Raw genomic sequence first — 112,770 nt, 5'->3', positions numbered from 1 at the left:
CGGCTTCGACCGCGCGCTGATCTCGCGCGTGCGGGGGTCGACCTGGGTGCCCGAGGTGCTGCACATCGCGGCCGGCGAGGACAGCGACGTCAACGAGGACCTGAAGCGGTTCCTCGACGGGATCGAGATCCCGCTCACGACCTCGATGCTCGAAGCCGAGCTGGTCCGCCGCCGGGCCCCGGCGCTGATCCACGACGCGCAGGGCGAGGCCCGCACCTTCCGGCCGCTGATCGAGCTGTCGGAGACCCGGGCCTACGTCGTCGCGCCGATCGTCACCACCGGGCCCGTCGTCGGGTTCCTGCACGCCGACGCCTACTGGTCCGGTCGCCCGCTGACGAGCTACGACCGCGACAACGTCCAGACCTTCGCCGAGGGCTTCGGCCTGATCTTCGAGCGGGCGGTGCTGGTCGAGCGGCTGGCGCTCCAGCGCGACCGGATCGGCGAGGCCTTCGGCAGCACCGAGTCGATGATCGCCGAGCTCTGCGAGCAGCAGGTCGAGCTGGCCCGCCGCGAGGTCGGCGCCGACGCCCAGCAGACCTCGCCGGCGGCGATGCTGACCGCCCCCGAGGCCCGGATCCACGGGATCCTGACCCCGCGCGAGCGCGAGGTCCTGGGGCTGCTCGCCAGCGGCGCCACCAACGTCCAGATCGCCGATCAGCTCGTCGTCTCGGAGAGCACGGTGAAGTCCCACGTGAAGCACATCCTCCGCAAGCTGCGCGCCTCGAACCGCGCCGAGGCCGTGTCGCGCTACCTGCGGCTGGCCCGCCACCAGCCGCCGTCGCCATGAGCACCGTCGGCCAGGAGGAGACGCCGCGGGCCTTCCCGGCGCCGACCCGCAGCCCGGGCTGGCGGCGGCGCGAGGGCGAGCTGGTCGCCCGCGTCACGGCGATGCACGAGGCGGTCTCGGAGGCGCTGGGCGAGACCCTCACGGTCTCCGGCGTCGACCGCGACCGGCCGGGGCGCTCGGCGGAGATCGTCTCGGCGCTGACCTGGATCTGCATCGAGCGGCTGCGGCTGACGGCCGAGGCCGACCGCGCCACGACCAAGCGCCTGTGCGCGCTGGTGACGGAGCTGCAGCAGCTGGCGCTGGAGCTGTACGAGCACGAGCTGAGCCTCCGCACCCGCCGGCTCGTCGACTGCTCGGCCGGCCTGGCCCGGCTGCGGTCGCTGCCGACGTCGGCCGACCTGGTCGACCAGGTCTGCGAGGAGCTGGCCCGGCGCTGCGGCTTCGGCCGGGTGGTGCTGTCGCGGGTCGAGGACGGCCTCTGGAAGCCGTGGACGGGCTACTTCAGCGACGAGCACGAGTACGACGCGTGGTTCACCGACTGGATCAACCAGGCGATCCCGCTCGACGACGAGACGCTCGAGGCGCACCTGCTGCGCGAGCGGCGGCCGGGGATCGTCTACGACACCGAGACGGCCACCGTCCACCGGCCGATCATCGTCGACGCCGGGCACTCGCGCTCGTACGTGGCCGCCCCGGTGATGCCGGGCGGCAACGTGGTCGGGTTCCTGCACGCCGACTACCACCCGGCCGCGCGACGGGTCGACGACGTCGACCGCGACGTGCTGTGGGCGTTCGCCGAGGGCTTCGGCCAGATCTACGAGCGGAGCGTGCTGCTGGAGCGGCTGCGGGCCCAGCGCGACCACGTGCGCGAGACGCTGGCCTCGGCCGAGCGGATGATGGACGAGCTGTGCGACTCGGGGATCGACCTGGCGCAGCACCCGGACCCGGGAACGATCGTCGCCCGCAGCGCCGTCTCCGCGCTCTCCTCCGACGCCGACGCGCTGAGCGAGCTGACGGCCCGCGAGCGCGAGGTGCTGGAGCTGATGGTCGTCGGCGCCACCAACGGCGCGATCGCCGAGCAGCTGGTGATCACCGAGGGGACCGTCAAGTCCCACGTCAAGCACATCCTCCGCAAGCTCGGGGCGGTCAACCGCTCGCAGGCGATCGCCCGCTACCTGGGGATCGGCCAGGTCGACGACTAGGCGCCGTCGCCGGCCTCGTGCTCGGCGACCGCGCCGCGCAGGATCGGCAGCACCCGCAGCAGCTTGCGGACGGCGCCCTCGAAGCGGACCTCGCCGGCGAGGATCGCCATCGGCAGGTGGGTGCCCTCGTCGAGCATGCCCTCCAGGTCGCTGGCGGTCAGGTAGAGCCGCACCGTCGGCTCGACCCCGGCGACCGCGCCCTCGACCACCGCCGGCGGCTCGCGGTCGAAGAGCAGCGTGACGGCGGTGTCGGGCCGGTCGGTGATCTCGATCAGCGCCCGCACGTCGGCCTGGGCCAGCCGCTCGGCGGCCTCGCGGTGGCGCAGGCCGAGCGCCACCCGCCGCGCGAACGCGGCGACCGGCCCGTCGAAGCCGGCGAACAGCCCGTCGTCCTCGGGGGCCCGCTCGGCGGGCACGGGGTCGTCGCTCTCCATCGCGTCGTGAGGTCGCTGCGCCGGACGCGCATCGTCGAGACGGACCCACGGCGACCCCCAGCCCAGACTGTCGGTGGTCGCCATCGGGAAAAGTGTCCTCCGTCTCGGTCCTCGCCGAGGCCGCGTTCGCTATGCAGCCGCGACCCGTTCGTCGATGGGCGCCTGGTGCGGCACGGTCAGCAGCCCCAGCTCCGACCTCCCGAGCAGATCGTACGCCTGGTCGGTCGTCAGCGGGTGGAAGGGTCCCGCGCGCGCGTCGCGGTAGAGCCGTTCGAGCACGTGGCCGCGGCGGTAGCCCTGGCCGCCGACCAGCCGCAGCGCGGCGTCGGTGGCACGGATCGCGTTCTCGGTCGCGGTCACCTTGGCGACGTCGAGCCAGGCCGTCCGCGCCTGCGGATCCCACTCCGCGTCGCGGCCCTCGATCAGGATCCGCCCGGTGGCCTCCAGGGTCCGCGCCGCCGCCTCGGTCTCCAGCAGCATCCGGCCGAGCCCGTGCTGGACGAAGCCGATGCCCTTGAGCGCGACGTCGTCACCGGCGGTGGTCGCCCCGAGCGAGGTCCGCCGGAGGATCTCGCGGCACTCCAGGCCGGCCTTCTCCGCCAGCCCCTGGTAGACGCCGGCGAAGCTCATCGACGCCCACTCGAAATGGCCGAACAGCCCCTCGCGGAAGTTGCCGCCGTAGGCGTCCGCCGGCGCGTGGACGTCCTCGAAGATCACCGTGTGGGTGCCGGTGGCCCGCATCCCCATCGTGTCCCAGGTCTCCTTGATGGCGATCCCGGGCGCGTCGATCGGGAGCACGAAGACCGATTCGCGGGCGGCGTGCTCGCGGTGGTCGTCGGGCAGGGCGCCGTCGGCGCCGGTCACGGTCGCGTTGAAGGCGACGAGGTCGGCCCCCTGGCAGAGGGTGGCCCAGGTCTTGCGCCCGCTGATCCGCCAGCCGCCGGCGGCGTCCGGCACCGCGACGGTGTCGGCGAGCCCGGCCAGGCCGGCACGGTCCTCGCTGAAGCAGCCGCAGACGAGCTGGCCCTGCTCGACGACCAGGCCGAAGACGCGGGCCCTGGCGGCGTCGTCGAGCAGGCCGCGGAAGATGCCGACCATCGTCTGGTGCATGTTGAAGGCCAGCGCCGCCGCCGGATCGCCCTTGGCCAGCTCGCGCGAGACGAGCGTCGTCGTCCAGATGTCGCCGCCGAGCCCGCCGTACGCCTTCGGCACCGCCAGCGCGGGCAGGTTCGCCTCCTTGTAGAGCGGCACCAGCTCGGTCGGGAAGCGGTTGTCGGCGTCCGCCTGGGGACCGATCGCGGCGAACTCCGCGGCCAGTTCCCGCGCCCGCGCGAGGACCGCGGCCCGCTCGGCCTCCGTCATCTCCACGTCGTGCCGGCCCATGCCCGCTACTCCGTGTCGAGACCGCGCGGGAAGTAGCCGCGGTCGTCGCGCTCGGGCGTCCGCGCCCACGGCTGGGCGGAGTCGGTCCAGGCCTCCAGCTCGGGCGTCAGCCACGACGCGTCGTCGAGCGTGCCGGCCTTGATCCAGGCGACCTCGTCGGCGTCGGCCAGGATCGACATGATCGGCGACCCGCACTGGGGGCAGAAGTGGCGGTGGGCCGGCTGCCCGCGGTCGCTGCCGATCGTGTCGAAGACCTTCGTCTCGCCCTCCACGTGCAGGTCCTCGATCGCCACCCCGGCGATCACCGAGAACGCCGACGCGGTCTGCTTCTGGCAGTCGGTGCAGTGGCAGATCGCCGTCATGATCGGCTCCTCCCCGTCGACCGTGTAGCGGACGCTGCCACAGAGGCAACCGCCGTCGAGCTTGCCCATCGCTTCCTCCTCCTCGCTGGCCCGGACTACATCCGGAAGATCGGTTGACGCCGCGCGCCGAGCGGGGCGTTGGCGCAGGTCGACAGGGCCAGGCCGAGCACGTCGCGGGTCGACTCGGGCGCGATCACGCCGTCGTCCCACAGCCGCGCGCTCGAGTAGTAGGGGTGGCCCTGGGTCTCGAACTGGTCGCGGATCTCGCGCTTGCGGGCCTCGACCTTCTCGGGGTCGGTCTCGCGGCCGACGGTCGCGAGCACGTTGGCCGCCTGGTCGCCGCCCATCACCGAGATCCGGGCGTTCGGCCACATCCACAGGAAGCGCGGGAAGTACGGCCGCCCCGACATCCCGTAGTTGCCGGCCCCGAACGAGCCGCCGACGATCACCGTCAGCCGCGGCACGCGGGTGGTCGAGACGGCCGAGATCAGCTTCGCCCCGTCCTTCGCGATCCCGCCCGCCTCGGCGTCGCGGCCGACCATGAAGCCGGTGATGTTCTGCAGGAAGATCAGCGGGATCCCGCGCTGGTCGCACATCTCGATGAAGTGCGCGCCCTTGAGCGCGCTCGAGCTGAAGATCACGCCCTGGTTGGCGAGGATCCCGACCTGGTGGCCGTGGAGGTGCGCGAGGCCGCAGACGAGCGTCGTGCCGTAGCCGGCCTTGAACTCGTGGAAGCGGCTGCCGTCGACGATCCGGGCGATGATCTCGCGCGGGTCGTAGGGGGTCCGCAGGTCGGCGGGCACCGCGCCGGTCAGCTCGGCCGGGTCGACCGCCGGCGGCTCGGGGTCGCGCCGGCGCCACGGCAGCGGGCCCTTCTGCGGCAGGCTGGCGACGATCGAACGGACGATCGCCAGCGCGTCCTGGTCGTCGGCGGCCAGGTGGTCGGCGACCCCGGAGCGCTTGGTGTGCAGCTCGCCGCCGCCCAGCTCCTCGGCCGAGACCTCCTCGCCCGTCGCCGCCTTCACCAGCGGCGGGCCGCCGAGGAAGATCGTCCCCTGCTCCTTGACGATCACCGACTCGTCGCACATCGCCGGGACGTAGGCGCCGCCGGCGGTGCAGGAGCCGAGCACCGCCGCGATCTGGGGGATCCCCTCGGCCGAGAGGTTGGCCTGGTTGTAGAAGCTCTGGCCGAAGCCGCGGACGTCGGGGAACAGCTCGTCCTGGAGCGGCAGGTAGCCGCCGCCGGAGTCGACCAGGTAGACGCACGGCAGCCGGTTCTGGAGCGCGATCTCCTGCGCCCGCGTGTGCTTGCGGGCGGTCATCGGGAAGTACGAGCCGCCCTTGACGGTGGCGTCGTTGCAGACCACCAGCACCTCGCGGCCGGAGACCCGCCCGATCCCGGTGATGATCCCGGCGCCGGGGGCCTGGTCGTCGTACATCCCGTGGGCGGCCAGCGGCGACAGCTCCAGGAACGGCGAGCCGCGGTCGAGCAGCCGGTCGACCCGCTCGCGGGGCAGCAGCTTGCCGCGGGCGACGTGGCGCTCGGCCGCGCGGGGGCCGCCACCGGCCCGGACCCGCTCCAGCTGGGCCCGCAGGTCGGCGGCCAGCTCGGCGTGGGCGGCGGCGTTGGCCCGGAAGTCGTCGCTGCCCGGGTCAGCGTGGCTGCGCAGGACGACGCTCACGCGATCGCCTCCAGCTCGACCAGCGCCTGCCCCTGGCGGACGCTGTCGCCGACCGCGATCTGCACGTCGACCACCGTCGCGGCGATCGGCGCGACCAGCGTGATCTCCATCTTCATCGACTCCAGCACCACCAGCACGTCGCCCTCCTCGACCTCGGCGCCGCCGTGCGTCCGCACGTCGATCACCGTTCCCGGCATCGGCGCCTCCAGCGACCCCTCGCCGGCGGCGTCGGATCCCTCGACCACCGGCTCGCGGACGGTCAGCGCGAAGGCGTCCGCGCCAGCCGCCAGCCAGCGGCGCCCGTCGACGGTCGCGTGGTCCCAGCGGCGACCGCGGCCGTCGCGGACGACCCGCAGCCGCTGCGGCCCGAGCGCGGTCGCCGCGACGCTGGTCCGCTCGCCGTCGACCTCGACCAGCGCCCCGCCGGCCGGCCCGTCGACGCGGACCTCGTACGGCTCGGCCCGGCCCGGCGCCTCGATCTCCCAGACCACCGGCGCGCGGCCGTCGACCCGCCACGCGACCAGCGTGTCCCACGGGTCGGGCCCGCGGTCGCTCGCCAGGTCGAGGGTGCCGAGCAGCGCCAGCGCGACCGCCGCCTGCCGGGCCTCGTCCTCGCCCGGCAGCGCCGCCGCCGCGTCGCGCTCGATCAGGCCGGTGTCGAGCTCGCCGCGGACGACCTCGGGCACGGCCAGCAGCCGGGTCAGGAAGCCGGCGTTGGTCGTCACGCCGAGCACCCGCAGGTCGTCGAGCGCGCTCGTCAGCCGCGCGAGCGCCTGCGCCCGGTCCTCGCCGTAGGCGATCACCTTCGCCAGCAGCGAGTCGTAGTGGGGCGTGACGGTGCTGCCGACGGCGACGCCGCTGTCGACCCGCACCCCGGGACCGGTCGGCGGCCGCCAGAGGCCGACCTCGCCGGTCGCCGGTAGGAAGCCGTTGGCCGGGTCCTCGGCGCAGAGCCGGACCTCGATCGCCCAGCCGTCCAGCCGCACGTCCTGCTGGGCGAAGGTCAGCGGCCGGCCGGCGGCCACCAGCAGCTGCTGCTCGACCAGGTCGAGGCCGGTCACCAGCTCGGTCACCGGGTGCTCGACCTGGAGCCGGGCGTTGACCTCGAGGAAGAAGAACTGCTCCGGATCGTCAGCCGAGACGATGAACTCGGCGGTCCCGGCGCCGACGTAGCCCGCCTCGTGGGCGAGCCGGACCGCGGCCGCGCCGAGCCGCTCGCGCAGCGCCGGGGAGACGGTCGGCGACGGGCTCTCCTCGACGACCTTCTGGTGCCGCCGCTGGAGGCTGCACTCGCGCTCGCCCAGGTGGACGGCGGTGCCGTGGGCGTCGGCCAGCAGCTGGACCTCGATGTGCCGCGCCCGCTCGACGTAGCGCTCGATCAGCAGCGCGTCGTCGCCGAACCCGGCCAGCGCCTCGCGGCGGGCGGCCTGGAGCGCCTCGGGCAGCGCGCCGCGCTCGCGGACGATCCGCATCCCGCGGCCGCCGCCGCCCGCCGCCGCCTTGACCATCAGCGGGAACGCCTGCGGATGCTCGTCGGCGAACGCCAGCAGCTCGCCGTCGGTCAGGCCGGGGCGCTGGAGGCCCGGCAGCACCGGCACGTCGGCCGCCTCGGCGGCGAGCTTCGCCCGGACCTTGTCGCCGAGCGCCTCCATCGCCTCCGGCGGCGGCCCGATGAAGGCGATCCCGCGCTCGGCGCAGGCCCGCGCGAAGGCCGGGTTCTCGGACAGGAAGCCGTAGCCGGGGTGGATCGCCTCGGCCCCGGTCGCCTCAGCCGCGTCGAGCACCCGCTCGATCGACAGGTACGACTCGGCGGCCGGCGCCGGCCCCAGCCGCACCGCCTCGTCGGCCTCGGCCACGTGCAGCGCCCCGGCGTCGGCGTCGGAGTGGACGGCGACCGAGCGGATGCCGAGCCGGCGCAGGGTCCGGATCACCCGCACCGCGATCTCGCCGCGGTTGGCGACGAGCACGGTCGAGAACATCGGGCGCTCGCCGGTCACGAGCCGGCCACCCCCGCGGGCGCCGGGCCGAAGCGCGGCGCGCGGCGCTCGAGGAACGCCCGCAGGCCCTCGGCGAAGTCGGCCCCCGCGGCGCCGTCGGCGAGCGACCGGATCTCGTCCTCCAGCTGCCGCTCCAGCAGCGCGTCGGTCGTCTGCCGCAGCAGCCGCTTGGTGGCGGCGTGGGCTGCGCGCGGGCCGGCGGCCAACCGCAGCGCCAGCGCCCGCGCCTCCTCGGCGACCGCGTCGGCGGCGACGACGCGGCTGACGATCCCGGCCGCCCGCGCCTGCTCGGCGTCGAGCGTGGCGTCGCTCAGGTACAGGTCGAGCGCCCGCCGGTAGCCGAGGTCGCGGGCCAGGAAGTAGGTGCCGCCGGCGTCCGGGCTCAGGCCCAGGCGGCGGTAGGCGATCGTGATCGTCGTGCCCGGGTCGGCCAGCACCACGTCGTGGGCGGCCATCAGCCCGATCCCGCCGCCGGCGACCGGGCCGTGGACGGCGGCGATCGTGATCTTCGGCGAGCGGTGGATCGCCGCGACCAGCGGGTTGACGTCCTCGCCGACCTCGCGGATGTAGTCGTGGACGCCGTCGCCGAGGTCGGCGAAGGTCTTGACCGCGCCGCCGACCGACCACGAGAGGCCGCGGGCGGCGGTCACGATCGCGCCGACGTCGCGGCGGGCGCCGGCCTCCTCGACGCAGGCCCGCAGGTCGGCCGCCAGGTCGGCGTCGATCGCGTTGACCCCGGCCGGGTCGGAGAGCGTGATCGTGGCGACGCCGTCGGCGACGTCGAGCTGGGCGCGGGGCGCGCTCACGACCCGGCCCCCAGCAGCTCGCGGGCGATGATCACGCGCCGGATCTCGTTCGTCCCGGCCCCGATCTGGAGCAGCTTGCCGGCCCGGTAGAGCCGGTTGATCTCCATCTCCCAGATGTACCCGCCGCCGCCGTGGATCTGGAGTGCGTGGTCGGCGACCCGCATGATCATCAGCCCGGCCTGCAGCACCAGCGCCGCCGAGCGCTTGTGGACGCGGCTGCGCGCGGCGCCGTGCTCGATCGCGCTGACCTCGCGGCCGACGTCGTAGCAGAAGCTGCGCAGCACCTCGACCTCGGTGTAGACGTCGGCGAGCATCCCCTGGACCAGCTGGAACTCGCCGATCGCGCGGCCGAACTGGCGCCGCGAGCGGGCGTAGTCGACGGCCAGCTCGAGCGCCCGCTCGGCCATCCCGAGGATCATGAACGAGAGCCCGATCCGCTCCAGGTCGAGGCCGCTCATCACCACCGCGACGCCCTCGTTCTCGCGGCCGACCAGGTTCGCCGCCGGCACCCGGCAGCCGTCGAGCACGATCTCCGCGGTCTGGGTCCCGCGCATGCCCATCTTGACCAGCTTCTGGGCGACGTCGAAGCCGGGCGTCGCGGTCTCGACCAGGAACGCCGAGATGCCCTTCGCCCCGCGCTCGGGGGCGGTCTTCGCGTAGACCAGCGCGACGTCGGCCATCGGGCCGTTGGTGATGAAGATCTTCGTCCCGTCGAGGACGTACTCGTCGCCCTCGCGGCGGGCGGTCGTCGCCATCCCGCCGAGCGCGTCGGAGCCGGCGCCCGGCTCGGTCAGGCAGAGGCAGCCGACGGTGGTGCCCTCGCACATCCCCGGCAGGTAGCGCCGCCGCAGCTCGTCGCCGGCGTTGTGGAGGACGTTGTTCAGGCAGAGGTTCTCGTGGGCGAGGATGCCGAGCGAGATCGCCGGGTTCCAGCGCGCGACCGCCTGCAGCACCAGCCCGGAGGCGAAGAAGTCGAGCTCGGCGCCGCCGAGGTCGGCCGGGGCGGTGACCCCCAGGTAGCCGTTGGCCCCGAGCTTCGGGAAGGCGTCCGGCGGCCACCACTCCTCGTTGTCCATCCGCTCCTGGTGGTGCAGGAACTCGGCGCGGGCGAAGCGATCGACCTGCTCCAGGATCTCGCGGTGCTCGTCGCTCAGGCCGAACGACTGGCGGCTCTCGGTGATCACGGCGGACATGCGCTGGCTGGCCTCTCCTCGTCGCCCTCGTGCGGCGGGTCGCCGCACCTCGGGACGTCGACCCTAGGCCGGGCCGCCACCGCCGCTCGTCACCCCTTTGCGGGGTTCTCCTCACCGAACGGGGGAGTCCGTGCGGCCGCGACCGGCCGGCCACCTCTCGAAAGGGTGAGCTTGTTGCTCCGGACGGAAGAACATGGCGCTTCGGCGCTCGAACGGGCGCCAAGATCGCCCCCGGACCACCACGAGGGGAGAGCCATGACCACCACCGCCACCGTCGCCGGGACCACGATCGCCGACTTCGCGTTCCGGATCGGCGAGGCCTACGGCGACCGGCCGGCCGCGCGGTACCAGACCGCCCCCGGCGACTGGACCGACATCGCCTACGCCGACCTGTCCGCGCAGGCGATCGAGTTCGGGTCGGGGCTGCTCGACCTCGGCCTCGACCACGGCGACCGGGTCGCCGTCCTCGGCAGCACCCGTCCGCTCTGGTCGGTCGCCCACCTGGGCCTGACCGCGACCGGCGCGGTCCACGTCTCGGTCTACCCGACCAACGCGCCCGAGGAGTGCGCCTGGGTGGTCGGCAACTCGCAGTCGCGCGGGATCGTCTGCGAGGACGCCGAGCAGGTCGCCAAGATCCAGCAGGTCCGCGACCAGCTGCCCGCGCTGGAGTGGATCGTGATCCTCGACGGCGAGGCCGACGGCGCGATCGGGCTCGACGAGGTCCGGGCCCGCGGCCGCGCCCGCGGCGCCGCCGAGCTGCGCGAGCGGGCCGCCGCGGTCACCCCCGACGACGCCTACATGTTCATGTACACGTCGGGCACGACCGGGCCGCCGAAGGGCTGCGTGCTCTCGCACGGCAACTACCGGTTCATCCTCGACGCCGGCGACGAGCTGTCGAGCGTCGACCGCGACAGCACGATGTACCTGTTCCTGCCGCTGGCGCACGCCTTCGCGCTGCTCTTCCACCTGATCGTGCTCGACCACGGCGCGGTGCTCGTCTACTGGGGCGGCGACACGGCGCGGATCGTGCCGGAGCTGGCGCAGACGCGGCCGACGATCCTGCCCTCGGTGCCGCGGATCTTCGAGAAGATCTACGCCGCCGCGGTCGGCGGCCAGGAGCCCGAGGTCCGCGAACGGATGCTGGCCGCGGCCCGGGTCGGGCTCGAGGTCCGCGAGCGCGAGCTGCGGGGCGAGCCGGTGCCCGACGAGCTGCGCGCCGCCTTCGACGCCGGCGAGCAGGCGGTCTTCGCGAAGGTCCGGGGGCTGTTCGGCGGCAACCTGCGGCGGGCGATCAGCGGCGGCGCGCCGCTCTCGCGCGAGATCGCGGAGTTCCTCTGGGGCTGCGGCGTGCCGGTGACCGAGGGCTTCGGGATGACCGAGACCTCGACCGCCGCCGCGATGAACACGCTGGAGCACCACCGCTTCGGGACCGTCGGCCGCTCGCTGCCGGGCCAGGAGGCCGCGATCGCCGCCGACGGCGAGCTGCTGCTGCGCGGCCCCAACATCTTCCAGGGCTACCACGGGCTGGAGCAGGCCACCCGCGAGGCGATCGACGAGGACGGCTGGCTGCACACCGGCGACCTCGGCGCGATCGACGAGGACGGCTACATCTCGATCGTCGGCCGCAAGAAGGACATCATCATCACCGCCGGCGGCAAGAACCTGACCCCGGCGAACTTCGAGAACGACGTCAAGCGCTCGAAGTGGGTCAGCCAGGCGGTGATGCACGGCGACCGCCGCCCCTACCCGGTGGCGCTGATCACGCTCGACCCGGAGGCGATCGTCCCCTGGGCGCGGGAGCGCGGCCTGCCGACCGAGCTGGCCGCGCTGGCCGACCACGACGAGGTGCGGGCGCTGGTCCAGGCCGACGTCGACCGCGCCAACGCGAAGCTGGCCCGGGTCGAGCAGGTCAAGAAGTTCGCCCTGCTGCCCCGCGACCTGTCGCAGGAGGAGGGCGAGCTGACGCCGACGCTGAAGGTCAAGCGGAAGGTGGTCGACGAGCACTTCGCGGAGGCGATCGAGGCGCTCTACGCCTGACCGCCGGGCGCTTCGACCCGGATGGAGGAGGCAAGCTCCCCCCTGAGGGGATTTCGCACGGTCGGCCCGCTCCTACTGTCGCGGTAGAGCGATGCCGGGGGTTCCGGCGGGGAGGCGAGGACCGTGTTCTACGACGAGACCATTCCGGCGACGCCGGCGGACGAGATCGCCGCCGGCGACGCCCACGCCCCGTTCGCCACGGTGCCGGAGGCGATCGCGGAGCTGCGCGCCGGCCGGATGATCGTGGTCTGCGACGACGAGGACCGCGAGAACGAGGGCGACCTGACGATCGCCGCCGAGTTCGCGACGCCCGAGGCGATCAACTTCATGGCCACCCACGGCCGCGGGCTGATCTGCCTGGCGCTGACGCCGGAGCGCTGCCTGGAGATGGGCCTGCGGCCGATGACGACGCGCAACGAGGCGCCGCACGGGACCGCCTTCACCGTCTCGGTCGAGGCGCGGGAGGGCGTCACGACGGGGATCTCGGCCGGCGACCGGGCCCGCACGATCGCCGTCGCGATCGACCCCGCGGCCGGCCCCGGCGACCTGGTCTCGCCGGGGCACATGTTCCCGCTGACCGCGCGCGCCGGCGGCGTGCTCGAGCGCCGCGGGCAGACCGAGGCCGCGGTCGACCTCGCGCGGCTGGCGGGGCTGACCCCGGCCGGCGTCATCTGTGAGGTGATGAACGACGACGGGACGATGGCCCGCGTCCCCGACCTGGCCGGCTTCTGCGCGACCCACGGCCTGAAGATGGTCTCGGTCGCCGCGCTCGCCCGCTACCGCCGCCGCGAGGAGTCGCACGTCCGGCGCGTGGTCGGGACCCGGATGCCGAACGGGCTCGGCCCCTTCCAGGTGGTCGGCTACCGCGGGCTCGACGGCGCGCAGGAGCACGTGGCGCTGATCCACGGCGACGTCGGCGATCTGGAGCGGGTGCCGGTCCATGTCCACCGGGCCGACGTGCTCGGCGACGTGTTCGCGATCACCGACGGCGGCAGCGCGGTCAACGCGGCGATCCGCTGGATCCAGGACGCCGGCGCCGGGGTGCTGGTCTACCTGGCCGGCGAGGACCGGCTCGACGCGCTCGTCCGCCGGCTCGGCGGCACCGCCGAGCCGACCGTGGGCCCGGACTTCGCCGTCGCCGCCGAGGTCCTGGCCGACCTCGGGCTGTGGTCGGTCGAGCTGTGGTCGGCCGACCGCCCGGCGCTCGAGGAGCTGGCCGAGCGCGGCATCCGCGCCACCGTCCGCGACCGCCCCGAGCCCGCCGTCGCGCGCACGCCGATCGTCGGCGGCGTCGTCCCGACCGCCTGAAACGAGCAGGAGCGACCGATGAGCACCCCCGCCGACCTGATCACCCCGGCGACCTTCGCCGACGCGATGGCCGACCTGCCCGCCGGCGTCGCCGTCATCACCACCCGCGGCCCGGAGGGCCCGATGGGGCTGACGGTCACCTCGATGGGCCCGTTCACCGCCGCCCCGCCGTCGCTGATGGTGTCGGTCTCCCACAGCTCGCGCTCGTGCGATCCGCTGCTGTCCTGCAGCGACTTCGGCGTCCACGTGCTGGCCCGCGACCAGGAGCAGGTCGCGATGGCCTTCGTCCGCAAGGACGACGACAAGTTCGCCGGGCTCTCGTGGACCTGGGACGGCGACGTCCCGCGCCTGCGCGGCGCCCTCGCCTACCTGCGCTGCCACCGCGACACCGCCTTCACGCACCACGACCACAGCCTGCTGATCGGCACGATCGTCGCGATCGAGCGCGCCGCGGACGAGGACTCGGCGCCGCTGCTCTACCACCGCCGCCGCTTCTCCTGGAGCCTCCAGGACGACGGCGCCCACGCCGGCTGACCCGGAGCGACGCCGTGCCGACCGTGGTGCTGACGCTCGACGTGCGCGGTGGCCGCGAACGCGAGGCGCTGCGGGCCTGGGCCGGCGAGCAGCACCCCGGCGCGGCGGTCATCGACGAGCGCGACCCCGGCCTGGCGCCGCTGCTGGCCGACGCCGACGACCTGCTGGTGGCGCCGGCCCGGGTCAGCTGGGTCCCGAGCGAGGCCGATCGCGCGGGGCCGCTCGACGTCGCCGCCCGCGTCGTCGCCCGCCGTCCCTCGCCGGCGCTCCAGCGGCTGCTGCCGTCGCGGATCGGGCCGCGGGTCGCCGCCGGCGCCCCCGGCACGGTCGACGAGCTGCGGGCCCGCTTCCGGGCCGAGGCCAGCGGCAGCAGCCCGGCCGACTTCGCCCGCTTCGTGACCCAGCGCGGCGCGCTCGCCTGCGACCGGGCGGAGCGCTCGCTGCGCGGCGACCGCTTCAAGGTCCCCCGTCACGTCGCCGAGCAGATCGCCGGCAGCGCCCGCTTCGAGCGGCGGCTGACGCAGCTGGCGGCCGCGCTCGACCGGCCGCTCGACGAGGTCCGGCGCGAGGCCGGCGCCTGCCTGACCGAGCTGGCGACGGTCCAGAGCCCGCTCGGGACCGAGCTGTACCAGGCGTTCATGCGGCCGCTGCACGCGCGCGCCTGGACGGTCGAGGCCGACGCCGAGGGCTTCGCGCGGCTGCGGGCGCTGAACCGCGAGCACGCGCTGGTCTTCCTCCCGACCCACCGCTCGTACGTCGACCCGCTGGTGCTCCAGCAGGCACTGGCGGCCAACGACCTGCCGCCGAACCACATCCTCGGCGGCGCGAACATGTCGTGGTGGCCGCTCGGCCCGCTCGGGCGCCGCGCCGGGGTCGTCTTCATCCGCCGCAGCTTCGGCAGCGACGCCGTCTACAAGCTGGCGATCCGCGAGTTCCTCGGCCACCTGGTGGCCAAGCGGCTGAACCTGGAGTGGTACATCGAGGGCGGCCGAACCCGGACCGGCAAGCTGCGGCCGCCGAAGCTGGGGCTGCTGCGGTACCTGGCCGAGGCGCTGGAGGACGACCGCGCCGAGGACGTGCTGCTGGTGCCGGTCTCGATCGTCTACGACCGGCTGCGCGAGGCCGGGACGATGACGGCCGAGCAGACCGGCGGCACCAAGCAGCGCGAGGACCTGCGCTGGTGGGCGCGCTACGTGCGCTCGCAGTCGCTGCACGTCGGCAAGGCCCGGATCCACGTCGGCGAGCCGTTCCGCTTCCGCGAGGCGCTGCGCGAGGCCGGCGAGGGACCGGCCCAGCTCGACAAGGTCGCGTTCCGGATCTGCGACGCGATCAACGCGGTCACGCCGGTGACCTCGACCTCGCTCGTCACGCTGGCGCTGCTCGGTGCCCGCGGGACCGCGCTCGACGTGGCCCAGATCGAGGCCCTCAGCGCACCGCTGCTGGACTACGTGGAGCGTCGCGGCCTGCGCGGCCCGGTCGCGGAGCTGCGGCGGCCGGCCGGGCTCCGGCGCGGGCTCGAGAGCCTGGTCGAGGCCGGCGTGCTGCTGCGCTACGACGACGGCACCGAGCCGGTCTGGTCGATCGCCGACGGCCGCCACCACGTCGCCGCGTTCTACCGCAACGGGGTCCTCCACCACGTCGTCGATCGCGCGATCGTCGAGGTCGCGCTGCTGCGGCTGGCCCGCGACGGCGGGGTGGCGGGCGCCGACGCCGCGGCCCGCGGCTGGGCCGAGGTGCTGGCCCTGCGCGACCTGCTGAAGTTCGAGTTCTTCTTCGCCGAGAAGCCGCGCTTCCGCGAGCGGCTGGAGCAGGAGCTGGGGCTGCTCGGCGGCACGACGGACGGACTCGACGGCGCGGCCGCCGACGCGCTGCTGCGGACGGCGCCGATGCTGCTGGCCGAGCGGGTGCTGGGCTCGTTCGTCGACGCCCAGCTGGTCGTCGCCGAGCGGCTGGCCGCGCGCGAGCCGCGGCGGGCCGTCGAGCGCGAGCCGTTCCTGGGCGAGTGCCTGGACGTCGGCCGCCAGCTGCTGCTGCAACGGCGGATCGTCCACCCCGAGGCGCTCGGGCGCGAGTCGTTCGACGCCGCCCTGCGGCTGGCCGCCAACCGCGATCTCGTCGACCCCGGCCGCGACGAGCTGCGCGCGCGCCGCCGACGCTGGCGGGACGAGGTCCGGGCGTTGCGCGACGACCTGCTCGCGCTCGGCGAGCTCGACCGCCGGGAGGCCGACCGATGACGACCCTCGACGAGCTGCTGGCGCGGATCGAACGCGCGCCGGCCGGACCGGCGGTGCTGGCCGCCTTCGACTACGACGGGACGATCGTCGCCGGCTACTCGGCGACCGCGTTCTACGCCCACCGGCTGCGCCAGCGCCAGATCGGGCTCGGCGAGCTGGCCGAGCTGCTGCGCGCGCGCCGCCGGGGCCTGGTCGACGACGCCGCGTTCGCCGGCTTCCTCGATGCCTCGCTGGCGCGGCTGGCCGGCCACGACGCCGACGAGCTGCACGCGCTCGGCCGGCGGCTGTTCAAGCAGCGGATCGCCGCCCAGCTGCGGCGCGAGACCTACGCCCTGATCGAGGCCCACCGCCGCCGCGGCCACACGCTGGTGCTCGCGTCGTCGGCGCTGCCGTTCCAGACCGAGCCGGCGGCCGACGCGCTCGAGCTGGACCGCGTCCTCTGCACCCGCGCGGCGGTCCGCGACGGGCGCCTGACCGGACGCCGCGACGGTCCGCCGCTGTGGGGCGTCGAGAAGGCCGCCGCCCTGACCCGGCTGGCCGACCGGCTGGGGGCCGACGTCGGCGCCTCGTTCGCCTACTCGAACGGCGGCGAGGACGTGCCCTTCCTGGCCGCCGTCGGCCACGGCGCGGCGATCGCCCCCGACGACGACCTGCGGCGCGCCGCCGCCCGCCACGGCTGGCCGCTGCTGGAGTGCCGCGAACCGGCGCCGCGGCCGCGCGCCGGCGACGTCGCCCGCACCGTCGGGCTCTACGGCGGCTTCGCCGCGGCGATGGGCACGGCGACGGGGGTCGGCCTCGCCCGCCGCTCGCGGCCGGCGTTCCTCGACCTGGCGATCGGGGTCGGCGCCGACGTCAGCCTGGCCGCGGCCGGCGTCGACGTCCGGGTCCTGCGCGGCGCCGAGCACCTGTGGTCGGCGCGGCCGTGCGTCTTCGTCTTCAACCACAGCAGCAAGCTCGACGCGATCGTGATGATGAAGCTGCTGCGCGAGGGCTTCACCGGGATCACCAAGGCCGAGGCGAAGAAGGTGCCGATGTTCGGCCAGCTCTTCCAGCTGGCCGGGATGGCGATGATCGACCGCAGCGACGGCCGGGCGGCGATCGCCCAGATGCAGCCGGTGGTCGAGCAGCTCCGCCGCGGCGTCTCGCTGGCCGTCTCCCCCGAGGGCACCCGCACCCCGACCCCGCGCCTGGGACCGTTCAAGAAGGGACCGTTCCACGTCGCGATGCAGGCCCAGGTGCCGATCGTGCCGATCGTCTTCCGCGGGATCGACGAGGTCCAGTGGCGGGGCGCGCAGCTCGTGCGGCCCGGGACCGTCGAGGTGGTCGTGCTGCCGCCGGTCGCCACCGGCGAGTGGCGGCCGGAGACCGTCGCCGTCCACCGCGACCACGTCCGCGAGCTGATGCTGGCGGCGCTCGACGACTGGCCCGCCGCGGCCCCGGCCCGGCTGCCCGCGGGAGCGGCCCGATGACCCGGCCGCCGGCGATCGGCGTGCTCGGCGCCGGGTCCTGGGGGACGACCGTCGCCTCGATCGCCGCCGCCAACGCCCCGACCACGCTCTGGGCCCGCGACCCGGCCCAGGCGGACGAGATCGACCGCGAGCACCGCAACCGCCGCTACCTGGGCGATCGCGCGCTGCACCCGCGGCTGCGGGCCAGCGGCGATCTCGAGGCGGTCGTCGCCGCCAGCGACGTGCTGGTGCTGGCGGTGCCGTCGCGGGCGCTGCGCGAGACCGCGGTCGCCGCCGCCGCCCATCTGCGGCCGTGGGTGCCGCTGGTGTCGCTGGTCAAGGGGCTCGAGGTCGGCACGCGGCTGCGGCCCAGCGAGGTCCTCGGCCAGGAGCTGCCGCAGCACCCGGTCGCCGTCCTCTCCGGGCCCAACCTGGCCCGCGAGGTGCTCGACGGGATGGCCGCCGCGTCGGTCGTCGCGACCGCCGACGACCACGTCGCCCGCGCGCTCCAGCGGCTCTTCCGCGCCGACCTCTTCCGGGTCTACCGCAACGCCGACGTGATCGGCTCGGAGCTCGGCGGGATCCTCAAGAACGTGGTCGCGATCGCGACCGGGATGGCCGACGGGCTCGGCGTCGGCGACAACACCCGCGCGATGGTGATCACCCGCGGACTGGCGGAGATGACGCGCCTGGGCGTCGCGCTCGGGGCCGAGGCCGCGACCTTCGCCGGGCTGACCGGGATGGGCGACCTGATCGCCACCTGCACCAGCCCGCTGTCGCGCAACCGCCGCGTCGGCGTCGCGCTCGGCGAGGGCCGCGCGGTGGCCGAGATCGTGGCCGAGATGGACCAGGTCGCCGAGGGGCTGGTGACCGTCCGGCCGGTGGTCGAGCTGGCCGCCCGCCACGGCGTCGACGTGCCGATCGCGGCCGAGGTCGACGCGGTCGTCAACGCCGGCCGCCGGCCCGCCGAGGCCTACCGCGGCCTGCGCCGGATCGCGCCCGAGAGCGAGGGGCACGCGGTCGCATGAGCACGACGTCGATCTGGCAGAGCGGCGACCTGACGCCGATCGAGGCGGTGATGTGGCGGGCCGAGGCCGACCCGGCGCTCAGCTCGACGGTGGTGGCGCTGGAGATCCTCGACCGCTGCCCCGAGTGGGAGCGGCTGTCGGCGGCCCACGAGTGGGGCAGCCGGATGGTGCCGCGGTTCCGCGAGCGGGTGGTCGAGGGACCGCTGGGGCTGGCCGGGCCGACCTGGGCCCCCGACCCCGACTTCGACCTCGGCCGCCACCTGCACCGGACCGCGCTGGCGCCCGGCGAGGACTGGCCGGCGCTGCTGGAGCGAGTCGCGCGGATCGCCCAGGCGCCCTTCGACCGCACCCGGCCGCCGTGGGAGGCGGTGCTCGTCGACGGTCTCCCCGACGGCCGCGCCGCCTACGTCCTGAAGCTGCACCACGCCACGCTCGACGGCGCCGCCGGGATGCAGCTGCTCGGCGGCCTCCACTCCCGCCGGCGCGCGCCGACGCCCGACAAGCCGCGCCCGCACGATCCGGCCGGACCGCGCCCCGGACCGCTGGCCGTCCGCCTGCGGCGCGACGCCCGCGACCTGGCGCGGGTGGCCCGCGGCCTGCCGCGCGTCGTCCGCCGCCCGCTGACCGCCGCGCTCGACGCCGCCGGCTACGCCCGCTCGCTGCGGCGGGTGCTGGGGGCGGCCCGCTCGACGCCCTCGCCGCTGCTGGCCGCCCGCGACGGCCACTGGTGCTTCCACGCGATCGACGTCCCGCTCGACGGGCTGCGCGCCGCCGCCCGCAGCGCCGGGGCGACCCTCAACGACGCCTTCCTGGCCGCGCTGCTCGGGGGCTTCGCGCGCTACCACGACGCGCTCGGGTCGCCGCGGTCGGCGCTGCCGATCGCGATCCCGATCTCGATCCGGCGGCCGGACGACCCGGCCGGCGGCAACCGCTTCGCCGCCGCCCGGATCGACGGGCCGCTGGGGCCCGCCGACCCGGTCGCGCGGATGCGGGCGATCGGCGAGGCGGTCCGCGGGGTCCGGGACGAGCGCGCGCTCGACGCCGTCGGCGCGCTGGCGCCGGTGCTCGCGCGGCTGCCGGCGCCGCTGCTGTCGCGGCTGGTCGCCCAGGTCGCCGGCGCCAGCGACCTGCAGGCCAGCAACGTGCCGGGCATCCGCGAGACGGTCTACCTGGCCGGGGCCCGGGTCGAGCGGCTCTACGGCTTCGGGCCGCTGCCGGGCTGCGCGGCGATGATCCTGCTCGTCAGCCACGGCGACAGCTGCTGCGTCAGCGTCAACCACGACCGGGCCGCGATCACCGACCCCGAGCGGTTCCTGGACGCGCTCGCGGCCGGCTTCGACGAGCTGCTGGCGCTGGCGCCGGGGGCCGTCCCGGCGACGGCGACGGTGCGCCGATGACGATCGCCCCGCTGCACCGCGGCGGCGACGGCACGCCGCTGGTCCTGCTGCACGGCTTCACCGGCTCGTGGCGGGTCTGGCGGCCGCTGATGCCCGCGCTCGAGGCCCACCACGACGTGCTCGCGCCGTCGCTGCCCGGCCACGCCGGCGCCGCTCCGCCGCCGCCGGCGGCCCGGCTCGGGGTGCCGTCGCTGGTCGACGCGGTCGAGGCCCAGCTCGACGCGGCGGGGATCGCGACCGCCCACCTCGCCGGCAACTCGCTCGGGGGCTGGGTGGCGCTCGAGCTGGCCCGCCGCGGCCGCGCGCGCTCGGTCGTCGCGCTGTCGCCGGCCGGTGCCTGGAGCAGCCGCCGCGACCTCGACCGGGTGATCCGGATCATCCGCGGCAGCCACCAGGCGCTGCACCGCGCACCGGCGCTCTCCGACCGGCTGCTGCGGCAGCCGTGGGCGCGCCGGATCGGGCTGCGGGCCGTCGCCGAGCGCGGCGACCACGTGCCGCTGGCCGACGCGCTCGACCTGGTCGCGGACGCCCGCGCCTGCACGATCGTGCCGGCGTTCCTGGACTGGGTCGCCGGCGACCGGCCGCTGCGCGGCGGGCCGCCGCTCGACGCCCCGCTGACCGTCGCCTGGGCCGAGCGCGACCGGACGCTGCCCTTCGACCGCTACGGTCGGCCGTGGCTGGAGGCCAGCGGTGCCGCCGAGCTGGTGCGGCTGCGCGGCGTCGGCCACGTCCCGATGCTCGACGACCCGGCCCTCGTGGCCCGCACGATCCTGAACGCGGCTCGCCGCGTCGACCACGCCCACGGAGCGCTCCAGCCATGACCGCCACCACCGACCTCCTCGACGGCCGCGACGGACGGATCGCCGTCCACCGCTGGTCGCCGCCCGTCCCCCGCGGACTGCTGCTGCTGGCCCACGGCTACGGCGAGCACGCCGGCCGCTACGCCGGTCTCGGCGAGCACCTGGCCGCCCGCGGCTGGCGGGTCGTCGCCCCCGACCACGCCGGCCACGGCTGCTCGGACGGCGAGCGGGCGCTGCTGCCCGACCTCGAGCGGCTGGCCGACGACCTGGCCCTGGTCGGCGAGCGGGCCCTCGCCGACGCGCCCGAGCTGCCGCTGGCGCTGCTGGGCCACTCGCTCGGCGGGATCGTGGCCACCCGCCTGGCCCAGCGACGACTGCTGCCGCTGGCCGGGCTGGCGCTGAGCGGCCCCGTGATCGGCGGCAACCCGGAGATCCTCGCGCTGCTCGACCTCGACCCGATCCCCGAGGTCCCGATCGACCCGGCGATCCTGTCGCGCGATCCGGCCGTCGGCGCCGCCTACGCCGCCGACCCGCTCGTCCACCACGGGCCGTTCCGGCGCGAGACGCTGGAGGGCGTGGCCGCCGCGGTGGCCGCGATCGCGGCGGCGCCGCCGCTCGGCGACCTGCCGCTGCTGTGGCTGCACGGCGAGGAGGACGCGCTGGCGCCGCTGGCCGTCACCCGCACCGCGATCGGCGGGCTCGGGGCGACCGCGGTCGAGCAGCATGTCTACCCCGGCGCCCGCCACGAGGTCCTCAACGAGACCAACCGCGACGAGATCCGCGCCGACCTCGACCGGTTCCTCGACCGGCTGCTCGTCGGCTGACGGCGGCGGGGGCGGGGGCGGCCACGCGCGGCGGCCGCCCCCGCCGGGTCACGGCCGGGTCCCGTCCCAGGTCGGCCGGGTGCCGTTCCAGTTGCCGTCGCCGGTCCGCTTGAGGCCGGGGGCGCCGGCCTGCCGGTAGAGCCCGTCCGGGTCGTAGACCTGGGTGTCCTCGTAGGGCCACGGCTGGGCCAGCTTGTCGGTCTGGCCGGTGAAGCGCAGCGTGCCCATCCCGACCAGGCAGACCACGTAGGCGAGGGCGATGATCGACCAGGCCGCGGCGAACTCGGTGAAGCGCGGGAAGCGGGCGAAGGTCCGCAGCTTGCGCGCCAGCCGCCGCTGCGGCGTCCGGCCCTCGGCGTCGCGGTAGAACAGCAGGCAGGTCGCCATCATCGTCAGCTCGAACAGCAGCGGCTCCCACAGCAGCTGCGCCTGCGACGTGTCGCCGCCGGAGATCAGCGGCCCCGGCGCCTGGCTGAAGATGAACGCCTCGGTCACGGTGCCGGCCCGGAAGCCGGCCAGGTCGAGGGTGAAGGTGACGCACTTGCAGACGATCAGGAGGCTGATCAGCGGGTGCCGCTGCATCCACGTGTCCGGGCCCTTGCGGCGTTGCGCCCGGTTGCGCAGCCGGCCCCAGATCCAGTGCGTCAGCAGCGCCGGATAGACCAGCCAGACCATGTAGAGCGGGAAGAAGAAGACCGGCTCGAAGGTCGGGGCCAGATCGGACCAGAACGGGATCGTCCCGTGCGGGATGTGCAGGAACCGCGGGTCGGTCGGGAAGTACCCGAGCCAGTTGTAGAACGGGTCGAAGAAGTACATCCCGCCGGCGGCGAAGGTCACCAGCAGTCCGTTCTCCAGCTTCCGCGAGCGCCACGAGCGCCAGCCGAAGACCCCGAGCAGGATCGCCGCGCCGCCGAACCCGACCGCCTGCCACAGCTGCGGCCAGTAGTCGAAGCCCAGGAACGGGGCGTTCGCGCGCGGGTTGCCGTTGACCCAGTGGGTGCCGATCGGGTTCGGGTCGCGGAGCGCGCCGGGGCCGGTCTCGGCCACGGCCAGCATCGCGCCGAAGATCAGCGCCAGGACGCCGAACGCGACGACGAGCCAGCGGCGCGAGGGCGCCGGCTCGTCGGGGTCGGCCAGGAGCGGCGTCGGCGGCCGGGGCGCTGGGCCCAGCCGCGGCGCCGTGGTCTCGATCGCGCTCATGACGTCAGGCGGCCGCGGCGTCCTTCTCGCCCACCAGGTCGCGGTAGAGCGGGAAGAGCGGCTTGGTCACCGGGACCAGCTTGAGGATCTTGCTGACCGGCCCGCGGGCCTTGACCTTGCCCTTGGCCAGCCCGACCGCGAGGTTGTACTCGCCGCGCCAGTACTTGTCGGCGATGTCGGCCGGCATCCACAGCTTGACGTCGGCGTCGGGCTCGTCGCCGCCGTCGACGACCTCCATCGGGTCGCTCATCCGGATCGTCAGCGAGCTGTCCGGGTCGGTGTAGTAGACCTGCATCACGACGTTCGAGGCGCGCAGCTTCGGCCCCGCCTCGGGGTGCTCGCTCGCCTGGCGGAAGACCCCGCCGATGTACTGGTAGACCTCGTCGGCGTCCTTGAAGAAGGCCATCTCGTCGCTCCTCGTCCTTGGTGGTCGCGAGCCGTCGAGGGGCACCGGCCCCACGGCGGTCTCCTGCGGGCAGACTCGCCGGCCGCCGATGGGGCGGACATCTCTCCCCAGGAGGAGATCCGTCCATCGAACGGTGCCGCCCGCTCGCGGTCGCAGGCCGCCGCTGCCCCCATCGGAGGAGGGCCTTCCTCCGATCCGAGGACGTTCGCTCCGGAGACCCCGTGGGAGCCTGGCGAGGTTGGTGCCGGTGCCTCGCGCGTCGGCTGGAGAGCGTGGAGAGCGCCGCCGCGGGCGGCGGGAGGAGTGGTGCGCGTGCAGCGGCAGACGGTCGACCCACAGGAATTCGTCCAACGGCTCGAGGCGTTCTTCGCCCGGGCGGCGCAGCAGCCGGAGCTGGCCGAGCGGATGTCGTTCGCCCGGACCACCGTCGCGCTGCACCTGACCGACGCCCCCGAGGGCACCGGCTGCACGCTCTACCTGGCGGGGACGCCGATCGAGGCCCGGGCCGGCGTCGACGAGCGGGCCGAGATCCACCTCCGCGCACCGACGCCGCTGTGGCTCGACATGCTGGCGGACCGGCTGCCGCTGCCGATCGCCGTCGCCCAGGGCAAGGTCGAGTACTCCGGGCCGGTCCGCAAGTTCCTGCGGGTGGCCCCGATCCTCAAGGGCTTCGACTTCGACGTCTGGCGCGGCCAGGTCGGCAGCGCGCCGGACGCGGTCCCGAACCCGGGCATGGACGCGGCCCTCGGGCGGGTCCGCTCCTGACCGCCGCGGCGGTCCGGCCCGCACGGGGCCGGCCCGCCGCCGGGGGCGGGCGCTAGATCGCCTCGGTCGGCTGCGGCGTCGTGCTGCTCCAGGCCGGCGGACGCCCGCCCGGCCAGTAGCCGAGGGCCAGCACCGCGACGCTGCCGACCCAGCCGGCCAGCATCGCGTCGCCGATCGGCAGCAGCACCATCGAGCCGGCCGCGGCGACCCCCCAGTAGCCGAGGAACCGCGTCAGCAGCCCGACGCGCATCGCGCCGGCCGCCAGCAGCGCCAGCCAGATCGCGAACACGATCCGCGTCGCCCCGTCGGCGACGCTCGCGGCCCGCAGCGCGCCGGAGTCGTCGATCAGCTCCCGCGCCCGCGCGGTGGTCCGCGCGCCGCCGGCCATGAAGTCGTCGGCGACCCCCTGGAGGGCCACGAAGCCGAACAGCGTGGCGCCGATCAGGAGTCCCGGACCGACCAGCGACAGCCAGGCGACCGCCGGCCGCGCGGCCCGCGGATCGCGGCGGCGCACCAGCGTCCACAGGAACAGGCCGACCACGGCCACCAGCGCCAGGCCGATCGAGCGCGACAGCACCGCTCCCGTGTGCTCGGCGACGTTCTCGTGGAAGTCGGCCAGGTGGCGGGCGCGATCGATCGGCTCGTCCGAGAACCCGGGGCCGACCGGCTTCGCCGACCCGGTGGTGGCGGCGCTGGCCAGCATCACCGCGGCGACCATCGCGACCACGCTGGCCAGCCCGGCCGGCCCGACGACGCGGCCGATCCGCCGCTCGCGCTCCAGGACCTCGCGGTCGGCGGCGGTGGCCGCCGGGGCGGGCGCGTCCGTCGGGCTCATCGCGCGATCCTCGCGCACGTCGGTCGCTCCGTCGACCATCAGGGGTCCGCGCGCGGGCCGCCGGCCTCGGCCTCGACCCGCGGGTACTTGCCGCTGTACTCCTTGTCGGTGTACGGCAGCGAGCCCGGCTCTCGGTAGGCGTTGTTGGCGGCGTGGACGAGCGACTTGACCGGGTCCTGGTCGAGCAGCAGCCCGAGGATCGCCCGGATCTCCGGCGTCTGGTTCGTGAACACCCGGTCGGTGATCGGGCAGAGGCAGCGGCCGATGCCGCCCCACTTGTCGAACATCAGGCCCTTGCCGAAGTTCGACACCAGGCTGCCGACGTCGCGGTAGTACGGCTTCAGGTAGTTCAGCGCCGGGTTCGCCTGGCGGAGCACGTTCTCCAGCCGCGGCACCACCGCGTCGGCGTCGCCGCTGAAGGTCCGCAGCTGGTCGAGCGCCGGGTTCGCGGCCCGGAACAGCGCCGGCAGCTCGTCGGTCAGCTTGCGGGCCCGGACGGCCGTCGGCGCCAGGTCGTCGAGCACCGGCCGCAGCGTCTGGAGCGAGGTCCGGGCGTCGTCGACGACCGGCGTGGCGGTGCGGGAGAAGGCCCGCAGGGTGCTGATGCTGCCGCGGGCCTGGCGCAGCGTCGGCGGAAGCGACTCGAAGGTCGTGCGGACCGCGGCGTCGCGGGCGGCGACGGCCTCGGCGGTCGTCTTCGCGGTCCGGATCAGCGACTGCAAGTCGCCGCCGCGGGCGCTGATCGCCTGCATCACCGTGCCGGTGTTGCGGACCAGCGCCCGCACCTGGTCGCGCTGCTCGTCGAGCACGGAGACCAGGCGGTCGGCGTCGTCGGTCAGCGGCGGCACCCGCCGGAAGAGGGCCTGGAGGTCGGCGGCGCGGCCGCGGACCGTCTTGCCGCCCGAGCGGAGGTTGCGGCTGACGTCGCGGCGGGTCTCGGCGTCGAGCGAGTTCAGGACCCGGTCGATCGGCACCGCCTCGCGCTGGCGGCTGACGGCCAGCGTCGCCCCGTCGGCCAGCGGCGCGCCCGAGCGCGGCGAGCCGGGGGTCACCTCGACGTAGTTCTCGCCGACCAGGGTCTTCTGGCGCACCTGCACCTTCGCGTCGCGGTAGAGCGGCGCGTACTTGCGGTCGAGCTCCAGCTGGACGTGGATCCGGTCGCCGACGTTGTCGATCTGGCCGACCGAGCCGATCTTGACCCCGGCGGCGCGGACGTCCGCGTGCTTCAGCAGCTGCTGCGAGTCGGTCATCACCGCGGTCACCCGGTAGGGGTTCTCCGAGAACGGCAGCCGGCCGCCGGCGGTGGTGTAGAAGTAGGCGAGGATCGCCCCGGCGCCGATCAGCAGCGCGATCAGCGCCAGCGACTTCCCGGCCAGGCGTCGCTGCTTCATCGGCCCGTCTCCTTGCTCTCCGGCGCGTCCGGCGTGGGCAGCGCGGCGGTGCCGGGCCCGTTGGCCTTCATCGCCGCCTGCGGATCCTTGAAGCACGGCGGCGCGATCCGCCAGTCCGGGTCCTTGATCAGCTCGAGCGGGGTGTGGAAGTCCACCACCACCGTCGCGCGGGCGTTGTTCGTCCGGTAGCTGTCGCCGTACTTCGTCATCGACATGATCCGGTTGAGGAAGGTGGAGACGATCGGCAGGCAGGGCTGCAGCAGCTTGGTGCCGATGTTCAGCTGGCTGGCCTGGCGCACCAGCGGCGTCAGCGCCTGCTCGCCGACCGCCGAGGTCCGCGGCAGCTCGGCGGCGAGCGGCCGCAGCTGGCGGACCGCCGGCCGCAGCGAGCGCAGCGCCGGCGTCGCCTCGCGCGAGAAGCGGTCCAGCTCGTCGAGCCCGGTCGGCAGCGCCTTGGCCACCGGCCCGAGCGAGCGCAGCGCCGAGTCGAGGGTGGTCTCGGTCCGGCGCAGGTTGGCGAAGGTCGTCCGCAGCTGCCCGAGCGTGCCCGGCAGCTGGCCGATCGTGCCGGCCAGCGAGCGGTCGTGCTGGGCGAGGGTGGCCAGGACCTTCTGACCGCCGTCGACGAAGCCGGCCAACTGGTCGTCGCGGGTCGCGAGGACGCGGGTCAGGTCGCCGAAGTTGTGGACCAGCCGGGCGACGTTGCGGCGGCGGCTGGTCAGCGCGTCGCCGAGCCGGGTCGCCGTCTCCAGGAACGGGCCGAGCTGGGCGAACGACCGCTGCAGCTGGGCGCCGCGGTCGTCGGTCCCGCGGGCCAGCTGGGTCAGCAGCTGGGCCAGCCGCGGGCGGGTGTCCTCGTCGAGCACGTTCAGCACCCGGCCGACCTCGACCATCGTCTTCGTCCGCCGGACCGACAGCGTCCCGCCGGGCGGCAGGATCGGCGCCTTGCGGCTGCCGCGGCTCTCGATGTCGACGTACATGTCCTCGAGCGCGGTGACCGGGCGGATCGCGACCTTGGCGTCGGTGTGCAGCGGGGCGTACTGCTTCTCGACGTTGATCTCGAGCACCGGCTGGCCGTTCTCCAGCCGCGAGTCGGTGATCGAGCCGGCCTTGACGCCGGCGATCCGCAGCTCGTGGCGGCCGGGCGAGACGCCCTCGACGTTGTCGAACGCGACCTTGTAGGAGACGTAGTCGACCCAGGGCTTGTCGCCGGCCAGGTTCTTGACGATGTAGACGGCGGTGGCGAGCCCGGCCAGGCAGAGCGCCAGGAACAGCAGCGCGGGGCGGACGGCTCGCTTGAGCTCGAGCTTGAGGCGGTCGAGGCCGGCGGTGTCGCTCATCGCGTCGCCTCCTTCTTCTCGCGGTCGGCGGTCCGGAGACCGCGGGCGACGGCCCGCAGCTCCGGCTTGTCCTTCAGCAGCGATCGGGTGGTGGCCTGGGAGACCGCGCCGCCCTTCACCTGCACCTGGTCGAGCGGGGTGCCGGTCATGACGCCGGTCAGCACCCGCACCAGCAGCTCGCACTGGACCTTCTGGTCGGCGGGGATGTACGAGTTGGTGATCCAGGTCTTGCAGGGCGAGAGGCCCTCGACCGACTCGCCGACGCCGGCCTCGAAGTTCGCCACCGCGCCCAGCCGGTCGCCGTACGAGGTGGCGCCGCCGACGTTCGACAGCGTCGGGCCGATCAGCTGGTAGTTGGGCCGGTCGGCCTCGACGTTCTTCTGCCGCGCCCAGGGCAGGATCGGGTGGATCAGGCGATCGAGCGTCGGCGTGATCGCACCGATGAAGTCGTTGCCGGAGCCGGTCAGCCGGGTCAGGTCCTGGACCGCCGGCCGCAGGTCGCGGACGGTCGGCTCGGCGTCGCGCAGCAGCGGCGTGGCCGCGACCAGCAGCCGCCGGGCCTGCTGCGCGCTGCCGGCGAGCTTGCGGGCCCCCGGGCGCAGCTGCTCGGCCAGCGGGTCGAGCACGTCGAGCGTGGTCCGCAGCCGGGCCATCGTCGCCCGGGTCTCGGCCAGCGCGCCCGGCGCGGCGCTCAGCAGGCCGCGGAGGTCGGCCTGGCGGGCGGCCGTGACGCCGAGCGCCAGGCGGCCGTTGGTGATCATGCCGGCCAGGTTGACCTCGCTGCGCGCGACCGCCCCGGCGGTCGCGCTGGTCTCGCGGACCAGCTGCTGGAGGTCGCCCGGCTCGGTCCCGCGCAGCGCTCGCAGACCGCTGCCGAGGGCGCGCATCGCCGGCCCGAGCGACTTCGTCGTCTGGCGGTAGCCGGTGCCGTCGGCGAAGCCGCGGTCGAACTCGCGGACGACGGTCTTCAGCGCCTGGCGGCCGTCGTCGTCGAGCGGCTCGATCGCCTCGTCGAGCTCGTTCTGGACGGTGGTGCGGTTGAGCGCGATCGTCCGCCCGCCGAGGTCGGGCGCGCTGCGCGAGCCCGGCTGCAGGTCGACGTAGAGGTTGCGTCCCAGCAGCGTCCGCCAGCGCAGCGCCACGGTCGCGTCCTGCTTGACCGCGACGCCCTTGCCGTCGTCGACCCGGAAGCTGATCCGGACCCCGCGGCCGGACGGCGCCCGCTCGACGCCGGTCACCTGGCCGACGTCGACGCCCTGCACCCGCACCGGCGTGTAGCCGGGGCGGACGTTGGCGCCGCTGGCCACGTCGGCGGTCACCTCGGTCCCCGACGTCCCGAACCCGGGGACCGTCGGCTTGGTGTAGATGACCCAGAGGAAGACCGCGACGAAGGCGACGAAGAAGGCGCCGTTGCGGACGTGCTTGGGGCGGTGCTGCCCCGGCTGGATCTCGAACCGGCCGCGGCCGGACCTGCGCGTGCGCCTGCTCATCGGATCACCGGGAACTTGGTGGAGTACGTGAGCCCCTTGGCCGACTCCTCGACCCGGGGCACGGGCAGCCCCGCCTCGCCCTCCTCGCCGACGCAGGGCGCCGGGTAGGGCGTGGTGTGGAGCAGGTTCTCGAGGATCGGCCGGCCGTCCGGCCCGGGCAGCTTGTTCGCCGTGTGCCCGCCGAGGATGTCCGCCGCCTGGAAGGCGATCTGGAAGCGGATGTAGTTCGTCTGCGGGTTGCCCCACTTCATCATCTCGCTCCAGCCCGTGAAGATGTTGCTCAGGTCGCAGGAGCGCGGCGCGACGGCCCGCAGCGTCGGCAGGATCGACCCGAACGCGGTGTCGACCCGGCCGAGCTGCGGCTGCAGCGCCTGGAGCATCCCGACGGTCGGATCGACCGCGTCCTTGGCCCGGTCGAGCGTGCCCTTGGCGTGCCGCAGGGCCGGCCGCGAGCTGCGCATCAGCGTCGTCGTCTCGCGCAGGGCGACCGGGGCCGCGCGCAGCGCCGGACGGCCGTCGCGGGCGAGGCCGCCGACCGCCCGCACCAGCCGGTCGACCTCGGGCAGCTGGGCCTGGGCCTGGCGGAGGGTCGGCGTCGCCTCGTCGAGCGTCGCGCCGAGCGCGTCGGCGTTGTCGGCCAGCGGCGCCAGCGCGTCGCGCTCGGGGCCGAAGCCGGCGGCCAGCGTCTCCCGCACCGGATCGATCGCGGCGGTGGCGCCCGCGGTCGAGCGGATCAGGCGGCTGGTGATGCCCGGCTCCTGGACCAGCGGCTCGGAGAACCGCTCGAGCGTCCGCAGGAAGGGCGGCAGCTGCTTGAGCGCCGCGTTCAGCGCCAGGCCGGAGTCGGCCGCACCGCCGCCCAGCTCGCCGAGCAGGCTGCGGGCCTGGGTCCGGGTCTCCGGGTCGAGCGTCCCGAGCACGTCGTCGAGCGCGACCGGGATCTTGGCGTTGGACGAGGGGATCGTCGCGCCCTCCGGCAGGTCGCGGCCGGAGCGGCCCGGGATCAGCTCCAGGTAGCGGACGCCGACCGCCGACCGCAGCCGGATCCGCATCTGGGTGTCGGACTTCAGCGGCGCGAACCGCTTGTCCAGCCGCAGGTCGACGAGCGCCTTGCCGTCCTTGACCCGCGGGTTGAGGATCTGGCCGGCACGGAGGCCGCCGATCCGCACCTCGTAGTGGTTGGAGAGGTTGTCCGCCCCGTCGAACTCGGCCTCGAGGTTGTAGTACTCGCGCCCCGGCACGGTGTCCGCGGCGCGGTAGCCGACCCACGCCATCGTGGCCAGCACGGCCAGCGCCGCGAGCCCGATCGCGAGCACCGACAGGCGGCTGGTGCGGCGTCCCGCCGCGCGGCGTCCGACTCGTCTCATCGTCCCAGGAGGTGGTTGAGGAGGGCGGCGACCGGCTCGCGGTCGCCCGGGCTCGGGGTCGTTCGGGCGGCGGAGGTGGTGGGCTCCGCCGGCGGCGCGGGCCGACGCCGCGGCGCGACCGTCTCGGCGGTCTCGCGGACCGCGCCGCTGAGGTGGCCGACGACCTGCGGCAGCATGCCGGCGGTCGCGCGGTCGCCGTCGCCGGTCGCGCGGCGGCGGACGGCCGCGCGGGCCGCCGCGGACGCCTTCTCCGGATCGGGCCAGTTGACCGACGGGTCGTCGGACCCGTTCGGGATCGCCGGCCGGAGGCTGTCGAGGATGCTGTAGAGGGTCTGGGTGCCGACCGAGACCTTGGCCCCGACGAAGTGGCCGAGGCTGTCGCGGTTCTTCGTCGCCAGCGACCAGTTCTGGAGGAACCAGAGCGCGTCCTCGAACGACCGCTTCTCCAGCTGGTTCAGCGGCTTGGTGGCGGTGTCGGAGACCTGCCGCAGCGTCTGCAGCGTCGGCACCAGCCGCTGGAGCGGCGCGACCGCGTCGCGGCCGAGCTTCTCCACCTTCGGCGCCGCGGCGGTCGCGGCCTTCAGGCTGTCGGTCGCGGCCTCGCGGAAGCCGGGCAGTGCCGCCAGGGTGCCCCGCAGCGGGCCGGCGGCCCGCTCGAGGTCGGCGGCGGCGGGCCGCAGGCTGGTGGCCGTCGTGTCCAGCTGCGCCAGCGTGCTGCGCAGGCGGGCCAGGCCGCCGGGCGCGGCGTCGAGCGTCCGTCCCAGCGAGGCCCGCCGCTCGGCGACCTCGCGGAGGGTGCGGTCGGCCTGCTCGATCAGGCCGGTCAGGTCGTCGCGCTTGCCGTTGACCGAGGCCACGATCCGGTCGCCCTGGTCGATCAGCTGGGTCAGCGAGCCGTTCTCGTTCGCGATCTCCGCGACCAGCCGGCGAGCGTCGTCGAGCGACGGCGGCATCGCGTCGAGCAGCTTCGCCAGGTCCTTCCCGCGCGACCCGAGGGCGACGCCGAACTCGTTGATCAGGACCTGCAGCCGGGTCCGCGTGTCGGCGTCGAACGTGTTCAGCACGTCGTCGAGCTCGACCGGCAGCGTGGCCCGCGTGCGCGGGATCGTGGCGCCGCTGGCCAGCGGCCGCCGCTGGTCGCCGACGTCGAGCGCGACGTAGCGCTCGCCGAGCAGGTCGGTCGGGCGGATCGCCGCCGACGCGCCGCGGCCGATCGGGGCCGCGTCGGGATCCAGCCGGAGGGTCGCGATCGCGGTGTCGCGATCGGTGATCCGCAGGGCCTTGACCGTCCCGCCCGGGACGCCGGCGATCTTGACCGACGAGTTCTTGCGCAATCCGCCGGCGTTCGGGAACTCGACCTCGACCCGGTAGCCGTCGTCGTCGCCGCTGAGCAGCACCCAGCCGACCAGCAGCACCGCGAGCAGCAGCGCGCCGGCGGCGATCCGTCGCACGTTCATCAGGGGCGCTCCTCGGGGTCCTTGCTCGGGTCGAGCGACTCGGGTCCGACCCCGCACTCGGGGATGAACCACGGCTGGTCGGCGGTCAGCCCGGGAGGCCGCGGGTAGGCGTACTTCTTGAGGCCGATCTTCGTGAACAGCTCGGGCGTGATCACCGACGGCCAGGCATGGACCGTCGCGGTCGACGCCTGCGGACCGGCGCGGACGCCGCCGAGCCGGATCAGCCCGTTCTCCTCGCGGCCGCGGTACGGCATCGGCTGGTCGAGCAGCAGCGTCTCCGGCGGCGGCTCCTTCGACTTCAGCGTGTAGGTCTGCATCCAGCTGGCCGCGCCGATCACGGCGCCGCCGGCCTCGGGGGCGTACGGTCGCAGGCAGCGGACGATCGGCTCGGCTTCGCGCAGGATCCGCTCGGTCTTGCGCAGGAACGGGGTGCCGTTGGTCAGCAGCGTGTTGAGCTGCGGCGCGACCGCGGTGGTCGTGCGGACCGTCGCGAGCGCCGTCGGCACGATCCCGTAGAGCCGGTTCAGGGCCGGGGTCGCGACGCGCGCCAGCGGCTTCAGCTCGGCGACGCCGGGCCGGACGTCGCCGACCAGCGCGGTCAGCCGGCCGACGCTGCCGTCGACGCGGGCGAGCGTGGTGCGGGCCTCGCCCATCGCCGGCGCGACCCCGTCGAGCGTGGCCTGGATCTCGCGCGTGCGCGAGCCGAAGGCCTCGAAGGTCCGAGCCGCGACGGTCACCAGGTCGCTGACGGCCGGCGCGCGGCTGGCGATCGTGCGGGTCAGCCGGTCGCTGTTGCGGACCAGCCCGCGCAGCGCCACGGTGTCGCTGCCGAGGTCCTTGACGAAGCCGTTGATCTCGCGCAGGCCGCGACCGGTCGCGGCGATCCCGCGGTTGGCGTCGGCCTCGGTCCCGGAGACCGCCCGGTCGACGTTGCCGTTCAGCGACTTGACCTCGTCGCGGGTGTCCTGGTTGAGCGTGTTGAGGACCTCGTCGACCTCGACGGCCGGGCGGGTGTCCTTGGCGGCGATGATCCCGCCGTCGGGGATCGCCGGAGCGTCGCGCGGGCCGAGCTGGAGGTCGAGCTTGCGGGTGCCCGAGCCGATCGTGGTGCCCCAGCGGCTGGTGACCGTCGTGCCCTTGGGCAGCGGCCAGTAGTCGTCGTCGTTGATGGCGATCTCGACGATCGCGCGGCCGTCGGCGTACTCGACGGCGCCGACCTTGCCGACGTCGAGGCCGTCGACCTGGACGTCGAGGCCGCGGGCCAGGTTGAAGGCCGACGAGAACGAGGCCCGCACGACGTGCTGCTGCTCGCGGGTGCCGACGACCCAGAAGGCGAAGACCACCGCCGCGGCGGCGCCGACGATCATCCACGGGTGGCCGATCAGCCAGCGGACGGCGGCGAGCGGGCCGCCGCCGCGGCGCTGCGGCGGCCGCCGGCGCGGCGGCGGGCCGCCGTTGGACGGGCGCCCGCTCTCGCCGATTCGGCGCAGGGGCAGCCGCGGAGTGTCCTGTTGCTCTGACACGAGTCGTCACCCTCCGACCGGGAGCTTCGGATCCACGCCCCAGAAGAAGAACGTGAAGCCTTCGTTGAGCACCATCGTCAACATCAACGCGACGACCATCGATCTGGCCGTCGCCTCGCCGACGCCGACGGGACCACCACGAGCGGTGTACCCGTAGTACATGGAGGCGATGACGATCGCGATCCACATCACGAGCGTCTTGGTGTAGCTGAAGAGGATCGACGGTCCGTCGGTGAACGACCAATGGACCGACTCCCACGCCCCGCGCGAGATCTCCCCGATCTGGAAGAGGATCACGAAGACCTCGCCGAGGTAGAAGAGCACCAGCCCGACGACGAAGATCGGCAGCGACACGAGGATGTTCGCCAGCAGCCGCGTCCCGATCAGGTACCGCATCGGGTTGAGGCCGAGCGACTCCATCGCGTCGATCTCCTCGTTGATCCGCATCGAGCCGATCTCGGCCACGTACCCGCAGCCGATCTTGGCCCCGACCATGTACGCGAACATGAACGGCGTCGCCTCGCGGATCGGGCAGAGGGCGCTGAAGACGCCGGCGTAGCTCGACGCGCCGTAGCCGCGCAGCACGTAGACCGATTCGTTGCCGCAGGTCAGCCCGAAGGTGAACTGCATCGCCCACAGGACCAGCGCCGAGCCGGTGATCAGCAGCGCGATCTGGCGCAGCATCTCGGCGCTGTAGCGCAGCACGCCCGGCAGCTCGATGATGGCGCGGAACCCGAAGGCCGCGATCTGGCCGGCCTCGACCAGGATGTTGCGGACGGGATCGACGAACCCGTTGGCGAACCGCTCCAGGCCCGACGGACGGCTCGTCCGCCGCCGGCGCGGCTCGTACGGGGAGGGCTGAACTCCAGCTTCCACGGTGCTCTCCCGGCCTCAGCGAAGCGTGGACGTCTCCGGGAACGCGCCGAGCAGCAGCGAGTTCAGGAGGTAGTTGTAGACGTAGACCGCGCAGAACGAGACGACGACGGCCTGGTTGACGGCGCGTCCGACCCCGGCCGCGCCGCCCTTGGCGTTCATGCCCTTGTAGCAGCAGACCACCGCGATGATGAACCCGAAGGTCAGCACCTTGAGGGTGTTGAACACCACCTCGGCGATCGTGAAGTTCGACGAGAAGGTCGACAGGTACCCGGCGGCCGACTCCTGCCAGACGGTCATGTTCGCGATCAGCTGGCCGACGAGGCTGATCGCCGTGTTCCAGTAGTTGAAGACCACGGTCATCAACCCGAGCGCGAAGAACCGCGGCACGATCAGGGTCTTGACCAGGTCGGTGCCGAGGACCGCCAGCGCGTCCAGCTCGTCGCGGACCTTGCGGGCCCCGAGGTCGGCGCAGATCGCGGTCCCGGCCACTCCCGCGATCACCATCCCGTTGATCCAGGTGGCGAGCTCGCGGACCGAGGCCATCACCGCGAAGGCACCGAGCCGGTCGGTGGTGGCCAGCGTGGCGAGGATGCTGCCGCCGGTGACGCCCGGCGCGCCGTACGAGAAGACCAGCGTGCAGAACATCAGCGGGATGAACGCCCGCTTGGTCACCAGCCAGCACTGCTCGATGAACTCGCCGCCCCAGTTGTAGGGCGGGGCGACCGCGGCCCGCATCGTCTGCAGGGTGAGGATCGTCATCCCGGTCAGCTGCTCGAGCCAGCCGAGCGGCGCGGGCAGGCCCTTCGGCGGCGCCGGTGGCCGCGTGAGGCCGCCGGGCAGTCGGCCACGCTCGACCGCTGCTCCGCTGTTGCTCCCGGTGGCTGTGGCCATCAGGCGTCTCCGTCCAGGCTCATGAGGTCTCTCTCCCAGCGGGATCCGGACGCCACTCCCCGGCGCGGTTCCCGACGAGAGCTACCGTATGGCGGCCCGTCCGCAGGAACCATCCTGCGGGGGGAGAGGATCCCTCCCCCCTTGGTGGGAGAACGCCGTCCGCACCCTCGCCACGACGCACGACGGCCGGGAGCGAGGCTCCCGGCCGCCAGGGCTGGATCGGTGTCGGAGCGCGGCCGCGAGGGCCGCGGGACGGGGCTCAGCCCGCCGTCAGCGAGGCGGGATCGAAGCCCTCCTCCCAGTAGTGCGGGGTGATGATCGGCAACCCGAGCTGCTGGAAGACCGGGTTCTCGTTCAGGAACGTCGACTCGAGGGTGATCTTGCCGTCGTCGTCGAACTGCAGGAACGTCGATCCCTTGCTCGTCAACGTGCGGCCCTCGACGGGCAGCCCGTGGAACGTCTCCAGGCCCTCGACCGACCAGTCCCAGTGGATCATCAGGTGGCCGTTGCCGGCGAACGCCTCGGTCACCGTCAACGTCTGGACGCCGAGGCCGTTGTCGCGGTCCCGGTTGACGTACGGCGCGAGCTGCGTGCGCAGGTCCTCGCGGTCGCTGATCGTGTCACCGAGATGGTCGTCGACCATCCGCTCCTCGATCGTGAAGAACTGGTCCTCGGCGTAGAGCGCCGCGTGGGCGTCGAGGTCGCTGGTGCGGGTCTCGGCCCAGGTGCGGGCGAAGTCGATGCTGGTCATGTCGTTCCTCTCAGGCCGCCGGGACCGCCGGCGCGACGGGGATCCGCGGCTTGACGACGCCGGGGTGGCCGATCGCGTGCAGGATCGCTCCCACGTCCCACCACGAGGACTCGCGCACGATCCGCCCGTCGTCGTCGTAGACGTGGAAGGTGTGGCCCTGGGTGAAGAACGGCTTGTTCGTCACGTCGAGGCCGATGAAGTTGCCCGCGTCCTCGGGCGTCCACTCCCAGCGGATCAGGCCGCTGCGCCGGTCGCCCTCGTAGCCGCGGATGCGGAAGTTGTGGACGCCGAGGCCGTTCTCGCGGTCCTTGTTGGCGTAGAGGACGAAGATCCGTCCCAGGTCGCCCTTGTCGCGGATCTGGTACTGGTCGAGGATCGGGTCCTCGAAGACGAAGTCGTCGGCGTACAGCTCGCAGATCGCCTCCGCGCTGTGCCGGAACGCCTTCAGCCACTTGACGGCGAACGCGTAGTCCATCGGGTCCTCCCTTGAGGTGCTCGTGTGGGCCGGGGCCGGTCCTCCGCAGCGGGGGAACGACCCTCGGAGCGACCGTAGTCCGGCCTCTCCGCCGCGCCGTCTTCCCGCGGGAGGAACCGCACTGCCCGAAGGGAGGACCGCTCAGCGGACGCCGGTCGCGGCGGTCTCGATCAGCTCGCGGATCAGGTCCAGCGCCTCCGGGTTCTCGGCCCCGGAGAGGTCGCCCGGGTCGTCCCCGACGGTGACCGCCCGGATCGCGCGGCGCATGATCTTGGCCGAGCGCGTCTTCGGCAGCGCCGGGGCCCGCAGCACCCGGGCGGGGGTGAACGGCTTGCCCAGCTCGCGGCCGATCGCGCCCCGGAGGTCGTCGGAGACGTCCTCCCCGTCGGGCTCGGTCGGCGTCCAGTAGCACCAGATCGCCTCGCCCTTGGTCGGATCCGGCACGCCGATCACCGCCGCCTCGGCGACGGCCGGGTGCCCGATCAGGATGCTCTCGACCTCGGCCGGCCCGACCCGCTTGCCGGCGACGTTGAGCGCCTCGTCGGAGCGGCCGTACAGGAACCACTGCCCGTCGAGGTCGGCCTTGGCCCAGTCGCCGTGGCGCCAGACGCCGGGGAAGGTCGACCAGTACGCCTCGCGGTAGCGCTCGGGGTCGCCCCAGACGCCGCGGGTCATCGCCGGCCACGGCTGACGGCAGACCAGCTCGCCCAGCTCGCCGCGGACGGGGCGGCCGCCGGCGTCGAAGACGTCGACGTCCATCCCCAGCGACGGGCCGCCGAGCGAGCAGGGCCGGATCGGCTCGACCACGAACGGCGACAGGAAGGCGCCGCCGATCTCGGTCCCGCCGGAGAAGTTGATGATCGGCGCACGGCCGCGGCCGACGGTCTCGCTCAGCCACCAGTAGGAGTCCTCGTCCCACGGCTCGCCGGTCGACCCGAAGGTCCGCACCGACGAGAGGTCGTGGCGGCGCGGGTGGTCGTCCCCGTGGGCCTTGAGCGCGCGGATCAGCGTCGGCGAGACCCCGAACATCGTCACCCGGTGGCGGGCGACGAGCTGCCACAGCCGGTCGGGGGCGGGCGTGTCGGGGGCGCCCTCGTAGAGCAGCAGCGTGCCGCCGAGCGCGTGGGTCCCGAAGGTCGAGAGCGGCCCCATCACCCAGCCCATGTCGGTGATCCAGGAGAAGACGTCGCCGCGCCGCAGGTCGAACTCGTAGGCGACCTCCGAGGCGACCTTGACCAGGAAGCCGGCGTGGGTGTGGACGGCGCCCTTCGGCCGGCCGGTGGTGCCCGAGGTGTAGCCGAGCAGCAGCGGGTCCTCGGCGCTCGTCGCGGTCGCCGGGACCGGACCGTCGACCGGCGGCGCGAACGCGCTCCAGCCGATGTCGATCGGGGCGCGGCGGACCGCGGCGTCGGTGTCGGGCCGCTCGACGACCACCACCGTCTCGACGCTCGGGCACGAGGGCAGGGCCTCGTCGAGCGCCGGCTTCATCGGCGCCCGCCGGCCGCGTCGCCACGACCAATCGGCGGTGATGACGAGGCGGGCCTGGGCGTCGTCGAGCCGCGACGCCAGCGCCGAGGCGGCGAAGCCGGAGAAGAGCGGCACGTAGAGCGCGCCGACCTTCGCGATCGCGTAGGCGGAGACGACCGCCTCGGGGATCATCGGCAGGAACACGCCGACCGCGTCGCCGCGGCCGATGCCGCGGGCTCGGAGCGCGGCGGCCACCCGGTCGACGGCCTCCGCCAGCTCGCGGAAGCTGAGGGTCGTGACCACGCCGGCCTCGTCCTCGTGGATCACCGCCGGCGTCTCGGCGACGGCCGGATCGTCGCGCCAGCGGTCGACGCAGGCGCTGGCGACGTTCAGCTCGCCGCCGACGAACCACTTCGTCCACTCGACGCCGCCCGACCCGTCGCGGACCGCCTCGTAGGGGCGGGCGAAGGGCAGCTCGAGGTCGCGGACGACGAGGTCCCAGTACCAGTCGATGTCGGCGACCGACTGGCGGCGCAGCTCGTCGATCGTGGCCGCGCCCGCCTTGGCCATCAGCCGGGTGACGTTCGCCTCGGCGATCCTCTCGGCGGTCGGCTCCCAGGCGTAGCGTTGCATGCGCGGGACTGTCCTCGCCCGCGCGCGGGCCGACAACGCCCGCCGGGAGGACGAAGCTCCGCCGACGGGGGTATCCCGTCAGATCGCCGCGGCGCTGCCGGCGGCGGCCCGGGCGAGCGCCTCGAGCTGGACCAGCCGCTCGTCGACCGTCTCGCCGATCGGGTTGACCAGCAGCGTGTCGACGCCGGCGTCGGCGTAGGCGGCCAGCCGTTCTCCGACGGTGGCCGGGGTCGCGCAGAGGCAGACCGTGTCGATCAGCTCGGCGGGCAGCGCCGCCATCGCCTCCTCCTTGCGGCCGTCCAGGTAGAGGTCCTGGACCCGGTCGGCGGCCTCGCCGAAGCCGTAGGAGCGGACGAGCGTGTTGTAGAAGTTGCGCTCCCGCGAGCCCATCCCGCCGACGTAGAGGGCGAGCATCGGCCGGACCGCGTCGCGGGCGGCGTCGAGGTCGTCCATCACGGCGGCGTAGACGAGCGGGGTGATGGCGACGTCGGCGACGGTCCGCCCGCCGCGCTCGGCGCCCTCGCGCAGCAGCGCGGTGGTGGCGTCGACGTGCTCGGGCGAGAAGAGGACGGGGATCCAGCCGTCGGCGATCTCGCCGGCGAGGGCGGTGTTCTTCGGTCCGATCGCGGCCAGGTAGACGGGGATCCGCTCCTGGTGGGGGGCGATGGTCAGCTTCAGCGCCTTGCCGGGGCCGTCGGGCAGCGGCAGGGTCAGGGTCTTGCCGGCGTAGGAGACGCGCTCGCGGGCGAGCGCCATCCGGACGACGTCGACGTACTCGCGGGTGCGGGTCAGGGGCCGGTCGAAGCGCGAGCCGTGCCAGCCCTCGGCCACCTGCGGTCCCGAGGTGCCGAGCCCGAGCCGGAAGCGGCCGGCGGACAGCTGGTCGAGCGTCGCCGCGGTCATCGCCGTCATCGCCGCCGAGCGGGCCGGCATCTGGAAGACCCCGGAGCCGATCGCGATCCGCTCGGTCTGGGCCGCGATCCAGGCCAGGACGGTGGCGGCGTCGGAGCCGTAGGCCTCGCCGACCCAGACCGAGGCGAAGTCGAGTCGCTCGGCCTCCTCGACCAGCCGCAGCTGCTCGGCGGCGTCGAGGCCGAGACCCCAGTAGGCGATGTGCAGACCAAGTCGCATCAGGGCCGCGACGCTATTGCCGCCGCTCGCCGTCGCTCGCCTCCCCTTGGGGGCATCTCGCTCCCCCAAGCGGCTCCCCCGTCGGCCGCGCCGCCAACGGGAGCGGGCGACGCGGCCTCGGGGAGGAGGCGTCCGCGGCGCAGGGCCGCGGCGCACTTATGGGTGGTTCGCGTCGGACGCCGGAAGACCCTCCGACCCGCTGCCCGCGCGAACGCGGCCGCCCGCCGGACACCAGACCGGGACCGGCGACCGGACCGGGCACAGCTTCCCCGCCGCGGCGGCGGCCGGCATCCCTCCGGGGAGGGGGATTGGTCCCGCAACCGGGCGATCGGAGCTGGTGGATCGGGAGCCGGCCCACCGCCGCTCCTACGGCCCCAGCCCCTGCTGCCGCTCGACGACCATCCCCTCGCGGACGTAGGTCATGCAGGTACGGGTGTTCGGCACGCCGTCGATCACCGCCAGGCACTCGAAGCAGACGCCCATCCCGCAGAACGCGCCGCGCGGCTCGCCCTGCGGCGTCGTGCGGGTGCGCAGGTCGCCCTCGGCCATCAGCGCCGCGGCGACGCTCTCGCCGCGGTGGGCGACCAGCTCGCGGCCGTCGACGCGGAGGGTCACCGGCGCCCCGCGCTCCACCGCCGGGCCGACCGGCGGCCGCGGGGTCCAGGCCGCTCCGGCCTCGGGCTCAGGCCGCGGCCGGCGGATCCGCATCGAGCAGTCCCTCCTCGACGAGCACCGCGCGCATCGCGGCGATCGCCTCCGGGTCGGTGATCGGCAGCCGCGGCGGGCGGACGTGACCGGTCGGCTGGCCGAGCAGGCCCATCAGCACCTTCAGCTGGCTCTGGTACGCCCCCCAGTGGCCCGCCCAGCCACCGGGCAGCCAGAGCTTCGGGAAGAGCCGCTCGACGACGTCGGCGTAGGCCTCGGCGGCCGCGAAGTCGCCGGCCCAGACGTCCTCCCAGAACGTCGGATCGGGCCGGCCGGCCAGCGAGCCGCCGCCGACGGTGCCGTCGCCCCCGCTCTCGCGCAGGACCTCGAGGCCGCGCCGGGTCATGAACGGCCCGAAGACGCGGATCCGGTCGACGACCGCGCGGGTGGTGGCGTAGAACTGCTCGGCGTCCGGGGTGCTGTCCTTGATCGCCACCACGTGCGGCAGGTCGGCCAGCCGCGACGCCAGCTCGGGGCCGATGTCGACGCTGGTCCCGTGCGGCCAGTTGTAGACCGCGATCGGCCCGTCGACGCGCTCGCCCAGCTCGCGGTAGTAGGCGACCGTCTCGTCGGGGAACGGCTTCGCGTAGGGCGGCGGGGTCGAGATCACGCCGTCGGCGCCGGCGTCGAGGGCGTGGCGGGCGATCCCCGCCGCCTCGGCCGCGGTGTAGGCCGTGCAGCCGACCAGCACCGTCAGCCGGCCGGCGGCCTGCTCGACCGCCGCCTCGGCCACGATCCGCCGCTCCTCGGTCGTCTGGGCGAACCACTCGCCGCAGGTCCCGTTGACCATGATCCCGTGCATGCCCTGCTCGACGTAGTGGTCGACCAGCGCCCGCAGCGCGACGAGGTCGAGCGCACCGTCCTCCCGGAAGGGGGTGATGAACGCCGGGAAGTACCCGCGCCAGTCGATGTCGTTGCGGTCCATTGTGGGCCTCGCTTCCTCTACGGGGTGGGGCGTCCGGCCGCCATCCGGCGGTCGGGGTCGTACTCGGGCGGGAACGGCGCCGCGGCGGCCGGGTCGAGCAGCTGGTCGGCCAGCCGCCGGGCCAGCAGCGGGCTGAGGGTGAAGCCGGTCGAGGCGACGCACGCGTGGTAGCCGGGCACGAGCGTCGAGCCGCCGACCACCGGCGAGAGGTCGTCGGTGAACACGATCACCCCCGACCAGGTGCGCACCACGCGGACGTCGGCCAGCGCCGGGATCACCCGCACCGCCACCGCGGTGTTGCCGGCAGCGCTCTCCCACGAGGTCGGGTAGCGGCGCGGCGGCGGCGCGGCCGGGGTCGGCCAGCCGCCGCCGATGATGAACGTGTCGTCCGAGGACTGCTTGAGCGTCAGCCGGCGCCCGATGTGCTGGACCATCGGGTCGAGCAGCCGCGCCCGCCGCTCGGTCACGTTGACGTGCAGGCCCTCGCGCCGGACCGGCAGCCGCAGCCCGACCAGCCGCGCCTGGTCGCCGGCCCAGGCGCCGGCGCAGTTGACGATCCGCCGGGCGTCGATCTCGCCGGCCGAGGTCGTCACCCGGAAGCCGCCGCCGGGCCGCGGATCGATCGCGGTCACGTCGACGTGGGTCCGGATCGCGGCCCCGTGCTCGTGCGCGCGCAGCGCGTAGGCGGGGGCGGCGATCAGCGGGTTGGCGTGGCCCTCCTGAGGGCAGTACGAGGCCCCGGCCAGGTCGGGGGCGAGGAACGGCGCCCGCCGCCGCAGCTCGTCGCCGGTCACGACCTCGGTCACGATCCCGGCCTGCCGCTCGAGCTCGCGCTTGTCGTGCAGGACCTGCAGCTGCTGCTCGGTCTCGGCCACCATCCAGCCGCCGGTCAGGTGGACCCCGAGCGGGACGTCGAGCTCCTCGTCGAGCGCGTTCCAGACCTCGTAGGCGGCCAGGTTCAGGCGCGCCTCCTCCAGCAGCCGCTCGGTCGCGGCGGTCGGCGAGCCCGCCGCCGGCAGCTGGTGGATCGCCAGCTGGATGTGGAAGCTGCCGGCGTTGGTGCCCGAGGCCTCGCGGTTCAGCTCGCCGCGCTCGACCAGGGTCACGTCGACCCCGCCGCGCGCCAGGTAGAAGGCGAGCGCCGTCCCGGCGATGCCGCCGCCGATCACCAGCACGTCGGTCGCGGCGGGCAGCGGGGCGTTGGTCTGCTCGTAGCGCAGCCAGCGCGGCAGCGGACGCGCGGCGGGCTCAGTCATCGGCCAGCTCCCCGGCCGGCACGTCGGCGTCGTCGGCCTGGCGGGTGAAGAGCGTCCGGCCGTCGACGGCGTCGTCGGCCAGCGCGCCGATCGGCACCGGCCGGACCGGCATCCGCGGAGTGGCCAGGGCGACCGCGCCGGGCGCCTGGTCGTGACGGCGGGCGATCATCGCGGCCACCTGGCGCTGGCAGGACCGGCCCTGGCAGGGGCCCATCCCGGCCCGGGTCAGCGCCTTCACCACGTTGATGTCGCGGGTGCCGTCGATCGTCTCGGCGAGCCGCTCGGCGGTCACGCTCTCGCAGCGGCAGACGGTCGTCTCCGGCGTGGCCAGCTCGAAGACCCCGGGGCCGACGTCGTGCATCCGCCGCAGCGCCCCGGTCAGCGCCTGGCGGCGACGGCGCAGCCGCCGCGACGGCGCGGCCTCGCGGTCGGCGGTGGCGGGATCGACCGCGCCGAGGTCGAGCGCGACGCCGAGGCCGGCGATCCGCCCCTCGGCGACGGCCACCACCGAGCCCTCGACGCCGGTCCCGTCGCCGGCGGCGAAGACGTGCGGGCGCGAGGTCCGCAGCCAGTCGTCGCGACGCACGACCCAGCCGCCGAGCTGCTCGTCGAAGTCGAAGTCGCAGCCCGCCAGCCGCAGCAGCTCGATCGAGGGCACGAAGCCGTAGCCGATGCAGAGCACGTCGGCCGGCTCGGTCTCCTCGCTGCCGGCGACCGGGCGCCAGTCGCCGTCGACCGCGGCGTGGGTGACCTGCTCCACGCGGCCGTCGCCCTCGGCCCGGACCACGATCCGCCGGTAGCGCAGGGGGACCCGCCGCCGCAGCAGCTCCAGCCGGTAGCGGACCGCGTCCTGCAGCAGCTGGCGGTTGCCGGGGGCCGCGCCGGCGATCCGCAGCAGGTCGCCGACCCGCGGCGCGGGTCCGGCCTCGAGCACCGTCCGGATGCCGGCGCCGTAGCCGAGCAGCTGGGCCGGGAACGCGAGCGCCAGCGGACCCGCGCCCGCGAAGACCATCCGCCGCCCCGGCAGCACCCGCTGGGCCTTGACGATCGTCTGCAGGCCGCCGGCGGTGAGGACCCCCGGCAGCGTCCAGCCGGGGAAGGCGACCGGCCGGTCGTGGGCGCCCGGCGCCAGCACCAGCCGCCGGGCGCGGACGGTCCGCGCCCGCCCGCCGTCCGGCACCAGCACCGCCTGGTCCCCCTCCAGGGCGACCACCGCGGTGCTGGTCATGATCGACGCCCCCGAGCGTTCGGCGGCGTCGATCAGCGCGCGGCCCTCGCGGTGCTCGCGGCCCATCGCCGCCGGGTCGCGGACGACGATGCCCGGACCCGGCTGCTTGTGGACCTGCCCGCCGAGGGTGACGCGCTCCTCCACGAGCGCGACGTCGAGCCCGTGACGGGCCGCGACGGTCGCCGCCGAGAGACCAGCCGGTCCCCCGCCGACGACCAGGACGTCGTAGCGCTCGCGGTCCATCGAGCCTCAGCAGCCGCTCGGCATCTGCGGCATCTCCTTGACGCCGAAGTTCTTCTTGTAGAGCCGCTCGAGGGTGCCGTCGGTCTGGGCCTTGCAGAGGAACTGGTCGAGCCGCTGGACCAGGGCGCTGTTGCCCTTGACCACGCCGTAGGAGCCGTACTGGACGTCGAGCGGCTTCGGGAAGTCGGCCTTCACCAGCTGGCCCGGGTTGGACTTCTGGTACTGGGCCAGCAGGTAGTCCTCGAGCACCGACGCGTCGGCGCGCTTGGTCGCCACCTGCAGCAGCGCCGCGTTCTGCTCGCTGAAGCCGGTCACGCTCGCCTTCGGGAAGGTCTTCTTCGCCAGCTGCTCGCCGGTCGAGCCCTGGAGCACCGCGAACTTGCGGCCGCCCTGGTTGAAGGCGTCGATCGTCGCCGGGATCGTGCTGCCCTCGCGGACCGCGACGACCTGGGCGTAGGGGACGTAGCCGCGGCTGAAGTCGATCGCCTTCTTGCGCTCCTCGGTGGCCGCGAGACCGACCGAGACGATGTCGAACTTCTTGCTCTGGAGGCCGGGGATCAGGCCGTTGAAGTCGAGGTTCTCGATCTTCAGCTTGACGCCGAGGTCCTTGGCCAGCTCGTTCAGCAGGTCGACGTCGTAGCCGGCCGGCTCGCCGTCCTTCAGGTACATCTCGGGCTCGAACTGCAGGTTCATGCCGACGGTCAGCGTGCCCTTGTTCTGCAGCCCGAGCGGGTTGTCGCTCGAGCCGCCACCGTCGCCGTCCGAGCCGCCGCAGGCCGAGAGGACTACCGCGGAGGCGACGACGGCAGCCGCCGCCGTGGCCCGTCGGACCTGCCGACGGAGCCGGGAAGAGGTGATGCGCATGGTGCTCCTTGTGGGGTTGGGGTCCGAATGCCTCAGGCGGAGGCGGTGGGGGACGCCGTCTCGGCGTCGATGAGGGCTTGGATCCGTCGCTGGCGGCGACCGCGGATGGCCCGCGAGACGACGCCGTTGGGCGGGGCCTCCATCGTGCGCTCGACCAGGCGGAAGAGGAAGTCGATCGCGAACGCCACGAGCACGTAGAGCGCGGCGGCCGCCGTGTAGAGGACGAACGGCTGGAAGGTGGTGGCGACGACGTTCTGCGTCACGCGCACGACCTCGAGCAGGCCGATCACGGTGAAGACCGAGGTGTCCTTCACCATCCCGATGAACATGTTGCCGACGTTCGGGATCGCGATCTTCGTCGCCTGCGGCAGGGTCACCGAGAGGAAGACGCGGATCGGCTTCATCCCGAGCGCCAGGCCGGCCTCCTGCTGGCCCTTCGGGATCGCCTCCAGCGCCGACCGGAAGATCTCGGCCAGGAACGCGCTGTAGAGCAGGGTCAGGGCGATCACGCCGGCCTGGAAGACGCTGAACTTCACGTCGAGCGCCAGCGCGACGCCGAAGTAGACCCAGATCACCGTCACCAGCGCCGGGATCCCGCGGAAGACGTTGATGTAGATCGCCGCGATCCAGGAGAACGGCGCCGGCCGCATCCGCACCAGCGCGAGCGCGAGGCCGAAGACCAGCGACAGCGCGAGCGCGACGACCGCCACCTCGAGCGCGGTCAGCAGGCCGTTGAGGAGGTCGGACCGGTAGTCCCAGACCAGCCCCCAGTCGTAGTTCGCCAGAGGCATCAGAGCACCGCCGAGAGGAAGGCCGAGGTACGGGCGTTGGTGGGGTTCGCGTAGATGTCGCGGCCCCCGGTCTCGACGACCTGGCCGTCCTCCATGAAGACGTTGAGGTCGCCGATCTCGCGGGCGAAGCCGAGCTCGTGGGTGACGATGAGCATCGTCATCCCGGTCTCGGCCAGCTCGCGCATGGTGGCGAGGACGCCGCCGACCAACTCCGGGTCGAGCGCCGACGTCGGCTCGTCGAAGAGCATCACCTGCGGGTCGAGCGCGAGCGCGCGGGCGATCGCCACCCGCTGCTGCTGGCCGCCCGAGAGCTGACGCGGGTAGTGGGCCGCCCGCTCCAGCAGGCCGACGCGGCGCAGCGCCTCGGCCGCCCGGTGCTCGGCCTCCGGACGCTTGAGCGCGCGGACCGAGCGCAGCGGCAGCCCGACGTTCTCGAGCGCCGTCAGGTGCGGGAAGAGGTTGAACTGCTGGAAGACCATCCCGACGTTGCGCCGCAGGTCGAGCGACCGCCCGCGCTGGCGGACCGGCTCGTCGGGCAGGCCGGGGCCGTACTCGACGCCGTCGAAGCGGAGCGAGCCCGAGGTCGGCGGCTCCAGCAGGTTGATGCCCCGGAGGACGGTCGACTTGCCGGATCCGGAGGGCCCGAAGAGCACGACGTGCTCGCCGGGCCGGACGGCGAGGTCGATGCCCTTGAGCACCTCGAGGTTGCCGAAGGACTTGCGGATCTCGCGCAGCTCGACGATCGGGGCGGTCGTCGGCGCCGCGTCGGTCTGCGGGTTCTCGGAGGCGTGGGGCACGGTCGGAGTCGCTCTCATCGGGGCTTCCGGGAAGGTCGAGGGCGGGGTCACGCCAGCCACCCACCGTCGACGACCAGCACGTGGCCGGTGACGTAGGACGCGGCGTCGGAGCTGAGGAAGGCGACGGCCTGCCCGATCTCCTGCGGTTCGCCGAGGCGGCCGAGCGGGATCCGCTGGCGCTCGAGGCGCGCGAACCCGTCGTCGTCCAGCAGCGGCGTGGTGAGGGCGGTGCGGAGCGTCCCGGGGGCGACCCCGTTGACGCGGACCCCGCTGCCGCCGACCTCCTTCGCCGCGGCCTGGGTGACCATGCGGACGGCGGCCTTCGACGTGTCGTAGACGGTCATGTCGCTCGTCGACGCGGTGAACGACGACGTCGAGCAGACGTTGACGATCGATCCCCGGCGGCGCGGCAGCATCGCGCGCAGCGCCGCCTGGACGAGGAAGAACGTCCCGCGGACGTTGATCCCCATCACCCGGTCGTAGTCCTCGGGGCGGACGTCGACCATCGGCCCCGAGGTGGCGACCGCGGCGTTGTTGACGAGCGTGGTCAGCGGCGTCTCGGCGTCGACCGCGGCCAGCGTGGCGGCCGCCGACGCGACGTCGGCGACGTCGATCCGGACCGCGCGGGCGCTGCCGCCGTCGGCGGCGATCGCGGCCGCGGTCTCGGCCGCGCGGCCCTCGTCGATGTCGGCCACGACGACGTGGTCGCCGCGGCGGGCGAGGACCGCGGCGATCCCGGCGCCGATGCCGCCGCCGGCCCCGGTCACGAGCGCGACGTCAGCGGACATAGGAGGCTCCGTTCAGGTCGAGGGTCGCGCCGCTCAGGTTCGGGAAGGCGCCCGAGGCGAGCAGCGCGATCAGGTGGGCGACCTCGTCCGGCTCGACCAGCCGGCCCGAGGCGAGCGTGTCCTCGACCGCCACGCCGTCGGGGCGCAGGCCGTCGGAGGCGGTCGCCATGTCGGTCCGGACCACGCCGGGGGCGAGCACGTGGACGACGATCCCGTCGCGGGCGTGGGCCCGGGCGACGGTCTGGGCGAGGTTCCGCAGCGCCGCCTTCGACGCCGCGTAGGCGGCCAGCGACGGGATCCGCGAGCCCTGCTCGGCGGCCCAGCTGGAGAGCACGACGAGCGTCCCGCCGCCGTGCTCGAGGAAGTGCGCGACCGCGGCCCGGATCAGCGCCGCGGGCTCGAGCACGTTGACCCGCGTCGCCTCCTCCCAGCCGTCGTCCCAGGTGGCGTCGGCGCCGTCGAAGGGGGTCGAGGGCAGGCTCGCGGCGTTGACGACGACGGCGTCGATCCGGCCGGCCCAGGCGACCGCCTCGGCCCAGAGCCCGCGGGCGGCGCCGGGGACGGCGAAGTCGGCGGCCAGCAGCCGGCGGCGGTCGGCGGGCAGCGCGGCGGTCGCCCCCTCGGCGCCCTCGCGGCCGCTGCGGTACTGGGCGATCAAGCGCGCGCCGTGGTCGGCGAGGGTGGCGGCGGTGGCGGCGCCGATCCCGCGCGAGGCGCCGGTCAGCAGGACCGTGCGGTCGTCGAGTCGCGGACAGGGAGCGGTCACGACGGCAGACCCCCTACGCGATCCCGCCGTCGACGGGCAGCAGGTGACCGGTGATCGCGCCGGAGCGCGGCCCGCCGAGGAACTCGATCGCGTCGACGACGTCGTCGACGGTGGCGATCCGACCGAGCGCGGTACCGGCCGCGAGGCCGGCGAGGGCCTCCTCCGGGGACGGTCCGCCGTCGACGGCGCGGCGGGCGATCCGGTCGCGCAGGGCGGCGGTGGCGACCGGCCCGGGCGCGACGGCGTTGACGCGGATCCCGCGCGGACCGAGCGAGAGCGCCGCCGAGCGGACGATGCCGAGGACGGCGTGCTTGCTGGCGGCGTAGGCGGTCAGGTTCGGATCGCCGCGCCAGGCGTTGAGCGAGCCGACGACGACCACCGCGCCGCCCTCCCCCAGCGCCCGCGAAGCCTGCTCGATCGCGACGACCACGCCGCGAGCGTTGACCGCCATCGTCCGATCGTAGTCGGCCAGGTCCAGACCACCGGTGGGCTGCCAGGCCGGGACGATCCCGGCGGCGGCGACCAGCAGGTCGAGGCCGCCGAGGGCGGCGACCGCGTCGTCGATCGCGCGCCCGAGGCCGGGCGCGTCGGTGACGTCGACCGCGGTCGCGCTCCAGCCGTCGGGCAGACCGGAGGCCCGCTCGCGGTCGAGCACGACCCCGGTCGTCCCGGCGGCGGCGAGCCGCACGACGGTGCCGGCGCCGATGCCGCTCGCCCCGCCGGTGACGATCGCCCGTCGGCCGCTCACGCGGCCGCCCCCTCGCGCAGCCGTGCCAGGTCGGCGGCGGGGTCGTGGTCGACCACGTCGACGATCACCTCGTCGACGCCGACCCGGGCCAGGTCGGCCAGCCGTGCGGCGACGAGGTCGCAGGCGCCGCCGGAGCCGACGACCCGCAGCACGACGCGGAGCGCCGAGGGGTCGCGGCCGGCGTCGCGGGCCGCGGCGTCGATCTGCTCGCGGGCGGCCCGCAGCTCGTCCGGGTCGAGCCCGGTGGCGTCCTGCTGCGCCAGCCAGCCATCGCCGACCGCGCCCGCTCGGCGCAGCGCGACCGGCGAGTGGCCGCCGATCAGGAGCGGCACCGGCCGCGCGGTGGCGGGCAGGCTGAGGAGGTCGCCCGGCAGCTCGTAGAAGTCGGAGCGGCGAGCGGCCGGGGTGCCGGTCCAGCACTCGCGCATGATCGCGATCCACTCCTCCAGCCGGCTGCCGCGGCGGGCGAAGGGGACGTTGAGGGCGTCGAACTCCTCGCGCAGCCAGCCGGCACCGGCGCCGATCGCCAGCCGGCCGCCGCTGAGCACGTCGATGCTGGCCAGCTGCTTGGCCAGCAGCACCGGGTTGCGCAGCGGCGCGACGAGGACCGCGGTGCCGAGGGTGGCGCGGGTCGTGGCCTCGGCCATCATCGCCAGCGCGACGACCGGCTCGTAGTACGGCGTGTCGGTGCTCCACGTCGCCTTGCCGTCGGCGGCGAAGGGGTAACGGGAGTCGATCTCGCGCGGGAGCACGACGTGGTCGGAGACCCACAGCGAGTCGTAGCCCTGCTGCTCGAGCTCGCGGGCGGTGGCGCCGATCCCCGCGGCCAGCGGCTGCGGGCCGCTGTTGGGCACCTTGGCCCCGATCCGGACGGTCATCGGCCGGTTCCGGGGGTGGAAAGCGTGGCGGCGATCCGCGACATCACGGCGACCATATGTGACGAAGATCCGCACGTCAAGCGCACATCTGGCCGCATGCCGTGCAGAAATGTTGTCCAACGCGCGAAATGCGCCCCACTGAACGATATGCGAGCATGGTGTCACGCCTGCCGCTACGTGCGCGCGTGTACTGGTCCCCGACCCGAGGAGCCCCGCGATGACCGCACCGTCCACCCCCCACGGCACCTTCGCCGGGGTCGACCACATCGGGGTCGGCGTCACGGACATGGAGCGCTCGTTGCGCTTCTACGCGTCGCTCGGCTTCACCGAGGTGGCGTTCGACGTCACCGCCGACCTGCCCGGGCTCGAGGCGGTCAGCGGCCACCAGCGGACGTCGGCCCGGGTGGTGCTGCTGCGCAGCGCCAACGCCACCCCGCTCGGCCCCGGCGGCCTGAAGCTCGTCCAGACGCTCGACCGGGCGCCCGCGCCGGCGCCCGCCGGCCAGGCCTGGGGCGAGCTGGGCATCTGCGAGATCTGCCTCCACGTCAAGGACCAGCCGGCGATGTACCGGCGGCTGACCGAGGAGCTGGGCGCCGCCAGCCTGATGGAGCCGGACGAGTCGCTCGTGCCGCCGCTCGACACCCGCTGCAGCATGTCCTACGTCGCCGACCCCGACGGGGCGAAGATCGAGATCATCGACTGGGCCGACCTGCAGCAGGGCTGGCCCGCCGAGCCTGGCATCCAGGGCGTCAACCACGTCGCCTTCGGCGTCGCCGACATCGAGCGCTCGCGGGCCTTCTACCGCCAGCTCGGGTTCAGCGGCCAGCTGTTCGAGACCGACGGCCAGCTGGAGTCGATGGACCCGTGGTTCCTCCCGCGGACGCCGCCGAGCCAGCGGATGATGCTGCTGACCAGCCCCTACGGCGCCGGCATGGAGCCGGTCCAGCACACGCCGCCGTCGCCGGACATGCGCGGCGAGTGGGGCCACGTCGGCCCCTACGAGTTCGGGATCGCCGTCCGCAGCCTGGAGCGCGCGATCGAGCAGCTGACCGCGCTCGGGGCCGAGGTCCACGGCGGCCCGCACGAGGTCGACCTCGGCGGCGGGGCCAGCTGGCGCTACGCCTACTTCCGCGATCCGGACGACCTCTACGTCTCGGTCACCGAGGTCCGCGCCTGAGCGGCGCGGGCCCGGCCGCCGGCCGCGGTCAGCGGTAGCGGGCGAGCGGCGCGCCGAGCAGGTCGGCGGCGACGTCGATCCCGAGCCCGGCGCCCACCGGCACGCTGCCGCGCCCCGCGTGCGATCGCGGCTGGTGGCCGGCGACGTGCTCGCGGGTGGCGTCGTTGACGAACGTCGTCGCCAGCAGCGCCCCCGCCGGCGCGCTCGCCGCCGCGTGGGCGATCGCGGCGCTGGCGACGTCGCCGCCCCAGCTGTCCTCGATCATCACCCGCACGCCGAGGCCGGCCGCGAGGTCGCGCAGCGCCCGCAGGCGGGTCAGCCCACCGACCTTCGACAGCTTCAGGTTGACGACGCTCGCGCCGCCGTCGCGGACCGCGGCCACCAGGCTCGGCGCGTCGACCACGACCTCGTCGTAGACCAGCGGCAGGGCGGTCGCCCGCTGGACCCGGGCGCACGCCTCGAGCGTCGCGCAGGGCTGCTCCAGGTGGACCGGCAGGTCGGCCAGGCCGCGGGCCGCGATCAGCGCGTCGTCGAGCCGCCAGCCGCCGTTGGCGTCGACGATCAGCAGCACCTCCGGCCCGACCTGCTCGGCCACCCGGGCGACGGTGGCGACGTCGCGTCGCGGGTCGCCGCCGACCTTCAGCTGGAAGCGGCGGAGGCCGCGGGCCAGCGCCGCGTCGACGCGGGCGGCCGTCGCCTCCGGGTCGTCGATCGGGATCGCCTCGTAGAGCGGCAGGTCGTCCCGCACGAGGCCGCCGAGCAGCGTCACGGCCGGCAGCCCGGCGGCGCGGCCGAGCAGGTCCCAGCAGGCGACGTCGAGCGCGGCCTTGGCGGCGGCCTGCCCGAGCAGCGTCGCGTCGAGCCGCGCCGTGACCTCGGCCAGGTTGCGGGGGTCGGCGCCGAGCAGCGCCGGCGCCAGCTCGGCCAGCGCGGCGCGGATCCCGCCGGTGAAGGCGGGCAGGTAGGCGCCGGTCAGCGGGCAGGTCTCGCCCCAGCCCTCCTGGCCGTCGTCGGCGACGATCCGCACGAGGGTCGAGTCGGTGCCGTCGAGGACCCGCTCGCCGGACAGCGCGAAGGCCCCGTCGGCGTTGGTCAGCCGCAGGCCGTGGACGTCGATCGACGTGATCCGCATCGCTGCTCCTCCCGTCCGCGGCGGCGCCGGCGCCGCCGCGGGCTTCGGCTAGTGGCGCATCCGCCGTTCGCGGGTGGCGGGCGAGACCGCCAGGTCGCCCTCGATCTCGGCGGCGCTCCGCTGCAGCGCGGGCAGCACGCCGAGCAGCTCGTCGGCGTCCTTGCGCCCGACGTGGGTCGAGAGGTTGATCGCGGCGACGACCCGCCCGAGCCGGTCGTGGACCGGGACGGCGATCGCCACCAGCCCCTCCTCCAGCTCCTGGTCGACCAGCGCCCAGCCCTGCTCGCGGACCCGGACCACCTCGTCCCGCAGCAGCGCGCGGTCGACGATCGTCCGCGGCTGGAGCGCCCGCAGCTCGATCCCCGCCAGCCGCTCGTCGAGCTGCGCGTCGTCGAGCCCGGCCAGCAGCACGCGGCCCATCGCGGTCGCGTGGGCCGGCATCCGGGCGCCGATGTTGACGGAGATCGTCATCAGCGCCGGGCCGGGCACGCGGACCACGTAGACGATCTCGTCGCCGTCGAGGATCGCCGCCTCGCTCGCCTCCTCGACCTCGCCCACCAGCCGCTCCAGCCGCGGCAGCGCGACCTCGGGGAACGAGAGGCCGGAGAGGAACGCGTAGCCCAGCTCCAGCACCCGCGGGGTCAGCTCGTAGTAGCGGCCGTCGGTGGCGACGTAGCCCAGCTCGACCAGCGTCAGCAGGAACCGCCGCGAGGCCGCGCGGGTCAGGCCGGTCGACTCGGCGATCTCGGTGACGGTCAGCGAGGGCCGCTCGGCGCTGAACACGCGGATGATCGCTAGGCCCCGCTCGAGCGACTGGACGAAGTCCCGCGGACGGGCCGACGACTCGGCGACGGACGGCGCTGGCTCCACGGGCATGGCGGCAACGCTAGCGCGGCGTCGCACCCGCCGAGCGTCACGCACGGTCGTCACCGACCCGATCCTCGAGCGCCGCCGCCACGGCCATCAGCCGCTCGTCGCGCCAGGCGACCCGCTCGTCCCACTCGTCGAGCGGCAGCCGGGTCCGCCGCTGGGCGGCCACCCGCGACACCAGCTCCGGGGTCCAGGGATCGTCCTGGCCCCGCTCGGCGCCCATCCGGGCGTAGGCCGGGCCCATCCGCTCGGCGTGGGTCACGATCCCGCCGCGGGTGTTCAGGTCGACCGTCTCGAACGGGCCGACGACCGCCCAGCGGCGGCCGAGCCCGTCGCGGACGACGCGGTCGAGGTCCTCGACGTCGATCACCTCGTCGCGGACCAGGCAGTAGGCCTCGCGCAGCAGCGCGCCCTGCAGGCGGTTGAAGACGAAGCCGTCGATCTCGCGCCGCAGCCGCACCGCGGACATCCCGACCGACTCCAGCAGCGTCGCCAGACGCTCGACGACCGCCGGGTCGGTGAACGGCGCCGGCACCAGCTCGACCGCCGGCAGCAGGTGCGGCGGGTTGCCGGGATGGGCGACCAGGCAGCGGGCCCGGCCGGGCAGCTCGTCGGCGAAGGCCGACGCCGGCAGGAACGAGGACGACGAGGCGAGCGAGCAGTCGAGCGGCGCGGCCGCGTCGAGCGCGGCGAACAGCTGCCGCTTCAGGTCGCGCCGCTCGGGCGCGCACTCCTGGACGTGCTCGGCCTCGGCGACGGCCGCCTCCAGCTCGTCGGCCACCACGACCCGGGCGGCGATCGCCGCCGCCGGCTCGGCCAGCAGCCCGTGGCGATCGAGCGCGGCCAGCCGCTCGCGCAGCTCGCCGTCGACCGCCGCCCGCCGGGCCGGGTCCGGGTCCTGCAGGCACACGTCGCGCCCGCCGCGGGCGAAGGTCAGTGCCCAGGCGACGCCGATGCTGCCGGCCCCGACGATCGCGATCGGCCGAGCGCTCACGCCGACGCCCGCTTCCGCACGTGGGCCCGCCAGGTGGTGGCCCACTGCGCGGGGTCGTCGACCCCCGACGCGTCGACCTGGTGGATCGCCTGGTTGTGGGGCGCCGTCCGGACCCGCTCGGGGTCGTCGTGCGCCTCCTGCACGACCGCCGCGAGCACGTCGATCCAGGTGTCGACGTCCTCCTTCGACCACAGCTCCCCCGGCTCGGGCGTGATCGGCTGCGGGATCAGCCACGGCTCGTGGGCCAGCCACGGCGCGTCGACCCCGTAGTCGACCATCCGGTTCTGGATGTCGTGGACGTCGATCCCGGTCTCCTCGGTGACCTGCTCGAGGCTGTAGCGGGTCATCTCCAGCCGGTGGGCGGTGATCTGCGGGTGCGACTTCGTGACGCCGGGGATCTCCAGCAGCCGCCGCTCCATGTAGTTGTTGGCGATCACCGACAGGTCGGCCGCCTGCCGCAGGCCCTCGGCGCCGAGCGCGCGGACCCAGGAGTACGCCTTCACCACCACCGGCACGTTGCCCCAGTACTCGCGCACGCGACCGATGCTCTGCGGCCCCTCGTGGTCGAGCCGGTAGCGGCCGCCGTCCTCGGCGACCAGCGGCCGCGGCAGGAACGGCACCAGGTGCTCGGCGCAGCCGTAGGCGCCGACCGCGGGCCCGCCGCCGCCCTTCGGCCCGGCGAAGGTCTTGTGGAGCATGTACATGCAGGCGTCGAAGCCGAGCTCCCGCGCCCGGATCCGCGTCATCACGCCGTTGAAGTTGGCGTGGTCGTAGAAGCAGAGCCCGCCGGCCTCGTGGACGATCTCGACCCACTGCGCGATCTCGGGGTTGTAGATCCCCATGTCGTCCGGGTTGCCGACCATCAGCGCCGCGGTCCGGTCGGAGACCGCCGCCCGCAGCGACTCCAGCGTCGGGTAGCCGTCGGGGCCGAGCGGCAGCGTGATCACGTCGAAGCCGGCGGCCGCGGCGGTGGCCGCGCTGCAGGGGTGGGTCTGGATCGTCGTGATGACCTCGGTCCGCCGCTCCAGCTCCCCGCGCGAGGCGTGGTACGCCCGGGTCAGGCAGGCGTGGGTGTAGGCCGCGTCGGCGCCGCCGCCGGGCTGGAACACGAACCGCTCCATCCCCGACAGCTCGCGCAGGATCCGCTCGAAGCGGTGCAGCACCTCGAGCACGCCCTGGAGGGTCTCCTCCGGCTGCCCGGGATGGACCTCGGCCAGCTCCGGGCGCGCCGTCACCCGCTCGTTGACGCGCGGGTTGTACTTCATGGTGCAGGTGCCGAAGAGGTTGATGCCCATCATCCCCAGCGTCATCTGCGACAGGTGCAGGTAGTGCCGCTGGACCTCGAACTCCGACAGCTCGGGCAGCGCCGGCGGGGCCGCGCGACGGACGCCGGCGGGCAGTAGCCCGTCGACGTCGGCGCGAACGTCCGGCTCCGGCTCCGGCGCCAGGAAGCCGCGGCGGCCGGGGCGGCCCATCTCGAGGACGACGGGCTCGTCCCAGACGGCCGCGTGGTAGCGGGGCAGGTCGCGAGTCATCGGGCCAGCACCTCCTGGAGGGCGTCGGCGAGTCGGTCGATGTCCTCCTGGGCGTGGACCTCGGTCACGCAGTAGAGGGCGCTCTGGCCGAGCTCGGGGTGGTCGGCGGAGAGGTCGGAGCCGCCGAAGATCCCGCGCTCCAGCAGCGCGGCGTTGATCTCGGCGACGGTCCGGCCGCTGTCGCCGAAGTCGACGACCAGCTCCTTGAACGCGTGCGGGTAGCGGATCCGGACGCCGTCGATCGCCGCCAGCCGGCGGGCCGCGTAGTGGCAGCGCTGGAGGATCAGCTCGCCCAGCTCGCGGAAGCCGGCCGGGCCGAGCAGCGCCATGTAGGCGGCGTTCACGACCGCCCACAGGTAGACGGAGTTGCCGGTCCAGTCGTTGCCCTCCTCGCGGCGGCCGTAGGAGGACTGCTCGAACAGCGCCATCGCGAAGCCGTGCTCGCCGGGGACCCGGGTCGGCGCGATCGACACCTGCAGGGTCGGGTACTGGCGGGCGTAGCGCTCCTCGTCGCGGGTGGCGATGAAGCCGCCGACGCCGCCGCCGCAGTTCATGTGGATGCCGAGCGGCTGGGTCGAGCCGATCGCGATGTCGGCGCCGTAGCTGCCCGGCGGGGCCAGCACGCCGAGCGAGAGCGGGTCGACGCCGGCGATCGTCTCGGCCCCGTGGGCGCGGGCCAGCTCGGCGATCGCCGCCGCCCGGGCCTCGATCGCCCCGAGCGAGGTCGGGGTCTCGAAGTAGACCGCCGCGACGTCGTCGCCGAGCCGCTGCTCGAGGTCGGCGACGTCCAGGCCGCCGCTCGCCGGGTCGACGGCGACCGTCTCGATCGCGATGTGGCTGCGGCTCTCCGGCGGCTCGCAGTAGGTGCGCAGGACCGCCAGCCGCTCGGGGTCGAGGTCGGCGGGCACGAGCACCAGGTGGCGGCCGTTGATCCGCGACGCCATCCGCACCGCGTGGCCGAGCGCGCAGCCCCAGCTGTAGACGGGCAGGCCGACGAAGTCCAGCTCCAGCAGCTCGCCCAGCTGGCTGGCGAACTCGAACCAGGCCTGGTTGCGGCCGTGGTCCGAGGCCGGCGTCCCCCACTCCGAGGTGACGAACTCGGTCCGCTGCGCCAGCTCGTCGCAGATCGCCGGCACGTGGTGGGGCCAGACGCCGCGGCCGAGGAAGCTCAGGTGCGACTCGGCCGAGCCGTTGCGGGCCAGCAGCCCGCGCAGGTGGCGCTCCAACTCGACCTCGGAGCGGAGCGCCGGCGGCAGTCGCAGCTCGCCGCGCAGCCGGTGCTCGGCCGGGATCTGCTCGAACAGCTGCTCGGGGTCGTCGACGCCGATCGCGTCCAGCAGCTCGCGCTGGAGGGCGGGCGCCGAGTTGGCCATGTACGGATGGGCGGATACGGACACGGTCGGTCTCCGGACGGTCGGCCGAGCGGCGTCGGCGGCCCCGGGAGGAGGCCGGTCCGCGCGGTCGGCGGTTGCAGGTCGCAGTCTACGGATTGCGCGCTGTGCGGCAAGTCGCTCGAATACCGTGCAGACGATCAGGTGGCCAGGCGCAGGCCCGCGGCGACCGTCGCGGCCACGATCATCGCCACCACGAGCGGCCCCCGGCGCAGCACGACGACGATCCCGGCGGCGACCCCGGCGGCCCGCGCTGGCGACCCGCCGCCGTCCGCGCCGCCCCAGATCCCGACGACGATCAGCGCCGTCAGCAGCGCCGGCGCCAGCAGCTCGAGCGTCCGCCGCAGCGGCGCAGGCAGCGGGCGGCCGCCCAGCAGCACCGGCCCGACGGCGCGCGGCAGCAGCGCCGCGATCGCGGTCACCACCAGCAGCGCGACGACGTCGATCCTCACCGGCCGCCCCGCCCGGCGACCACCGCGCCCGCGGCGGCCAGCGCCGGGACCCCGGCCGGCGCGATCGGGCTCAGCGCCAGCGCGACGATCGCGGCCACGATCGCCACCGCGATCGCCCGCCGCCGCGACGACGGCGGCCGCAGTCGCAGGTCGGCGACCAGCAGCGAGGCGAAGAACATCGGCATCACCGCGTCCAGCCCCACGGCCTCGATCGAGCCGATCCGCGGTCCCAGCAGCGCGCCGAGGGCGGTCCCGCCGACCCACGCGACGTACTGGCCGACCGCCGACAGCAGCAGCGTCGTCCGGTCGACCGAGCCGTCCTCGCGCAGGGCCACGACCCACGACGGGTCGTTGAGCGTGGCCGCCTCGGCCAGCCGCCGCCACCAGGGCCCGCGGAGCGCATCGGCGACGCTGATCCCCATCACCACGTAGCGGCCGTTGAGCAGCATCGCCGTCGCGGCGGCGGTCGCGAGCCCGGCGCCGGCGGTGGCCAGCGAGACGACGGCGAACTGCGCGCCGCCGGCGAACATCGCCGCCGACATCACCACGGTGGCGACCGCCGGCAGGCCGGCCACGACGGCGTAGGCCCCGAAGGCGACGCCGAGCACGAACGACATCGGCGCGATCCGCCAGCCGATCGCGAGCGCCGTGCGCCGCGCGGCGGCCCGCTCCCGGTCGGGGAGCGCGGCCGTGGTCATGGCTCCAGCGGCAGGATCATCGTCTCGCGGCCCGAGACCCGCACCGGCAGCTGCCCGGCGAGCGCGGCGTCGAGCGCCGGGTCGCCGCTGTCGATCCGCAGGATCGCCGGCCGCAGCGCGGCGAGCTTCTCCTTCGCCGCCAGCACCCGCAGCCGATCGCGACCGATCCGCCGCAGGACGGCCGGCGAGAGCTGCTGGTTGCCGCGGCCGAGCAGGGTGCCTTGGACGCCGACGACGCCGAGCACCAGCAGCGCGTCGGGCGCCCCGTCGAGCAGGGCCAGGATCCCCTCCTCGTCGAGGTCGCGGCCGACCAGCGCGTCGTCGCGCAGCGCGTCGACCCCGAGCAGCGTCGACGGCAGCCCGAGCCGGGCCGGCAGCAGGCCGGCGGTCGTCCCTGGGCCGATCAGGACCAGCTGGCCGGGAGCGCGGTCGGCCAGCAGCCGGTCGGCGGCCGCCGCCAGCGTCGCGTCCGGCCGGCGGCTCGAGCCGCCCTTGGCCGCCAGCACGCGCCCGGGCGCGCGCGGGACCAGGACCGCCCCGTGCAGCCGGGCCGCGATCCGGTCCTCCCGCAGCGCCTGCTCGTCGATGTCGGCGACCTCGGCACGGACCACGTCGCGTGGTCCGGCGAGGAAGGCCGCGGCGACCTCGCCCGCCGCCTCGGGACCGGCCGCGAAGGCCCCCGACTGCATCTTCACCCCGGCCGGGATCCCGAGCACCGGCAGCCGCTCGCCGAGCACGTCCTGGACCGCCCGCAGGGTGCCGTCGCCGCCGGCCACGAGCAGCAGGTCGACGCCGGCGTCGACGAGCGCCGCGACCGCCCGGCGGGTGTCGTCGGCGGTCGTCGCCGCGGGCGGCCGCGGGCCGACCGAGCGCGGTTCGAGGCCGGCCGCGCGGGCCGCGTCGGCGCCCATCGGCCCCGGCGCGGCGAGCAGCTCGACCGGCCCGCCGACGGCCGCCAGCCGGACCAGCGCGCGGGTGGCGCGCTCGCCGGCGCGGCGGGGCACGCCGCGCCGTTCGGCCTCGCGCTGGACCGCGGGGTCGTCGCTGCCCTTGCGGCCGATCCGGCCCCCGAGACCGGCGACCGGGTTGACGACGAGACCCAGCCGGCGCGTCTGCTGGTCCACCGTCGTCACCCGGCGAGCATCTCAGGCCCGCTCGCGGGTGAGCTCGTCGGCGACCTGGTCGAGCGCGGCGCGGGTCCCGGCCACCATCTCGCCCAGCTCCTCGTCGGTGACCACGAACGGCGGCGAGAAGGAGATCGTGTCGGCGGCCGGCAGCGCGCGGGTGATGATGCCGCGGTCGAGGCTCGCCCGGACGATCCGCGGCGCGACCTGGAGGGCGGGGTCGAAGCGGACGGCCGGATCGCGCTCGGCGACGAACTCGACGGCGGCCATCAGCCCGGCGCCGCGGACCTCGCCGACCAGCGGGTGGTCGGCGAACGCGTCGCGCAGCAGGCCGCGGAGGGTCTCGCCCTGGCGCTCGGCGCGCGCGATCAGGTCGCCCTCCTCGACCAGCCGCAGGTTGGCCAGGGCGGCGGCGGCGCCGAGCGGATGGGCGCTGTAGGTATAGCCGTGCTGGAAGACCCCGTCGGGGCCGTCGGCGAGGACCTCCCAGACCCGCTCGGAGACGATCGTGCCGGAGAGCGGGACGTAGGCCGAGGTGACGCCCTTGGCGATCGTGATCAGGTCGGGCTCGAGACCGAAGCGGTGGCTGCCGAACCAGTGGCCGAGGCGACCGAAGCCGCTGATCACCTCGTCGGCGATCAGCAGCACGTCGTGCTCGCGCAGGACCCGCTGGATCGCCTCGAAGTAGCCGTCCGGCGGCACGATCACGCCGCCGGCGCCCTGGACCGGCTCGGCGATGAAGGCGGCGACGGTCTCCGGGCCCTCGGCCCGGATCAGCTGGTCGAGCTCGTCGGCGAGCCGGGCCGAGAAGGCGTGGTCGTCCTCGCCCGGCTCGGCGTTCCACAGCCGGTAGGGCGCGGAGACGTGGCGGATGTGCGGCAGCGGCAGGTCGAACTCGGCGTGCATCGCCGGCAGCCCGGTGAGGCTGGCCGAGGCGATGGTGACGCCGTGGTACCCGCGATCGCGCGAGATGACCTTCTTCTTCTCGGGGCGCCCGCGGCGGTTGTTGTAGCTGGCGACGATCTTCAGCTGGGTGTCGTTGGCGTCCGACCCGCTGTTGCCGTAGAAGACCTTCGTCATCCCGCCGCCGGCCAGCTCGACGATCCGCTCGGCAAGCAGCGCGGGCGGCGCGGTCGCCATCGAGGAGAAGCCGTGGAAGTACGGCAGCTCGACCGCCTGCTGGCGCAGCGCGTCGGCGATCTCCTCGCGGCCGTAGCCGACGTTGACGCACCAGAGCCCGGCCATCGCGTCGAGGTACTGGCGGCCGGCCGCGTCCTCCAGGCGGGTTCCTCGACCGCGGACGACCATCGCGGTCGCTCCCTCCCGCTCGTGGCGGTAGGCGTTGCTGAAGGGGTGGAAGACGAAGCGCCGGTCGGCGTCGAGGAGGGAAGAGGCAGTCACGGTTGCTCGCATTGCGGTCATCTGCGCGGAGGACGTACGTTCGCAGACGATCCGGCGGCTGTCCACCCGGATTGCTCGAATAGCGTTCGATTGCTCGATATGCGAGCATGGCCGGGACCCCGACCCCGGAGGAGCGCCGCCATGCCGACCGTCCCGTTCCCCTTCGCCCTGCGCGACGCCGCGCTCGTGCGCGACGAGCTCTACCTCGACGGCGCCTGGACGCCGGCCGCCGGCGCCGCGCGCACGCCGATCGTCGACCCCGCCACCGGGTCCGTGATCGCGTCGGTCGCGTCCGGCGACGCCGGCGACGCGCGCCGGGCCGTGACGGCGGCGCAGGCCGCCTTCGGCCCCTGGGCGCAGCGGACGGCGAAGGACCGCGCGACCGTGCTCCGGCGCTGGTTCGACCTGGTGGTCGAGCACGCCGACGACCTGGCGGCGATCCTCACCGCCGAGCAGGGCAAGCCGCTGGCCGAGGCCCGCGGCGAGATCCTCTACGGCGCCGGCTTCATCGAGTGGTACGCCGAGGAGGGCAAGCGCGCCTACGGCGAGCTGATCCCGACCAACGTCGAGGGCCGCGAGCTGCTGGCGATCAAGCAGCCGATCGGCGTCTGCGCGGCGATCACGCCCTGGAACTTCCCGATGGCGATGATCGCCCGCAAGCTCGCGCCGGCGCTCGCGGCCGGCTGCACCGTGGTGGTCAAGCCGGCGCCCGCGACGCCGCTCTCGGCGCTGGCGCTGGCCGAGCTGGCCGACCGCGCGGGGATCCCCGCGGGCGTGATCAACGTCGTGCCCGGCGACGCCGAGGCGATCGGCGGCGAGCTGACCGACAACCCGCTGGTCCGCAAGCTGACCTTCACCGGCTCGACCGCGGTCGGCCGGCTGCTGATGCGGCGCTCGGCGGAGACGATCAAGAAGCTGTCGCTGGAGCTGGGCGGCAACGCCCCGCTGATCGTCTTCGACGACGCCGACCTCGACCGCGCCGTCCAGGGCGCGATCGACTCGAAGTTCCGCAACGCCGGCCAGACCTGCGTCTGCGCCAACCGGATCCTGGTCCAGGACGGGATCCACGACGCCTTCGTCGAGCGGTTCGTCGCCGCCGCGACGGCGCTGCGGGTCGGCAACGGCTTCGAGGAGGGCGTCCAGCAGGGGCCGCTGATCGACGACCGCGCCGTCGCGAAGGTCCGCGACCACGTCGAGGACGCGGTCGCCCACGGCGGCGTCGTGGCCTGCGGCGGGCTCGCCCACGGCCTCGGCGGCAGCTTCTTCCCGCCGACGGTGATCACCGGCGCGACGACCGCGATGCGGATCGCCGACGAGGAGACCTTCGGTCCGGTGGCGCCGATCTTCCGCTTCCGCGAGGAGGACGAGGCGGTCGCGCTGGCCAACGCCACCGAGTCCGGCCTGGCGGCCTACTTCTTCACCCGCGACGCGGCCCGGATCGCCCGCGTCGGGCGGGCGCTGGAGCACGGCGTCGTCGGCGTCAACACCGGCCTGATCTCCTACGAGGGCGCGCCCTTCGGCGGGGTCAAGCAGTCGGGCCTGGGCCGCGAGGGCTCGCGCCACGGGCTCGACGACTTCCTCGAGCTGAAGTACCTCTGCATCGACGGCCTCGCCGGCTAGCGACGGGGCGACGCCGCTCACCCCACGGCCTCGACCCGCACGTGGACGCCGCTGAGGATCGACATCCCGGAGATCCGCTCGACGCTGTCGGCGCCGGCGGCGGTGAGGGCGTTGTAGTTGACCGCCTCCCAGCCGTGGGGCAGGTTGACGGTCCCCGCCATCACGCTGTCGGTGACCTCGACCGTGGTCTCGACGGCGCCGGCGGCCGAGACGACCCGCACCGGACCGCCCTCGGTGAGGCCGGCGGCCGCGGCGTCGTCGGGGTGGATCAGCAGCGTCGGACCCCGCTCGCGGACCCGCAGCTTGCGGGCGTTCTTCATCCACGAGTTGATCGAGCGCAGCTCGCGGCGACCGAACAGCCGCAGCGGGAACGCGGCGCTCGGGGCGGCGCTGGCGCTCAGGCGGGCGATCTCGTCGGCGATCGCCGGCGGCGCGAGGGCGATCCGGCGGTCGGCCGTGGTCAGCCGGTCCGGGAGCACGCCGACCGGGGCGGCGTCGGCCAGGATCGCGCCGTGCGGGTGCCGCTGCCGGATCCGCGCCACGCTGATGCCGTCGCGGCGGAGCCCGAAGCGGTCGCCGTAGGGGCCCGTCCGCAGCATCGCGTCGGCCATCCGCCGCGGCCGCAGCAGCCGCCGCGCCAGCGGTCCCAGCCGTCGCACCGACGGCAGGCTGCTGGGCACGATCCCCAGCTCGCGGGCGAGCGCGTCGAGGATCTGCCACTCCTGGCGGGCCTCGCCGCGCGGCGCGACGACCGGCTCGGTCCAGTGGACGAAGGGCTGCACCTGGTAGGCGAACATCGCCATCGGCAGGTCCTCGCGCTCCAGCCAGGTGGTCGTCGGCAGCAGGTAGTCGGCGTGGCGGTTGGTCTGGTTGCGGCCGAAGTCGAGCGCCACCAGCAGGTCCAGCTCGCCCAGCGCCCGCTCCAGCCGCGCGCCGTCGGGGACCGAGAGCACCGGGTTGCCGGCGGCGACCACCATCGCCCGCAGCTGTCCGCGCCCGGGGGTGGTGATCTCGTCGGCCAGGATCGCCGCCGGCATCGAGCCGAGCACGTCGGGCAGGTCGCCGATCCGCGAGCGCTTGCTGCCGTAGCTGTCGAGGCCGCGCTTGATCAGCGGCTCGTAGAGGTCGATCGGCGGCGTCGGGAAGACCGTGCCCCCGCGCCGGTCGGCGTTGCCGGTGACCGCCGCGAGCGCGTCGAGCAGGACGTTGACCAGCGTCCCGAAGTCGGTCGTGCAGGCCCCGACCCGGCCGTAGACGACCGCGCTCGGCGCCGCCGCCAGGTCGCGCGCCAGCTGCCGCACGACCTCGGCCGGGACGCCGCTGCGGTCGGCGGTCGCCTCGGGCGGGAACGGCGCCACCCACGCCCGCAGCCGCTCGGCGCCCGAGCTGCCGCGGGCGATCGCCTGGCGGTCCTCCAGGCCTTCGGCGAAGATCACGTGCAGCAGCGAGAGCAGCATCCAGGCGTCGCAGCCCGGCAGCACCGGCAGGTGCTCGAACTGCTTCGCCGTCTCGGTCCGGCGCGGGTCGGCGACCACCACCCGCCCGCCGCGGGCGACGACCGCCTTCAGCGCCTTGCGGACGTCGATGCCCGAGACCAGCGACCCGTGCGAGACGAGCGGGTTGGCCCCGATCAGGAGCGCGAAGTCGGTGTGGCCGAGGTCGGGGATCGGGACGTGCAGCGGCGACCCGTAGAGCAGCGCCGAGGCCACCAGCCGCGAGTTGGTGTCCTGCGAGCTGGAGGAGTAGAAGTGCGGCGAGTCGAGCGCGTCGACGAAGCCCTTGACCCACATGAAGGCCGAGTACGAGAAGGCCAGCGGGTTGCCGAGGAAGAACCCGAGCGCCTCCGATCCGTGCTCGCGGCGGATCGCCCGCAGGCGGGCGCCGATGTCGGCGATCGCCTCCTCCCACGTGACCCGCTCGAAGCGGCCGTCGGGTCGCCGCCGCTGCGGGTGGAGGACGCGGTCGGGGTCGTTCTGGACCTCCGGCATCGCGATCCCCTTCGGGCACGCGAAGCCCTGCGAGATCGGGTGCTGCGGGTCGGGCCGCAGCTTCGTCACGGTGCCGTCCTCGACGGTCGCGACCAGCCCGCAGAGCGCCTCGCAGATCCGGCAGTAGGTGGGCGTCTCGTGCGTCACGCCCGGGCCTTCCGGCGGACCTGACGCTCGATCTGGGCCCGGGTCGGCGCGACCTCGGGCAGCAGCAGGTAGGAGAGCAACAGCCGCGTCAGCAGGTCGGCCTGGTCGCGGTCGGCGGGCTCGGCCAGGCCCTCGATCACGGTCCGGACGACGGTGAAGCCGGAGGGGCTGCCGGAGCGCCACATCTCGATCGCCAGGTCGGGCTCGGTCCGCGCCATCCGGGTCGTGATCGGGTGCCGGCAGACGATCTCCGCCAGGGTCGCGAAGCCGACCGCCAGCCGGTCGTCGGCGCCGTCGATCGCGTCCCGGACCGCCGCCAGCGTGCGCCGGATCTCGCGCATGTAGGTCCGCCGCAGCAGCTCGTCGCGGGTGCCGAAGCGGCGGAAGGCCGTGGCCCGGGCGACGCGGGCGCGGGCGGCGACCTCGTCCATCGTCAGCCGCCGCTCGCCGAACTCCCCGACCAGGTGGACGGCGGCGTCCATCAGCCGCTCCTCGGTGCGGGTGGCCGTCGCCGGCTCTGGCTGCTCGTGCAGCAGCTCGCGGATCAGCGAGGCGAAGTCGGGCCGTGAAGACGATGACACGAATGAGACTTATAGCGTCTGAGCAGTCTCATTCGCAAGCGGCGAGGGACCAGGTGAGGGAGACCCCCGATGAGGGGCGGCGGCGCGGCGGACAGGCTGTCGCGCGTGCGACGGGCGACGGCCGCTCCCCTCTTCCTCTCGATCGCGGACCGTCGCGACTCCTGGACGGCCGCCCGCAGACGCCGCCGGCGCCGACGAGCGGCGGTGGCGATCGTGCTGGCGGTCGCCGCCCTCGGCGGGCTCGCCGTCTCGGGGACCGCCCGCGCGAACGACTACTCGCCGTCGGCGACCGGGGCGCGCCCGGCCGCCGCGAACCCCTCGCGTCCGTGGGCGCCGTCGCAGAAGGGCTTGTTGGCCGAGCGGCCGCAGCGGCAGAGCGCCACCCGCCGGCGGGGCCCGACGTCGTAGCGGTTGCCCTCGGCGTCGACCAGCACGAACGGGCCGCGGACCGACAGCGGCCCGTCGTCGGTGACGGTGATCTCGACCTCGGCAGGATCCATCGCTGCTCCTTCTTTCACGTACGGGGTAGGGGTATGGATCACGGCGCCCAGGCCAGCGGATCGTGGCCGGCCCGCGCCAGCCACCGCTCCAGCTCGACCTCGGAGAGCACGAACCGCGCGGCCGGCAGCCGGCCGACGAGGCCGCCGTAGAGCGCGAACGCCACCGCGTCGGGCGGCCGCCGGCCGGAGAGGTCGGCCAGCAGCGCGAACGCCAGCTCGACCCGGCCCAGCCAGGACGCTCCCGCGCCCCAGGCGAACGGCGCCGGCGACCGGTACTCGCGGTGGGCCAGCCGCTCGACCGCGGCCCCGCTCACCACCAGCACCTCGGGCCCGCGCCGCCGCCCGACGTAGAACCACGCCGGCCGCAGCCCCGCGGGTCGCGCCGGCCAGGGCCCCGGCCGCGGCCGCGGCCGCGAGCGCGACAGGGCGCGGTCGCCGGAGATCGGTTCCATGCGCCCGACGCTACCAGATACCCCTGCGGGGTATCTGTATGACCGCGGTCGCCGCCTACCCGGCCGGGTCGACCAGCTCGATCTCCAGCCCCACCTGGACCGCCGCCAGCGCCCGCGCGATCACGCAGGTCTTGCGGGTGTGCTGGGCCAGGTCGTCGAGCCGGGCGGCCGAGATCTGGGGGACGCGCGCGGTGCTCGTCAGCTCGATCGACTGGACGGCGACGCCCTGCGACGAGACCCCCAGCCGGACGTCGGCGCGGGTCTCGATCCGCTGCGGCTCGAAGCCGGCCGCCTCCAGCTGCTGGGCCAGCGACATCGAGAAGCAGCCGGCCAGCGCCATCCCGATCCCCTGCTCGGGGCTGGTCATCCCCGCCGGCGCGTCGTCGGGCCCGACCCGGCTCTCGCGGTTGTAGCGCGAGACGGCCGAGGCGGAGGTCCACATCCGCCCCTCGCCGTCGCGCTCGCGGCCGTCCCAGACCGCCATCGCGTGGTGCGAGGCGACCCGGGCCGGTTCCGGGGTCCCGTCCAGCAGCTCGCCCGGCGAGACCCCGTGGGCCTCGGCCAGTCGCAGCAGCGCGGCCAGCGACGGTGAGCGCTCGCCCTCCTCGACCCGGTACAGGTAGGCCTCGGAGAAGCCGGTCATCGCGGCCACGTCGGAGAGCCGCAGGCCGCGCTCGATCCGCAGCTCCTTCAGCCGCTCGCTGAGGTCACCGAGGGTCTTGTCGATCAACCGGCTCGTGACGCGCCTCGTGGCCATCGCCGAAGCCTATTCGCCCGCCGCGGCGGCGATCCGACCCAGCTCGGCGAGCAGGCCGTCGACCTCGTCGGCCGTGTTGTAGTGGGCGAACCCGAGCCGCACCGCCTCGTGGTCGTAGCCGCGCCGCCCGTCGAGGCCGAGGGCGTAGTAGTGGTCGTGGTGCCAGACCCCGTAGCCGCGGTCGGCCAGGGTCAGCGCGACCTCGCGCGCGGGCACGCCGGCGACGTTCAGCAGGAAGGTCGAGACCCGCTCCTCCATCGTCGCCGGGCCGTAGACCTCGACCGCCTCCGGCAGCCCGGCCAGGAACCGCTCGCCGAGCGCGTGCTCGTGGGCCTGGGCCTCGGGGCTCAACGCGCCGGTCTCGACCAGGTAGCGCTCGCAGGCGATCAGCCCGGCCAGCGCCTCGAACGGCGGGGTGCCGGTCTCGAACCGGCGGCCGAACGGCTCGCTCGCCCCCGGCCGCGCCTTGTACGGGCGCCACGACTCGGCCACCGACCGCCGCACGTAGGCCATGCCCAGGTGCGGTCCGCAGAACTTGTAGGGCGAGCAGAGCAGCACGTCGGCGCCGATCGCCTCGGCCTGCAGCGGCGCGTGGGCGGCGTAGTGGACCGCGTCGACCCAGGCCAGCGCCCCCGCCTCGTGAGCGATCCGGCAGACCTCGGCGGCGTCGATCACCGTGCCGACGACGTTCGAGGCCCACGGGAAGGCGACGATCCGCGTCCGCGGCCCGAGCTGCCGGCGGAGGTCGTCCAGGTCCAGGCGCAGCTCGCCCGGGAGGACGTCGACCGTCCGCACGACCAGCTCGCGGTCGGCGGCGAGCTCCAGCCACGGCGCGACGTTGGCGTCGTGGTCGAGCCGGGTGACGACGATCTCGTCGCCCGCCTCCAGCTCGCGACCGGCGACCCGCGAGAGCGCGAAGTTGAGGGTCGTCATGTTGAGCCCGAACGCGACCTCGGCCGCCGGGGCGCCGAGCAGCCGGCCGGCCGCGGCGCGGGCGTCCTCGAGGATCGCCGCCACCCGGTCGCCGGTCGCGTAGGGCGCCCCGAGGTTGCCGCTGGCGTCGCGGAGGGCGTCGGCGATCGCCGTGCCGACCTCGTCCGGCACCTGCGAGCCGCCCGGGGCGTCGAGGAAGCGGAAGCCGCGCCCGAGCGACGAGAAGCGACGGCGGACCGCCTCGACGTCGAAGGCGACCGCGCCGGCCGCGCCGCCGGGCGCCCCGCTCACGCCGGCGCCCCGGCCAGCTCGACGACCAGCGCGATCTCCTCGACGCCGGCGAGCGCGCGCGAGACCGGGCAGGTGTCCTTCGCCTGCTGGGCCAGCGCGGCGAAGGTCTCGGCGTCGACGCCCTCGACCTCGCCGACGGTCTTCAGCTCGATGCGGGTGATCGTGAAGCCGCTGTCGCGCTGCTCCATCCGCACCTGGGCGCTGGTCCGCAGCTCGGTCGGCGGGTGGCCGGCCTCGGTCAGCAGGTTCGAGAGCGACATCGTGAAGCAGCCCGCGTGCGCGGCCCCGATCAGCTCCTCGGGGTTCGCCTGGGGCACGTCCTCGACCCGCGAGCGCAGCGAGTACGGCCCGTCGAAGGTGCCGCTGCCGAGGCTCAGGCGCCCCTCGCCCTCCTCGACCGAGCCCTTCCAGACCGCGGCCGCCTTGCGTGTGATCTTGAGTCCCATGTGCCTTCCGTCATCGCGATTCGACGCTTGCGGATCGAGCTTGCCCAAGGCTTGCCTCCAGGTCAACGGCTCCGGAGCCGGCCCCGTCTCGCGGGTTGGACCGGGCCCGCCGGCGGCCGCTCAGACCGCCGCGGCGAGGTCCCGGCGGCGGACGCCCATCGCGTCCGAGAGCCGTCGGGCGGCGGCGCAGACCTCGGAGGCCAGGCCCTGCAGGGCGGTCTCGTCGTAGCGCTTGGCGGCGAAGGTGACGCCGAGCGCCGCGGTCGGGTGGCCCTCGTGCGAGAGCGCCGCCGCGGCCAGGCTGCCGACCCCGGCGGTGGTCAGGCCGACCTCGACCGCGTAGCCGCGGACGCGGACCTCGCCCAGCTCGTCGAGCAGCCGCGAGACGGTCACCGGCCCGCGCTCGGTCCGCCGCACCAGCACCGGCCGCACGTAGAGCGCCCGCACCTGCTGGGCCGACAGCCAGGCCAGCATCGCCCGCCCGGCCCCGGTCAGGTGGGCCGGCAGCCGCACACCGACCGCGGTCACCAGCGGCAGCGACGAGCCGCGGTCGACCTCCTGGTCCAGGTAGAGCACCTCGTCGCCGTGCAGCGCCGCCAGGTGGCTGGTCTCGCCGGTGGCGGCGGTCAGCTCCTGGAGCACCGGCTGCGCGAGCCGCTGGACCGGCTGGCTGCGCAGGTAGGCGGAGCCCATCTCGAAGGCCAGCGCGCCCAGGCCCCAGCCGCGGTCGCCCTCGTAGTAGATGACCCAGCCGCGGTCCCGCATCACGTTCAGCAGGTGGTGGGTGCTGCTCTTGGGGATCCCGCAGCGGCGCGCGATCACCATCGTCGGCACCGGTCGCAGGCTCGACGACAGCAGCTGGAGGACGTCGAGCGTCCGCTCGGCCGACTTGATCGAGCTGCTCATGGCGCCTCCTCCGGCAGGGTCCGCGCGACCAGCTCGAAGAGGTTCTCCGCCGTGACCGCCGCCAGCGGTCCGTCGGCGTAGCCGCGGGCCCGCAGCGCCGCGACCAGCGCGGCGTAGTCCTGGGGGCCGCGGAGGCCGCGGATCGCCGCCTGCTCCGGGTCGCTCGGCAGGCCCATCCCCGGCGGCGGGACGTGGCCGGTGGCGACCATCAGCTGGTGCATGAAGTCGCCGCCGAGGCCGACGTGCTCGATCCCCATCACGGCGACCGCGTGGTCGACGTGGTCGACCAGCCGCTCGACCGTCGGCCGCGCCGGGTCGATCGTGAACGGCAGCGCCATCAGGCAGAGCATCCCGCCCGCGGCGGCCAGCGCCTCGAGCTGGGCGTCGGTCAGGTTGCGCTCGTGGTCGTGGACCGCCCGGCAGGCGGCGTGGCTGACCAGCACCGGTCGGCCCTCGGCCCGCTCCAGCACCTGGGCGAAGGTCCGCGGCGAGGCGTGGGCCAGGTCGAGCGCGATCCCCTGCTCCAGCAGCCGGTCGACGAGCGCCACCCCGCGCCGGCTGAGGCCGCCGTCCGAGCTCTCGGCGGCGCCGTCGGCGAAGGCGTTGCGGTGGTTCCAGGTCAGCCCGACCATCCGCAGGCCCAGCTCCCAGAGCGGCCCGACCAGGCCGGCGTCGACGCCCAGCGCCTCGGCCCCCTCCATCGCCAGCAGCAGCCCGATCCGGCCCTGCTCGCGGACCGCCCGCAGGTCGCGCTGGTCGCGCAGCCGGACCACCTCGCCCGGCTGCTCGCGGGCGGCGCGGTGCCACTCGCCGATCTGCTCCAGCGTCCGCCGCAGCGCCAGCTCCGGCAGCAGCTCGCGGTCGGAGGCGAAGGTCGGGCAGACCTGCAGCGCGACCCCGCCGGCCCGCAGCTGCCCCAGCCAGTGGCGGCCGAACGGCCGCTCCTCCGCCCGCCGGTGGTGCAGCTCGGAGAGCAGGTCGACGTGGGCGTCGGCGATCGTCACGCGGACGGCTCCGGGGCCGGCGTCGAGCGGGCGCGGCGCAGCGACCAGCCGCGCCGGCGGACGCTGGCCGGCGACTCGCCGCGGGGGTCGATCGCCGTCTGCAGCTCGTCGCCGAGCAGGTTGAAGACGAGCACCACGATCGCGATCGCCAGGCCGGGGAAGAGCGGCGCCCACCAGGCGGTCAGCATCGTGCCGAGGCCAGCGCTGGTCATCGCGCCCCACTCCGCGGTCGGCGGCTGGGCGCCGAGGCCGAGGAAGCCGAGCCCGGCCGCGGTCAGGATCGCGAAGCCGATGTCCATCGTCGCCATCACGATCACCGGGGCGATCGAGTTCGGCAGGATGTGGCGCCGCATCAGCCGCCACGGGCCGACCCCGAGCACCCGCGCGCTCTCGACGTAGCCGAGCTGCTTGACGGCCAGCACCTGCCCGCGGACCAGCCGCGCGTAGGCCGGCCACCAGGTGATCACCAGCGCGATCGCGGTGTTGACCAGGCTCGGCTGGAGCACCACCACGACCATCATCGGCAGCAGCATCGGCGGGAAGGCGAAGAAGACGTCGGTGAACCGCATCAGCAGCTCGTCGATCCGGCCGCCGCGGTAGCCGGCGATCGCCCCCAGCACGCCACCGATCAGGGTCCCGAGCACGACCACGATCACGCCCATCAGGAGCGAGATCCGGGTGCCGTGGATCACCCGGCTGAGGACGTCGCGACCGAACTCGTCGGTCCCGAACGGGTGCGACCAGCTCGGCCCCTGGAGCCGGTGGGTCAGGCTCTGCGCCAGCGGGTCGTGCGGCGCGAACAGCGACGGCACGATCGCCAGCAGCACGAAGACCGCGACGACGGCCAGCGAGGCGGCCAGCAGCGGCCTCCGGAGCAGCTTGCCGGTCACAGGCGGATCCTTGGATCGAGGCGGGCGTAGAGCAGGTCGACCGCGAGGTTCACCAGCACGAAGGCGAGCGTGGCGATCAGCGTGATGCCCTGGATCGAGTTGTAGTCGAGCTGGCGGATCGAGGTCAGCGCGTAGCTGCCGAGGCCCGGCCAGTCGAAGATCTGCTCGACCAGCAGCGCGCCGCCGAGCAGGTAGCCGAACGAGATCCCGACGATCGTCGCGACCGGGATCAGCGCGTTGCGCAGCGCGTGGCGCCAGATCACCCGCCGCTCGGGCACGCCCTTGGCGCGGGCGGTCGCGACGTACGGCTCGCGCAGCACCTCGACCATGCTCGTGCGGGTGGTTCGGACGACCCGGGCGACCGTCGCCAGCGAGAGCGCGAAGGCCGGCAGCGCCAGGTGCCAGAGCGCGTCGACGAAGACGCGGAAGTTGCCCGCCAGCAGCGCGTCGACCGTGATCAGGCCGGTCACCTGCCGCAGCGGGTGGGCCGCGACCACCTCCGTGCTGACCCGGTTGCCGCTCGGGAAGATCCCCAGCTCGTAGTAGAGGAGCAGCAGCAGCACGATGCCGATCACGAAGACCGGCAGCGCCACGCCGAGGATCGCGATCAGGCGGCTGACGTGGTCGACGAAGCGGCCCCGCCGCGCGGCCGCGATCACCCCCAGCGGCACCCCGACGAGGATCGAGATCGCCAGCGCGGCCAGCGCCAGCTCGAGCGTCGCCGGGAACGCCTCCTCCAGGTTGGCCGCGACCGTCTCGCCGTTCGACAGCGCCTCGCCGAGGTCACCCTGCGCCAGGTCGCTCATGTACGACCCGTACTGCTCGACGATCGGCCGGTCCAGCCCCAGCTCGTGGCGCATGCGGTCGACCTGCGACTGCGGCGCGTTGAGCCCCGCCACCAGCCGCGCCGGATCGCCCGGCACGACGTGGGAGAGGAAGAACGTGACCAGGGTCACGACGAGCAGGACCGGGATCAGCAGCAGGACCCGGCGGAGGGTGAAGGCGAGCATCGGCGGTGACCGGCTACGAGGAGAAGTCGTGCCAGAGCTGCGCCTCGCGCGGCTCCCAGAACTCCTCCTCGACCGACTCCAGGTCGAAGTGCTCCTGGTACGGGTCGACCGCCTTGTAGGCCTCGTAGGGGCCGTCCCAGTTCTTGCGCCGCTCCTTGTAGCGGGCCCGCGCCTCCGGCGACTCGTACTCGAAGAGCATGATGTAGCGGCCGCTGGGCTGGCCCGTCTCGCGGTCCAGCTCGCGGTAGTAGCGGGTCGACTTCCACTCCGGGAACAGCTCGTCGCGGTGCTCGGCCACGAAGGCGAACCAGCGGCGGATGATCTCGTCGTGGCTGTCCTCGGGCACGCCCGGCTTGATCCGCCAGGCCTCGAACTCGATCAGGCTCGTCATTCGTCGTCTCCTCACTCGGCGATCGTCACGTCGCGGAAGCTCGTCCCGCCGATGACCGCCACCTGGTAGCCCTGGACCACGTCGCGCGTGGGGGCGTTCTTGACCGTCTGCGACAGGAAGATCGAGGTCGCGTCGTTGGCGATCTGCTGCGCCGCCTGGCGGTACAGCTCCTCGCTCTGCTTCATGTCGGTCTGGCGCCGCGCCTGGTCGAGCAGCTGGTCGACCTTCGCGTTCTCGTAGTGCGACAGGTTGCCCTCGACGCCGTGGCCGGCCTTGCTGTGGAAGTGGTTCCAGAGGATCGCGTCGGCGCTGGCGAACGGCGGGTTCGACGACCACGAGTAGAAGCCGAGCCGGTTGGCCTCGACGCCCTCGACGAGGCTCGAGAGCGGCAGCTCGCGGAGGTCGAGCTGGACGCCGATCTGCTTCAGGTTGTCCTGCATCACCTGGGCGATCGCCTTCAGCGGACCGAAGTCGACGTACCACGAGGTCAGCCGCAGGCCCTTGGCGTGGCCGGCCTCGGCCAGCAGCTGCTTGGCCTTCTGGACGTCGTGGTTGAAGGGGCCGGCGGGGGCCTCGCCGGCGAGCAGGCCCTTCGGCACCGGGCCGCCGAGCCGCGCGCCCTGGTCCTGGACGACGCCGGAGATGATCCCGTCGTAGTCGATCGCGTACGAGAACGCCTGCCGGACCTTCGGGTCGTCGAACGGCTTCTTGCTCAGGTTCATCACCCAGTAGGCGGCGTCGTAGATCGGCTGGCGCACGATCTTCACGCCGCTGACGCCCTGGAGCGCCCGCAGCTGGTCGCTGGAGAGGATGTTCGGGTCGACCACGTCGACGTCGCCCTGGCGCAGCTTGAGGCTGGTGGTCGAGGCGTCGCCCGGCGACTCGAAGCGGAGCGAGGCGAGCTTGGCCTTCGTCTGCCAGGTCGAGTCGGAGCGCTGGAGCGTCAGGTACTGGTTGCGACGCCAGACGCCGAGCTTGAAGGGCCCGGTGCCGCTCATGTTGTTCTTGAACCAGCGCTCGGCCCAGCGGTCCTTCTTGGTCGCGTGCTGCTCGACCATCTTCGGGTTGACGATCGAGCCGATGTCGAACAGCGCGACGATCTGGAGGAACGGCGCGTAGGGCGCCTTCAGCTTGACGGTGACCGTCCGCGGGTCGACCGCCTGGATGTCCTTGGCCGTCGTGTGCTGGGAGAAGAGCGACGAGTCGCCCTTGCCGATCGCCAGCACCCGCTGGAGCGAGAGCACGACCGCGTCGGCGTCGAGCGGGGTGCCGTCGTCGAAGGCGACGCCCTCGCGCAGGTGGAAGGTGTAGGTCAGGCCGTCGTCGCTGACCTCCCACTTCTCGGCCAGGCCGGGGCTCAGGTCGTGCCCGTTCGGCGCCAGCTCGATCAGCCGGTCGTAGACGTTGCGGAACATGATCGCCGACTGGCTGTCGGTCCCGACCGCGGGGTCGAGGCTGATCGGCTCGGCCGACATCGCGTAGCGCAGGGTCGCGTTCGAGACCGCCGCGCCCTTGGCGCCGCCGTCGTTGGTGGTCGCGCCGGTGCCGCCCAGCGTCTCGCCGCCGCAGCCGGTGGCGGCCAGCGCGGCCCCGCCGGTCAGCAGCACCGCGGTCCACCGATTCCTCATCCGTGACATCTCTCTCCTCGTGGTTCCCCGTCGGTCGCGGCCGGGGCTCCGGCCGCGACGATCTCCCCCGCGCGCACGCAGGCGCTCCGTTGCTCCGATCCGATCTCGGCCAGCGGCGGCAGGCCGCTCGCGCAGCGCTCCTGGGCCCAGCCGCAGCGGGTCCGGAAGCGGCAGCCCGACGGCGGATCGACCGGGCTCGGGACGTCGCCCTGCAGCCGGATCCGCTCCCGCCCCCGCCGCCGCGGGTCCGCGTCGGGCACCGCCGACAGCAGCGCCTGCGTGTAGGGGTGGGCGGGCCGGCGGTAGATCCGCTCGGGATCGCCCTGCTCGACGATCGCGCCCAGGTACATCACCGCCACCCGGTCGGCCAGGTGGTGGACGACCGAGAGGTCGTGGGCGATGAACAGGCAGGTCAGGTCGAGGTCGGCCCGCAGCCGGTCCAGCAGGTTGATGACCTGGGCCTGGACCGAGACGTCGAGCGCCGAGACCGCCTCGTCGCAGACCAGCACCTCGGGCTCGACCGCCAGCGCGCGGGCGATCCCGATCCGCTGCCGCTGGCCGCCCGAGAACTCGTGCGGGTAGCGGCCGGCGCAGTTCGGGTCGAGCCCAACCATCTCCAGCAGCTCGCCGACCCGGACCGCGTGCCGCGACGGCTCGACGATCCCCGGGTGGGCGATCCAGCCCTCGGCGATCAGCTCGCCGATCCGCATCCGCGGGTTGAGCGTCGCGAACGGATCCTGGAAGACCATCTGGACGTGGCGGCGCATCCGCCGCTGCTCGCGCGGGGCGAGCGCGGCCAGGTCGCGGCCGCGGTAGACGATCCGGCCGGCGGTCGGCTGCTCCAGCTGGACCATCAGCCGCGCCAGCGTCGACTTGCCGCAGCCGGATTCGCCGACCAGGCCCAGGGTCTCGCCCTGGTGCAGCGTCAGGTCGATCCCGTCGACCGCCCGCACCGCGCCCCGCTGGCGGCGGCCGAACGGGCCGCCGCCGCGGATCGGGAAGTGCTTGACCAGCCCTTCCAGCTGGAGGACCGGCTCAGCGGACGGCATCGGCCAGGACCTCGTCGACGTGGTGGCAAGCGGCGCGGTGGCCCGCGTCCAGCTCGCGGTCCTCGGGGACCTCGGCGGTGCAGCGGTCGTCGGCCAGCGGGCAGCGCGGGTGGAAGCGACAGCCGGCCGGCGGGTCGATCAGCTCGGGCGGAGCGCCGCCGATCGCCTGCAGCGTCCGGCCGCGATCGCCGATCCGCGGCTGCGACGCGATCAGCGCCCGCGTGTAGGGGTGCGCGGGCCGGTGGTGGAGCTCGTCGGCGGTGCCGGTCTCGACGATCCGGCCGGCGTACATCACCGCCACCCGGTCGGCGATCTCGCCGACGACGCCGAGGTCGTGGGTGACGAGCACCAGCCCCATCCCGGTCTCGCGCTGGAGGTCGGCCAGGACCTCGAGGATCTGGGCCTGGACGGTGACGTCGAGCGCGGTCGTCGGCTCGTCGGCGATCAGCACGTCGGGCTCGAGCGCGATCGCCATCGCGATCACGATCCGCTGCCGCATGCCGCCCGAGAACTGGTGCGGGTAGTGGCGCGCCCGCTCGTCGGCGAGCGGGATCCCGACCCGGTCCATCAGCTCGATCGCCCGCCGCATCGCCTCGCGCTTGCGGGTCCGGCGGTGGACGCGGAACATCTCGGCGATCTGGGCGCCGACGGTGAAGGTCGGGTTGAGCGCGGCGAGCGGGTCCTGGAAGACCATCGCGATCCGCGAGCCGGCCAGCGACCGCCGCTCGCGCGGGTCGAGGGTCAGCAGGTCGCGGTCCTCGAAGCGGACGCCGCCGGAGACCTCGGCCCCGGTCCCGTCGAGCAGCCCGACGACCGCCTGGGCGCTGACCGTCTTGCCCGAGCCGGACTCGCCGACGATCGCCAGCGTCTCCTCGCGGTCGAGCCGGTAGCTGACCCCGTCGACCGCGCGGACCAGGCCGCGGGCGGTCGGGAAGCGGACGCGGAGGTCGTCGACCTCGAGCATCAGGACTTGCCTCCGTGGCAAGAGCAGCGACCGTCGTCGCCTGGACGGGCCGTCCCCGCGACCGGGGCCACAACGCCCTTCCCTCCCGAAATCGAGCTTGCCAGCACGGTCAGCATTCTGTGCGATCTCCCACAGACGCGCCAACCCGCCCCTGGGGGTTTGTGTCTCGGGTGTTGGACGGCGCCCCTGACGGCGCTCCCGATCGGGGCTAGGTTGTCCGGACGGCGCTGGCTGCACGGCCGCGCCGCGACCGACCGAACGACCCTCCGGAGACCACCCGTGCCCGTCGACTTCGTCCCCCCGCAGCTGCCCTCGCCCTGCCGCGTCGTGCTGCTCGGCGCCGCCACCCAGGGCTGGTACTCGGCCAGCGACGAGGACCGCCGCCAGCGGGCGCTGCCGCGCTTCCAGGCGGTCGTCGAGGAGTGGCGCGCGCTCGGCGCCGTGCCGCTCGGCACGCTCGACGACGACCTCTTCATGGTCGGCGAGCCCGGCTCGCCGGAGTTCACCTGGTACCTGATGTTCGACGTGCCCTCGTTCGAGGTCGTCGCGGCGATGATCCAGCGCGTGCGCGAGAGCGTCGACGGCGTGCGGCTGGACGAGTTCGTGCGCTTCGAGGCCCGGATCGGGCGGCCGTTCTTCCTGCTCGAGGGCTGAGCGGCGCGGCGTCGGGCGACGCGGTCCGCCGCCCGACCCCGGGGCTCAGCCGTCGGCGGGGTGCGGCGGCGTGCTGCCGGCCGGCGCCAGGTAGGCAGCCGAGGGGCTGCCGGCGGGGGTGAAGACGCCGAGCACGTGCATCTCCTCCTCCGCCGGGTTCTCGTTGACGTGGACGTCGCGGGGACGGATCCGGACCGCCGAGCCGACGCCCATCTCCTGCGGCACGCCGCTGACCTGGTGGTAGCGGGCACGGCCGCGGACGACCATCACGATCTCGTCGTACTGGTGGAAGTGCCACGGCGCCGCGCCCGGCGGCACCACGCCGACGAACATCGTCGCCCGGCAGCAGCCGTTGTCGGGCCCGAGCATGATCTGGAAGCTGCGGCTGCCGGTCGCGTCGTCGGCCCCGGCCAGGTCGAGCTGCGCGACCCGCGCCGGCTCGCCGAGCGGCGCGTGCAGGTCGGCGTCGCCGGCGGCCGCGAAGCGGGCGACCGTCAGCGCCTCGGCGGCGGTCAGGTCGAGCGCCTCGCCGGCCGGCACCAGCAGCGCCGTGCCCGGGCGGACGTCGACCGCGGCGCCGTCGACCGCGGTCCGGCCGCGACCCTCGAGCACGTAGAGCAGCAGGTCGTCCTCGCCGCCCGCGACCGCGGCGCTCGCCCCGGCGGCGACCCGCAGCAGCGCCAGCGACAGCGGCGAGCCCTCCTGCGGCGCGATCATCGGCGCGAGGGCGACGCCCGCCGCCACCTCGCTCGCCGGCGCCTGGTCGGTGTGCACGACCGGCCTCGTCTCCATCTCGTCCCTTCCGTCGACCACGATCACCCCATTGAAGCGGCGCGCCGCCAGGCCTGGCGGGCGACGAGCGAACTTCCGTCCCACCGGCTGGACCACCGGCCCGCGGTCTCAGATCCGAGACGACGGCGGCGGTCGATCCGTGACGCGCGCGCGGGAGCCGGCTTCAATCCGCCCATGAGCACGACGCCCGCGGAGACCGTCTTCCACGCCGCGCACGCCTGGCTCGGCGGCGAGCGGGTGGCGGACGACGTCGAGCTGCGGGTCGCCGACGGCCGGATCGCGGCGGTCCGGCCGGGCGTGGCGGCCGCCGACGGCGCGGTCCGGCTGCCGGGCGTGACCCTGCCCGGCCTGGCCAACGGCCACTCGCACGCCTTCCACCGCGCGCTGCGCGGCCGCACCCACCGCGGCAGCGGCACCTTCTGGACCTGGCGCGAGGACATGTACGCGGTCGCCGCGCGGCTGACGCCCGACCACTACCGGGCGCTGGCGCGGGCGGTCTACGCCGAGATGGCCCTGGCCGGGATCACCTGCGTCGGCGAGTTCCACTACCTGCACCACGGTCCCGACGGCCGCCCCTACGGCGACCCGAACGCCTTCGGCGAGGCGCTGATCGAGGCCGCGGCCGAGGCCGGGATCCGGATCACGCTGCTCGACGCCTGCTACCTGGCCGGCGGCTTCGGCGAGGGCGGCCGGCCGGCGCCGCTGGCCGGCCCGCAGGTCCGCTTCGGCGACGGCGACGCGGTCGCCTGGGCCGAGCGGGTCGGCGCGCTGCGGCCGCGCGAGCACGCCCGGATCGGGGCCGCGATCCACTCGCTGCGGGCGGTCCCGGTCGACCAGCTGGCGACCGTCGTCGGCTGGGCCGGCGAGCGGGCGGCGCCGCTCCACGTCCACCTCTCCGAGCAGCGGGCGGAGAACGAGGCCTGCCGGGCCGCCCACGGCTGCACCCCGACCGAGCTGCTGGACGCCCACGGCGCGCTCGGTCCCCGCTGCTGCGCGGTCCACGCCACCCACCTGAGCGACGGCGACGTCGGGCGGCTCGGAGGCTCGGCGACCTGCGTCTGCATGTGCCCGACCACCGAGCGCGACCTGGCCGACGGGATCGGGCCGGCGGGAGCGCTGGCGCGGGCCGGCTCGCCGCTGGCGCTCGGCAGCGACAGCAACGCGATCGTCGACCCGTTCGAGGAGGCCCGCGGGCTGGAGCTGGACGAGCGGCTGGCGACCGAGCGCCGCGGCCACTGGTCGTCGGCGGCGCTGCTGCGGGCCGCGACCGTCGACGGCCACGCCGCCCTCGGCTGGCCCGAGGCGGGGACGCTGAGCGTCGGCGCGCCGGCCGACTTCGTGACCGTCGGGCTCGACTCGGTGCGGCTGGCCGGCACCCGCCCGCAGACGGCGCTCGAGTCGCTGGTCTTCGCCGCCGCCGCGGCCGACGTGCGCGAGGTCGTGGTCGGCGGGAGGCGGATCGTCTCCGGAGGGCGCCATCTGCTGGTCGCCGACGTCGCCGGCGCCCTCGACGACGCGATCGGGACGCTGTTCGACGACTAGGAGGACGACGTACGCGTACGGTCTATAGTTCGCACCCGGGAAGCTGGGTGGGGCACCGTACGAACGAGGGAGTTCGCGTGGCCGACGGGCGATGCGAGGCACGAGAGCGACTGATCGGGGACCCCTCCCCGGGCCAGCGGCTGGTCCGCGAGATCGTCGCCGCCGCCGCGACGCCCGACGACGTCCGCGCCGCCCTCCGCGAGGCCGCCGCGACCCTCGCCGAGGACCCGATCGTCGGCCAGCCGACCCGCGCCACCGCCGCCGACCGCCAGTACCTGTCGTGGCAGCGGGCCCGGGCCGCGGAGCCCGCCGCGGACGACCCCGCGGCGGACACGGGCGTGGCCGTCCGGCGCTGCACCCTCGACTGGGAGCACCCGCCGCCGCTGCTGGAGCTGCTGCGCGCGACCGATCCGGCGACCGACCGCGAGCTGGCGCCGGTCGACGGCGTGAGCGCGTTGCACGCGCTCTTCCACGGCGACGCCGACGCCGCCGGGCCGGCACCGACCGGCACGATCCTGGTCGACGAGCAGCACGTGGTGCCGACCCGCGGGGCGGCGGTCGTCGCCGGTCACGTCGCCGCCGGGCTGCGGATCGCGCCCGCCCGCGCGGACCGCTGGACGCTGATCCGGACCGCCCCCGACCCCGACCTGCGCGCGACGCTGCTGGCCCACCAGGCGCTCGATCCGCGCGGCCGGCTGCTGGGGCCGCCGCACCACGAGCCGGCCGCGATCGAGGCCGACCGCGACGAGTACGTGGCGCTGCTGCCGCTGCTGACCGCGGCGGCGACGCGCGACCAGCGGCTGCCCGTCCGCCGCTGGCCCTTCCGCCGCCGGCCGGCGACCTTCGCCCAGCAGGTCGCGGCGCTGGAGGCCGCGGCCGGACGCCTGCTCTGAGCCCTCAGGCCGCCCAGGGCGGGACGATCGTAGGGCCGTCGGGCAGGATCGTCGCCTGACCGCCGGCGGCCATCGCGCAGACCGCCTCGAAGCCGTCGTCGCCGGCGACGAGCGCGAACGGCCGCCCGGCCGGGACCAGCAGGCAGTCGCCGGCGGTCAGGGTCTCGGCGCGGCCGTCCAGCTCGACGACGGCGCTGCCGCGGAGGGCGAGGAAGACCTCCTCGCGGCTGAGCTGGTGGGCGGGGCTGGCGGCACCGGGGGCGAGGGCGACCCGCCACAGGCTCAGGTCGCGGGATCCGCGGCTGGGCGCGGCGTAGCCGGTGGCGGTGGTGCCGTCGGCGCGGAAGGTCGGGGCGTCTGCGGCTCGGAGAATCATCGTCAAGTACTATTGACCAATGACGGGCAGGAAGTCAAGTGATCCTGACGAACTTGCCGACGACGGGCCCGACACGGCGATCCTGCTGGCCGCCGGCTACCGCGTCGTCGTCGACCGGCTGCTGGCCGCGATGGAGGCCGCCGGCCTGACGATGCGGCCGACCTGGGGCTACGTGATCCGGGCCCTCCACGACCAGCCGCTGCCGCTGGTGCGGCTGGCCGAGCTGCTCGCGGTCAGCAAGCAGGCGGCCCAGCAGACGGTCGACGACATGCAGCGCGCCGGCCTGGTCGAGCGCCACGCCGACCCCGACGACCGCCGCCGCAAGCTGCTGGCGCTGACCGACGACGGCCGTCGCGTGCGGGCGACGGCGCTGGCCGTCAGCGCCGACCTCGACCGCGAGCTGGGCGCCGACGGCCCCGCCCTGCGGCGGGCGCTGCTGGGGCTGGTCGAGCGCCACGGCGACCTCGATGACGTCCAGGCCCGCCGCGCCCGGATGCCCTGGTGAGCCGGGGGCCGGGCGTCGTGTGACCAGGTGCACGTCCAGCCGCCGTCCAGACCCCTTGCGGAGCGACGTGCCGGAGCTACAGTTGGTGATGCGCGTGGACGCCACGGACAGCCGCCCCGGCCAACGGGTCGGCGACGGTCACGAGCCCGCCCCACCCGCGTCGGCGACCACGGTCCCGACGCCCCGAGAAACCTCCCGGACCGCCCCGTCGGCGGACCACGGGCTCCGGCCCGGCTGCGGCCGTCGGTCCACGTGCGCCCCCATGACCCGAACCACGCCCCATGCTGCTCGTATCGCTCCTCTCCTCCGCCGCCATCGCCTTCGGCCTCGGCGCCAACCTGCCCCAGATCGCCCGCATGCTCCAGGCCGGCTCGGCCGCCGGCCAGAGCCCATTCGGCTGGGCGATGGGCGCCGTCGCCAACCTCTGCCTGGCCTACGTCAACCTGGTCGGGCTCGGTGCCCTGCTGCTCGGCGTCGCCAACCTGATCACCGTCCTCCTCTGCTCGGTCGCGATCGTCCTGATCCGGCGGCTCGGCGCCGCCCCGGCGGAGCCACTGCTGCACGACGCGCGGCTCGACGCGATGCACACCGCGGAGCTGGCCCTCACCCGCGAGGCGGTCGAGGCCGCCGAGCGCCGCCGGGCCGACCGCCGCGCCGCCGCCCGCGCCGAGGAGGCCCCGCGCGAGGATCTGGTGGCGCTGCCCGCGGCCTGAGCCGGAGCAGACCGACCCGGGCGGTACCGTGCCCGCCGTGGAGCTGACCGTGGCCAACCGCACGATCGTCCGGGTCTTCGCGATCGTCGCCGCGCTGGCCGGCCTGCTCTACCTGCTGTGGACGGTCCGCAGCACCGTCCTGCTCGTCTTCCTGGCCGTCTTCCTGGCGGTCGCGCTGGGGCCGGCGGTCGACTGGTTCGGGCGCCGGCGGGTGCCGCGGGCGCTGGCGATCCTGCTCGTCTACCTGGGGATCGTGCTGTCGATCTTCGGCGTCGGGCTAATGATCGTGCCGCCGGTGGTGAACGGCGTCGACGACCTCTCGCGCGACATCCCCGGCTACGTCGACGACCTGCGCGACTCGAAGACGTTCCGCAAGTACGACGACAAGTACCAGATCACCGAGAAGCTGACCGAGCAGGCGGAGAAGCTGCCGAGCCGCCTGGGCGACGCCGCCGGTGCGCTGCAGTCGGTCACGGTCGGGGTCTTCGGCGCGATCGTCCAGCTGGTCACCGTCCTGACGCTGACCTTCTTCCTGCTGCTCGACGGGGGCAAGGTGCTGGCCTTCCTGCACCGCGCCCGCGGGCCGAACGCGAGCGACCGGCTGGAGCGGATCCTGGCCGAGATCTACCGCTCGACCTCCGGCTACGTGGTCGGCAACCTGCTGATCAGCCTCTGCGCGGGGATCACGACCTTCGTCACGCTGACGATCCTCGGCGTCCCCTTCGCCGCGCCGTTGGCGGTGCTGATGGCCTTCCTCGACCTGATCCCGTTGGTCGGCGCCACGATCGGCGGCGTCGCGGTCGGGCTGGTGACGCTCTTCCACGCCTTCCCGACGGCGACGATCGTGTGGGTGGTGGTGCTGATCGTCTACCAGCAGATCGAGAACAACGTGGTCCAGCCGATGGTCTACCGGCGGACGGTCAACGTGCACCCGATCCTGGTGATCGTGGCGATCCTGATCGGCTCGTCGCTGCTCGGCGTGCTCGGGGCGCTGCTGGCGATCCCGATCGCCGCCGCGCTGCAGGTGGTGATCCGCGAGCTGTGGGCGATCCGCGAGCAGCGGCGCGCCCCGCAGCCGGCCGAGGCCGTGGACGGTTGATCGACCGCTAGCGCGCGTACCCCGTCACCACGAGCGGCGGGGTGCCATCATCGAACGATGGATGCGCTGATCGTCTTCGGCCTCGTGGTCGTCGTCGGGGTGCTCCTGGCCGTGGTGATCGCGGGCGACTTCGCCCGCGCGGTCTGGTCGCACTTCGGGGTCGTGCTGCTGATCGCGGTCGGGACCGTGATCTACCTGGGCCTGACCGGCCACCTGAGCGGCTGACCCTGCCGCGGCCGGGCGCGCCTCAGTCCGGGCGAACGGCGAGCAGCGGGTCGCCGGAGCGGGCGCCGGGACCGGGCAGCGGGGTGACCCCGTGGGCGTCGATCGGCTCGCCGCAGTGGTCGCAGACGACCACCGGGTGGGTGATCTCGCCGCAGGCCTCGTGGCGCAGCAGCATCGGCGGGCCGTCGGGCAGCCCGGTGTGGCGGTTGCCCCACTCCATCAGCGCCGCCACCAGCGGGTACAGCTCGAGCCCGGCGTCGGTCAGGCGGTACTCGAAGCGGGTCCGGTTCTCGGTCTCCTCGTACGGCTGCCGCTCGAGGATTCCGCCCTGCTCGAGGCCGCGCAGGCGGTCGGTCAGGACGTTGCGGGCGATCCCGGTCATCCGCTGGTAGTCCTCGAAGGTGCGGGCCTTGAAGTAGGCCGCGCGGAGGATCGAGAAGACCCACCGGTTGCCGAGGATCGCGCCCGCCCGAGAGATCGCGCAGTTGCTGGTGGCGAGCTCGTCGTGACGCACGTTCCGAGTGTAGCGACCGATCAGTTGCGATTCGCAACGCAGCGCTCTAGGGTGCGTTGCGGTTTGCAACCCATGACGCCGAAAGGCCGCCCATGACCCGCCGGACCCTCGCCCTGCTCGCCATCTGCGGCGGCTCGTTCCTCGCCTTCCTCGACGCGACGATCGTCAACGTCTCGTTCCCCGACATCCGCCGCTCGTTCGACGACGCCAGCAACGCGCAGCTGAGCTGGATCCTCGACGCCTACTTCATCGTCCTGGCCGCGTTCCTGGTGCCCGCGGGCGGGATCGCCGACCGGCTCGGGCGCAAGCGGGTCTTCCTGGTCAGCACCGGCGCCTTCGTCGCGGCCAGCGCGCTCTGCGCGATCGCCCCCAGCTGGCAGACGCTGATCGCCGCCCGCGTGCTCCAGGGGCTGGCGGCGGCGGTGATGGTGCCGGTCTCGCTGGCGCTGCTGCTGCCGCTGTTCCCGGTCGAGCGGCGGGCGGCCGGGATCGGGATCTGGGGCGCGGCGGCGGCGCTGGCCGCGGCCTTCGGCCCGCCGCTCGGCGGCGTCCTGGTCGAGATCGCCGACTGGCGCTGGATCTTCCTGGTCAACCTGCCGCTCGGCGCGCTGGTGCTGGTGGCCGGCGTCCGCGCGCTCGACGAGAGCCGCGACGAGCACGCCAGCGGCCTGCCCGACCTGGTCGCCTCGGCCCTCAGCGCGATCGGGCTGGGGTTGCTGGCGCTGGCGATCGTCGAGGGCAACAGCTGGGGCTGGGGCGCGCCGCGGACGCTCGCCGCGGCGGCCGTCGCGCTGCTGCTGACGGCGATCGTCGTCCGCCGCTGCCTGACCCACCCGCGGCCGCTGGTCGACCCGGCCCTGCTGCGGATCCCCTCGTTCCGCTGGGGCAACCTCGGCACGCTGCTGTTCTCGATGGCGTTCTTCTCGACGATCCTCGGCAACATCCTCTTCCTGACCGGCGTCTGGCAGTACTCGGTGCTGCACGCCGGCCTGGCGACGGTGCCGGGACCGCTGATGAGCGCGATCGTCGCCGGGCCCGCCGGCCGGCTGGCCGACCGCTTCGGCCACCGCGCCGTGATCGTGCCGGGGACGCTGCTCTACGCCGCCGGCCTGCTGATCCTGCGCGGCGCCGGGGCCGAGCCCGACTACCTCGGCACCTGGCTGCCGGGGATGTCGCTGACCGGGCTCGGGATCGGCCTCGCCTTCCCGATCCTCGGCGCCGCCGCCGCGGCCGACATCACCCCCGACCGGTTCGGGATCGCGAGCGCGGTGACCGGGGCCTTCCGCCAGTTCGGGGCGGTGCTCGGGACGGCGATCCTGATCGCGATCGTCGGCGAGCCGCGGACGCTGGCCGCCGCCGGCGCGGCCGCCGACGACGCCTACCTGTTCGGGATCGGGACGGCGCTGGCGGCCGGGCTCGCCGCGCTCGCCCTGCGGCGGCCGGCACCGGTCGCGGTCGAGGAGCCGGCCGCGCCGCCGGCCCCCGTCGCGCTCGGCCGCTGAGCCGTTCCCGCGATCATGGGCGGATGGATTCCGCCCCCGCCCTGGTCCGCCGGCCCGACGCCGCCACGCTGGTGGTCGGCGGGCCCGAGGCGGTCGCGTTCCTCGAGGCGCACCTGACCGCGCCGGTCCTCGACCTGCGGCCGGGCGACGGCCGGCCGGCGGCGATGCTGGCGCCGAAGGGCACGCTGCTGGGGATCGTGCGGGTCCGGCGCGAGCCGTCGCGGGTGCTGCTGGAGGCCGACCGGGCGACGCTCGACGCGGTCGCCCCGGCGCTGGCCCGCGGCACGATCGGCTGGCAGGTCGAGCTGGAGCGCGACGAGGCCGTCGCCGAGCTGGCGCTGCTGGGCGCGGGCGCGGCGGCGCTGGTCGTCGGCGACCCGCTGGCGGCCGACGGCCACGCGGCCGTCGAGCTGGCCGGACGGCCGCTGACCGCGATCGGGACCGCCGACGGGATCGACCTGCGGCTGGCGGCGGCGGACGTCGACGCGGTCGCCGCCGAGCTGCTCGCGCGCGGCGCCGTCGCCGCCGACCACGACCTCGACCAGCGGCGGCGGGTCGAGCGCGGCCGGCCGGCGTTCGGGGCCGAGCTGGACGAGCGGACGCTGCCGCACGAGGCCGGGCTGGTGCCGGCCGTCGTCACCACCGAGAAGGGCCTCTACCCCGGGATGCAGACCGTGCTCCGCCAGCAGCGCAGCGGCACAGTCCACCGCGCCGTCCGGAGGCTGCGGCCCACGGCCCCGGTGGCGGCCGGCGATCCGGTCGTCGACGGCGAGGGCCGCGAGGTCGGCCGGGTCGGCACCGCGGTCGTCTCGCCCGACCACGGCCCGCTGGCCCTCGCGCTGCTGCGGACGAGCGCCGCCCCCGGGACGACGGTGGCGGTCGCGGGGACGGCGGCGACGGTCGAGGAGGCCGACGACCTGCGGGGGACGCGGCAGTAGAACACGATCGGCGCCACATAGCGCTCATGCCTCGACGCCGTCGCTATGGACGGCACAGATTGCAGCTTTACGCGCTAGCGCTGGCCCTGCGCACGTCGGAGGTTCGGAAGCCCTTGCTTGCGCCGCCGCACCTTGGGACGCATCGCAGCCGATAGGTCGAGGTCAACGATCGTGTGCTTTCCGGCTGCCCGAGCCTCGCGATGCAGTTCGATGATCTTCACGTGATGTTCCAGCATCGCGTGCGCAAGTTCCGGGGAACGGGGCTGAGGACGAACGAACACGACGGGCTGCTTCGTCCGATGAAGGGCGATGATCATCTCGGGGCTCTTCGACCCAAGGTCCCCAGTGAGCAGGATCGCCCCCTGCGCCTGACACCACGCCACCACGGCCTCGTCGGACTCGCGCTCTCCCCGAGCCGGACAATCCGGTTCGCCAGAACAGGCGCACGCGATCCCCAGCCCCCTCAGCGATCCGGCCACCGCCTCGGGAAGGCACTCATCGAAGAAGAAGAGCACGGGACTAGCCCACGCTGACGAGCATCTCCTCGAACTCGATTGCCTGGCGTAGTCGATCGCGCTCGACTCGGTAGTCGAACTCGATCTCCTCCAGCGTGATGCCTCGCTTGACCATCTGCAGCACCGCTGCAGTCGGCAGCCTTGTGTCAGCGACGCACGGGGCGCCAAGCATGATGGTTGGGTCGACACGGACTCCCTCTACCGGGAGCCATGCCTCCGCGCGACGCTCACTGAATGCTTCAGCGGCACGAAACTCGACTCGCTTGAGATGAACCTCGATGAGGTTCCGTCCCGTCTCCTGGCCACCACGACTGACGTTCGTGAGCTGGCCCGGTTCTTTGAAGTCTGCGTAGACGTCTCGACCATCCGTGTGGAGACCGTTGTACGAGAACGGCCGCGGGTCGTCCATCCTGCGCGCGAGGAACTCCTGGGCGGCGCGGATCTGCGGGAGGCGCACACCGCAACTGCTGAGGTGGGCGATGGTGAAAACGCTAACGAGGTCTCGGAACGAGTAGTCCGGACGCCGAGGCGTATGACCGAGAGGGCGGACGACATTGCGGAGCCACGCTTGCGCGCGCGGCACCGAACCGCCGCCCATATCCAGCGCGGCGAAGCGCTCGACTTCCGTGGCGCCATACGCGCCTTGCCCAAACTCGATGTTCGCCGCCGTGACCATCCTGCACCCCACATCGTAAACCTCGGTCGACACGGATCTTCGCCGCGAGACCGGAGACACCTTCGTACCAAAAGCTAGCCGGGACGCGCCCGCGGCGGCATTGGCGTCGTCACAGGTCGACTAGCCGCGCTTCCCAACCAGGCGGACCGCTTCCGACGTTCGTCCAACCGCCGTGCACGTTGTCCGCGCGCGGCCGATCCACGGGGCGTGCGCCCCGACCACCGCACGTCGCCCCGGGGCGAGGACGGCTTCGCCCTCGTCGAGCTGCTGACCGTCTGCGCCCTGCTGGCCGGCGTCACCGGTGCGCTGCTGTCGCTCGCGGAGACGGCCGGCCGGGTCGTCCCCCGCGACGTCGAGTGGACGCACGTGGTCGCCGACGGCCGGACCGGCCTGCGGCGGATCGCGCGCGAGCTGCGGCAGGCCGACCGGATCCACGGCGCGACCCCGAACGCGATCGACTTCGAGGTCACCGTCGGCGGCCGCGCGCGGCGGGTGATGATCGCCTGCGACGTTTCCGACGCCGCCGACGAGCGCCGTTGCGTGCGGGTCGAGGCCGCGCCCGGCGCGACCCTGCCGCCGCCCGCCGGCGGCCCTCCGCTGGTCGTGCGGCTGCGCAACGGCACGCCCGCCGACCCGGTCTTCCGCTACACCCCCGACGCGATCGCGCCGCGCCACGTGGCGGTCCGGATCCGGCTCCGCTCCAACGGCGAGCGGCGGGCCGCCGACGGGCCGCTCCACGACGTCGTGCTCGACGACGGGGCCTACCTCCGCAACCAGGACCTGACCGGCGGATGAGGGGCACGCGCGGCTTCACCCTGATCGAGGTGCTGGTGGCGACGCTGTTGCTGGCCGGCGGCCTGCTCGGGACCGCGATGGCCGTCGACGGCGCCCGCGACCTGAGCGCCGTCTCCGAGCGGACGTCGTCGCTGACCCACCGCGCCGAGGAGGAGATCGAACGGATCCGGGCGCTCGGCTACGGCGCGATCGCGCTGCGGGCGCTGCCCGTCCGCTCGGCCGATCCCGCCGACCCGAGCGCGGTCCTGACCGCCGGCGACCCGCCCGCCCTGCGCCCCGACCGCCACTCGCCCGCCGCCGAGCCGCTGGTGGTCGACGGCGAGCGCGGGCGGGTCGACGCGACCCCGCGGCCGTGGAGCGACGGCCGGCTGCGGGGGACGGTCCGCGCCTACGTCAGCTGGCACCGCGACCCCTACTGCGGCAGCGGCTGCCCCGACGCCCGCAACGCCAAGCGGATCACGGTCGCGGTCACCGTCGAGGGCCGCGACCGCGCCCGCCGCGGCCCGGTCTGGCTGTCGACCCTGGTCGCCGACCCGAACGCCGCGCCGGCGGGCTTCGTCGCCGACGGGGTCCGCAACCCGGTCGAGGATCCCGAGACCCGCTGCCTGCCCGACGACGGCCCGGCGGTGCCCTGCACCCGCTCGATCGGCGGGGCCAGCGCCGCCAGCTGGTTCCTCTACGACACGCCGGCGCCGCGCGGCGCCTGGGAGCCGACCGCCGGCGACCACGACACCCACCCGACGGTGGCGCCGTTCGGCGTCTGCAGCGGCCTGACCGCGGCGCTCGCCGCCGGCTGCCCGGTTCCCGACCTGCTGGGCCCCGAGCCGACGCCGGCCGACCCGACCGCCCCGGCCGACCCCGGCCCGCTGCCCGATCGCTCGCGGGACCAGCCCGGATCGGCCGGCAGCGGCGGCCGGATCCTGCGCCGCGACGTCGCCTGCTCGGCGTCGCCGACCGCCGACAACCGCCGTGGGCAGCGGTGGGTGAGCCCACTGCTGGAGGAGGACGCGGTCCTGACCGGCCGCGGCGGGATCACCCTCTACGGCCGCACCGCGGGCGGCGTCCCGGCGGCGGTCACGGTCTGCGTCCGCTTCTCCGCCGTGCCCGGCTCGATCGTGAACCTGGTCGAGCGGCCGCCGCGGCCGCTGGGCACGATCAGCTACGCGCTGGCCGCCTGGCCCGGCGTCACCACGCCGGTCTCGTTCGGCTTCGACCTGGCCGGCGACGACCTGCGGATCCCCGCCGGCCAGCGGCTCGGCGTCCAGCTCTGGGTCGCCGGCTCGTCGGCCGACGACCTGCTGGTCGCCTACGACCACCCGACCGTGCCCTCCTCGCTCCAGCTGCAGCTGCGATGAGCCGCGATCCACACCACGGCGAGCGCGGGGCGGCGATGCTGGTCGCGGTCGGCGTGCTGACCGTGACCCTGCTGCTGTCGGGGCTGGCGCTCGCCGCCGCCACCGCCAGCAACGGGATGTCGAACGACGACGTGGCCGCGAAGCGCGCGCTGCAAGCGGCCGAGGCGGGGCTGCAGACGGCGATCTACCGGATCAACATGCTCCAGCCGGGGGCCGACCGCTGCGTCACCGACGCGGTCGTCGCGGCGGTCGCCGGTCGCTGCCCCGAGCACGGCCCCGAGCCGCTCGGCGACGGCGCGTCGTTCTCCTACCGGACGACCGTCGCGCTGCCCGGCGGCCGCGGCTGCGCCGGGATGCCGGTCCAGGCCCAGACCGCGCTCAGCCAGCGCTGCGTGACCGCGACCGGCCGCGTCGGCGGAACGCTGCGGCGGGTCCAGGGCCGGATCGCCTCCTACGCCGCCACGCCGCTGTTCCCGGTCGCCGGGCTGCTGGGGCTGGAGCGGGTCGACCTCAACGGCAACGTCCAGCTGGAGAGCACCGCCGCGACCAACGGGGTGCTGACGATGAACGGCAACGTCCGCGCCGGCGGGGTGCTGCTGGGACCGGCCGGCAGCGCCCGTCAGGCCGGCAACGTCAGCCCCGGGCCGATCCACCAGCGGACCGCGGCCGAGGGCCCATTCGTGCTCGCCCCGGTCGATCCCGGCAACTCGGCGACGGTCAACGACAACGGCCGGATCGCCAACGGGCTGCGGACCCCGCCGGTCGCTCCCTTCGACGCCGCCAGCGGGGTCGGCCTGCGCTACGACCCGGCGACCCGGGCGCTGCGGGCCAGCGGCAACGCCACCCTGACCCTCGGCGGCGGCGTCTACAACCTCTGCAGCATCGAGATCGCCGGCAACTTCACGCTGGTCGTCGCGCCCGGCGCCAAGGTCGCGCTCTACGTCGACTCGCCCGACGACCCGAACTCGGGCTGTCCGGCCGGGTCGGGCGGGGTGACGGTGGCCGGCAACTTCTCCTCCGGCACCGCCGTCAGCGACCCGACGGCGCTCCAGCTCTACCTCTACGGGACCAGCGACGCGCGGCTGGCGATCAACGGCAACGCGACCCTGACGGCGACCCTCTACGCGCCGCGGACCGACGTCGTGATCGGCGGCAACGCGCGGCTGCGGGGCGGGATCGCCGCCCGCACGGTGACGATGTCCGGCAACGGCTTCCAGTGGGATGGTCGCGCCGGCGAGCTGCAGACCGGCACCACCGGCCTCTACTACCGGACCGCCTGGCGCGAGTGCACGCCGCGGCCGACCGGCGAGGACCCGGGGTCCGGCTGCTGAGCGGCCCGGGGTACGCTGCCGCCGTGCCCACGACCGACCGCCGCCGATGACGACGCCCGCCCGCGAGGAGGTGACCGTCGCGATCGCCGACGGGGTCGCCACGATCACCCTCGACGCCCCCGAGCGGCGCAACGCGCTGACCACTGCGACCGCCCGCGCGCTGATCGCGGCCTGCGAGCGGATCGACGCCGACCTGGCCGTCGGCGCGGTGGTGGTGACCGGGGCCGGCGGCTACTTCTGCGCCGGCGGCGACCGCCCGACCCTGGCCGACGCCGGCGCCGCCCCGGCCGATCCCGAGCAGTTCGCCGGCATGAGCGAGATCTACCGCTCGTTCGCCCGTGTCGGCGAGCTGCAGCCGCCGACGATCGCGGCGATCGTCGGCGGGGCGGTCGGGGCGGGGATGAACCTGGCGCTGGCGACCGACCTGCGGATCGTGGCCGCCGACGCCACGCTGCTCTCGGGCTTCATCCCGATCGGACTCCACCCCGGCGGCGGCCACGGCGTGCTGCTCGGCCGCACCGGCGCCCGCGAGGCGGCCGCGGCGCTCGGCCTCTTCGGCCAGCGGATCGACGGCGCCCGCGCCGCCGCGCTCGGCCTGGCGTGGGAGGCGCTGCCCGCCGACGAGGTGCTGCCGCGGGCCCAGGCGCTGGCCGCGGTGCCGGCCGCCGATCCGGAGCTGGCCCGCCGCACCGCCCAGACGCTGCGGCTGGAGCTGGGCCCGCCGGGCGTCTCGTGGCCGGCGGCGCTGGAGCTGGAGCGGGCGTCGCAGATGTGGTCGATGCGGCGCAAGCACCTGGCGGGCTGAAGCCCGCCGGCCCGTCCGCTCAGCGCCGACCGGCGCCCGCGGGCTCGTCGGCGCGCGGGATCGGCTTGTCGTTCAGCAGCTGCTCGACCCCGCGGTCGACCCGCCAGGGGATCCCGGCGTTGCCCTCGGTGTCCGGTCCGCCCTCGGCCTGCGCGCCGTGAACCCGGATCAGCGAGAAGCGCAGCAGCGCGCCGCGGCCGCGGACCTCGACCCGCGCCCGGTCGCCCTGCTGACGGACGCTGAAGCGCAGCTTCGAGATCACGCGGTCGAACGACGTCGGCTCGTCGACCTCGCCCGGCAGCAGCGCCGGGGCCTTGCTCAGCGCCACCCGGCAGGAGCCGGACGGGCCGCGGTCGAAGCGGGCGCGGGCGGCGTCCGACAGCAGCCCGCAGGCCCGCAGGCCGTTGGCCTCGCCGTTGGCCGCCTGCAGCAGCCGGCTGACCGCGGTCCGCGGGTCGTCGTCGGGGAACTTCTGGGCGTCGCCGCAGCCGCTCGCCCCCAGGCCCGCCGCGAGCAGCAGCGCCAGCGCCGGACCGCGCCGCCGCATCACGCGAGGAACTCGAGGATCTCGGCCACGTCGCGCCGCTCGGGCGTGCGGGCCTCCTGGCGCAGCGGCCCGAGGTGGATCAGGCCGAGCACCTCCTCGCCCGCGGGCACCGCCACCGCCGCCCGCCCGGCCGGCTCCAGCAGCACCGCCGGCGTCCGCCAGTAGGCGGCCAGGCCACGCGCGTGGGCGGCCAGCAGCAGGCCGTAGACCGCCGCCGCGGTCGCGTCGCGGTCCTCGGCCGCCACCCGCGGATCGGGATCGACGACGACCGAGGCGACGACCAGCGTCGGCGCCCGGTCGAGCTTGCCGGCGGCGTCGGCCGGCGAAGCGTCCTTCAGCGCCTGCAGCGCCCGCGGCCCGACGACCCGGAACCGCCACGGCTCGGTCAGGTGGTGGTTCGGCGCCCAGCGCGCCAGCTCGACCAGCTCGCGGACGGTCTCCGGATCGACCGGCTCGGCGCCGTAGACCTTGTGGGTTCGGCGGGTCCGGATCGCCTGCTCCAGGCTCAGCGACGGGGCGCCCTCGCCGGTCCCCGGCTGCGCGCCGCCGCTCACGCCTCGTCGCCCTCGTCCTCGTCGTCCTCGGCGTAGAGCGACTCGCGGGCCAGCTCCTTGCCGTCGCCGGCCAGCACCGCCACCTCGAGCGTGTCGCCGCGGTAGTCGTCCGGCGCCAGCAGCGTGAAGCGCCCGTCGACCACCGGGCAGCGGTCGACGACGATCCCGTCCAGCTCGGCGATCGCGTGGGCGGCGCCGTTGACCAGCGGCCGGCCCCAGACCAGCGTCATCGCGGCCACGTCGCCGTCGCCGCGCCACGAGCCGACGACCGTCTCGCAGAGGTCGATCTGCCAGTCGGGGTTGTTCTCGGCGACCTCGGAGGTGATGTCCGCCTCGCCCTCGAGCGCGCGCGGCTCGCCGCCGTCGTCGCCGGCCGGGATGTAGCGGACGTGGCCGTACAGCTCCAGGCCGGTGCTGGTGCGGGTCGAGATCGGCACGAACGTCCGCCCGTGCCAGCTGCGGTCCGGGTACCAGGTCGGCTCGCCGGGATCGCCGACGCCGTCGGCCTGGGCCTCGTCCTCCGGGTCGAGCTCGACCTCGCGGGCGGCGACGAGGAAGGCCGCCTCCAGCCGCTCGGCCCAGCGGCCGTAGGGCGCCGTCTCTTGCGGCGGCTCGGCCGCGTAGCGGGGCAGGAAGCGCTCGAGCTCAGGCATCGCCCGGGCAGTCTACGAAGCGGCGGCCGCCCGGCGAGCAGCCGGGCGCCGCGCCGCTCCCGCCGATCGGCTCCAGGCTCAGCCCTCGGCGGCCGCGGCCACGCGGTCGCGCTCGGCCTGCTCCTCGCGCTGGCGCTCGCGGGCCCCGGGCTCGGGGATCGGCACCGCCGCCAGCAGCCGCTTCGTGTAGTCGTGCTGGGGCGCCGCGTAGAGCTGCTCCGAGTCGGCCTGCTCGACGATCTCGCCGGCGAACATCACCGCGATCCGGTCGCACATGTAGCGGACGACCGAGAGGTCGTGGGCGATGAACAGCAGCGACAGGCCGAGGTCGCGCTGCAGCCGCCGCAGCAGGTTGAGGATCTGGGCCTGGATCGAGACGTCGAGCGCGGAGACCGGCTCGTCGGCGATCAGCAGCTTCGGCTCCAGCGCCAGCGCCCGCGCGATCCCGATCCGCTGCCGCTGGCCGCCCGAGAACTCGTGCGGCAGCCGGTTGTAGTGCTCGGGGTTCAGTCCGACCAGGTCCATCAGCTCCTGGACCCGCTTCATCCGCGCCTTGGCGTCGGTCTCGACGCCGTGGACGATGAACGGCTCGCCGATCACCGAGCCGACGGTGTGGCGCGGGTTGAGCGACGAGTACGGGTCCTGGAAGACCATCTGCACGTCGCGCCGGAAGGGCAGCAGCTGCTTGCGGCCGAGCCGCGCGACGTCGGTGCCGTCGAAGCGGATCTCGCCCGCGGTCGGCTCCTCCAGCCGGCAGATCATCCGCGCGGTGGTCGACTTGCCGCAGCCGGACTCGCCGACCAGGCCGAAGGTCTCGCCGCGGCGGACGTCGAAGCTGACGCCGTTGACGGCGTGGACCTGCTCGCGACCGCCGCCCAGCATGCCGCCGCTGGTGAAGGTCTTGCGCAGGTCGCGGACCTCGAGGATCGTGTCGCCGCCGCTGGCGGCCGGGGTGGTCGCGTCGCTCATGCGGCGTCCTCCTCCTCGGTCGTGCCGATCCCGACGGCGGCGGCCGCCTCCTTCGGGCTGCGGCCGGCGGACAGCGCGTCCCAGACCCGGGCCCGGCGCTCCTCCGGCATCCCGCAGCGGACCAGGTGCGCGGGATCGTTCGCGACCGCCGGCTCAAGGGCCGGGTCGTCGGCGCCGCAGCAGCCGCCCGCGTAGGGGCAGCGGGGCTGGAACGAGCAGCGGCCGGTCAGGTGGATCAGGCTCGGCGGGCGGCCGTCGATCGGCACCAGGTCGACGTCACGCGGCAGGTCGAGGCGCGGGATCGAGCGCAGCAGGCCCCAGGTGTAGGGGTGCCGCGGCTGCCGGAAGAGCTGGGCGACCGGCGCCTGCTCGACCACCCGGCCGGCGTACATCACGACGATGTCGTCGGCGATCTCGGCGACCACGCCGAGGTCGTGGGTGATCATCACGACCGCCATCCCCAGCTCGCGCTGGAGCCGCTCCAGCAGCGCCAGGATCTGGGCCTGGACGGTCACGTCGAGCGCGGTCGTCGGCTCGTCGGCGATCAGCAGCTTGGGGTCGTTGGCCAGCGCCATCGCGATCATCACGCGCTGGCGCATGCCGCCCGAGAACTCGTGCGGGTAGTCGTCGACCCGCTGCTCCGGCTTCGGGATCCCGACCAGCCCGAGCAGCTCGACCGCCCGCGCCCGGGCCTGCTTCTTGGTGACGTCCTTGTGGGCGCGGATGCCCTCGATGATCTGGGCGCCGACGCGGTAGAACGGGTGCAGCGAGGAGAGCGGGTCCTGGAAGATCATCGCGATCTCGTTGCCGCGGATCCGCTGCAGGTCGCGGTCGCTGGCGGTGACCAGATCCTGGCCGCCGAACAGCGCCTGGCCGGAGACCTGGGCCCCGGCGCGCCGGGTCAGGCCCATCAGGGTCAGCATCGTCACCGACTTGCCGGAGCCGGACTCGCCGACCACGCCCAGCACCTTGCCGGGCTCGACGGTGAAGCTGACGCCGTTGACGGCGTGGACGTCGCCGTCCTCGGTCGGGATCGCGGCCCGCAGGTCGCGGACATCGAGCAGGGGTTCCGTCATGCCAGCCTCACGCGCGGATCGATCACCGCGTAGACGATGTCGACGACGATGTTCGCGACGATGATGAAGAAGGCCGCGAACAGCACGGTGCCCTGGATCACCGGCAGGTTGCTGCCCTGGATCGCGTCGTAGGACAGCCGGCCGATGCCGGGGATGTTGAAGACCGACTCGGTGAGCACCGCGCCACCGAGCAGGATGCCGAGGTCGAGGCCGAAGGCGGTCACGATCGGCGTGATCGCCGCCCGCACCGCGTGCCGCATCACGACCCGCCGGCGCGACAGGCCCTTCGCCTCCGCCGTCCGCACGAAGTCCTGGTCGAGCGTCTCCAGCAGGTTCGCCCGCATCAGCCGCGCGTAGATCGCGGCGAACGAGAGCGAGAGGATGATCCACGGCACCAGCAGCGAGGTGAACCACGCCCCCGGGTCCTCGGTCAGCGGCTTGTAGGAGCCGGTGTTCGGGATCAGGTGGATCACGCCGTAGCTCTGGGAGAGCAGCGCCAGGGCCACCAGCGCCAGCCAGTAGACCGGGGCCGAGATGCCGAGCAGCGCGCCGCCCATCGCGAAGCGGTCGAAGAGGCTGCGGGGCCGCAGCGCCGAGAGGATCCCGATCCCGACGCCGACGATCAGCCAGATCACGGCCGCGCCGAGGGCCAGCGAGATCGTCGCCGGCAGCCGGCTGGTGATCTGGTGGGCGACGTCGGCGTTGTTCTCGTAGCTGAAGCCGAAGTCGAAGTGCAGGACGACCTGCTTGATGTAGTGGAAGTACTGCTCGTAGATCGGGCGATCGAGGTACAGCATGTGCCGCACCCGTTCGATCTGCGCCTCGTCGGCGCCACGGCCGGCGCGCTGCGCGGCGGGGTCGCCGGACGGCAGGGCGTAGAAGATCAGGAAGGCCACCATGCTGACGACGAGCAGCAGGAAGACCATCCACAGCAACCGGCGCGCGATGTAGCGGGCGGTCGGCGAGCCGAGCACGCGGAGCGGAGTAGCGAGGGTGCGGGTCATGTGACGGAGGCGGGGCGGTCGGGGGCGCGGCACCGTGCCGCGCCCCCGACCGGGGTTCTCGTTGCCGGGGCGGCTACTTCGTCAGCGACGTGTAGGCCAGGTCCCAGATCGAGTTCCAGGTGGCGATCACTCCGTGAACGCCGGGGCCCTGGATGCTCGCCTGGGTGTCCCACAGCCACGGGATCGCCGGGACCGCGTCGGTGATGTCCTTGTCCGCCTGGCCGAGGATGCGGTTGCGCTCCCCCTCCTCGAGCGTGCGGGCGCCCTTCTCGACCTCGGCGTTGATCTTCGGGTCGCTGAAGAGGGACGGGTTGTTCATGTTGACCGGCTGGATGCCCTTGTCGGTGAAGACCGGGGCCAGCATCGGGTGCGCGTCGACGAAGTCCGGCAGCCACCCGAAGTTGGGGCAGCCGTCGACGGTCTGCATGGCCTTCTCGACCTGGCAGAACTTCTGGTACATCGTCGTGTGCTTGACGCTCTTGACGTCGACCTGGATGCCGATCTTCGCCAGGCTGTTCTTGACGACCTGGGTCGTCTCGCGGGCGGGCGACTCGCTCGAGCCGACGAAGACGAGCTTCGGGCCCTTGTACATGCCGTCCTTGAAGCCCGCCTTCTTCAGGTAGGACTTCGCCAGCTCGACGTCGCCCGTGGCCGAGGCCAGGAAGTCGGCGCCGGTGCCGGCCTCGCCGCCAGCCTCCTCGAAGCCGGGCGAGCCCGGGAACAGGAAGTGGGTGGCGATCTCGCCGACCAGCGGGCCGCCGCGCTGCTTGCGCATCGCGTTGCGGTCGAGGACCGCGGCCGCGGCCTTGCGGACGTTGATGTCGCTGAACGGCTTCTTCTTCGTGTTCAGCGCGACGTAGCGGTTGCCGAGCGCGGTGAACGTGATCTGCTGCGCGGCCTGCTTGGTGTAGCGGGCGACGGCGTCCGACGGGGCCGGGTCGAGGCTGATCGAGCCGGCGGTGTTCTGGACCTCACGCGCGTTGACCGACGCGTCGCCGCCGATCGCGATGTTGATCTGGTCGGCGTAGGCCGGGCGCGGATCGCCGCTCGCGGCGCCGTTCCAGGCCGGGTTGCGGACGAGGGTCAGCGAACGGCCGGCCTCGTAGCTCTTGATCATGTACGGACCGGTCGCCGCCTGCTGCGTCGGGTCCTGATCGAACGGGTTCGGGGTCTTCTTGTCCTTCGACTCCGCGTACTCGCGCGGGAAGGGCGAGGAGATCGGCAGCACGAGCGCCTTCGCCAGCGTCGCGCCGGAGGGGGCCTTGAGCTTGAAGACGATCGTCGTCTTGTCCGGCGTCTCGATCCCGCTGATCTTGCCGCCGTCGGCCTTGTCGGCGCCGATGATGTCGCCGAAGTAGGACTCGAAGTAGCCGTTCGCGACCGACTCGGCCTTGCCGCGCTCGATCGCGTACTTGACGTCGTCGCTGGTGACGGTGCGGTTGACCGGCGGGCCGAACTTGACGTTGTCGCGGATCTTGATCGTGACCGTCTTGCCGTCCGGCGCCACCTCGGGCGCGGCGGCGGCCAGGTCCGGCAGCACCTTCGAGCTGTCGGCCGGGTTGTACGTGTACAGCTGGCGATGCACGATCGAGGTGATCATGTAGTCGCCCTGGAAGTAGGCGGTGCCCGGATCGAGGTGCTGGAAGCCCTCGGTCGAGCGGGCGTTGAGGGTGCCGCCCTTCTGCTGGTCGTCCGCGGGGACGGCCTTGTAGAACTTGCCCGCCTCGACCTGGGCGGGACCGGAGATCTTGTTCGCGGCCTCGATCGAGAGGCCGCCGGCGTTGTCGCCGGAGCCGCCGCTGCCCGAGTTGTCGTCGCTGCCGCAGGCCGTCAGGCCCAGGGCCAGCGTGCCGGCCGCGCCGAGGGCGACGAGCCGTCGTACTGTCCAATCCATCGAGTACCTCCTGGTGGTCGTGGAACGTGTCACCGGGTCTACCGGCGCTTGCGAGGGTTGAGCGCGTCCTGCAGGCCGTCGCCGAGCAGGTTGAAGGCCAGCACGGTGACCAGCAGCGCCAGACCGGGAAAGAGCATGAACCACCACTGATCGGGGTTCTTGGAGGCGTCGCCGAGCATCTGGCCCCAGCTGGACGTCGGGTCCTGTACCCCGACGCCGAGGAACGACAACGCCGCTTCGAAGAGGATGTTCTGGGGCACCAGGACCGTCGCGTAGACGATGATCGGCGCGACCAGGTTGGGGACCAGGTGGCGGAGCATGATCCGCCACGGCGAGGCGCCGATCGAGCGCGCCGCCAGCACGAACTCCTTCTCGCGCAGCGACAGCACCTGGCCGCGCACGATCCGGGCGATGTAGGGGAAGCCGGCGATCGCGATGATCAGCACGACGACCGGGACGCCCGGGGTGATCAGGCCGCCGAGGCAGCCGTTGCCGATGCTGCAGGCCGACGCCAGGCCGATGCCGAGCATCAGGATCGGGAACGCCAGCAGCACGTCGAGCATCCGCGACACGACCGCGTCGACCCAGCCGCGGAAGTAGCCGGCGATCACGCCGACGAGGGTCCCGAAGACGACCGCCAGCGCGGTCGAGAGCATCGCCACCGCGAGCGAGATCCGGGCCCCGTAGATGACCCGGCTGGCGACGTCGCGGCCGAGCTGGTCGACGCCGAGCGGGTTGGCGCCGGTCGGGCCGGTCGGCTGACCGAACTCGTCGACCGCGTTCGAGTTCTGGAAGTCCGGCGCCGGGAGCCCGAAGAGCTTGACGATCAGCGGCGCCAGGATCGCGATCGCGATCAGCGCCACGACGACCCAGAGGCTGACGATCGCGACCTTGTCCCGCTTCAACCGCGCCCACATCAGCTGGCGCTGTGAACGGGCGACGGGGCCGGTCTCCGCTGGCTCCGGGGTGACGAGGGCGGAGGGGTCCGGGCCGGGATCGGCCGCGATCGAGGTGCTCATGTGGTGAGGAGTCCTGGATGGGGACGTGGGGGGCACGTGGTGTCCGACGGCCGCCCTGGACGGCAACGCGACGCCGTACGTGAACCACTCGTGAAGCGACTCTACAGATGCCCCGGATGGCGGTGAGGTTTCCTGACCAAGAACGGCAGGGCGCGATTGTCCGAGCGGACAACGACGTGCCCGAACGGCCTGTGCCACGCGTGCGTGGGACGTTGGTGAGGGCCGCGGTGGGGCCCTGCAATCGGTCGACCAGCCGAACCGCGAGCGGGCTCAGCTGGACTCCCGTTCGACCATCACGGTGACCGGGCCGTCGTTGACCGAGCGGACGGCCATGTCGGCGCCGAAGATCCCGCGGGCCGCCCCCAGGCGGGCGCAGAAGCGCTCGTAGAGCGGCTCCGCGACGGGGCCCGGCGCCGCCCGCGACCACGAGGGCCGGGTGCCGCGGCGGGTGTCGCCGTAGAGGGTGAACTGGCTGATGCAGAGCAGCGGCCGGTCGCCGAGCGGTTCGTCCATCCGCCCGTCGGGACCGGCGAACAGGCGCAGGCTGGCGACCTTGTCGGCGACCCAGTCGCAGGTCGCCTCGTCGTCGTCGCGGGCGACGCCCAGCAGCACCAGCAGGCCGGGGCCGATCGCCGCGACCTCGCGGCCGTCGACCACGACCGACGCCGAGCTGACCCGTTGGACGAGGGCGCGCACCGGGCGAGGGTAGTCCGGCCGGCGGCGGGGCGACGACCGGCGGCCGCCGCTACGGTGCCCGCGTGCACCGACCTTCCCGGCTGCGGCGGCACCCGCTGGCCGTCGCCGCGCTGCTGGCGACGGCGCTGGCCGCCCTCAGCCTGGCGGTGGGACCGGTGGTGGCCGGCTACGACCCGCTCGCGTGGCTGGCGTGGGGCCGCGAGCTGGCCGCGGGCGGCCTCGACACCCGCGAGGGCCCGGCCTTCAAGCCGCTGCCGGTGCTGGCGATCGCGCCGGTCGCGGGGCTGCTGGGCGACGACGCGGCGCTCCACTGGTGGCTGCTGCTGGCCCGCGCCGCCGCGCTGCTGGCGGTCGGGTTCGCCGCGATCCTGGCCTGGCGGAGCGTCCGCGGCGACGGCCCGCGGACGGCGGGCGCAGACGCGATCGCGGCGGGGGCGGCGCTGCTCGCCGCCGGCGGCGTGCTGCTGACCGGCGACTGGCTGCGCCACGGGCTGCCCGGCGCGGCCGAGCCGCTGGTGGTCCTGGCCGCGCTCGGCGCGCTGCTCGAACGGCGGGCCGGCCGCGACGGCCGCGCCTGGGCCTGGACGCTGGTGGCGGTGCTGCTGCGGCCGGAGAGCTGGCCCTTCGCCGGCGCCTTCGGGCTCTGGCTGCTGCTCCGCCGGCGGCCCCCGGCGCGCGGCCGGCTGCGGCTGGCCGTGCTCGCGACGGCGCCGCTGCTGCCGCTGCTGTGGATCGTCCCCGAGTGGTGGGGCAGCGGCGACCCCGGCCGCTCGTCGGCCCGCGCCCGGATCCCGAACCCTGGCCAGCCGGCGCTCGACGCCCACCCCTTCGCGCGCTCGCTCGACGAGGCGCTGTCGCTCGCGGTCTGGCCGCTGCTGGTGGTGCTGGCGGTCGCCGCCGTGGTCGCGCTGCTCGCCCGCCGCCGCTGGTCGGCCGCCGACCGCGAGCTGCTGGCGCTGGCCGGGGGCGGCGCGGCCTGGGTGCTGCTGGTCGCGGCGATGAGCGAGGCGGGCTACTCCGGCGAGGCCCGCTACCAGCTGCCGGGAGTGGCGCTGCTGACCGTCGCCGGGGCGATCGCGGCCGGGCGGCTGGCGCGGGCCGCGCGCGGACGGTCGGCGGGCGAGGCGCGAGCGTCGCGGCGACCGGGACCGGCGCTGGCGGCGCCCGTGGCCGCCGTGCTGCTCGTCGCCACCGCAGCGGTCGCCGTCGAGCGCGGCGGCGACCTGGCCGCCGACTGGCGCCGGACGCGGGTCGACGCCCGCACCCAGCAGGCGCTCTGGCGGGCGGTCGCGCGGGCCGGCGGCCGCGACGCGATCCTCCGTTGCGGCCGGCCGGTGATCGGCCGCTTCCGGGCGCCGCAGCTGGCGTGGCCGCTCGACGTCGCGAAGGCGGTCGTCGACGAGCACCCGCTGCCGGCGCCGTCGGTGGTCTTCAGCGGTCCGCTGGTCCCCGGCGCCCCCGCCACCCCGGCTGCGCCCGCCGGGCACCGCGAGATCGCCCGCGCCGGTCCCTGGCGGGTGCTCGCGCGCTGCCGCGAGGACGCCGTACGCTCGCGGTAGGGCGCCCGAATCAGGGGAGCCGTACACTGGCGCCCGATGCGCGCTCCCCGTGTCCTGCCGGTGCTCCTGCTCGTGCTCGCCCCGACCGCGCTGGCGGCCTGCGGCGAGGACCGCCCGGTCGCCGACGCGGCCGAGCGCCCAGCCGCCGCCCCGCTGCCCCGGCCCCCGGCCTCGGCCGCGCCCCAGCCTGAGCAGCGGGCCCCGGTGGCGCTGCGCGCCGCGACCATCGCCCGCGGCTTCCGCAAGCCGGTCGGCGTCGTCGCCGAGCCCGGCGGCGAGCGGCTGCTGATCGTCGAGCAGCGCGGCACCGCCCGCTGGCTCGGCCGCCGCGGCCCCGCCCTCGGCCGGCCGTTCCTCGACGTCCGCCGGATCACCATGGAGTCGGGCGAGCGCGGCCTGCTCGGGGTGGCGTTCGTGCCCGGCTACCCGCGCGACCCGCGGGTCGTGATCCACCACAGCGACCGCCGCGGCGACACCCGCGTGGTCGTCGCGCCGGTCCGCGACGGCCGCGTCGTCCCCGGCCGCGCCCGCGTCCTGCTGCGCCAGCGGCAGCCGTACGAGAACCACAAGGGCGGCCCGGTCGACTTCGACCGCCGCGGCCGGCTGCTGCTCGGCCTCGGCGACGGCGGCAGCGCCTTCGACCCCCAGCAGCGGGGCCAGGACCGGGGCGTGAGGCTGGCCAAGATCCTCCGCACCGCCGGCCCCCTGACCACCCGCCGGCCGCGCTGGACGATCGCCGCCTACGGCGCCCGCAACCCGTGGCGGTTCAGCATCGACCGGCCGACCGGCGACCTCTGGATCGCCGACGTCGGCCAGGACGTGATCGAGGAGGTCGACCGGCTGAGCGAGCGTCAGCTCGACGGGCCCAAGCCCCCGAACCTCGGCTGGTCGGCGTTCGAGGGCAACCTGCCGCTGGCCGGGCGTCCGCGGCGCCTGGACCGCTTCGGCCCGCTGGTCTGGCCGGTCGCGTCGTACCGCCACGGGACCGGCCGCTGCTCGGTCACCGGCGGGGTCGTCGCCCGCGGCACGGGCGCTCCGGCCAGCCTCCGCGAGCGCTACCTGTTCGGCGACTTCTGCAGCGGCGAGCTGTGGTCGATCCCGGCCCGCGGACCGGTCGCCCGGCTGCGCCGCGAGGCCCCGACCGCACCGCAGCTGACGGCGATCGCCGCCCGCCGCGACGGGCGGATCGTGATGACCGGCCTCAACGGCGTGGTGCGCGAGCTGCGGTGACGCCCGACCGCTCCGGTTGGGGTCCCCTACCATGAACGGCTGCGCGCCATGATCGCGATCGAGGACATCACCGTCCGCTACGGCGCGACCGTCGCCGTCGCGGACGTCCGGCTGGAGGTCGCGACCGGCGAAGTGCTCGCGCTGCTGGGCCCGTCCGGCTGCGGCAAGACGACGCTGCTGCGGACGATCGCCGGGCTCGAACGACCGGCCGCCGGCGCGATCGCGCTCGGCGAGCGGGTGGTCGTCGACGAGCGCACCTGGGTCGCGCCCGAGCGGCGGCGGGTCGGGATCGTCTTCCAGGACTACGCGCTCTTCCCGCACCTCGACGTCGCCGGCAACGTCGGCTACGGCTTGGCCCGCCGCGAGCGTCGCGAGCGGGTCGCCGCGGTCCTCGAGCGGGTCGGGCTGCGGGGGCTGGAGCACCGCCGCCCCCACGAGCTCTCGGGCGGCCAGCAGCAGCGGGTGGCGCTGGCCCGCGCGCTCGCCCCGGAGCCCGAGGTGGTGCTGCTCGACGAGCCGTGGGCCGCGGTCGACGCCCAGCTGCGGGTCGAGCTGCGCGAGGAGCTGGTGGCGATCCTGCGCGCCCAGGCCGCGACCGTCGTGCTCGTGACCCACGAGCGCGAGGAGGCGCTGGCGCTCGCCGACCGGGTCGCCGTCCTGCGGGACGGGCGGCTGGAGCAGGTCGCCGCGCCCGAGCAGCTCTACGCCGAGCCGGCCGACCGCTGGGTCGCCGAGTTCGTCGGCGCCTGCAACTTCGTCCCCGGCGAGCTGGCCGGCGAGCGGGTGGAGACGCCGCTCGGCGCGCTCCGCGCCAGCGCCGCCCGCCGCCGCCCCGACGGCGCCGTCGACGTGCTCGTGCGGCCCGAGGCGCTGGTCCTGCACGTCGATCCCGGCGGAGCCGGCCGGATCCTCGACCGCCAGTTCCACGGCCACGACGTGGCCTACCGCGTCGGCCTCGACGACGGCACCGTGCTGCTCTGCCAGCGGCCCTCGACCGAGGCGGTCGCGCTCGGCGACCGCGTCCGCGTCGCCGTCGACGACCGCGCCGTCCCGACCTTCGCCCGCGCCGCCTAGCGCGCCCTTCCCCGACCCGCCTCCGGAGACCCGATGACCCACGCATCCCGCCGCGCCCTCGCCCTGCTGGCGCTGCTCCCGCTCGGCCTCGGCCTCGCCGCCTGCGGTGGCGGCGACGACGCGGCGAAGGACGACGGCACGCTGACCGTCTACTCCGGCCGCCAGGAGAAGCTGGTCAAGCCGCTGCTCGACCGCTTCGAGAAGCGGCAGGGGATCAAGCTGGAGGTCCGCTACGGCGACAGCGCCGAGCTGGCCGCGACGATCGCCGAGGAGGGCGACAAGTCGCCGGCCGACGCCTTCTTCAGCCAGGACGCCGGCGCCCTCGGCGCGCTCGAGGAGCAGCTGGAGCCGCTGCCCGGCGGCGCCTGGAAGCAGGTCGACGAGCGCTTCCGCGATCCGCGCGGCCGCTGGACCGGCGTCTCCGCCCGGGCGCGGGTGATCGCCTACTCGACCAAGCGGATGAAGGAGGCGCAGGTCCCCGACTCGGTCTTCGAGCTGACCGACCCGAAGTGGAAGGGCAAGGTCGGCCTGCCGCCGTCGAACGCCAGCTTCCAGGCGTTCGTGTCCGGCATGCGGCTGGCCGTCGGCGACGAGCGCACCAAGCAGTGGCTGGAGGCGATGAAGCGCAACGACGCCCAGACCTTCGAGAACAACATCCAGACCGAGGAGGCGATCGCCCGCGGCGAGATCGAGCTCGGCCTGGTCAACCACTACTACGTCTACGAGCTGCGGCACGAGCAGCCGAACTTCCCGGTCGCCAACCACTTCCTGAAGCCGCGCGACCCCGGCAGCCTGGTCAACGCGGCCGGGATCGGGATCCTGAAGACCGCCGACTCGCAGGCCGCGGCCCGCAAGCTGGTCGACTTCCTGCTCTCGAAGGAGGCCCAGACCTACTTCCGCGAGCAGACCGGCGAGTACCCGCTGGCCGCCGGCGTCACGCCCGAGCCGGACCTGCCGCCGCTGAGCGACATCCAGGCCCCCGACGTGCGGCTGAGCCAGCTCGGCGAGCAGCTGCCGTCGACGCTGGAGCTGCTCTCGGAGACCGGCTTCACCACCTGATCGCCGGCGACCGCGGAGCCGGCCGGTGAGGCCCCTCGTCGTGCGCGGCCGCCGCCGCGGCGCGTCGCCGCTGCTGGTGGTGGCGGCACTGGCGGTGACCGCGGTCGTGCTGCTGCCGCTCGGGTACCTGCTGGTCCGCGGGTCGAACGGCGACGCCTGGGCGATCGCCGGCCGCGCGTCGACCTGGCAGGCGGTCGGGCGGACCATCCTGCTGGCGGCGGCGGTGACCACGGCCACGACCCTGATCGCCGTCCCGCTGGCCTTCCTCGTCGCCCGCACCGACCTGCCCGGCCGCCGGGTCTGGGCGTTCGTGCTGGCGCTGCCGCTGGTGATCCCCTCCTACGTCACGGCGCTGGCGATGATCGGCGCCTTCGCCCCCGGCGGCCTGGTGCCCGAGGCGCTGGGCCTGCGCGACTCGCCCAGCATCCACGGCTTCCTCGGGGCGTTCGTGACCCTGACCCTGGCCACCTACCCGCTGACCTACCTGCTGGCGCTGGCCGGCCTGCGCTCGGCCGACCCGGCGCTGGAGGAGGCCAGCCGGGCGCTCGGCCGCGGCCCCTGGGCGACCTTCGGCCGCGTCACGCTGCCGGTCCTGCGGCCCTGGATCGGCTCCGGCGCGCTGCTGGTGACGCTCTACGTCCTGGCCGACTTCGGCGTCGTCTCGCTGATGCGGTTCACCGCCCTGACGCGGGCAATCTTCCTCCAGTACCGCTCGGCGTTCGACCGCGAGCCGGCGGCCGTGCTGGCGATCCTGCTGGTGACCGTGACCGTGGTCGCGCTGGTGCTGGAGGCCCGCGCCCGCGGCCGCACCCAGCAGCACCGCGCCGGCCCGACCGCCGCCCACCGGCCGGCCGCGCTCGGGCGCTGGCGCTGGCCGGCGCTCGGCTTCGTCGGGCTGGTGCTGCTGGCGGCGCTGGTGCTGCCGGTGGCGGTGCTCGTCCACTGGGCGATCCGGGCGCTCGACGTCGGGATGCCCGAGGGCGTGCTGTCGGCGACCCTCGGCTCGCTCGGGGTCTCGGCCGCGGCGGCGATCGTGACGGTGCTGGCGGCGCTGCCGGTCGCCTACCTGGCCGCCCGCCACCGACGGCCCTGGACCCGCGTGCTCGAACGGGCCGCGTACCTGGGCGGGGCGCTGCCGGGGGTGGTGATCGCGCTCTCGCTGGTCTTCTTCGGCACCCGCCTGGCGACCCCGCTCTACCAGACGCTGGTGCTGCTGGTGGCGGCGTACCTGGTGCGCTTCTTCCCCCAGGCGATGGCCGGCGCCCACGCGGCGATCGGGCGCCTGAGCCCGCGGCTGGAGGAGGCCGGGCGGACGCTCGGCCGGCGCCCGGCGCGGGTCTTCGCCACCGTCACCGTGCCGGTGATCGCCCCCGGGCTGGTCGCCGGCGCGGCGCTGGTCTTCCTCTCGACGATGAAGGAGCTGCCGGCGACGCTGTTGCTGAAGCCGACCGGCTTCGAGACGCTGGCCACCCGGCTCTGGAGCTCGACCAGCGTCAGCGCCTACGGCGAGGCCGCGATCCCGGCGCTGCTGCTGATCGCGGTCTCCGCACCGATCGTCTGGCTGCTGGTGGCGCGGCCGCAGACGGCCGAGCGGCCGGGCCCGACGGACCGGCCCTAGACCCCGGCCAGCGTCGCGACGACGGCGCCGAGCGTCACCAGGCCGGTCGTCCAGACGATCGCGCCGGCGATCGGGCGCAGGTCGAGGTCGAAGCGGTGGGCGACCAGCATCCCGTTGAGGCCGGTCGGCGCCACCGCCTGCAGCAGCATCCCGTCCGGCAGGTCGAGCAGCAGCGCCGAGACGGCCAGCACCAGTGCCGGCGCGACCAGCAGCCGCAGCAGCACGACGACCCCGATCTCGCGGGTGAAGCGCGGCGGCAGCACCGGCACCCCGTGCTCGGCCTCGGCCGCCAGCTGGACCCCGACCACCAGGAAGCCGACCGGCAGCAGCGCGACGACGAACGCCTGGGCGACGTCGTAGGCCCAGTTCGGAGCGTCCCACGGAACCGCCAGGCCGATGATCGCCGACCACAGCAGCGGGTTGCGGACGAACGCCCGCAGCCGCTCGCCGCGGCCGTCGTCGCCGTCGGCGCCGAGCGTCGGGCTGAAGGCGGCGCCGATCGCGAACGCGACCGCGAAGAACATCGGTCCGCTGACGAAGCTGTCCCAGGCGACCGCGTTGCCGAGCTCGTCGCCGCCGAGCATCGCCCGCGTGAAGGGCAGGCCGAAGTAGCCGGTGTTGGCCAGCACCACGGCCAGGATCAGGCCGCCGGTGGCCGGCCGCGAGAGCCGCAGCAGCCGGGTCGCCGCCCACCACGCCAGCAGCCCGATGACGGCCAGCACCAGGTAGGCCGTGACGACCCCGCCGACCACCGCCCCGTCGACGTGCAGCCGGGTGACGAGCACGAAGTAGACCGGCGGCAGGACCCAGGTCAGCATCACCTGCATCGCCGTCCGCGAACCGCGCTCGGTGGCGCCGTGCCAGCGCCGCTCGGCGAGCACCCCGACGACCGTCGCGGCGACCATCGCCGCCACCAGCAGCGGCAGGCTCACCGCCCCGCCCCCGCCGTCACGCGCGCCGGCGCCGGCGCGGCGGGACCACGGCCTTGGTCATCCACACGTGGGGGATGCCGGCCTCCTCGAACGGCTCGCCGACCGGCTGGAAGCCGGCCTTGCGGTAGAGCGCCGCGGCCTCGACCTGGGCGGCCAGCCGCAGCTCCTCGGCCCGCTGGTCGAGCGCGTACTCGTCGGCCCGCAGCAGCAGCCGGCTGGCGATCCCGCGGCCACGCCAGGCCCGGTCGACCGCGACCCGGCCGACCTTGACCGTGCCGCCGTCGACCACCAGCCGCATCGTCGCCACCACCTGGCCGTCCGGCGTCACCGCGACCGCGTGGCGGGCGATGTCGTCGTAGCGGTCGACCTCGAGCTCGCGCGGGACGCCCTGCTCGTCGCAGAAGACCCGGATCCGCAGGTCGAGCGCCTCCCGCAGCTCGCGCTCGTCGCGGACCCAGCGCAGCCGGATCGGGTCGGGGACGGTCACCGGGCCGCCTTCCCGACCGAGCGCAGGCCGTCGCCGGCGCCGGGGGCCGGACGACTGCCGGCGTAGCGGCGCAGGTCGGCCTCCAGGGCCTCGAGGCTGGTGTAGACGCCCTGCTTGACCTGGACGATGTCGCCCTTGGCGTCGAGGAAGATCGTCGAGGGGTAGGTGAGGTTCGCCTCCAGCGCCGCCGCGATCTGCTCGTCCGGGTCGCGGACGTGCGGGTAGAGCGTCGGCTCGGAGCGCAGGAAGGCCCGCGCCTTCTCCGGCGTCTCGCCGCTGTTGAGCCCGAGGAAGGCGATCCGCGCGCCGTGGTCGGCGGCGGCCCGGCGCAGGATCGGGAACTCGGCCCGGCACGGCCGGCACCACGAGGCCCACTTGTTGATCACCACCGGGTAGCCGCGCAGCCGCCGGATCAGCGCCACGAACTCGTCGCCGCTGCGAACCCGCAGCAGCGCGTCGCCGTCGGCGTAGAGCCGCCGCAGCGCTGGTGGGGCGTCGCGGACGCCGTCGCGGGCCGCCGCTGGCGAGGGCACCCGGTCGGGGGCCCGCACGACCCGGTCGTCGCGGCTCTGCAGCAGTCCGATCGCCGCCGCGACCGCGATCACGACCACCACGGCGGTCGCCGCCAGGGCGCGTCGGGAGGGGCCGCGGGAGCGCACCCTTCCAAGGGTCGCACAGGCGCGCCCGGGGCCACGGCACGACGCCGTCGCGCCCGCCGTGCCGCACGCTGCGCAGTCCGGTACTGTTCCGGGTGCCTGCACGGCCGGGATCGATCGTCTTCCCGGTCCCGTCCGCCGGCAGCTTTCGTCGCCGATCCGCGTTGTGGTCGTTGCGGCGACGGGTTCCTCCCCGCATCCCCTTCCACTCTGCCTCGCATGGCACAACGTCCGTCGGTGACCGCGGAGGTCACCCCCGTTCCGTCGCACGAAGACGTCGTGCGGGTCGCCGCGTTCACGCGCGAGCCGTTCGTCTGCGACGACGAGGTGGCGGTCGAGGTCCTGGCCCCGGGCACGATCCGCCGCCAGGCGTTCGAGGCGGCCCGGGCGGAGCTGGACGCCGGCGCGACCGTGCCGAGCCAGAAGTGGCGCCGCCGCTGGTCGCTGCTGCTCGGGCTCGACCGCGTCCTCCACTACGACGAGCCGAAGCTCGCCGACGGCACGACGCTCAACCCGCACCAGGTCGACGCGCTCTCCGGCACCTACGCGGCGCTGCTGAGCGACGCCCAGCGGCGGGCCCGCGGCAACGGCGACGAGGACGACGAGCTGGTGCTCTCGTTCGAGGAGCCGCCGGCGCCCGAGCCCGAGGACGAGCCCGCTCCCGCCGCCGCCCCGCCGGAGGAGCCGGACGAGGACGAGGACGACGACCGCGACGAGGACGACGAGGAGCGCGGCAGCGTCGAGGACGAGCTGGAGGAGCTGCCCGAGCTCGATCCGGCCGTCGCCGCCAAGCTCGACTCGGCCTACGACGACGAGGCCGAGGAGGACGTCGACGAGGACATCGACGAGCTCGCCCTCGACGACCCGAACGCCCACAAGCGGTTCTGGTTCGAGCACGCGACCGGCGCCGGCAAGACCGTCGCCGCGATGGGCTTCGTGGAGAGCTGCCAGTCGGGCGGCATCCTGATCCTCACCCACCGGCGGAACCTGGTCGACCAGTTCATCGCCGAGATGGACGACCGCGGGTACAAGGACCGCCTGAGCAAGCCGCTGCTCGGCGACGCCGACATCGCGCCCGGGCAGCCAGGCCCGGTCACCGTCGAGACCTACCAGTGGTTCGTCCGCAACGCCGGCCAGATCTCGGGCGCCTACACGGTCGTCATCTGCGACGAGGCCCACACCGCGCTCGGCGACAAGACCTCGGCCGCGATCCGCGCCTGGACCGGCCCGATCTTCATCGGCATGACGGCGACGGGCGCGCTGATCGCCCGCCACGTCACCGACCTCTTCCCGACCCAGACCTCGCGCTTCGACCTGGCGCAGGCGGCGCGCCGCGGCGTGATCGCCCCGCTGCGGTCGCTGCGGATCCCGCCCGGTCCCGGCGTCCGCACGATCGCCAAGGTGCCGCTGCGCAAGGGCGAGGTCGACATGGAGTTCGACCAGGACGAGCTGGCCAAGCTGCTCGACCAGGTGCCGTTCAACCTGGCGATCGCGGATCTGTACAAGACCCGCTTCCGCAACGCGCCCGGCGTGGTCTACGCGGCCGGCGTCCAGCACGCCTACAACGTGGCCGAGAGCTTCCGGGCCGCGGGCATGAAGGCCGAGGCGGTCAGCGGCGAGACGAACAAGCGCGAGCTGGCGAAGATCCTGGCCGACTACGAGGCGGGCGAGATCGACGTCCTCGTCAACGCCCAGCTGCTGGCCGAGGGCTGGAACTCGCCGCGGGCGACGGTCTGCATGCACCTGGCGCCGACGGCGTCGAAGCGGATCTACCAGCAGCGCGTGGGCCGGGTGACCCGCCGTCACCCGGGCAAGGAGGCCGGCGTCGTCGTCGACTTCGTCCACCCGGCGACGACCCACGACGACCCGGTCGTGACCCTCCACTCGCTGCTCGACCGCGACGTCTACCGCGGCGGCGCGATCGTCGTCGGCCCGGTCCGGCGCGGTCGCGGGCGACGGGTCAAGGTCGAGCGCCGGGTGCTGCCGGTCACGCCCGACATCGAGCGCCGGCGGCAGGTCTTCGAGCGCGAGCTGTGGCGGATCGCCGTCGAGCAGCTGGACTGGGGCGAGCAGCGGGTCTGGGCCGCGCTGGCCGGCGCGAAGGCCTCGCCGACCAACTGGCGGCGGGCGCGGGCGATGCTCAACTTCGACCGCTCGGGCGAGCTGCGGCGGCAGTTCCTGGTGACGGCGCTGGAGCGCAACCGCAACCCCCAGCTGCGCCTGCGCGCGGTCCAGGAGATCGCGGTCCTGAAGGAGCCGGAGCCCTTCGACACCGCGGTCGACCAGGTCGGCCAGTGGCCGCGCGACGAGCGGCGCGAGGCGTCGCGGATCCTGCTCCAGGCGATGGCGGACCGCCGGATCGGGCGGCGCGACCAGGCGACGGCGTGGATCTGGCGGCTGGCGGGCTGGACCCGCGATCTGCACGAGGAGTACGCGGCCCAGCGCTGGCCGGCGACGAAGCACCTGCTGGGCCTGCTGGTCAACTCCTCGGGGGCGGCTCACGCCCGCAACGCGCGACGGCTGGTCCATGCGGCCCGTCAGCACGACCGGCGGCTGCAGGCCGCGCTGCTGGCGGCGGCGGTGGCCCACACGCCGGAGGCCGAGGAGGTCCTGCGCGAGGCGCGGACGCGGCTGGCGCGCAAGCCGGGGGCGCTGTCGCGGGACCTGCTGAAGGATTTCCCGAAGGGCAAGAAGCGCAAGAAGCGTCCGCGCAAGAAGAAGGGCGCGGGGGCCGGCGGCGGTGGCGAGGCCGCGCCGAACGAGAACGGGACCGGGACCGGGACCGACGAGCGGGGCGAGGCCACGAACGGTGGCGGTGCCGAGGGTGCTGGCGGCGGCGCGGCCGGCGAGGGCAACGGCAACGGTGGTGGCGGGGGCAACGGCGGCGGGGGCGGGCAGCGCTCGCGCCGGTCGCGGCGTCGCCGGGGCAACCGAGGCGGTCGCGGTGGCGAGGCCAACGCGGGGGCGGGGGCCGGCGCCGGCGCGGTGGCGGCTGAGGCCGAGGCCGAAGCTGGCGTGGCCGGCGGCGACGGTGATGGTGCGGGCGCGGGCACCGGCGATGGCGTCCGCGACGCCCAGGCCGAGGGGCCCGGCGCGGCCCCGGTCGACGTCGCCGGGCGCGACGAGGCGGCGAGCGCGGCGGCGGAGGCCGCCACCAACGGCGGCCGTCCGGCGAGCGACGGCGAGGACGGCGGGGCCACGACCCCGAAGCGTCCCCGGCGCAGCACCGCGGCCGTGGTCGAGGAGGCCGTCGCCGCGGTCGCCGAGACGGCCGACGAGCCGATCGAGAAGCCCAAGCGCACCCGCCGCACGAAGACGACCGCGGTCGAGGCCGCGGCCGCCGAGGCCGAGACGGTCGCCTCCGCCGATCCGACGTCCGTCCCGCCGCGGCGCACCCGCCGGCCGGCGAAGGCCGCGGAGGTCACGGAGGCCGGGGCTGACGGCGAGGGCGCAGCTCCCGCCGAGGAGACGCCCGCCAAGCCCGCGCGTGCCCGTCGCACGACGAAGGCCGCCGCCGACGCGGAGGCCGCGGCGGACGATGCGCCGGCGAAGCCGGTCCGTGCTCGTCGCACGGCGAAGGCCGCGGCGGACGCCGAGGCCCCGGCCGACGACGCGCCGGCCAAGCCCGCTCGTGCTCGTCGCACCACGAAGGCGGCGGCGGACGCCGAGGCCCCGGCCGACGACGCGCCGGCAAAGCCGGCTCGTGCCCGTCGCACGACGAAGGCCGCGGCGGACGCCGAGGCCCCGGCCGACGACGCGCCGGCCAAGCCCGTCCGTGCTCGTCGCACCACGAAGGCCGCGGCGGAGGCGGAGGCCCCGGCTGATGATGCGCCCGCCAAGCCCGCGCGTGCTCGTCGCACGACGAAGGCCGCCGCGGCCGAGGCGCTGGCCGACGACGCGCCGGCCAAGCCGGCCCGTGCTCGTCGGACCACGAAGGCCGTGGCGGACGATGCGGCCCTGGCCGATGACGCGCCGGCGAAGCCCGCCCGTGCTCGTCGCACCACGAAGGCCGCCGCTGCGGCCGAGGCTCCGGCCGACGACGTTCCGGCCAAGCCGACGCGCGCTCGCCGTACCACCAAGGCCGTGTCGGACGCCGAGGCTCCGGCGGAGGACGCGCCCGCCAAGCCCGCCCGTGCCCGTCGCACCACGAAGGCCGCCGCCGAGGCCGAGGCCGACGCTCCGGCCGACGACGCGCCGGCCAAGCCCGCGCGCACCCGCCGGTCCACGAAGGCCGCCGACGACGACGGCACCGCGCCCGCATCGGGCGGCGACGACGCGCCCGCCAAGCCGACCCGCGCCCGTCGCACCACCAAGACAGCCGCCGCGGCCACCGCCACGGCGAAGAAGGCAAGCGCGAAGTCGGCCACCACGGCAGCGTCCGACGACGACGCCCCGGCCCCGGCCCCGGCCCCGAAGCGCACCCGTCGGCCGGCCGCCGACCAGGTCGCCTGAGGCCGACCTCCAGGCCCAGCCAGGCCGGCCAAGCCGGCCTACAGATCGCTGCCCCGCCGGTCCGCCGGCGGAGCCCCTCGCCGAGAGTCCTCCGGACGGACGCCGTCTCCCCCCGGCCGGGCCGTCACCGCCGGCCGCCTCTCCCGCCGGGTCCGCCGCTCGACCGCCACGCCGACGCCACCACCGCCGACCCAGTCCGCCGCTCGCCCACCGGCGTCACCGCCCCCCGGCCCCCGGCCCTCCGGCCAGGTTCGGCGGTCGCCCCTCCCGCCCGCCCGCCGAGCCCC

At 74.7% G+C, this 112,770-nt stretch carries 107 protein-coding genes (1 of these 107 only partly in view); 33 read left to right on the top strand and 74 right to left on the bottom strand.

All coding sequences use genetic code 11. The features are described 5' to 3' along the window. Nucleotides 1-787: the 3' portion of a helix-turn-helix transcriptional regulator gene (locus SH587_RS16995; RefSeq protein WP_320671833.1), read on the top strand. Its footprint begins 383 nt before the window's first position; 787 of the gene's 1,170 nt are visible here — the last part of the coding sequence; its start codon lies off the left edge, out of view; the stop codon is at nt 785-787. Beyond that, on the top strand, nt 784-1,989 hold the full coding sequence (locus SH587_RS16990) for a helix-turn-helix transcriptional regulator (protein WP_320671832.1): 1,206 nt from the start codon (nt 784-786) through the stop codon (nt 1,987-1,989). Before SH587_RS16995 ends, SH587_RS16990 begins: the two co-directional genes overlap by 4 nt. On the opposite strand, the gene SH587_RS16985 is transcribed toward SH587_RS16990, so the two are convergent. The 7 genes from SH587_RS16985 to SH587_RS16955 form a co-directional block, all read right to left on the bottom strand. Continuing rightward, a complete protein-coding gene (locus SH587_RS16985) occupies nt 1,986-2,423 on the bottom strand; it encodes an SCP2 sterol-binding domain-containing protein (protein WP_320671831.1) in 438 nt (145 codons plus the stop codon). The two genes, SH587_RS16990 and SH587_RS16985, sit on opposite strands and share 4 nt — an antisense overlap. A 129-nt stretch (nt 2,424-2,552) precedes the next feature. Beyond that, nucleotides 2,553-3,806: an acyl-CoA dehydrogenase family protein gene (locus tag SH587_RS16980; RefSeq protein WP_320671830.1), complete on the bottom strand. Its 1,254-nt coding sequence runs from the start codon at nt 3,804-3,806 to the stop codon at nt 2,553-2,555. A gap of 5 nt (nt 3,807-3,811) precedes the next feature. After that, complete coding sequence (locus SH587_RS16975) at nt 3,812-4,237, bottom strand: GFA family protein (RefSeq protein ID WP_320671829.1); 426 nt, start codon at nt 4,235-4,237, stop codon at nt 3,812-3,814. Nucleotides 4,238-4,263: 26 nt separating this feature from the next. Next, on the bottom strand, nt 4,264-5,850 hold the full coding sequence (locus SH587_RS16970) for an acyl-CoA carboxylase subunit beta (RefSeq protein WP_320671828.1): 1,587 nt from the start codon (nt 5,848-5,850) through the stop codon (nt 4,264-4,266). Beyond that, complete coding sequence (locus tag SH587_RS16965; protein ID WP_320671827.1) at nt 5,847-7,847, bottom strand: ATP-binding protein; 2,001 nt, start codon at nt 7,845-7,847, stop codon at nt 5,847-5,849. Before SH587_RS16965 ends, SH587_RS16970 begins: the two co-directional genes overlap by 4 nt. Further along, nucleotides 7,844-8,653 (bottom strand): enoyl-CoA hydratase/isomerase family protein, encoded by an 810-nt coding sequence (locus tag SH587_RS16960; RefSeq protein WP_320671826.1) that lies wholly within the window; start codon nt 8,651-8,653, stop codon nt 7,844-7,846. The genes SH587_RS16965 and SH587_RS16960 overlap by 4 nt, the downstream gene beginning before the upstream one ends. After that, on the bottom strand, nt 8,650-9,846 hold the full coding sequence (locus SH587_RS16955) for an acyl-CoA dehydrogenase family protein (protein ID WP_320671825.1): 1,197 nt from the start codon (nt 9,844-9,846) through the stop codon (nt 8,650-8,652). The genes SH587_RS16960 and SH587_RS16955 overlap by 4 nt, the downstream gene beginning before the upstream one ends. 255 nt (nt 9,847-10,101) lie before the next feature. Between SH587_RS16955 and SH587_RS16950 the strand changes: the two genes are divergently transcribed. The 9 genes from SH587_RS16950 to SH587_RS16910 all read left to right on the top strand — a co-directional run bounded on the left by SH587_RS16950 (nt 10,102) and on the right by SH587_RS16910 (nt 21,456). Next, complete coding sequence (locus SH587_RS16950; RefSeq protein ID WP_320671824.1) at nt 10,102-11,883, top strand: AMP-dependent synthetase/ligase; 1,782 nt, start codon at nt 10,102-10,104, stop codon at nt 11,881-11,883. A 123-nt stretch (nt 11,884-12,006) separates the two neighbouring features. Next, nucleotides 12,007-13,191: a 3,4-dihydroxy-2-butanone-4-phosphate synthase gene (gene ribB / locus SH587_RS16945; RefSeq protein WP_320671823.1), complete on the top strand. Its 1,185-nt coding sequence runs from the start codon at nt 12,007-12,009 to the stop codon at nt 13,189-13,191. Nucleotides 13,192-13,209: 18 nt separating this feature from the next. After that, on the top strand, nt 13,210-13,725 hold the full coding sequence (locus SH587_RS16940) for a flavin reductase family protein (RefSeq protein ID WP_320671822.1): 516 nt from the start codon (nt 13,210-13,212) through the stop codon (nt 13,723-13,725). Nucleotides 13,726-13,739: 14 nt separating this feature from the next. Continuing rightward, nucleotides 13,740-15,959 (top strand): glycerol-3-phosphate 1-O-acyltransferase, encoded by a 2,220-nt coding sequence (locus tag SH587_RS16935; protein ID WP_320671821.1) that lies wholly within the window; start codon nt 13,740-13,742, stop codon nt 15,957-15,959. Then, entirely contained in the window at nt 15,956-17,428 is a 1,473-nt protein-coding gene (locus SH587_RS16930; protein WP_320671820.1) for an HAD-IB family hydrolase, read from the top strand. Before SH587_RS16935 ends, SH587_RS16930 begins: the two co-directional genes overlap by 4 nt. Beyond that, entirely contained in the window at nt 17,425-18,435 is a 1,011-nt protein-coding gene (locus tag SH587_RS16925; RefSeq protein WP_320671819.1) for an NAD(P)H-dependent glycerol-3-phosphate dehydrogenase, read from the top strand. The genes SH587_RS16930 and SH587_RS16925 overlap by 4 nt, the downstream gene beginning before the upstream one ends. Further along, nucleotides 18,432-19,832: a wax ester/triacylglycerol synthase family O-acyltransferase gene (locus SH587_RS16920; RefSeq protein ID WP_320671818.1), complete on the top strand. Its 1,401-nt coding sequence runs from the start codon at nt 18,432-18,434 to the stop codon at nt 19,830-19,832. The genes SH587_RS16925 and SH587_RS16920 overlap by 4 nt, the downstream gene beginning before the upstream one ends. Beyond that, nucleotides 19,829-20,653, top strand: a complete 825-nt coding sequence (locus SH587_RS16915) for an alpha/beta fold hydrolase (RefSeq protein ID WP_320671817.1) — start codon at nt 19,829-19,831, stop codon at nt 20,651-20,653. The genes SH587_RS16920 and SH587_RS16915 overlap by 4 nt, the downstream gene beginning before the upstream one ends. Continuing rightward, on the top strand, nt 20,650-21,456 hold the full coding sequence (locus SH587_RS16910; RefSeq protein WP_320671816.1) for an alpha/beta hydrolase: 807 nt from the start codon (nt 20,650-20,652) through the stop codon (nt 21,454-21,456). Before SH587_RS16915 ends, SH587_RS16910 begins: the two co-directional genes overlap by 4 nt. Before the next feature lie 48 nt (nt 21,457-21,504). On the opposite strand, the gene SH587_RS16905 is transcribed toward SH587_RS16910, so the two are convergent. Continuing rightward, nucleotides 21,505-22,656: a spirocyclase AveC family protein gene (locus tag SH587_RS16905; protein ID WP_320671815.1), complete on the bottom strand. Its 1,152-nt coding sequence runs from the start codon at nt 22,654-22,656 to the stop codon at nt 21,505-21,507. 4 nt (nt 22,657-22,660) lie between these two features. Continuing rightward, nucleotides 22,661-23,062, bottom strand: a complete 402-nt coding sequence (locus SH587_RS16900; protein WP_320671814.1) for an SCP2 sterol-binding domain-containing protein — start codon at nt 23,060-23,062, stop codon at nt 22,661-22,663. 312 nt (nt 23,063-23,374) lie between these two features. Between SH587_RS16900 and SH587_RS16895 the strand changes: the two genes are divergently transcribed. After that, nucleotides 23,375-23,827 carry an SCP2 sterol-binding domain-containing protein gene (locus SH587_RS16895; protein WP_320671813.1) on the top strand — a complete coding sequence of 151 codons (453 nt, stop codon included), beginning with the start codon at nt 23,375-23,377 and terminating at the stop codon, nt 23,825-23,827. A 52-nt stretch (nt 23,828-23,879) separates the two neighbouring features. On the opposite strand, the gene SH587_RS16890 is transcribed toward SH587_RS16895, so the two are convergent. From SH587_RS16890 to SH587_RS16775, 24 genes are all read right to left on the bottom strand, one after another. Further along, on the bottom strand, nt 23,880-24,662 hold the full coding sequence (locus SH587_RS16890) for a DUF4386 family protein (protein WP_320671812.1): 783 nt from the start codon (nt 24,660-24,662) through the stop codon (nt 23,880-23,882). Nucleotides 24,663-24,700: 38 nt separating this feature from the next. Further along, nucleotides 24,701-26,053, bottom strand: coding sequence for an MlaD family protein (locus SH587_RS16885; RefSeq protein ID WP_320671811.1), 1,353 nt, complete (start codon nt 26,051-26,053; stop codon nt 24,701-24,703). Continuing rightward, nucleotides 26,050-27,393, bottom strand: a complete 1,344-nt coding sequence (locus tag SH587_RS16880; protein ID WP_320671810.1) for an MlaD family protein — start codon at nt 27,391-27,393, stop codon at nt 26,050-26,052. The genes SH587_RS16885 and SH587_RS16880 overlap by 4 nt, the downstream gene beginning before the upstream one ends. After that, a complete protein-coding gene (locus tag SH587_RS16875) occupies nt 27,390-28,883 on the bottom strand; it encodes an MlaD family protein (protein WP_320671809.1) in 1,494 nt (497 codons plus the stop codon). Before SH587_RS16875 ends, SH587_RS16880 begins: the two co-directional genes overlap by 4 nt. Then, nucleotides 28,880-30,250 (bottom strand): MlaD family protein, encoded by a 1,371-nt coding sequence (locus SH587_RS16870; RefSeq protein ID WP_320671808.1) that lies wholly within the window; start codon nt 30,248-30,250, stop codon nt 28,880-28,882. The genes SH587_RS16875 and SH587_RS16870 overlap by 4 nt, the downstream gene beginning before the upstream one ends. Further along, the gene (locus tag SH587_RS16865; RefSeq protein ID WP_320671807.1) at nt 30,247-31,707 is read right to left on the bottom strand and encodes an MlaD family protein; all 1,461 of its coding nucleotides are present in this window, start codon (nt 31,705-31,707) and stop codon (nt 30,247-30,249) included. The genes SH587_RS16870 and SH587_RS16865 overlap by 4 nt, the downstream gene beginning before the upstream one ends. Further along, the gene (locus SH587_RS16860) at nt 31,707-33,230 is read right to left on the bottom strand and encodes an MlaD family protein (protein WP_320671806.1); all 1,524 of its coding nucleotides are present in this window, start codon (nt 33,228-33,230) and stop codon (nt 31,707-31,709) included. Before SH587_RS16860 ends, SH587_RS16865 begins: the two co-directional genes overlap by 1 nt. A 6-nt stretch (nt 33,231-33,236) precedes the next feature. Continuing rightward, nucleotides 33,237-34,106 (bottom strand): MlaE family ABC transporter permease, encoded by an 870-nt coding sequence (locus SH587_RS16855; RefSeq protein ID WP_320671805.1) that lies wholly within the window; start codon nt 34,104-34,106, stop codon nt 33,237-33,239. 15 nt (nt 34,107-34,121) lie between these two features. After that, nucleotides 34,122-34,997: an MlaE family ABC transporter permease gene (locus tag SH587_RS16850; RefSeq protein ID WP_320671804.1), complete on the bottom strand. Its 876-nt coding sequence runs from the start codon at nt 34,995-34,997 to the stop codon at nt 34,122-34,124. Nucleotides 34,998-35,256: 259 nt separating this feature from the next. Continuing rightward, nucleotides 35,257-35,748, bottom strand: coding sequence for a nuclear transport factor 2 family protein (locus SH587_RS16845; RefSeq protein WP_320671803.1), 492 nt, complete (start codon nt 35,746-35,748; stop codon nt 35,257-35,259). 10 nt (nt 35,749-35,758) lie between these two features. Beyond that, nucleotides 35,759-36,223 carry a nuclear transport factor 2 family protein gene (locus SH587_RS16840; RefSeq protein WP_320671802.1) on the bottom strand — a complete coding sequence of 155 codons (465 nt, stop codon included), beginning with the start codon at nt 36,221-36,223 and terminating at the stop codon, nt 35,759-35,761. Nucleotides 36,224-36,364: 141 nt separating this feature from the next. Next, nucleotides 36,365-38,323, bottom strand: coding sequence for an AMP-binding protein (locus SH587_RS16835; protein ID WP_320671801.1), 1,959 nt, complete (start codon nt 38,321-38,323; stop codon nt 36,365-36,367). Between the two features lie 78 nt (nt 38,324-38,401). After that, nucleotides 38,402-39,454, bottom strand: a complete 1,053-nt coding sequence (locus tag SH587_RS16830) for an LLM class F420-dependent oxidoreductase (protein ID WP_320671800.1) — start codon at nt 39,452-39,454, stop codon at nt 38,402-38,404. Between the two features lie 366 nt (nt 39,455-39,820). Then, complete coding sequence (locus tag SH587_RS16825) at nt 39,821-40,162, bottom strand: (2Fe-2S)-binding protein (protein ID WP_320671799.1); 342 nt, start codon at nt 40,160-40,162, stop codon at nt 39,821-39,823. Continuing rightward, nucleotides 40,137-41,084, bottom strand: a complete 948-nt coding sequence (locus SH587_RS16820) for a dihydrodipicolinate synthase family protein (protein WP_320671798.1) — start codon at nt 41,082-41,084, stop codon at nt 40,137-40,139. The genes SH587_RS16825 and SH587_RS16820 overlap by 26 nt, the downstream gene beginning before the upstream one ends. A gap of 17 nt (nt 41,085-41,101) precedes the next feature. After that, nucleotides 41,102-42,340 (bottom strand): NAD(P)/FAD-dependent oxidoreductase, encoded by a 1,239-nt coding sequence (locus tag SH587_RS16815; RefSeq protein WP_320671797.1) that lies wholly within the window; start codon nt 42,338-42,340, stop codon nt 41,102-41,104. Beyond that, nucleotides 42,333-43,811, bottom strand: coding sequence for an FAD-dependent oxidoreductase (locus tag SH587_RS16810; RefSeq protein WP_320671796.1), 1,479 nt, complete (start codon nt 43,809-43,811; stop codon nt 42,333-42,335). Before SH587_RS16810 ends, SH587_RS16815 begins: the two co-directional genes overlap by 8 nt. 6 nt (nt 43,812-43,817) lie before the next feature. Beyond that, a complete protein-coding gene (locus SH587_RS16805; RefSeq protein ID WP_320671795.1) occupies nt 43,818-44,675 on the bottom strand; it encodes an ABC transporter substrate-binding protein in 858 nt (285 codons plus the stop codon). Between the two features lie 32 nt (nt 44,676-44,707). Continuing rightward, entirely contained in the window at nt 44,708-45,466 is a 759-nt protein-coding gene (locus SH587_RS16800) for an amino acid ABC transporter permease (protein WP_320671794.1), read from the bottom strand. Then, on the bottom strand, nt 45,466-46,209 hold the full coding sequence (locus SH587_RS16795) for an amino acid ABC transporter ATP-binding protein (protein WP_375341781.1): 744 nt from the start codon (nt 46,207-46,209) through the stop codon (nt 45,466-45,468). The genes SH587_RS16800 and SH587_RS16795 overlap by 1 nt, the downstream gene beginning before the upstream one ends. Before the next feature lie 101 nt (nt 46,210-46,310). Next, a complete protein-coding gene (locus tag SH587_RS16790) occupies nt 46,311-47,051 on the bottom strand; it encodes an SDR family NAD(P)-dependent oxidoreductase (RefSeq protein WP_320671792.1) in 741 nt (246 codons plus the stop codon). After that, on the bottom strand, nt 47,041-47,817 hold the full coding sequence (locus SH587_RS16785; protein ID WP_320671791.1) for an SDR family NAD(P)-dependent oxidoreductase: 777 nt from the start codon (nt 47,815-47,817) through the stop codon (nt 47,041-47,043). The genes SH587_RS16790 and SH587_RS16785 overlap by 11 nt, the downstream gene beginning before the upstream one ends. A gap of 13 nt (nt 47,818-47,830) precedes the next feature. Further along, on the bottom strand, nt 47,831-48,565 hold the full coding sequence (locus SH587_RS16780; RefSeq protein ID WP_320671790.1) for an SDR family NAD(P)-dependent oxidoreductase: 735 nt from the start codon (nt 48,563-48,565) through the stop codon (nt 47,831-47,833). Continuing rightward, nucleotides 48,562-49,443, bottom strand: a complete 882-nt coding sequence (locus SH587_RS16775; protein ID WP_320671789.1) for a TIGR03619 family F420-dependent LLM class oxidoreductase — start codon at nt 49,441-49,443, stop codon at nt 48,562-48,564. The genes SH587_RS16780 and SH587_RS16775 overlap by 4 nt, the downstream gene beginning before the upstream one ends. Before the next feature lie 217 nt (nt 49,444-49,660). Here SH587_RS16775 and SH587_RS16770 point away from each other — a divergent pair, with 217 nt between their 5' ends. Beyond that, nucleotides 49,661-50,620: a VOC family protein gene (locus SH587_RS16770; protein ID WP_320671788.1), complete on the top strand. Its 960-nt coding sequence runs from the start codon at nt 49,661-49,663 to the stop codon at nt 50,618-50,620. A gap of 28 nt (nt 50,621-50,648) precedes the next feature. On the opposite strand, the gene SH587_RS16765 is transcribed toward SH587_RS16770, so the two are convergent. The 9 genes from SH587_RS16765 to SH587_RS16725 form a co-directional block, all read right to left on the bottom strand. After that, a complete protein-coding gene (locus SH587_RS16765; protein WP_320671787.1) occupies nt 50,649-51,752 on the bottom strand; it encodes a mandelate racemase/muconate lactonizing enzyme family protein in 1,104 nt (367 codons plus the stop codon). 48 nt (nt 51,753-51,800) lie between these two features. Beyond that, entirely contained in the window at nt 51,801-52,628 is an 828-nt protein-coding gene (locus SH587_RS16760) for an IclR family transcriptional regulator domain-containing protein (RefSeq protein WP_320671786.1), read from the bottom strand. Nucleotides 52,629-52,665: 37 nt separating this feature from the next. After that, entirely contained in the window at nt 52,666-53,616 is a 951-nt protein-coding gene (locus SH587_RS16755) for a 3-hydroxyacyl-CoA dehydrogenase (protein ID WP_320671785.1), read from the bottom strand. Further along, complete coding sequence (gcvPB, locus tag SH587_RS16750) at nt 53,613-55,151, bottom strand: aminomethyl-transferring glycine dehydrogenase subunit GcvPB (protein ID WP_320671784.1); 1,539 nt, start codon at nt 55,149-55,151, stop codon at nt 53,613-53,615. The genes SH587_RS16755 and gcvPB overlap by 4 nt, the downstream gene beginning before the upstream one ends. Further along, nucleotides 55,148-56,524 carry an aminomethyl-transferring glycine dehydrogenase subunit GcvPA gene (gcvPA, locus tag SH587_RS16745; protein ID WP_375341780.1) on the bottom strand — a complete coding sequence of 459 codons (1,377 nt, stop codon included), beginning with the start codon at nt 56,522-56,524 and terminating at the stop codon, nt 55,148-55,150. Before gcvPA ends, gcvPB begins: the two co-directional genes overlap by 4 nt. Before the next feature lie 158 nt (nt 56,525-56,682). Then, entirely contained in the window at nt 56,683-56,994 is a 312-nt protein-coding gene (locus tag SH587_RS16740) for an AzlD domain-containing protein (RefSeq protein ID WP_320671782.1), read from the bottom strand. Then, entirely contained in the window at nt 56,991-57,692 is a 702-nt protein-coding gene (locus SH587_RS16735) for an AzlC family ABC transporter permease (RefSeq protein ID WP_320671781.1), read from the bottom strand. The genes SH587_RS16740 and SH587_RS16735 overlap by 4 nt, the downstream gene beginning before the upstream one ends. Continuing rightward, complete coding sequence (locus tag SH587_RS16730; RefSeq protein WP_320671780.1) at nt 57,689-58,825, bottom strand: ATP-NAD kinase family protein; 1,137 nt, start codon at nt 58,823-58,825, stop codon at nt 57,689-57,691. The genes SH587_RS16735 and SH587_RS16730 overlap by 4 nt, the downstream gene beginning before the upstream one ends. A 12-nt stretch (nt 58,826-58,837) precedes the next feature. Next, nucleotides 58,838-60,217, bottom strand: a complete 1,380-nt coding sequence (locus SH587_RS16725; RefSeq protein WP_320671779.1) for an aminotransferase — start codon at nt 60,215-60,217, stop codon at nt 58,838-58,840. A 141-nt stretch (nt 60,218-60,358) separates the two neighbouring features. On the opposite strand from SH587_RS16725, the gene SH587_RS16720 reads away from it, so the two are divergent. Next, nucleotides 60,359-61,837, top strand: coding sequence for an NAD-dependent succinate-semialdehyde dehydrogenase (locus SH587_RS16720; RefSeq protein ID WP_320671778.1), 1,479 nt, complete (start codon nt 60,359-60,361; stop codon nt 61,835-61,837). A 17-nt stretch (nt 61,838-61,854) separates the two neighbouring features. On the opposite strand, the gene SH587_RS16715 is transcribed toward SH587_RS16720, so the two are convergent. From SH587_RS16715 to SH587_RS16645, 15 genes are all read right to left on the bottom strand, one after another. Beyond that, the gene (locus SH587_RS16715; protein WP_320671777.1) at nt 61,855-63,972 is read right to left on the bottom strand and encodes a molybdopterin-dependent oxidoreductase; all 2,118 of its coding nucleotides are present in this window, start codon (nt 63,970-63,972) and stop codon (nt 61,855-61,857) included. Then, the gene (locus SH587_RS16710; protein WP_320671776.1) at nt 63,969-64,553 is read right to left on the bottom strand and encodes a TetR family transcriptional regulator; all 585 of its coding nucleotides are present in this window, start codon (nt 64,551-64,553) and stop codon (nt 63,969-63,971) included. The genes SH587_RS16715 and SH587_RS16710 overlap by 4 nt, the downstream gene beginning before the upstream one ends. 272 nt (nt 64,554-64,825) lie before the next feature. Beyond that, the gene (locus SH587_RS16705; RefSeq protein WP_320671775.1) at nt 64,826-65,053 is read right to left on the bottom strand and encodes a CDGSH iron-sulfur domain-containing protein; all 228 of its coding nucleotides are present in this window, start codon (nt 65,051-65,053) and stop codon (nt 64,826-64,828) included. A gap of 38 nt (nt 65,054-65,091) precedes the next feature. Continuing rightward, nucleotides 65,092-65,505: a DUF6166 domain-containing protein gene (locus tag SH587_RS16700; RefSeq protein WP_320671774.1), complete on the bottom strand. Its 414-nt coding sequence runs from the start codon at nt 65,503-65,505 to the stop codon at nt 65,092-65,094. Nucleotides 65,506-65,560: 55 nt separating this feature from the next. Beyond that, the gene (locus tag SH587_RS16695) at nt 65,561-66,262 is read right to left on the bottom strand and encodes an OsmC family peroxiredoxin (RefSeq protein WP_320671773.1); all 702 of its coding nucleotides are present in this window, start codon (nt 66,260-66,262) and stop codon (nt 65,561-65,563) included. A gap of 9 nt (nt 66,263-66,271) precedes the next feature. Then, entirely contained in the window at nt 66,272-67,486 is a 1,215-nt protein-coding gene (locus SH587_RS16690; RefSeq protein ID WP_320671772.1) for an aminotransferase class V-fold PLP-dependent enzyme, read from the bottom strand. Then, entirely contained in the window at nt 67,483-67,932 is a 450-nt protein-coding gene (locus SH587_RS16685; RefSeq protein WP_320671771.1) for an OsmC family peroxiredoxin, read from the bottom strand. The genes SH587_RS16690 and SH587_RS16685 overlap by 4 nt, the downstream gene beginning before the upstream one ends. A 120-nt stretch (nt 67,933-68,052) precedes the next feature. Further along, nucleotides 68,053-68,838, bottom strand: coding sequence for an IclR family transcriptional regulator (locus SH587_RS16680; RefSeq protein WP_320671770.1), 786 nt, complete (start codon nt 68,836-68,838; stop codon nt 68,053-68,055). After that, nucleotides 68,835-69,842, bottom strand: a complete 1,008-nt coding sequence (locus SH587_RS16675) for a dipeptidase (RefSeq protein ID WP_320671769.1) — start codon at nt 69,840-69,842, stop codon at nt 68,835-68,837. The genes SH587_RS16680 and SH587_RS16675 overlap by 4 nt, the downstream gene beginning before the upstream one ends. After that, nucleotides 69,839-70,732, bottom strand: a complete 894-nt coding sequence (locus SH587_RS16670) for an ABC transporter permease (RefSeq protein WP_320671768.1) — start codon at nt 70,730-70,732, stop codon at nt 69,839-69,841. Before SH587_RS16670 ends, SH587_RS16675 begins: the two co-directional genes overlap by 4 nt. Next, nucleotides 70,729-71,742 carry an ABC transporter permease gene (locus SH587_RS16665; RefSeq protein WP_320671767.1) on the bottom strand — a complete coding sequence of 338 codons (1,014 nt, stop codon included), beginning with the start codon at nt 71,740-71,742 and terminating at the stop codon, nt 70,729-70,731. The genes SH587_RS16670 and SH587_RS16665 overlap by 4 nt, the downstream gene beginning before the upstream one ends. Nucleotides 71,743-71,755: 13 nt before the next feature. Beyond that, entirely contained in the window at nt 71,756-72,133 is a 378-nt protein-coding gene (locus tag SH587_RS16660) for a hypothetical protein (protein ID WP_320671766.1), read from the bottom strand. Between the two features lie 11 nt (nt 72,134-72,144). Next, nucleotides 72,145-73,761 carry an ABC transporter substrate-binding protein gene (locus SH587_RS16655; protein ID WP_320671765.1) on the bottom strand — a complete coding sequence of 539 codons (1,617 nt, stop codon included), beginning with the start codon at nt 73,759-73,761 and terminating at the stop codon, nt 72,145-72,147. Next, on the bottom strand, nt 73,758-74,810 hold the full coding sequence (locus tag SH587_RS16650) for an ABC transporter ATP-binding protein (protein WP_320671764.1): 1,053 nt from the start codon (nt 74,808-74,810) through the stop codon (nt 73,758-73,760). The genes SH587_RS16655 and SH587_RS16650 overlap by 4 nt, the downstream gene beginning before the upstream one ends. Continuing rightward, on the bottom strand, nt 74,797-75,774 hold the full coding sequence (locus SH587_RS16645) for an ABC transporter ATP-binding protein (protein ID WP_320671763.1): 978 nt from the start codon (nt 75,772-75,774) through the stop codon (nt 74,797-74,799). The genes SH587_RS16650 and SH587_RS16645 overlap by 14 nt, the downstream gene beginning before the upstream one ends. A 279-nt stretch (nt 75,775-76,053) precedes the next feature. On the opposite strand from SH587_RS16645, the gene SH587_RS16640 reads away from it, so the two are divergent. Continuing rightward, complete coding sequence (locus SH587_RS16640) at nt 76,054-76,428, top strand: hypothetical protein (protein ID WP_320671762.1); 375 nt, start codon at nt 76,054-76,056, stop codon at nt 76,426-76,428. Nucleotides 76,429-76,473: 45 nt separating this feature from the next. Here the strand turns inward: SH587_RS16640 and SH587_RS16635 are convergent, their stop codons facing one another. Then, entirely contained in the window at nt 76,474-77,220 is a 747-nt protein-coding gene (locus tag SH587_RS16635; protein ID WP_320671761.1) for a cupin domain-containing protein, read from the bottom strand. A 174-nt stretch (nt 77,221-77,394) separates the two neighbouring features. On the opposite strand from SH587_RS16635, the gene SH587_RS16630 reads away from it, so the two are divergent. Together SH587_RS16630 and SH587_RS16625 are read left to right on the top strand one after the other, a co-directional pair. Beyond that, a complete protein-coding gene (locus SH587_RS16630) occupies nt 77,395-78,762 on the top strand; it encodes a formimidoylglutamate deiminase (RefSeq protein WP_320671760.1) in 1,368 nt (455 codons plus the stop codon). A gap of 77 nt (nt 78,763-78,839) precedes the next feature. After that, complete coding sequence (locus SH587_RS16625) at nt 78,840-79,655, top strand: hypothetical protein (RefSeq protein WP_320671759.1); 816 nt, start codon at nt 78,840-78,842, stop codon at nt 79,653-79,655. Between the two features lie 4 nt (nt 79,656-79,659). On the opposite strand, the gene SH587_RS16620 is transcribed toward SH587_RS16625, so the two are convergent. After that, a complete protein-coding gene (locus SH587_RS16620; protein WP_320671758.1) occupies nt 79,660-80,031 on the bottom strand; it encodes a cupin domain-containing protein in 372 nt (123 codons plus the stop codon). Nucleotides 80,032-80,050: 19 nt separating this feature from the next. On the opposite strand from SH587_RS16620, the gene SH587_RS16615 reads away from it, so the two are divergent. The 4 genes from SH587_RS16615 (at nt 80,051) to SH587_RS16600 (ending at nt 82,573) form a co-directional block, all read left to right on the top strand. After that, nucleotides 80,051-80,536 (top strand): MarR family winged helix-turn-helix transcriptional regulator, encoded by a 486-nt coding sequence (locus tag SH587_RS16615; protein ID WP_320671757.1) that lies wholly within the window; start codon nt 80,051-80,053, stop codon nt 80,534-80,536. 281 nt (nt 80,537-80,817) lie between these two features. After that, a complete protein-coding gene (locus SH587_RS16610; protein ID WP_320671756.1) occupies nt 80,818-81,249 on the top strand; it encodes a hypothetical protein in 432 nt (143 codons plus the stop codon). Nucleotides 81,250-81,286: 37 nt separating this feature from the next. Further along, nucleotides 81,287-82,348 (top strand): AI-2E family transporter, encoded by a 1,062-nt coding sequence (locus tag SH587_RS16605; protein WP_320671755.1) that lies wholly within the window; start codon nt 81,287-81,289, stop codon nt 82,346-82,348. Between the two features lie 57 nt (nt 82,349-82,405). Continuing rightward, complete coding sequence (locus tag SH587_RS16600; protein ID WP_320671754.1) at nt 82,406-82,573, top strand: hypothetical protein; 168 nt, start codon at nt 82,406-82,408, stop codon at nt 82,571-82,573. A gap of 22 nt (nt 82,574-82,595) precedes the next feature. Here SH587_RS16600 and SH587_RS16595 read toward each other — a convergent pair whose 3' ends face one another. Further along, on the bottom strand, nt 82,596-83,087 hold the full coding sequence (locus SH587_RS16595; protein WP_320671753.1) for a winged helix-turn-helix transcriptional regulator: 492 nt from the start codon (nt 83,085-83,087) through the stop codon (nt 82,596-82,598). Nucleotides 83,088-83,179: 92 nt separating this feature from the next. Here SH587_RS16595 and SH587_RS16590 point away from each other — a divergent pair, with 92 nt between their 5' ends. Both SH587_RS16590 and SH587_RS16585 read left to right on the top strand, forming a co-directional pair. Next, nucleotides 83,180-84,589 (top strand): MFS transporter, encoded by a 1,410-nt coding sequence (locus SH587_RS16590; protein WP_320671752.1) that lies wholly within the window; start codon nt 83,180-83,182, stop codon nt 84,587-84,589. Between the two features lie 23 nt (nt 84,590-84,612). Continuing rightward, the gene (locus SH587_RS16585; RefSeq protein WP_320671751.1) at nt 84,613-85,527 is read left to right on the top strand and encodes a hypothetical protein; all 915 of its coding nucleotides are present in this window, start codon (nt 84,613-84,615) and stop codon (nt 85,525-85,527) included. 74 nt (nt 85,528-85,601) lie between these two features. Here the strand turns inward: SH587_RS16585 and SH587_RS16580 are convergent, their stop codons facing one another. Both SH587_RS16580 and SH587_RS16575 read right to left on the bottom strand, forming a co-directional pair. Next, nucleotides 85,602-86,042, bottom strand: coding sequence for a DUF5615 family PIN-like protein (locus SH587_RS16580; protein ID WP_320671750.1), 441 nt, complete (start codon nt 86,040-86,042; stop codon nt 85,602-85,604). Nucleotides 86,043-86,046: 4 nt separating this feature from the next. Further along, complete coding sequence (locus tag SH587_RS16575; RefSeq protein ID WP_320671749.1) at nt 86,047-86,751, bottom strand: DUF433 domain-containing protein; 705 nt, start codon at nt 86,749-86,751, stop codon at nt 86,047-86,049. Between the two features lie 174 nt (nt 86,752-86,925). Here SH587_RS16575 and SH587_RS16570 point away from each other — a divergent pair, with 174 nt between their 5' ends. Genes SH587_RS16570 through SH587_RS16555 form a run of 4 tightly spaced genes read left to right on the top strand, consistent with a single transcriptional unit; the run spans nt 86,926 to nt 91,004 of the window. Then, nucleotides 86,926-87,513 (top strand): hypothetical protein, encoded by a 588-nt coding sequence (locus SH587_RS16570; RefSeq protein ID WP_320671748.1) that lies wholly within the window; start codon nt 86,926-86,928, stop codon nt 87,511-87,513. Further along, nucleotides 87,510-88,868, top strand: a complete 1,359-nt coding sequence (locus tag SH587_RS16565; RefSeq protein ID WP_320671747.1) for a prepilin-type N-terminal cleavage/methylation domain-containing protein — start codon at nt 87,510-87,512, stop codon at nt 88,866-88,868. The genes SH587_RS16570 and SH587_RS16565 overlap by 4 nt, the downstream gene beginning before the upstream one ends. Next, nucleotides 88,865-90,199, top strand: coding sequence for a DUF7305 domain-containing protein (locus tag SH587_RS16560; protein ID WP_320671746.1), 1,335 nt, complete (start codon nt 88,865-88,867; stop codon nt 90,197-90,199). The genes SH587_RS16565 and SH587_RS16560 overlap by 4 nt, the downstream gene beginning before the upstream one ends. Before the next feature lie 46 nt (nt 90,200-90,245). Beyond that, nucleotides 90,246-91,004, top strand: a complete 759-nt coding sequence (locus tag SH587_RS16555) for an enoyl-CoA hydratase-related protein (protein ID WP_320671745.1) — start codon at nt 90,246-90,248, stop codon at nt 91,002-91,004. Between the two features lie 19 nt (nt 91,005-91,023). Here SH587_RS16555 and SH587_RS16550 read toward each other — a convergent pair whose 3' ends face one another. The 9 genes from SH587_RS16550 to dtd all read right to left on the bottom strand — a co-directional run bounded on the left by SH587_RS16550 (nt 91,024) and on the right by dtd (nt 99,416). Continuing rightward, complete coding sequence (locus tag SH587_RS16550) at nt 91,024-91,551, bottom strand: hypothetical protein (RefSeq protein WP_320671744.1); 528 nt, start codon at nt 91,549-91,551, stop codon at nt 91,024-91,026. Further along, a complete protein-coding gene (locus SH587_RS16545; RefSeq protein WP_320671743.1) occupies nt 91,551-92,105 on the bottom strand; it encodes a nitroreductase family protein in 555 nt (184 codons plus the stop codon). Before SH587_RS16545 ends, SH587_RS16550 begins: the two co-directional genes overlap by 1 nt. Continuing rightward, nucleotides 92,102-92,758 (bottom strand): hypothetical protein, encoded by a 657-nt coding sequence (locus SH587_RS16540; protein ID WP_320671742.1) that lies wholly within the window; start codon nt 92,756-92,758, stop codon nt 92,102-92,104. The genes SH587_RS16545 and SH587_RS16540 overlap by 4 nt, the downstream gene beginning before the upstream one ends. A gap of 78 nt (nt 92,759-92,836) precedes the next feature. Continuing rightward, nucleotides 92,837-93,727, bottom strand: coding sequence for an ABC transporter ATP-binding protein (locus SH587_RS16535; RefSeq protein WP_320671741.1), 891 nt, complete (start codon nt 93,725-93,727; stop codon nt 92,837-92,839). Further along, nucleotides 93,724-94,803 (bottom strand): ABC transporter ATP-binding protein, encoded by a 1,080-nt coding sequence (locus tag SH587_RS16530; protein WP_320671740.1) that lies wholly within the window; start codon nt 94,801-94,803, stop codon nt 93,724-93,726. Before SH587_RS16530 ends, SH587_RS16535 begins: the two co-directional genes overlap by 4 nt. Beyond that, nucleotides 94,800-95,807 (bottom strand): ABC transporter permease, encoded by a 1,008-nt coding sequence (locus tag SH587_RS16525; protein WP_375341779.1) that lies wholly within the window; start codon nt 95,805-95,807, stop codon nt 94,800-94,802. Before SH587_RS16525 ends, SH587_RS16530 begins: the two co-directional genes overlap by 4 nt. A gap of 73 nt (nt 95,808-95,880) precedes the next feature. Then, on the bottom strand, nt 95,881-97,701 hold the full coding sequence (locus SH587_RS16520; RefSeq protein ID WP_320671738.1) for an ABC transporter substrate-binding protein: 1,821 nt from the start codon (nt 97,699-97,701) through the stop codon (nt 95,881-95,883). Nucleotides 97,702-97,739: 38 nt separating this feature from the next. Continuing rightward, nucleotides 97,740-98,720 carry an ABC transporter permease gene (locus SH587_RS16515; protein WP_320671737.1) on the bottom strand — a complete coding sequence of 327 codons (981 nt, stop codon included), beginning with the start codon at nt 98,718-98,720 and terminating at the stop codon, nt 97,740-97,742. A gap of 270 nt (nt 98,721-98,990) precedes the next feature. Next, nucleotides 98,991-99,416, bottom strand: a complete 426-nt coding sequence (gene dtd, locus SH587_RS16510; protein WP_320671736.1) for a D-aminoacyl-tRNA deacylase — start codon at nt 99,414-99,416, stop codon at nt 98,991-98,993. A gap of 62 nt (nt 99,417-99,478) precedes the next feature. Here dtd and SH587_RS16505 point away from each other — a divergent pair, with 62 nt between their 5' ends. From SH587_RS16505 to SH587_RS16485, 5 genes are read left to right on the top strand one after another with little or no spacing between them, the layout of a single operon-like run. Beyond that, a complete protein-coding gene (locus SH587_RS16505; protein WP_320671735.1) occupies nt 99,479-100,975 on the top strand; it encodes a hypothetical protein in 1,497 nt (498 codons plus the stop codon). 36 nt (nt 100,976-101,011) lie between these two features. Next, nucleotides 101,012-102,205, top strand: coding sequence for a PQQ-dependent sugar dehydrogenase (locus SH587_RS16500; protein ID WP_320671734.1), 1,194 nt, complete (start codon nt 101,012-101,014; stop codon nt 102,203-102,205). Between the two features lie 48 nt (nt 102,206-102,253). Next, nucleotides 102,254-103,279 (top strand): ABC transporter ATP-binding protein, encoded by a 1,026-nt coding sequence (locus SH587_RS16495; RefSeq protein WP_320671733.1) that lies wholly within the window; start codon nt 102,254-102,256, stop codon nt 103,277-103,279. A gap of 33 nt (nt 103,280-103,312) precedes the next feature. Continuing rightward, entirely contained in the window at nt 103,313-104,338 is a 1,026-nt protein-coding gene (locus SH587_RS16490; RefSeq protein WP_320671732.1) for an iron ABC transporter substrate-binding protein, read from the top strand. Nucleotides 104,339-104,363: 25 nt separating this feature from the next. Next, nucleotides 104,364-105,956 (top strand): ABC transporter permease, encoded by a 1,593-nt coding sequence (locus tag SH587_RS16485; RefSeq protein WP_320671731.1) that lies wholly within the window; start codon nt 104,364-104,366, stop codon nt 105,954-105,956. Here the strand turns inward: SH587_RS16485 and SH587_RS16480 are convergent. From SH587_RS16480 to SH587_RS16470, 3 genes are read right to left on the bottom strand one after another with little or no spacing between them, the layout of a single operon-like run. Continuing rightward, nucleotides 105,953-106,888, bottom strand: a complete 936-nt coding sequence (locus tag SH587_RS16480) for an AEC family transporter (protein ID WP_320671730.1) — start codon at nt 106,886-106,888, stop codon at nt 105,953-105,955. The genes SH587_RS16485 and SH587_RS16480 overlap by 4 nt on opposite strands. A 16-nt stretch (nt 106,889-106,904) precedes the next feature. Further along, nucleotides 106,905-107,375 (bottom strand): GNAT family N-acetyltransferase, encoded by a 471-nt coding sequence (locus SH587_RS16475; protein WP_320671729.1) that lies wholly within the window; start codon nt 107,373-107,375, stop codon nt 106,905-106,907. Then, complete coding sequence (locus SH587_RS16470; protein WP_320671728.1) at nt 107,372-108,034, bottom strand: TlpA family protein disulfide reductase; 663 nt, start codon at nt 108,032-108,034, stop codon at nt 107,372-107,374. The genes SH587_RS16475 and SH587_RS16470 overlap by 4 nt, the downstream gene beginning before the upstream one ends. A gap of 216 nt (nt 108,035-108,250) precedes the next feature. On the opposite strand from SH587_RS16470, the gene SH587_RS16465 reads away from it, so the two are divergent. Beyond that, nucleotides 108,251-112,483: a DEAD/DEAH box helicase gene (locus SH587_RS16465; RefSeq protein WP_320671727.1), complete on the top strand. Its 4,233-nt coding sequence runs from the start codon at nt 108,251-108,253 to the stop codon at nt 112,481-112,483. Nucleotides 112,484-112,770: the final 287 nt, after the last annotated feature.

The sequence above is a fragment of the Patulibacter defluvii genome (assembly GCF_034096925.1).
GTDB lineage: Bacteria > Actinomycetota > Thermoleophilia > Solirubrobacterales > Solirubrobacteraceae > Patulibacter > Patulibacter defluvii.
The sequence above is the reverse complement of the archived record's forward strand: the minus strand, read 5'-3'. Positions and strand labels throughout refer to the sequence as shown.

Bases quoted from the DNA above. Each gene is read 5' to 3' on its own strand.
- SH587_RS16990 (WP_320671832.1), top strand. From the start codon at position 784: ATGAGCACCGTCGGCCAGGAGGAGACGCCGCGGGCCTTCCCGGCGCCG.
- SH587_RS16985 (WP_320671831.1), bottom strand. From the start codon at position 2,423: ATGGAGAGCGACGACCCCGTGCCCGCCGAGCGGGCCCCCGAGGACGAC.
- SH587_RS16980 (WP_320671830.1), bottom strand. From the start codon at position 3,806: ATGGGCCGGCACGACGTGGAGATGACGGAGGCCGAGCGGGCCGCGGTC.
- SH587_RS16975 (WP_320671829.1), bottom strand. From the start codon at position 4,237: ATGGGCAAGCTCGACGGCGGTTGCCTCTGTGGCAGCGTCCGCTACACG.
- SH587_RS16955 (WP_320671825.1), bottom strand. From the start codon at position 9,846: ATGTCCGCCGTGATCACCGAGAGCCGCCAGTCGTTCGGCCTGAGCGAC.
- SH587_RS16950 (WP_320671824.1), top strand. From the start codon at position 10,102: ATGACCACCACCGCCACCGTCGCCGGGACCACGATCGCCGACTTCGCG.
- SH587_RS16940 (WP_320671822.1), top strand. From the start codon at position 13,210: ATGAGCACCCCCGCCGACCTGATCACCCCGGCGACCTTCGCCGACGCG.
- SH587_RS16930 (WP_320671820.1), top strand. From the start codon at position 15,956: ATGACGACCCTCGACGAGCTGCTGGCGCGGATCGAACGCGCGCCGGCC.
- SH587_RS16925 (WP_320671819.1), top strand. From the start codon at position 17,425: ATGACCCGGCCGCCGGCGATCGGCGTGCTCGGCGCCGGGTCCTGGGGG.
- SH587_RS16920 (WP_320671818.1), top strand. From the start codon at position 18,432: ATGAGCACGACGTCGATCTGGCAGAGCGGCGACCTGACGCCGATCGAG.
- SH587_RS16915 (WP_320671817.1), top strand. From the start codon at position 19,829: ATGACGATCGCCCCGCTGCACCGCGGCGGCGACGGCACGCCGCTGGTC.
- SH587_RS16910 (WP_320671816.1), top strand. From the start codon at position 20,650: ATGACCGCCACCACCGACCTCCTCGACGGCCGCGACGGACGGATCGCC.
- SH587_RS16905 (WP_320671815.1), bottom strand. From the start codon at position 22,656: ATGAGCGCGATCGAGACCACGGCGCCGCGGCTGGGCCCAGCGCCCCGG.
- SH587_RS16900 (WP_320671814.1), bottom strand. From the start codon at position 23,062: ATGGCCTTCTTCAAGGACGCCGACGAGGTCTACCAGTACATCGGCGGG.
- SH587_RS16890 (WP_320671812.1), bottom strand. From the start codon at position 24,662: ATGAGCCCGACGGACGCGCCCGCCCCGGCGGCCACCGCCGCCGACCGC.
- SH587_RS16885 (WP_320671811.1), bottom strand. From the start codon at position 26,053: ATGAAGCAGCGACGCCTGGCCGGGAAGTCGCTGGCGCTGATCGCGCTG.
- SH587_RS16880 (WP_320671810.1), bottom strand. From the start codon at position 27,393: ATGAGCGACACCGCCGGCCTCGACCGCCTCAAGCTCGAGCTCAAGCGA.
- SH587_RS16875 (WP_320671809.1), bottom strand. From the start codon at position 28,883: ATGAGCAGGCGCACGCGCAGGTCCGGCCGCGGCCGGTTCGAGATCCAG.
- SH587_RS16870 (WP_320671808.1), bottom strand. From the start codon at position 30,250: ATGAGACGAGTCGGACGCCGCGCGGCGGGACGCCGCACCAGCCGCCTG.
- SH587_RS16865 (WP_320671807.1), bottom strand. From the start codon at position 31,707: ATGAACGTGCGACGGATCGCCGCCGGCGCGCTGCTGCTCGCGGTGCTG.
- SH587_RS16850 (WP_320671804.1), bottom strand. From the start codon at position 34,997: ATGGCCACAGCCACCGGGAGCAACAGCGGAGCAGCGGTCGAGCGTGGC.
- SH587_RS16845 (WP_320671803.1), bottom strand. From the start codon at position 35,748: ATGACCAGCATCGACTTCGCCCGCACCTGGGCCGAGACCCGCACCAGC.
- SH587_RS16840 (WP_320671802.1), bottom strand. From the start codon at position 36,223: ATGGACTACGCGTTCGCCGTCAAGTGGCTGAAGGCGTTCCGGCACAGC.
- SH587_RS16835 (WP_320671801.1), bottom strand. From the start codon at position 38,323: ATGCAACGCTACGCCTGGGAGCCGACCGCCGAGAGGATCGCCGAGGCG.
- SH587_RS16830 (WP_320671800.1), bottom strand. From the start codon at position 39,454: ATGCGACTTGGTCTGCACATCGCCTACTGGGGTCTCGGCCTCGACGCC.
- SH587_RS16825 (WP_320671799.1), bottom strand. From the start codon at position 40,162: ATGCGGATCCGCCGGCCGCGGCCTGAGCCCGAGGCCGGAGCGGCCTGG.
- SH587_RS16820 (WP_320671798.1), bottom strand. From the start codon at position 41,084: ATGGACCGCAACGACATCGACTGGCGCGGGTACTTCCCGGCGTTCATC.
- SH587_RS16815 (WP_320671797.1), bottom strand. From the start codon at position 42,340: ATGACTGAGCCCGCCGCGCGTCCGCTGCCGCGCTGGCTGCGCTACGAG.
- SH587_RS16810 (WP_320671796.1), bottom strand. From the start codon at position 43,811: ATGGACCGCGAGCGCTACGACGTCCTGGTCGTCGGCGGGGGACCGGCT.
- SH587_RS16805 (WP_320671795.1), bottom strand. From the start codon at position 44,675: ATGCGCATCACCTCTTCCCGGCTCCGTCGGCAGGTCCGACGGGCCACG.
- SH587_RS16800 (WP_320671794.1), bottom strand. From the start codon at position 45,466: ATGCCTCTGGCGAACTACGACTGGGGGCTGGTCTGGGACTACCGGTCC.
- SH587_RS16790 (WP_320671792.1), bottom strand. From the start codon at position 47,051: ATGTCCGCTGACGTCGCGCTCGTGACCGGGGCCGGCGGCGGCATCGGC.
- SH587_RS16775 (WP_320671789.1), bottom strand. From the start codon at position 49,443: ATGACCGTCCGGATCGGGGCCAAGGTGCCCAACAGCGGCCCGCAGCCG.
- SH587_RS16770 (WP_320671788.1), top strand. From the start codon at position 49,661: ATGACCGCACCGTCCACCCCCCACGGCACCTTCGCCGGGGTCGACCAC.
- SH587_RS16765 (WP_320671787.1), bottom strand. From the start codon at position 51,752: ATGCGGATCACGTCGATCGACGTCCACGGCCTGCGGCTGACCAACGCC.
- SH587_RS16760 (WP_320671786.1), bottom strand. From the start codon at position 52,628: ATGCCCGTGGAGCCAGCGCCGTCCGTCGCCGAGTCGTCGGCCCGTCCG.
- gcvPB (WP_320671784.1), bottom strand. From the start codon at position 55,151: ATGACTCGCGACCTGCCCCGCTACCACGCGGCCGTCTGGGACGAGCCC.
- gcvPA (WP_375341780.1), bottom strand. From the start codon at position 56,524: ATGGCCAACTCGGCGCCCGCCCTCCAGCGCGAGCTGCTGGACGCGATC.
- SH587_RS16735 (WP_320671781.1), bottom strand. From the start codon at position 57,692: ATGACCACGGCCGCGCTCCCCGACCGGGAGCGGGCCGCCGCGCGGCGC.
- SH587_RS16720 (WP_320671778.1), top strand. From the start codon at position 60,359: ATGCCGACCGTCCCGTTCCCCTTCGCCCTGCGCGACGCCGCGCTCGTG.
- SH587_RS16705 (WP_320671775.1), bottom strand. From the start codon at position 65,053: ATGGATCCTGCCGAGGTCGAGATCACCGTCACCGACGACGGGCCGCTG.
- SH587_RS16700 (WP_320671774.1), bottom strand. From the start codon at position 65,505: ATGGAACCGATCTCCGGCGACCGCGCCCTGTCGCGCTCGCGGCCGCGG.
- SH587_RS16695 (WP_320671773.1), bottom strand. From the start codon at position 66,262: ATGGCCACGAGGCGCGTCACGAGCCGGTTGATCGACAAGACCCTCGGT.
- SH587_RS16685 (WP_320671771.1), bottom strand. From the start codon at position 67,932: ATGGGACTCAAGATCACACGCAAGGCGGCCGCGGTCTGGAAGGGCTCG.
- SH587_RS16680 (WP_320671770.1), bottom strand. From the start codon at position 68,838: ATGAGCAGCTCGATCAAGTCGGCCGAGCGGACGCTCGACGTCCTCCAG.
- SH587_RS16665 (WP_320671767.1), bottom strand. From the start codon at position 71,742: ATGCTCGCCTTCACCCTCCGCCGGGTCCTGCTGCTGATCCCGGTCCTG.
- SH587_RS16660 (WP_320671766.1), bottom strand. From the start codon at position 72,133: ATGACGAGCCTGATCGAGTTCGAGGCCTGGCGGATCAAGCCGGGCGTG.
- SH587_RS16655 (WP_320671765.1), bottom strand. From the start codon at position 73,761: ATGAGGAATCGGTGGACCGCGGTGCTGCTGACCGGCGGGGCCGCGCTG.
- SH587_RS16650 (WP_320671764.1), bottom strand. From the start codon at position 74,810: ATGCCGTCCGCTGAGCCGGTCCTCCAGCTGGAAGGGCTGGTCAAGCAC.
- SH587_RS16645 (WP_320671763.1), bottom strand. From the start codon at position 75,774: ATGCTCGAGGTCGACGACCTCCGCGTCCGCTTCCCGACCGCCCGCGGC.
- SH587_RS16635 (WP_320671761.1), bottom strand. From the start codon at position 77,220: ATGGAGACGAGGCCGGTCGTGCACACCGACCAGGCGCCGGCGAGCGAG.
- SH587_RS16630 (WP_320671760.1), top strand. From the start codon at position 77,395: ATGAGCACGACGCCCGCGGAGACCGTCTTCCACGCCGCGCACGCCTGG.
- SH587_RS16620 (WP_320671758.1), bottom strand. From the start codon at position 80,031: ATGATTCTCCGAGCCGCAGACGCCCCGACCTTCCGCGCCGACGGCACC.
- SH587_RS16615 (WP_320671757.1), top strand. From the start codon at position 80,051: ATGACGGGCAGGAAGTCAAGTGATCCTGACGAACTTGCCGACGACGGG.
- SH587_RS16610 (WP_320671756.1), top strand. From the start codon at position 80,818: ATGCTGCTCGTATCGCTCCTCTCCTCCGCCGCCATCGCCTTCGGCCTC.
- SH587_RS16600 (WP_320671754.1), top strand. From the start codon at position 82,406: ATGGATGCGCTGATCGTCTTCGGCCTCGTGGTCGTCGTCGGGGTGCTC.
- SH587_RS16590 (WP_320671752.1), top strand. From the start codon at position 83,180: ATGACCCGCCGGACCCTCGCCCTGCTCGCCATCTGCGGCGGCTCGTTC.
- SH587_RS16585 (WP_320671751.1), top strand. From the start codon at position 84,613: ATGGATTCCGCCCCCGCCCTGGTCCGCCGGCCCGACGCCGCCACGCTG.
- SH587_RS16565 (WP_320671747.1), top strand. From the start codon at position 87,510: ATGAGGGGCACGCGCGGCTTCACCCTGATCGAGGTGCTGGTGGCGACG.
- SH587_RS16560 (WP_320671746.1), top strand. From the start codon at position 88,865: ATGAGCCGCGATCCACACCACGGCGAGCGCGGGGCGGCGATGCTGGTC.
- SH587_RS16555 (WP_320671745.1), top strand. From the start codon at position 90,246: ATGACGACGCCCGCCCGCGAGGAGGTGACCGTCGCGATCGCCGACGGG.
- SH587_RS16550 (WP_320671744.1), bottom strand. From the start codon at position 91,551: ATGCGGCGGCGCGGTCCGGCGCTGGCGCTGCTGCTCGCGGCGGGCCTG.
- SH587_RS16540 (WP_320671742.1), bottom strand. From the start codon at position 92,758: ATGCCTGAGCTCGAGCGCTTCCTGCCCCGCTACGCGGCCGAGCCGCCG.
- SH587_RS16535 (WP_320671741.1), bottom strand. From the start codon at position 93,727: ATGAGCGACGCGACCACCCCGGCCGCCAGCGGCGGCGACACGATCCTC.
- SH587_RS16530 (WP_320671740.1), bottom strand. From the start codon at position 94,803: ATGACGGAACCCCTGCTCGATGTCCGCGACCTGCGGGCCGCGATCCCG.
- SH587_RS16525 (WP_375341779.1), bottom strand. From the start codon at position 95,807: ATGACCCGCACCCTCGCTACTCCGCTCCGCGTGCTCGGCTCGCCGACC.
- SH587_RS16520 (WP_320671738.1), bottom strand. From the start codon at position 97,701: ATGGATTGGACAGTACGACGGCTCGTCGCCCTCGGCGCGGCCGGCACG.
- SH587_RS16515 (WP_320671737.1), bottom strand. From the start codon at position 98,720: ATGAGCACCTCGATCGCGGCCGATCCCGGCCCGGACCCCTCCGCCCTC.
- SH587_RS16500 (WP_320671734.1), top strand. From the start codon at position 101,012: ATGCGCGCTCCCCGTGTCCTGCCGGTGCTCCTGCTCGTGCTCGCCCCG.
- SH587_RS16495 (WP_320671733.1), top strand. From the start codon at position 102,254: ATGATCGCGATCGAGGACATCACCGTCCGCTACGGCGCGACCGTCGCC.
- SH587_RS16490 (WP_320671732.1), top strand. From the start codon at position 103,313: ATGACCCACGCATCCCGCCGCGCCCTCGCCCTGCTGGCGCTGCTCCCG.
- SH587_RS16465 (WP_320671727.1), top strand. From the start codon at position 108,251: ATGGCACAACGTCCGTCGGTGACCGCGGAGGTCACCCCCGTTCCGTCG.